Annotated in this window: 131 protein-coding genes, 5 pseudogenes and 1 riboswitch (2 of these 137 running past the window's edge); of the genes and pseudogenes, 91 read left to right on the top strand and 45 right to left on the bottom strand. The window is 37.1% G+C overall.

Features of this window, described 5'->3' with window-relative positions; all coding sequences use genetic code 11:
• The 9 genes from GHC26_RS06375 to GHC26_RS06340 form a co-directional block, all read left to right on the top strand.
• A protein-coding gene (locus GHC26_RS06375) for an alanyl-tRNA editing protein (protein ID WP_163970422.1) crosses the window boundary here: on the top strand, window positions 1-362 show its final stretch. The gene continues 847 nt to the left of window position 1, outside the view; the window shows 362 of its 1,209 coding nt (coding positions 848-1,209); its start codon lies off the left edge, out of view; its stop codon occupies window positions 360-362.
• Window positions 363-378: 16 nt separating this feature from the next.
• The gene (locus tag GHC26_RS06370; protein ID WP_163970421.1) at window positions 379-723 is read left to right on the top strand and encodes a hypothetical protein; all 345 of its coding nucleotides are present in this window, start codon (window positions 379-381) and stop codon (window positions 721-723) included.
• A gap of 644 nt (window positions 724-1,367) precedes the next feature.
• Window positions 1,368-1,667: a TIGR04104 family putative zinc finger protein gene (locus GHC26_RS06365; protein WP_163970420.1), complete on the top strand. Its 300-nt coding sequence runs from the start codon at window positions 1,368-1,370 to the stop codon at window positions 1,665-1,667.
• A gap of 68 nt (window positions 1,668-1,735) precedes the next feature.
• On the top strand, window positions 1,736-1,939 hold the full coding sequence (locus GHC26_RS06360; RefSeq protein ID WP_163970419.1) for a hypothetical protein: 204 nt from the start codon (window positions 1,736-1,738) through the stop codon (window positions 1,937-1,939).
• 627 nt (window positions 1,940-2,566) lie between these two features.
• Window positions 2,567-3,352 carry an ABC transporter ATP-binding protein gene (locus tag GHC26_RS06355; RefSeq protein ID WP_163970418.1) on the top strand — a complete coding sequence of 262 codons (786 nt, stop codon included), beginning with the start codon at window positions 2,567-2,569 and terminating at the stop codon, window positions 3,350-3,352.
• Window positions 3,352-5,109, top strand: a complete 1,758-nt coding sequence (locus GHC26_RS06350; RefSeq protein WP_163970417.1) for a putative ABC transporter permease subunit — start codon at window positions 3,352-3,354, stop codon at window positions 5,107-5,109. The genes GHC26_RS06355 and GHC26_RS06350 overlap by 1 nt, the downstream gene beginning before the upstream one ends.
• 78 nt (window positions 5,110-5,187) lie before the next feature.
• Window positions 5,188-5,418, top strand: a complete 231-nt coding sequence (locus GHC26_RS16125; protein ID WP_318936992.1) for a Uma2 family endonuclease — start codon at window positions 5,188-5,190, stop codon at window positions 5,416-5,418.
• Window positions 5,387-5,713 carry a Uma2 family endonuclease gene (locus GHC26_RS16120; protein WP_318936979.1) on the top strand — a complete coding sequence of 109 codons (327 nt, stop codon included), beginning with the start codon at window positions 5,387-5,389 and terminating at the stop codon, window positions 5,711-5,713. Before GHC26_RS16125 ends, GHC26_RS16120 begins: the two co-directional genes overlap by 32 nt.
• Before the next feature lie 357 nt (window positions 5,714-6,070).
• Window positions 6,071-6,814 (top strand): Fic family protein, encoded by a 744-nt coding sequence (locus GHC26_RS06340; RefSeq protein WP_163970416.1) that lies wholly within the window; start codon window positions 6,071-6,073, stop codon window positions 6,812-6,814.
• 561 nt (window positions 6,815-7,375) lie between these two features.
• Here GHC26_RS06340 and GHC26_RS06335 read toward each other — a convergent pair.
• The gene (locus tag GHC26_RS06335; protein WP_163970415.1) at window positions 7,376-8,857 is read right to left on the bottom strand and encodes a flotillin family protein; all 1,482 of its coding nucleotides are present in this window, start codon (window positions 8,855-8,857) and stop codon (window positions 7,376-7,378) included.
• A gap of 107 nt (window positions 8,858-8,964) precedes the next feature.
• On the opposite strand from GHC26_RS06335, the pseudogene GHC26_RS06330 reads away from it, so the two are divergent.
• Window positions 8,965-9,523, top strand: a pseudogene (locus tag GHC26_RS06330) (SpoVR family protein); the annotation flags it as partial.
• Window positions 9,524-10,052: 529 nt separating this feature from the next.
• On the opposite strand, the gene GHC26_RS06320 reads toward GHC26_RS06330, so the two are convergent.
• Window positions 10,053-10,814, bottom strand: a complete 762-nt coding sequence (locus GHC26_RS06320; RefSeq protein WP_163970414.1) for a FixH family protein — start codon at window positions 10,812-10,814, stop codon at window positions 10,053-10,055.
• Window positions 10,815-11,074: 260 nt separating this feature from the next.
• Here GHC26_RS06320 and GHC26_RS06315 point away from each other — a divergent pair, with 260 nt between their 5' ends.
• A complete protein-coding gene (locus GHC26_RS06315) occupies window positions 11,075-11,365 on the top strand; it encodes a HesB/YadR/YfhF family protein (protein ID WP_163970413.1) in 291 nt (96 codons plus the stop codon).
• A 250-nt stretch (window positions 11,366-11,615) separates the two neighbouring features.
• Here the strand turns inward: GHC26_RS06315 and GHC26_RS06310 are convergent, their stop codons facing one another.
• On the bottom strand, window positions 11,616-12,551 hold the full coding sequence (locus tag GHC26_RS06310) for a peptidoglycan recognition protein family protein (RefSeq protein ID WP_163970412.1): 936 nt from the start codon (window positions 12,549-12,551) through the stop codon (window positions 11,616-11,618).
• 1,327 nt (window positions 12,552-13,878) lie between these two features.
• Between GHC26_RS06310 and GHC26_RS06305 the strand changes: the two genes are divergently transcribed.
• A complete protein-coding gene (locus GHC26_RS06305; RefSeq protein WP_163970411.1) occupies window positions 13,879-14,664 on the top strand; it encodes a coiled-coil domain-containing protein in 786 nt (261 codons plus the stop codon).
• A 586-nt stretch (window positions 14,665-15,250) separates the two neighbouring features.
• The gene (locus GHC26_RS06300; protein WP_163970410.1) at window positions 15,251-16,120 is read left to right on the top strand and encodes a proline iminopeptidase-family hydrolase; all 870 of its coding nucleotides are present in this window, start codon (window positions 15,251-15,253) and stop codon (window positions 16,118-16,120) included.
• A 234-nt stretch (window positions 16,121-16,354) separates the two neighbouring features.
• Here the strand turns inward: GHC26_RS06300 and GHC26_RS06295 are convergent, their stop codons facing one another.
• The gene (locus tag GHC26_RS06295) at window positions 16,355-16,645 is read right to left on the bottom strand and encodes a hypothetical protein (RefSeq protein WP_163970409.1); all 291 of its coding nucleotides are present in this window, start codon (window positions 16,643-16,645) and stop codon (window positions 16,355-16,357) included.
• A gap of 147 nt (window positions 16,646-16,792) precedes the next feature.
• Here GHC26_RS06295 and GHC26_RS06290 point away from each other — a divergent pair, with 147 nt between their 5' ends.
• Complete coding sequence (locus tag GHC26_RS06290; protein ID WP_163970408.1) at window positions 16,793-17,161, top strand: SecDF P1 head subdomain-containing protein; 369 nt, start codon at window positions 16,793-16,795, stop codon at window positions 17,159-17,161.
• Window positions 17,162-17,563: 402 nt separating this feature from the next.
• The gene (locus tag GHC26_RS06285) at window positions 17,564-18,148 is read left to right on the top strand and encodes a hypothetical protein (RefSeq protein ID WP_226376874.1); all 585 of its coding nucleotides are present in this window, start codon (window positions 17,564-17,566) and stop codon (window positions 18,146-18,148) included.
• Between the two features lie 534 nt (window positions 18,149-18,682).
• Here GHC26_RS06285 and GHC26_RS06280 read toward each other — a convergent pair.
• Window positions 18,683-19,585, bottom strand: a complete 903-nt coding sequence (locus tag GHC26_RS06280; RefSeq protein ID WP_163970407.1) for a 3-hydroxyacyl-CoA dehydrogenase — start codon at window positions 19,583-19,585, stop codon at window positions 18,683-18,685.
• Window positions 19,586-19,839: 254 nt separating this feature from the next.
• On the opposite strand from GHC26_RS06280, the gene GHC26_RS06275 reads away from it, so the two are divergent.
• The 3 genes from GHC26_RS06275 to GHC26_RS06265 all read left to right on the top strand — a co-directional run bounded on the left by GHC26_RS06275 (window position 19,840) and on the right by GHC26_RS06265 (window position 21,720).
• Window positions 19,840-20,874 carry an LLM class flavin-dependent oxidoreductase gene (locus GHC26_RS06275; RefSeq protein ID WP_226376873.1) on the top strand — a complete coding sequence of 345 codons (1,035 nt, stop codon included), beginning with the start codon at window positions 19,840-19,842 and terminating at the stop codon, window positions 20,872-20,874.
• 196 nt (window positions 20,875-21,070) lie between these two features.
• Window positions 21,071-21,322 (top strand): AbrB/MazE/SpoVT family DNA-binding domain-containing protein, encoded by a 252-nt coding sequence (locus GHC26_RS06270; protein WP_163970406.1) that lies wholly within the window; start codon window positions 21,071-21,073, stop codon window positions 21,320-21,322.
• The gene (locus GHC26_RS06265) at window positions 21,322-21,720 is read left to right on the top strand and encodes a type II toxin-antitoxin system death-on-curing family toxin (protein WP_163970405.1); all 399 of its coding nucleotides are present in this window, start codon (window positions 21,322-21,324) and stop codon (window positions 21,718-21,720) included. Before GHC26_RS06270 ends, GHC26_RS06265 begins: the two co-directional genes overlap by 1 nt.
• 428 nt (window positions 21,721-22,148) lie before the next feature.
• On the opposite strand, the gene GHC26_RS06260 is transcribed toward GHC26_RS06265, so the two are convergent.
• The 8 genes and pseudogenes from GHC26_RS06260 to GHC26_RS06225 all read right to left on the bottom strand — a co-directional run bounded on the left by GHC26_RS06260 (window position 22,149) and on the right by GHC26_RS06225 (window position 26,233).
• Entirely contained in the window at window positions 22,149-22,448 is a 300-nt protein-coding gene (locus GHC26_RS06260; protein WP_163970404.1) for an ATPase, read from the bottom strand.
• Window positions 22,449-22,530: 82 nt separating this feature from the next.
• Window positions 22,531-22,884 (bottom strand): annotated as a pseudogene (locus GHC26_RS16190) (competence protein ComK); the annotation flags it as partial.
• 25 nt (window positions 22,885-22,909) lie between these two features.
• Window positions 22,910-23,047 carry a hypothetical protein gene (locus GHC26_RS06250; RefSeq protein WP_163970403.1) on the bottom strand — a complete coding sequence of 46 codons (138 nt, stop codon included), beginning with the start codon at window positions 23,045-23,047 and terminating at the stop codon, window positions 22,910-22,912.
• A 157-nt stretch (window positions 23,048-23,204) separates the two neighbouring features.
• A complete protein-coding gene (locus GHC26_RS06245; protein WP_163970402.1) occupies window positions 23,205-23,387 on the bottom strand; it encodes a hypothetical protein in 183 nt (60 codons plus the stop codon).
• Window positions 23,388-23,584: 197 nt separating this feature from the next.
• Window positions 23,585-24,007: a hypothetical protein gene (locus GHC26_RS06240; RefSeq protein WP_163970401.1), complete on the bottom strand. Its 423-nt coding sequence runs from the start codon at window positions 24,005-24,007 to the stop codon at window positions 23,585-23,587.
• 339 nt (window positions 24,008-24,346) lie between these two features.
• Window positions 24,347-24,619 carry a hypothetical protein gene (locus GHC26_RS06235; protein ID WP_163970400.1) on the bottom strand — a complete coding sequence of 91 codons (273 nt, stop codon included), beginning with the start codon at window positions 24,617-24,619 and terminating at the stop codon, window positions 24,347-24,349.
• A 95-nt stretch (window positions 24,620-24,714) separates the two neighbouring features.
• Complete coding sequence (gene chrA, locus GHC26_RS06230) at window positions 24,715-25,908, bottom strand: chromate efflux transporter (RefSeq protein WP_163970399.1); 1,194 nt, start codon at window positions 25,906-25,908, stop codon at window positions 24,715-24,717.
• A 19-nt stretch (window positions 25,909-25,927) separates the two neighbouring features.
• Entirely contained in the window at window positions 25,928-26,233 is a 306-nt protein-coding gene (locus GHC26_RS06225; protein WP_163970398.1) for a PadR family transcriptional regulator, read from the bottom strand.
• Window positions 26,234-26,498: 265 nt separating this feature from the next.
• Here GHC26_RS06225 and GHC26_RS06220 point away from each other — a divergent pair, with 265 nt between their 5' ends.
• The 8 genes from GHC26_RS06220 (at window position 26,499) to GHC26_RS06185 (ending at window position 30,899) form a co-directional block, all read left to right on the top strand.
• The gene (locus GHC26_RS06220; protein WP_163970469.1) at window positions 26,499-26,822 is read left to right on the top strand and encodes a PadR family transcriptional regulator; all 324 of its coding nucleotides are present in this window, start codon (window positions 26,499-26,501) and stop codon (window positions 26,820-26,822) included.
• Window positions 26,819-27,265, top strand: a complete 447-nt coding sequence (locus tag GHC26_RS06215) for a permease prefix domain 1-containing protein (RefSeq protein WP_163970397.1) — start codon at window positions 26,819-26,821, stop codon at window positions 27,263-27,265. Before GHC26_RS06220 ends, GHC26_RS06215 begins: the two co-directional genes overlap by 4 nt.
• Before the next feature lie 18 nt (window positions 27,266-27,283).
• On the top strand, window positions 27,284-27,493 hold the full coding sequence (locus GHC26_RS06210; protein WP_163970396.1) for a hypothetical protein: 210 nt from the start codon (window positions 27,284-27,286) through the stop codon (window positions 27,491-27,493).
• 36 nt (window positions 27,494-27,529) lie between these two features.
• Complete coding sequence (locus tag GHC26_RS06205) at window positions 27,530-27,697, top strand: hypothetical protein (protein WP_163970395.1); 168 nt, start codon at window positions 27,530-27,532, stop codon at window positions 27,695-27,697.
• A 222-nt stretch (window positions 27,698-27,919) separates the two neighbouring features.
• A complete protein-coding gene (locus tag GHC26_RS06200; protein ID WP_163970394.1) occupies window positions 27,920-28,189 on the top strand; it encodes a hypothetical protein in 270 nt (89 codons plus the stop codon).
• 126 nt (window positions 28,190-28,315) lie between these two features.
• Window positions 28,316-28,960, top strand: a complete 645-nt coding sequence (locus tag GHC26_RS06195) for a TolB family protein (RefSeq protein ID WP_163970393.1) — start codon at window positions 28,316-28,318, stop codon at window positions 28,958-28,960.
• 15 nt (window positions 28,961-28,975) lie between these two features.
• The gene (locus GHC26_RS06190; RefSeq protein WP_163970392.1) at window positions 28,976-29,377 is read left to right on the top strand and encodes a hypothetical protein; all 402 of its coding nucleotides are present in this window, start codon (window positions 28,976-28,978) and stop codon (window positions 29,375-29,377) included.
• A gap of 166 nt (window positions 29,378-29,543) precedes the next feature.
• Window positions 29,544-30,899 (top strand): MATE family efflux transporter, encoded by a 1,356-nt coding sequence (locus GHC26_RS06185; RefSeq protein WP_163970391.1) that lies wholly within the window; start codon window positions 29,544-29,546, stop codon window positions 30,897-30,899.
• A gap of 83 nt (window positions 30,900-30,982) precedes the next feature.
• Here GHC26_RS06185 and GHC26_RS06180 read toward each other — a convergent pair whose 3' ends face one another.
• From GHC26_RS06180 to GHC26_RS06165, 4 genes and pseudogenes are all read right to left on the bottom strand, one after another.
• Window positions 30,983-31,297 carry a DMT family transporter gene (locus GHC26_RS06180; RefSeq protein WP_163970390.1) on the bottom strand — a complete coding sequence of 105 codons (315 nt, stop codon included), beginning with the start codon at window positions 31,295-31,297 and terminating at the stop codon, window positions 30,983-30,985.
• Window positions 31,297-31,638, bottom strand: coding sequence for a DMT family transporter (locus GHC26_RS06175; protein ID WP_163970389.1), 342 nt, complete (start codon window positions 31,636-31,638; stop codon window positions 31,297-31,299). Before GHC26_RS06175 ends, GHC26_RS06180 begins: the two co-directional genes overlap by 1 nt.
• A gap of 65 nt (window positions 31,639-31,703) precedes the next feature.
• Window positions 31,704-31,803, bottom strand: a riboswitch (guanidine-I (ykkC/yxkD leader).
• A 206-nt stretch (window positions 31,804-32,009) separates the two neighbouring features.
• Window positions 32,010-32,225 carry a helix-turn-helix domain-containing protein gene (locus tag GHC26_RS06170; RefSeq protein WP_163970388.1) on the bottom strand — a complete coding sequence of 72 codons (216 nt, stop codon included), beginning with the start codon at window positions 32,223-32,225 and terminating at the stop codon, window positions 32,010-32,012.
• Window positions 32,226-32,235: 10 nt separating this feature from the next.
• Window positions 32,236-32,719: pseudogene (locus tag GHC26_RS06165) on the bottom strand (DUF2975 domain-containing protein).
• Between the two features lie 104 nt (window positions 32,720-32,823).
• Between GHC26_RS06165 and GHC26_RS06160 the strand changes: the two are divergent.
• Window positions 32,824-33,015, top strand: coding sequence for a monooxygenase family protein (locus GHC26_RS06160; protein WP_163970387.1), 192 nt, complete (start codon window positions 32,824-32,826; stop codon window positions 33,013-33,015).
• Between the two features lie 247 nt (window positions 33,016-33,262).
• Here GHC26_RS06160 and nhaC read toward each other — a convergent pair whose 3' ends face one another.
• Window positions 33,263-34,678, bottom strand: coding sequence for a Na+/H+ antiporter NhaC (gene nhaC, locus GHC26_RS06155; protein ID WP_163970386.1), 1,416 nt, complete (start codon window positions 34,676-34,678; stop codon window positions 33,263-33,265).
• Window positions 34,679-35,016: 338 nt separating this feature from the next.
• On the opposite strand from nhaC, the gene ortA reads away from it, so the two are divergent.
• From ortA to GHC26_RS06125, 6 genes are all read left to right on the top strand, one after another.
• Entirely contained in the window at window positions 35,017-35,316 is a 300-nt protein-coding gene (gene ortA / locus GHC26_RS06150; RefSeq protein ID WP_163970385.1) for a 2-amino-4-oxopentanoate thiolase subunit OrtA, read from the top strand.
• Window positions 35,317-35,365: 49 nt separating this feature from the next.
• Complete coding sequence (gene ortB / locus GHC26_RS06145) at window positions 35,366-36,790, top strand: 2-amino-4-oxopentanoate thiolase subunit OrtB (RefSeq protein WP_163970384.1); 1,425 nt, start codon at window positions 35,366-35,368, stop codon at window positions 36,788-36,790.
• Between the two features lie 17 nt (window positions 36,791-36,807).
• The gene (locus GHC26_RS06140) at window positions 36,808-38,151 is read left to right on the top strand and encodes an aminotransferase class III-fold pyridoxal phosphate-dependent enzyme (protein WP_205599202.1); all 1,344 of its coding nucleotides are present in this window, start codon (window positions 36,808-36,810) and stop codon (window positions 38,149-38,151) included.
• 240 nt (window positions 38,152-38,391) lie between these two features.
• Window positions 38,392-39,222: a halocarboxylic acid dehydrogenase DehI family protein gene (locus GHC26_RS06135; RefSeq protein WP_163970383.1), complete on the top strand. Its 831-nt coding sequence runs from the start codon at window positions 38,392-38,394 to the stop codon at window positions 39,220-39,222.
• Between the two features lie 1,453 nt (window positions 39,223-40,675).
• A complete protein-coding gene (locus GHC26_RS06130) occupies window positions 40,676-41,077 on the top strand; it encodes a hypothetical protein (protein ID WP_163970382.1) in 402 nt (133 codons plus the stop codon).
• A gap of 42 nt (window positions 41,078-41,119) precedes the next feature.
• Complete coding sequence (locus GHC26_RS06125; RefSeq protein ID WP_163970381.1) at window positions 41,120-41,413, top strand: DNA-binding protein; 294 nt, start codon at window positions 41,120-41,122, stop codon at window positions 41,411-41,413.
• Window positions 41,414-41,449: 36 nt separating this feature from the next.
• Here GHC26_RS06125 and GHC26_RS06120 read toward each other — a convergent pair whose 3' ends face one another.
• Complete coding sequence (locus GHC26_RS06120) at window positions 41,450-41,656, bottom strand: hypothetical protein (RefSeq protein WP_205599201.1); 207 nt, start codon at window positions 41,654-41,656, stop codon at window positions 41,450-41,452.
• Between the two features lie 155 nt (window positions 41,657-41,811).
• On the opposite strand from GHC26_RS06120, the gene GHC26_RS06115 reads away from it, so the two are divergent.
• Window positions 41,812-41,955: a hypothetical protein gene (locus tag GHC26_RS06115; RefSeq protein WP_163970379.1), complete on the top strand. Its 144-nt coding sequence runs from the start codon at window positions 41,812-41,814 to the stop codon at window positions 41,953-41,955.
• Between the two features lie 96 nt (window positions 41,956-42,051).
• On the opposite strand, the gene GHC26_RS06110 is transcribed toward GHC26_RS06115, so the two are convergent.
• Entirely contained in the window at window positions 42,052-43,053 is a 1,002-nt protein-coding gene (locus GHC26_RS06110) for a DUF3231 family protein (RefSeq protein WP_163970378.1), read from the bottom strand.
• A 647-nt stretch (window positions 43,054-43,700) separates the two neighbouring features.
• Here GHC26_RS06110 and GHC26_RS06105 point away from each other — a divergent pair.
• The 10 genes from GHC26_RS06105 to GHC26_RS06060 all read left to right on the top strand — a co-directional run bounded on the left by GHC26_RS06105 (window position 43,701) and on the right by GHC26_RS06060 (window position 51,013).
• Window positions 43,701-44,033 (top strand): PadR family transcriptional regulator, encoded by a 333-nt coding sequence (locus tag GHC26_RS06105; protein WP_163970377.1) that lies wholly within the window; start codon window positions 43,701-43,703, stop codon window positions 44,031-44,033.
• Window positions 44,020-44,631, top strand: coding sequence for a DUF2812 domain-containing protein (locus tag GHC26_RS06100; RefSeq protein ID WP_163970376.1), 612 nt, complete (start codon window positions 44,020-44,022; stop codon window positions 44,629-44,631). Before GHC26_RS06105 ends, GHC26_RS06100 begins: the two co-directional genes overlap by 14 nt.
• 74 nt (window positions 44,632-44,705) lie before the next feature.
• Window positions 44,706-44,945 (top strand): hypothetical protein, encoded by a 240-nt coding sequence (locus GHC26_RS06095; protein ID WP_163970375.1) that lies wholly within the window; start codon window positions 44,706-44,708, stop codon window positions 44,943-44,945.
• Window positions 44,946-45,243: 298 nt separating this feature from the next.
• Complete coding sequence (locus GHC26_RS06090) at window positions 45,244-45,564, top strand: YbjQ family protein (protein ID WP_163970374.1); 321 nt, start codon at window positions 45,244-45,246, stop codon at window positions 45,562-45,564.
• Between the two features lie 302 nt (window positions 45,565-45,866).
• Window positions 45,867-46,409 carry a DUF3267 domain-containing protein gene (locus tag GHC26_RS06085; RefSeq protein WP_163970373.1) on the top strand — a complete coding sequence of 181 codons (543 nt, stop codon included), beginning with the start codon at window positions 45,867-45,869 and terminating at the stop codon, window positions 46,407-46,409.
• Window positions 46,410-46,625: 216 nt separating this feature from the next.
• The gene (locus GHC26_RS06080; RefSeq protein WP_163970372.1) at window positions 46,626-47,591 is read left to right on the top strand and encodes a sulfonate ABC transporter substrate-binding protein; all 966 of its coding nucleotides are present in this window, start codon (window positions 46,626-46,628) and stop codon (window positions 47,589-47,591) included.
• A gap of 122 nt (window positions 47,592-47,713) precedes the next feature.
• Complete coding sequence (locus tag GHC26_RS06075) at window positions 47,714-48,478, top strand: ABC transporter permease subunit (RefSeq protein ID WP_163970371.1); 765 nt, start codon at window positions 47,714-47,716, stop codon at window positions 48,476-48,478.
• Between the two features lie 90 nt (window positions 48,479-48,568).
• On the top strand, window positions 48,569-49,333 hold the full coding sequence (locus GHC26_RS06070) for an ATP-binding cassette domain-containing protein (RefSeq protein ID WP_163970467.1): 765 nt from the start codon (window positions 48,569-48,571) through the stop codon (window positions 49,331-49,333).
• A 655-nt stretch (window positions 49,334-49,988) separates the two neighbouring features.
• Complete coding sequence (locus tag GHC26_RS06065; protein ID WP_163970370.1) at window positions 49,989-50,768, top strand: PhzF family phenazine biosynthesis protein; 780 nt, start codon at window positions 49,989-49,991, stop codon at window positions 50,766-50,768.
• 38 nt (window positions 50,769-50,806) lie between these two features.
• Window positions 50,807-51,013 (top strand): hypothetical protein, encoded by a 207-nt coding sequence (locus tag GHC26_RS06060; RefSeq protein WP_163970369.1) that lies wholly within the window; start codon window positions 50,807-50,809, stop codon window positions 51,011-51,013.
• 213 nt (window positions 51,014-51,226) lie between these two features.
• Here GHC26_RS06060 and GHC26_RS06055 read toward each other — a convergent pair whose 3' ends face one another.
• Window positions 51,227-51,517: a hypothetical protein gene (locus tag GHC26_RS06055; protein ID WP_163970368.1), complete on the bottom strand. Its 291-nt coding sequence runs from the start codon at window positions 51,515-51,517 to the stop codon at window positions 51,227-51,229.
• A 109-nt stretch (window positions 51,518-51,626) separates the two neighbouring features.
• Window positions 51,627-51,881: pseudogene (locus GHC26_RS06050) on the bottom strand (AAA family ATPase); the annotation flags it as partial.
• A 214-nt stretch (window positions 51,882-52,095) separates the two neighbouring features.
• On the opposite strand from GHC26_RS06050, the gene GHC26_RS06045 reads away from it, so the two are divergent.
• The 8 genes from GHC26_RS06045 to GHC26_RS06010 all read left to right on the top strand — a co-directional run bounded on the left by GHC26_RS06045 (window position 52,096) and on the right by GHC26_RS06010 (window position 55,277).
• Window positions 52,096-52,653 carry a hypothetical protein gene (locus GHC26_RS06045; RefSeq protein WP_163970366.1) on the top strand — a complete coding sequence of 186 codons (558 nt, stop codon included), beginning with the start codon at window positions 52,096-52,098 and terminating at the stop codon, window positions 52,651-52,653.
• Between the two features lie 34 nt (window positions 52,654-52,687).
• Complete coding sequence (locus tag GHC26_RS06040; protein WP_163970365.1) at window positions 52,688-52,987, top strand: TIGR04104 family putative zinc finger protein; 300 nt, start codon at window positions 52,688-52,690, stop codon at window positions 52,985-52,987.
• Window positions 52,988-53,140: 153 nt separating this feature from the next.
• Window positions 53,141-53,344, top strand: a complete 204-nt coding sequence (locus tag GHC26_RS06035; RefSeq protein WP_163970364.1) for a hypothetical protein — start codon at window positions 53,141-53,143, stop codon at window positions 53,342-53,344.
• 206 nt (window positions 53,345-53,550) lie between these two features.
• Window positions 53,551-53,799, top strand: coding sequence for a hypothetical protein (locus GHC26_RS06030; protein WP_163970363.1), 249 nt, complete (start codon window positions 53,551-53,553; stop codon window positions 53,797-53,799).
• Window positions 53,800-53,814: 15 nt separating this feature from the next.
• Window positions 53,815-53,991 (top strand): hypothetical protein, encoded by a 177-nt coding sequence (locus GHC26_RS06025; protein ID WP_163970362.1) that lies wholly within the window; start codon window positions 53,815-53,817, stop codon window positions 53,989-53,991.
• A gap of 104 nt (window positions 53,992-54,095) precedes the next feature.
• Window positions 54,096-54,380: a hypothetical protein gene (locus tag GHC26_RS06020; protein WP_163970361.1), complete on the top strand. Its 285-nt coding sequence runs from the start codon at window positions 54,096-54,098 to the stop codon at window positions 54,378-54,380.
• A gap of 257 nt (window positions 54,381-54,637) precedes the next feature.
• Window positions 54,638-54,862: a helix-turn-helix transcriptional regulator gene (locus tag GHC26_RS06015; protein WP_163970360.1), complete on the top strand. Its 225-nt coding sequence runs from the start codon at window positions 54,638-54,640 to the stop codon at window positions 54,860-54,862.
• Entirely contained in the window at window positions 54,843-55,277 is a 435-nt protein-coding gene (locus GHC26_RS06010; protein ID WP_163970359.1) for a DUF6773 family protein, read from the top strand. Before GHC26_RS06015 ends, GHC26_RS06010 begins: the two co-directional genes overlap by 20 nt.
• Window positions 55,278-55,750: 473 nt before the next feature.
• Here the strand turns inward: GHC26_RS06010 and GHC26_RS06005 are convergent, their stop codons facing one another.
• Both GHC26_RS06005 and GHC26_RS06000 read right to left on the bottom strand, forming a co-directional pair.
• Window positions 55,751-56,014 carry a hypothetical protein gene (locus GHC26_RS06005; RefSeq protein WP_226376872.1) on the bottom strand — a complete coding sequence of 88 codons (264 nt, stop codon included), beginning with the start codon at window positions 56,012-56,014 and terminating at the stop codon, window positions 55,751-55,753.
• An 87-nt stretch (window positions 56,015-56,101) separates the two neighbouring features.
• Window positions 56,102-56,389 carry a transposase gene (locus tag GHC26_RS06000; protein WP_163970357.1) on the bottom strand — a complete coding sequence of 96 codons (288 nt, stop codon included), beginning with the start codon at window positions 56,387-56,389 and terminating at the stop codon, window positions 56,102-56,104.
• Window positions 56,390-56,834: 445 nt separating this feature from the next.
• Here GHC26_RS06000 and GHC26_RS05995 point away from each other — a divergent pair, with 445 nt between their 5' ends.
• Complete coding sequence (locus tag GHC26_RS05995) at window positions 56,835-57,029, top strand: hypothetical protein (protein WP_163970356.1); 195 nt, start codon at window positions 56,835-56,837, stop codon at window positions 57,027-57,029.
• Between the two features lie 469 nt (window positions 57,030-57,498).
• Here GHC26_RS05995 and GHC26_RS05990 read toward each other — a convergent pair whose 3' ends face one another.
• A complete protein-coding gene (locus GHC26_RS05990) occupies window positions 57,499-58,278 on the bottom strand; it encodes a PIN domain-containing protein (RefSeq protein ID WP_163970355.1) in 780 nt (259 codons plus the stop codon).
• Window positions 58,279-58,720: 442 nt separating this feature from the next.
• Entirely contained in the window at window positions 58,721-59,233 is a 513-nt protein-coding gene (locus GHC26_RS05985; RefSeq protein WP_163970354.1) for a hypothetical protein, read from the bottom strand.
• Between the two features lie 251 nt (window positions 59,234-59,484).
• On the opposite strand from GHC26_RS05985, the gene GHC26_RS05980 reads away from it, so the two are divergent.
• The 3 genes from GHC26_RS05980 (at window position 59,485) to GHC26_RS05970 (ending at window position 61,464) form a co-directional block, all read left to right on the top strand.
• Window positions 59,485-60,099 (top strand): flavin reductase family protein, encoded by a 615-nt coding sequence (locus GHC26_RS05980; RefSeq protein WP_163970353.1) that lies wholly within the window; start codon window positions 59,485-59,487, stop codon window positions 60,097-60,099.
• A gap of 170 nt (window positions 60,100-60,269) precedes the next feature.
• Window positions 60,270-61,082 (top strand): hypothetical protein, encoded by an 813-nt coding sequence (locus tag GHC26_RS05975; protein ID WP_163970352.1) that lies wholly within the window; start codon window positions 60,270-60,272, stop codon window positions 61,080-61,082.
• Window positions 61,083-61,149: 67 nt separating this feature from the next.
• Complete coding sequence (locus GHC26_RS05970) at window positions 61,150-61,464, top strand: hypothetical protein (protein ID WP_163970351.1); 315 nt, start codon at window positions 61,150-61,152, stop codon at window positions 61,462-61,464.
• 286 nt (window positions 61,465-61,750) lie between these two features.
• Here GHC26_RS05970 and GHC26_RS05965 read toward each other — a convergent pair whose 3' ends face one another.
• Window positions 61,751-62,824: a M42 family metallopeptidase gene (locus GHC26_RS05965; RefSeq protein ID WP_163970350.1), complete on the bottom strand. Its 1,074-nt coding sequence runs from the start codon at window positions 62,822-62,824 to the stop codon at window positions 61,751-61,753.
• Window positions 62,825-62,965: 141 nt separating this feature from the next.
• On the opposite strand from GHC26_RS05965, the gene GHC26_RS05960 reads away from it, so the two are divergent.
• The 7 genes from GHC26_RS05960 (at window position 62,966) to GHC26_RS05930 (ending at window position 68,729) form a co-directional block, all read left to right on the top strand.
• Window positions 62,966-63,901, top strand: coding sequence for an acetamidase/formamidase family protein (locus tag GHC26_RS05960; RefSeq protein ID WP_163970349.1), 936 nt, complete (start codon window positions 62,966-62,968; stop codon window positions 63,899-63,901).
• 813 nt (window positions 63,902-64,714) lie between these two features.
• Window positions 64,715-64,918, top strand: coding sequence for a hypothetical protein (locus GHC26_RS05955; RefSeq protein WP_163970348.1), 204 nt, complete (start codon window positions 64,715-64,717; stop codon window positions 64,916-64,918).
• A 1,076-nt stretch (window positions 64,919-65,994) separates the two neighbouring features.
• On the top strand, window positions 65,995-66,672 hold the full coding sequence (locus GHC26_RS05950) for a serine/threonine protein kinase (protein WP_163970347.1): 678 nt from the start codon (window positions 65,995-65,997) through the stop codon (window positions 66,670-66,672).
• A gap of 116 nt (window positions 66,673-66,788) precedes the next feature.
• Window positions 66,789-67,088: a TIGR04104 family putative zinc finger protein gene (locus tag GHC26_RS05945; RefSeq protein ID WP_163970346.1), complete on the top strand. Its 300-nt coding sequence runs from the start codon at window positions 66,789-66,791 to the stop codon at window positions 67,086-67,088.
• A 36-nt stretch (window positions 67,089-67,124) separates the two neighbouring features.
• The gene (locus GHC26_RS05940; RefSeq protein ID WP_163970345.1) at window positions 67,125-67,373 is read left to right on the top strand and encodes a hypothetical protein; all 249 of its coding nucleotides are present in this window, start codon (window positions 67,125-67,127) and stop codon (window positions 67,371-67,373) included.
• 26 nt (window positions 67,374-67,399) lie between these two features.
• Window positions 67,400-67,693, top strand: coding sequence for a hypothetical protein (locus GHC26_RS05935; RefSeq protein WP_163970344.1), 294 nt, complete (start codon window positions 67,400-67,402; stop codon window positions 67,691-67,693).
• Window positions 67,694-68,258: 565 nt separating this feature from the next.
• A complete protein-coding gene (locus GHC26_RS05930) occupies window positions 68,259-68,729 on the top strand; it encodes a DUF4188 domain-containing protein (RefSeq protein ID WP_163970343.1) in 471 nt (156 codons plus the stop codon).
• Between the two features lie 4 nt (window positions 68,730-68,733).
• Here the strand turns inward: GHC26_RS05930 and GHC26_RS05925 are convergent, their stop codons facing one another.
• The 5 genes from GHC26_RS05925 to GHC26_RS05905 form a co-directional block, all read right to left on the bottom strand.
• Complete coding sequence (locus GHC26_RS05925) at window positions 68,734-69,477, bottom strand: endonuclease/exonuclease/phosphatase family protein (RefSeq protein ID WP_163970342.1); 744 nt, start codon at window positions 69,475-69,477, stop codon at window positions 68,734-68,736.
• Window positions 69,478-69,522: 45 nt separating this feature from the next.
• Entirely contained in the window at window positions 69,523-71,472 is a 1,950-nt protein-coding gene (locus GHC26_RS05920; RefSeq protein WP_163970341.1) for an ABC transporter permease, read from the bottom strand.
• Window positions 71,462-72,223 carry an ABC transporter ATP-binding protein gene (locus tag GHC26_RS05915; RefSeq protein ID WP_163970340.1) on the bottom strand — a complete coding sequence of 254 codons (762 nt, stop codon included), beginning with the start codon at window positions 72,221-72,223 and terminating at the stop codon, window positions 71,462-71,464. The genes GHC26_RS05920 and GHC26_RS05915 overlap by 11 nt, the downstream gene beginning before the upstream one ends.
• 110 nt (window positions 72,224-72,333) lie before the next feature.
• Window positions 72,334-73,338: a sensor histidine kinase gene (locus tag GHC26_RS05910; protein WP_163970339.1), complete on the bottom strand. Its 1,005-nt coding sequence runs from the start codon at window positions 73,336-73,338 to the stop codon at window positions 72,334-72,336.
• Complete coding sequence (locus GHC26_RS05905; protein ID WP_163970338.1) at window positions 73,335-74,024, bottom strand: response regulator transcription factor; 690 nt, start codon at window positions 74,022-74,024, stop codon at window positions 73,335-73,337. Before GHC26_RS05905 ends, GHC26_RS05910 begins: the two co-directional genes overlap by 4 nt.
• Window positions 74,025-74,352: 328 nt before the next feature.
• On the opposite strand from GHC26_RS05905, the gene GHC26_RS05900 reads away from it, so the two are divergent.
• The 6 genes from GHC26_RS05900 (at window position 74,353) to GHC26_RS05875 (ending at window position 81,425) form a co-directional block, all read left to right on the top strand.
• The gene (locus GHC26_RS05900; protein ID WP_163970337.1) at window positions 74,353-75,231 is read left to right on the top strand and encodes a glycine betaine ABC transporter substrate-binding protein; all 879 of its coding nucleotides are present in this window, start codon (window positions 74,353-74,355) and stop codon (window positions 75,229-75,231) included.
• A gap of 228 nt (window positions 75,232-75,459) precedes the next feature.
• On the top strand, window positions 75,460-76,425 hold the full coding sequence (locus GHC26_RS05895; protein WP_163970336.1) for an ATP-binding cassette domain-containing protein: 966 nt from the start codon (window positions 75,460-75,462) through the stop codon (window positions 76,423-76,425).
• Window positions 76,425-77,252 (top strand): ABC transporter permease, encoded by an 828-nt coding sequence (locus GHC26_RS05890; RefSeq protein WP_163970335.1) that lies wholly within the window; start codon window positions 76,425-76,427, stop codon window positions 77,250-77,252. The genes GHC26_RS05895 and GHC26_RS05890 overlap by 1 nt, the downstream gene beginning before the upstream one ends.
• Before the next feature lie 416 nt (window positions 77,253-77,668).
• Complete coding sequence (locus GHC26_RS05885) at window positions 77,669-78,898, top strand: metal-dependent hydrolase family protein (protein WP_163970334.1); 1,230 nt, start codon at window positions 77,669-77,671, stop codon at window positions 78,896-78,898.
• A 34-nt stretch (window positions 78,899-78,932) separates the two neighbouring features.
• Entirely contained in the window at window positions 78,933-80,123 is a 1,191-nt protein-coding gene (locus tag GHC26_RS05880) for a hypothetical protein (RefSeq protein ID WP_163970333.1), read from the top strand.
• Window positions 80,124-80,168: 45 nt separating this feature from the next.
• Window positions 80,169-81,425 (top strand): metal-dependent hydrolase family protein, encoded by a 1,257-nt coding sequence (locus GHC26_RS05875; RefSeq protein WP_163970332.1) that lies wholly within the window; start codon window positions 80,169-80,171, stop codon window positions 81,423-81,425.
• Between the two features lie 25 nt (window positions 81,426-81,450).
• On the opposite strand, the gene GHC26_RS05870 is transcribed toward GHC26_RS05875, so the two are convergent.
• Window positions 81,451-82,365, bottom strand: coding sequence for a GNAT family N-acetyltransferase (locus GHC26_RS05870; RefSeq protein ID WP_163970331.1), 915 nt, complete (start codon window positions 82,363-82,365; stop codon window positions 81,451-81,453).
• 576 nt (window positions 82,366-82,941) lie between these two features.
• On the opposite strand from GHC26_RS05870, the gene GHC26_RS05865 reads away from it, so the two are divergent.
• Window positions 82,942-83,775, top strand: coding sequence for a nucleotidyltransferase domain-containing protein (locus GHC26_RS05865; protein WP_163970330.1), 834 nt, complete (start codon window positions 82,942-82,944; stop codon window positions 83,773-83,775).
• A 148-nt stretch (window positions 83,776-83,923) separates the two neighbouring features.
• Here the strand turns inward: GHC26_RS05865 and GHC26_RS05860 are convergent, their stop codons facing one another.
• The 3 genes from GHC26_RS05860 to GHC26_RS05850 all read right to left on the bottom strand — a co-directional run bounded on the left by GHC26_RS05860 (window position 83,924) and on the right by GHC26_RS05850 (window position 84,795).
• Complete coding sequence (locus tag GHC26_RS05860; protein ID WP_163970329.1) at window positions 83,924-84,067, bottom strand: YvrJ family protein; 144 nt, start codon at window positions 84,065-84,067, stop codon at window positions 83,924-83,926.
• A gap of 244 nt (window positions 84,068-84,311) precedes the next feature.
• Entirely contained in the window at window positions 84,312-84,527 is a 216-nt protein-coding gene (locus tag GHC26_RS05855) for a DUF2922 domain-containing protein (protein ID WP_163970328.1), read from the bottom strand.
• Window positions 84,528-84,570: 43 nt separating this feature from the next.
• On the bottom strand, window positions 84,571-84,795 hold the full coding sequence (locus GHC26_RS05850) for a DUF1659 domain-containing protein (protein ID WP_163970327.1): 225 nt from the start codon (window positions 84,793-84,795) through the stop codon (window positions 84,571-84,573).
• A 665-nt stretch (window positions 84,796-85,460) separates the two neighbouring features.
• Between GHC26_RS05850 and GHC26_RS05845 the strand changes: the two genes are divergently transcribed.
• The 4 genes from GHC26_RS05845 (at window position 85,461) to GHC26_RS05830 (ending at window position 89,136) form a co-directional block, all read left to right on the top strand.
• Window positions 85,461-86,327, top strand: coding sequence for a glycine betaine ABC transporter substrate-binding protein (locus GHC26_RS05845; RefSeq protein WP_163970326.1), 867 nt, complete (start codon window positions 85,461-85,463; stop codon window positions 86,325-86,327).
• 291 nt (window positions 86,328-86,618) lie between these two features.
• On the top strand, window positions 86,619-87,791 hold the full coding sequence (locus GHC26_RS05840) for a hydroxymethylglutaryl-CoA synthase (RefSeq protein WP_163970325.1): 1,173 nt from the start codon (window positions 86,619-86,621) through the stop codon (window positions 87,789-87,791).
• Between the two features lie 105 nt (window positions 87,792-87,896).
• Complete coding sequence (gene sspO, locus GHC26_RS05835; RefSeq protein ID WP_163970324.1) at window positions 87,897-88,046, top strand: small acid-soluble spore protein O; 150 nt, start codon at window positions 87,897-87,899, stop codon at window positions 88,044-88,046.
• Between the two features lie 403 nt (window positions 88,047-88,449).
• Complete coding sequence (locus GHC26_RS05830) at window positions 88,450-89,136, top strand: nuclease-related domain-containing protein (protein WP_163970323.1); 687 nt, start codon at window positions 88,450-88,452, stop codon at window positions 89,134-89,136.
• A gap of 469 nt (window positions 89,137-89,605) precedes the next feature.
• Here the strand turns inward: GHC26_RS05830 and GHC26_RS05825 are convergent, their stop codons facing one another.
• Window positions 89,606-89,692 (bottom strand): YjcZ family sporulation protein, encoded by an 87-nt coding sequence (locus tag GHC26_RS05825; protein ID WP_163970466.1) that lies wholly within the window; start codon window positions 89,690-89,692, stop codon window positions 89,606-89,608.
• A gap of 436 nt (window positions 89,693-90,128) precedes the next feature.
• On the opposite strand from GHC26_RS05825, the gene nagA reads away from it, so the two are divergent.
• From nagA to GHC26_RS05805, 4 genes are all read left to right on the top strand, one after another.
• Complete coding sequence (gene nagA, locus GHC26_RS05820; RefSeq protein ID WP_163970322.1) at window positions 90,129-91,325, top strand: N-acetylglucosamine-6-phosphate deacetylase; 1,197 nt, start codon at window positions 90,129-90,131, stop codon at window positions 91,323-91,325.
• On the top strand, window positions 91,326-92,075 hold the full coding sequence (nagB, locus tag GHC26_RS05815; RefSeq protein WP_226376871.1) for a glucosamine-6-phosphate deaminase: 750 nt from the start codon (window positions 91,326-91,328) through the stop codon (window positions 92,073-92,075). It abuts the gene before it with no gap.
• Window positions 92,076-92,285: 210 nt separating this feature from the next.
• On the top strand, window positions 92,286-92,927 hold the full coding sequence (gene trhA / locus GHC26_RS05810) for a PAQR family membrane homeostasis protein TrhA (protein ID WP_163970321.1): 642 nt from the start codon (window positions 92,286-92,288) through the stop codon (window positions 92,925-92,927).
• A gap of 65 nt (window positions 92,928-92,992) precedes the next feature.
• On the top strand, window positions 92,993-93,469 hold the full coding sequence (locus tag GHC26_RS05805) for a DinB family protein (protein ID WP_163970320.1): 477 nt from the start codon (window positions 92,993-92,995) through the stop codon (window positions 93,467-93,469).
• Between the two features lie 392 nt (window positions 93,470-93,861).
• Here the strand turns inward: GHC26_RS05805 and GHC26_RS05800 are convergent, their stop codons facing one another.
• Window positions 93,862-94,218: a DUF805 domain-containing protein gene (locus GHC26_RS05800; RefSeq protein WP_163970319.1), complete on the bottom strand. Its 357-nt coding sequence runs from the start codon at window positions 94,216-94,218 to the stop codon at window positions 93,862-93,864.
• Window positions 94,219-94,504: 286 nt separating this feature from the next.
• Between GHC26_RS05800 and GHC26_RS05795 the strand changes: the two genes are divergently transcribed.
• The 3 genes from GHC26_RS05795 to GHC26_RS05785 all read left to right on the top strand — a co-directional run bounded on the left by GHC26_RS05795 (window position 94,505) and on the right by GHC26_RS05785 (window position 96,295).
• Window positions 94,505-94,699, top strand: a complete 195-nt coding sequence (locus tag GHC26_RS05795) for a hypothetical protein (protein ID WP_163970318.1) — start codon at window positions 94,505-94,507, stop codon at window positions 94,697-94,699.
• A gap of 121 nt (window positions 94,700-94,820) precedes the next feature.
• A complete protein-coding gene (locus tag GHC26_RS05790; RefSeq protein WP_163970317.1) occupies window positions 94,821-95,486 on the top strand; it encodes a ribonuclease H family protein in 666 nt (221 codons plus the stop codon).
• Window positions 95,487-96,049: 563 nt separating this feature from the next.
• Complete coding sequence (locus GHC26_RS05785) at window positions 96,050-96,295, top strand: hypothetical protein (RefSeq protein WP_226376870.1); 246 nt, start codon at window positions 96,050-96,052, stop codon at window positions 96,293-96,295.
• A 154-nt stretch (window positions 96,296-96,449) separates the two neighbouring features.
• On the opposite strand, the gene GHC26_RS05780 is transcribed toward GHC26_RS05785, so the two are convergent.
• Window positions 96,450-97,637, bottom strand: coding sequence for a CdaR family transcriptional regulator (locus GHC26_RS05780; protein WP_163970316.1), 1,188 nt, complete (start codon window positions 97,635-97,637; stop codon window positions 96,450-96,452).
• 182 nt (window positions 97,638-97,819) lie between these two features.
• Between GHC26_RS05780 and GHC26_RS05775 the strand changes: the two genes are divergently transcribed.
• From GHC26_RS05775 to GHC26_RS05755, 5 genes are all read left to right on the top strand, one after another.
• Window positions 97,820-98,986, top strand: a complete 1,167-nt coding sequence (locus tag GHC26_RS05775; RefSeq protein WP_163970315.1) for an NAD(P)/FAD-dependent oxidoreductase — start codon at window positions 97,820-97,822, stop codon at window positions 98,984-98,986.
• Window positions 98,987-99,007: 21 nt separating this feature from the next.
• A complete protein-coding gene (locus GHC26_RS05770) occupies window positions 99,008-99,973 on the top strand; it encodes an ornithine cyclodeaminase family protein (protein ID WP_163970314.1) in 966 nt (321 codons plus the stop codon).
• 38 nt (window positions 99,974-100,011) lie between these two features.
• Entirely contained in the window at window positions 100,012-100,230 is a 219-nt protein-coding gene (locus GHC26_RS05765) for a hypothetical protein (protein ID WP_163970313.1), read from the top strand.
• A gap of 22 nt (window positions 100,231-100,252) precedes the next feature.
• The gene (locus GHC26_RS05760; protein WP_163970312.1) at window positions 100,253-101,716 is read left to right on the top strand and encodes a sodium:solute symporter family protein; all 1,464 of its coding nucleotides are present in this window, start codon (window positions 100,253-100,255) and stop codon (window positions 101,714-101,716) included.
• A 1,145-nt stretch (window positions 101,717-102,861) separates the two neighbouring features.
• Entirely contained in the window at window positions 102,862-103,389 is a 528-nt protein-coding gene (locus GHC26_RS05755) for a GNAT family N-acetyltransferase (RefSeq protein WP_163970311.1), read from the top strand.
• Between the two features lie 5 nt (window positions 103,390-103,394).
• On the opposite strand, the gene GHC26_RS05750 is transcribed toward GHC26_RS05755, so the two are convergent.
• From GHC26_RS05750 to GHC26_RS05740, 3 genes are all read right to left on the bottom strand, one after another.
• Window positions 103,395-103,802: an SLAP domain-containing protein gene (locus tag GHC26_RS05750; protein ID WP_163970310.1), complete on the bottom strand. Its 408-nt coding sequence runs from the start codon at window positions 103,800-103,802 to the stop codon at window positions 103,395-103,397.
• Window positions 103,803-103,844: 42 nt separating this feature from the next.
• Entirely contained in the window at window positions 103,845-104,642 is a 798-nt protein-coding gene (locus GHC26_RS05745; protein ID WP_163970309.1) for a nucleotidyltransferase domain-containing protein, read from the bottom strand.
• A 162-nt stretch (window positions 104,643-104,804) separates the two neighbouring features.
• Window positions 104,805-105,173, bottom strand: coding sequence for a hypothetical protein (locus tag GHC26_RS05740; protein WP_163970308.1), 369 nt, complete (start codon window positions 105,171-105,173; stop codon window positions 104,805-104,807).
• Between the two features lie 441 nt (window positions 105,174-105,614).
• Between GHC26_RS05740 and GHC26_RS05735 the strand changes: the two genes are divergently transcribed.
• On the top strand, window positions 105,615-105,929 hold the full coding sequence (locus GHC26_RS05735; protein WP_163970307.1) for a hypothetical protein: 315 nt from the start codon (window positions 105,615-105,617) through the stop codon (window positions 105,927-105,929).
• Between the two features lie 176 nt (window positions 105,930-106,105).
• Here the strand turns inward: GHC26_RS05735 and GHC26_RS05730 are convergent, their stop codons facing one another.
• Window positions 106,106-107,563: an MDR family MFS transporter gene (locus GHC26_RS05730; protein WP_163970306.1), complete on the bottom strand. Its 1,458-nt coding sequence runs from the start codon at window positions 107,561-107,563 to the stop codon at window positions 106,106-106,108.
• Between the two features lie 443 nt (window positions 107,564-108,006).
• Between GHC26_RS05730 and GHC26_RS05725 the strand changes: the two are divergent.
• Window positions 108,007-108,456 (top strand): annotated as a pseudogene (locus tag GHC26_RS05725) (aldehyde dehydrogenase family protein).
• Entirely contained in the window at window positions 108,389-108,574 is a 186-nt protein-coding gene (locus tag GHC26_RS16060) for an aldehyde dehydrogenase family protein (RefSeq protein ID WP_264175953.1), read from the top strand. Before GHC26_RS05725 ends, GHC26_RS16060 begins: the two are co-directional and overlap by 68 nt.
• A 255-nt stretch (window positions 108,575-108,829) precedes the next feature.
• Here the strand turns inward: GHC26_RS16060 and GHC26_RS05720 are convergent, their stop codons facing one another.
• Together GHC26_RS05720 and GHC26_RS05715 are read right to left on the bottom strand one after the other, a co-directional pair.
• Window positions 108,830-109,045, bottom strand: coding sequence for a hypothetical protein (locus GHC26_RS05720; protein ID WP_163970305.1), 216 nt, complete (start codon window positions 109,043-109,045; stop codon window positions 108,830-108,832).
• A 74-nt stretch (window positions 109,046-109,119) separates the two neighbouring features.
• Window positions 109,120-109,386, bottom strand: a complete 267-nt coding sequence (locus GHC26_RS05715) for a hypothetical protein (protein WP_163970304.1) — start codon at window positions 109,384-109,386, stop codon at window positions 109,120-109,122.
• Between the two features lie 355 nt (window positions 109,387-109,741).
• On the opposite strand from GHC26_RS05715, the gene GHC26_RS05710 reads away from it, so the two are divergent.
• Entirely contained in the window at window positions 109,742-110,947 is a 1,206-nt protein-coding gene (locus GHC26_RS05710) for an exonuclease SbcCD subunit D (protein WP_163970303.1), read from the top strand.
• Window positions 110,948-110,962: 15 nt separating this feature from the next.
• Window positions 110,963-112,551, top strand: the 5' portion of a protein-coding gene (locus GHC26_RS05705; protein ID WP_163970302.1) for an AAA family ATPase. Its footprint extends 1,504 nt past the window's final position; only the first 1,589 of its 3,093 coding nucleotides appear in the window; it begins with the start codon at window positions 110,963-110,965; its stop codon lies off the right edge, out of view.

The raw sequence follows: 112,551 nt of genomic DNA, 5'->3' as shown, positions 1-112,551 counted from the left end.
TTAAGTCTGAAGCTAAAACACTAATCGATGAGGCAAAGTGGGTTCATAATCGGAAAATCGTAAAAGCTATTTTCCAGAACCGTTCCATGAAGGAAATGCAGCAATTGGCAAAGTTGATTCCAATGAAAACGAGCCAGGTGGTTGTATTACTAGTTTCGGAAAACGATACCAAACTGCAACTTGTTTGTTCCCGAAGTGATGATGTGGTTATTAGTATGAACAAATTAGTGAAGCAGGTGCTGCCAGTTATTGATGGAAAAGGCGGTGGAAATGATTCTGTTGCACAAGGTGGTGGTGACCGAAGTTTGTCAGCAGAACAGTTTATGGAAGAATTAGGTAATGCCGTAAATAAACTGAAATAATAGAGGGGGAGTGTAGTTGGTTTATCACACAAAAGTGCAGCGGCTATCTCATTTGAACCTTTTTCTTTTCGAAGTTTTAATGATAACCGTCATGGAGAATAACTTTCATATGATCTTTTATTTTGCGCCAGTATTTCTATTTTTGCTAGGAGCGATATTTGTACACTATAAGCTGAAAATTAAGGATCAATCACTCGTGTATCAGGTAATTTTATTTGATAAATTAATCTATGAGAAAGAAGTTCATTTAGATGAAGTCAAACATGTGAAGCTGAAACGAGTCGGTTGGAAGACGAAATGTGCAATCATTCATGTTACAAAAGAACTATTTTCGCGGGAACGATTTGTCAGGGATAGTTAAAGTGAAGAAAAAATTTTGGCTATCAATTAGGGGAATAGTAATTGGTTTAATTATATCGCTGTATGTTTACCGTGATGAAAAATTATTTTCAAATTGAAAATCGATATCCAGCAACAACTGTCTATGTCACGGAACAAAATTTTGATGTGACAATAGGCTTACTTTGAATTATGCTTTTTTGTTTTATCACTATTTTTATTACTTGGTGGTTTATCGAAAAAATTACGAATAGATTACGTAAGGATGATAATTAAATCAAGAATTAAAAATCATTAAAGAATGGAAGTAGAGTGGAAGAAGCCTGCTATAAACGAAACTTTTAATCTGTATCAACCTTATAAATAGTTAAAAAGAAAAAAATGTAGTCAGAGGACGTGAGAGTTGTGCCGATTCAAGTGGTTTTTGTGCTGTTAATTGGCTTAGTGTTCATTTACTTCGGTTATTTAATTTTCACAAGAAAAGTACCTAGTTTACTTGATTACTTCTTAAAACAGGGTGTCATATACAATGATGAACTTTCATCAAAATTTTTTGGTACCCTTATTATAATTATAGGAATTGCTATACTGCTACTACCTTGGATTCTCGGTATTGAGAATATGAACACTTAAAATAAAAACCATTAAATGAGAGGTGCTTAATAAATGCCAACTTGTCGAAATTGCGGAAAAGAGTGGAGTTGGAAACAAAGTTTTAAAAAGATGTTTACATTGGACACGGCTATGGAATGTCCGTACTGTGACCGAAAGCAATATCTTACAACTAAAGCAAGAAAAAGAAATTCTTTACTCCCATTTTTGGCTCCTTTGATTATGCTTCTGTCCATTTTATTTGATATTCCCCCTTCCATAACCCTGGGGATGTTATTAGTGACTTTTTTATTTATAATGGGATTTAGTCCACTGTTAATGGAATTATCGAATGAAGAAGAACCACTGTGGTAGTGAATTTCCTTACCCATCTTTAACAGAGTGTGGGATTGTTGAAAGAATTAGAAAGGGAGGGAGAAAATATGCCAAAAGGATTAAAAATAATGTTATTTTGGACACTAGTATTTCCCACAATCATTACGATTCTTCGGATTTTAACAGATTATATAATCGGAAAGGATATTGAACTGGTTTCCTATTCTGCCGTGTTCTTAGGAATAGCTGCTGGTGGGCTAATTTTTGCAGGGCCTATAAATTATCTTTTAGCGAAATCAAGAGAGGAATAAAAATACTTTTTCTTCTTCAATTAACAGAAAATGTTCACAGTATATGTTTTAAATTAAGTAATTGGTTTTATTGTTATATGAGAAATCGGTGGGATTTTAAGGGTTTAATTCACGTCACTTTAATGTCATCTAGCTACCATAAAGCGTATGGTGTTATGTCCCTCATTCTTTCAATGTTTCTTTTTTCTATATCAATGGAAGAATTTATTACAAACTATTGTAACGAGGCTTGATGGTCCGTCCGCGGAAAGCAAGCATATTTCCTCTACGTCCCTCGTACAAAAGCAACAATCCTTACTAAAAGAACCTCTAAAAAAGGAAATGTACCTGAAACTTTAATCATAATAAACCGTAATACAGTAAAGTTGAAAAAAGTTATACAACATTGGAGGTTAAACTTGTATGGATTTTACCCTAATTATTATTCTTATTGTTATGGGAGTTGTTGTACATTCTCTCGTCTTTGAAAGATGGGGATGGGTAGAAGAGACTTCTTTCTCAAAAAAAAATACTATTCTTCATAGGTTTTGCAGTTGTGTGTGCTTTAATATTATTTGGTATTAGTTAGAAATAAAATTAATGAATGCTGCTTTATAAAAAATGTTACATCAAATGAAAGGTGAGTCGATGGAAAACAAATCAATCAAACTGACAAATCTAACAAAATCATATAGAAGACATGTCGCTGTGAAAGATTTATCCCTTGAAGTAAAACAAGGTGAATTGTTCGGGTTTCTTGGACCGAATGGTGCGGGAAAGACAACGACGATTAAAATGTTGACAGGCCTGCTGGAGCCTACAGGTGGGACGGCAGAAATTAAGGGGATTGATATTTGGAAAAGCCCAATTGATGCCAAAAAGAACATTGCTTATGTACCTGATCAACCAAATCTTTATCCAAAATTGACGGGATGGGATTACCTTGAGTTTGTTGCGTCCGTTTTTCGAATTCCAAAAGACAGGTTCCAGTCTAAAGCAGACGAATTGTTGCAAATTTTTAGCTTGACTGATCAGGCTAATGACTTAATCGAAAGCTATTCGCACGGGATGAAACAAAAAATCGCGATATGTGGTGCGCTCATTCATGAACCAGATGTACTGTTTTTAGATGAACCGACAGTCGGACTGGACCCAAAAAGTGCACGCAGTCTGAAGAACCTACTTCGTGAGCTTTGTGACAATGGCATGACAGCGTTTCTATCCACACATATCTTGGAAATTGCCGAACAAATGTGTGATCGGGTCGGGATTATTTTTGAAGGTGATATCATTGCGCTCGGAACGATGGATGAATTAAGGAGCAGCGGTGAAAATGCGGATCAAAGTTTGGAGGATATATTCTTGGAGTTGACTGGTGGCGAGGATCAGCAGGCAATAATCAGTGAAATTTCCGATAACGGTGATGCTAAATGATGACTGCCCTGTTGAAAAATCAGTGGAAAATATTTTTAAATACAATGCGATCACAACCAGGGAAGAATTATTTAAGCTACCTAGTTATGTTCATCGTATTTGCAATTCTGTTGTATTGGTTATCAGAGGGAATCTGGGCAATTGGTGATTCTATTACCAAACCTATTTTAGCTGGCATCTTATCATACGGATTTTTGCTTGTAATTGGGTTTATCATTTTGCTTGGGTTGCCACAAGTGTTTAAACACCTGTATTCCGCAACGGATCTAAACTTGTTATTTACGATGCCGATTCCGACAAGATACATTTTTTGGGTGAAATATGTACAGAGTTTCGCTGGAATCCCATTATTAGTATTTATTCTTTATATTGTACCATTGTATGTTTATGGGATTTTTATCGGCGCAAATCTCCTGTATTACCCTGTTGGATTGCTCACTTTGCCGGCAGTTATTGTGATCGGTTTATCGATTGCGTATTTGTTTAACCTAGTCTTGGTGCAAATTATTCCAGCGAGTAAGGCAAATGAATTTATGACCGTGATGAGCGTGTTATCAGGTATATTTGTCTATTTATTATTCATGTTTCCGAATATGGCAAATGATCGTCCATTGTCTGAACTGATTCTTTCAGGTCTCCCACTGTTCCCAGAATGGTTGCCAGTAACGTGGGCGAGTGAGGCAATTATTGCTGCAAGTATAGGTTCAATCGACTTTTTGGTACCTTTTCTTATGATAGTTGTCTTAGCGGCAATTTTTATGCTATTAACATCGACACTCGTTGAGAAAGGTTTCCGCACTGGCTGGGTTAAGTTAAGTGAAGGCAGTGGGAAAAGGCGTAAGAAAGGCATTACAAAAAAATCTGGACCAAAACTGCATCATCCTGTCATTGCTATCGGGAAAAAGGAATGGTATGCGGTTAAGCGTGATATGCGGGAATGGCTCGTGTTCCTGCCAATTGTATTTTTTGGATTTGGTTTTGTATTCTCTGGGGCCGTGTCAGGTGGAATGGAACTAAGTGACTTACGTGGTCCAACTGAGGTAACATGGCCGATTACCCAGGCAATACTTTTGTTTATTTATGCTATGTTCAACGGGCAGATTGCTAGTTCCACTATTGCAAGGGAAGCAAAATCGGTCTGGATATTACGTATACTACCGTTATCAGGGAAAGATATTGCATTCGGCAAGCTGTGGATTAGTTGGCTCATTCCATTTGTTGTTTTGACCCTAATTGAAATTGTTATTGGCATTTTCTTTGGGTGGACAGCCCTTCAATTAATCAGCGGGATAGCCATGAAAGCTGTTATTACTGTTGGTATCAGCGGTATTGGTATGTGGCTTGGGACAATTGGAGCGAAGTACAACCCAGCCAATCCGCAGAACAGGTTGAAGTTCGGAACAGCATTTCTATTGTTTATTGCTTCTTATGTGTATTTGTTTTTTGCACTTATTCCGTATGTCTTATTGTTAATTCCAGTTGAGACAATGACATCTGCACAGGAATTCAGTAATGAGATCGATGGATTTTTTGGCACTATAGCTGGAATTGTTTATACGGTATTAACCTGGAAAGAAGCAAGCCCTATAATTGTCACTGTGGCCGGAATTCTTTTAATGCTTATCATTTCAATAGGTGTTGCCTATATTTTCACGATGTTGAGTGCACGTAAAATTGATCAAGGTATTGAGATTGAAATGGTACAGAATACAAATTCAAAGCCGCTCCTTGGCAAAAAATCAAGTAGATTGTATTGACTGTGGGAAAATGTGTACTAGATTTTCGAATATACTACTATGGTAATAAGACATACTTTCGGTGATGAAAGGGTGAGAATGTTGAGTTTGCCAGGGAAAAGAAACGTAACAGTGGATGAATTTTATAAGCTTAGGGAGGATTCTGACCAATTAATGGAGTATATAGATGGCGTAATTTTTATGTCTCCTTCCCCATCCACAAAGCATCAACGAATTTCTGGACGTTCACATGCCCAACTTTTCCAATTAGTAGATGGTTCTGAGTGTGAAGTGTTTCATGCGCCATTTAATATTGAAATTAACGCATGAGGTGATGGATGGCACAAAGATTGTGATTCCTGATTTGTCAGTGATCTGTGATGAAAGTGGGTTAAAAGAGGAAAGATATGTGGGTGTTCCTTCTATCACTATGGAGATTGTGAGCCCTTCAAATCAATCCTATGACTTGGTTTTTAAACTTAATCTATACATGCAATATGGGTATTGGATCTTAAATCCTATACTAAATACAGTCCAAGTGTATACCTTTGATGATAATAAACAATACCAATTACATGACATTGCGAAAGATAGGGGACGTATTCATTCAACAATACTACCTTAATTTATTTTAGATGTTGAAAAGGTTTTTGCTTGAAGCATCGTTTAAGAATACAATGCATTAGAAAAATGAATCAATCAGAGGACGATAATTAATTGGATCGTCCCTTTTTCAACGAAGGGTGCCGCTAGCCAAGTTTTTGATAAGTGCGTTAAGTGTGAAAAATGGAAGATTATGTATGGGTCCCTTATCTTTAGTCAAGACCGCTATGAAAGAGGATTTAGTCAGGAAAGGCTAGGGGAAACAGCTGATTATCCTAATTAATGGTTATTTTAGAGGATATTGTGATACGATGTAGAAAATATACTAATAAAATAAAAGCGTATGGATGGTTGTGAAAAGAAGGAGGAATTCTAATTTATGGTGGAGTTTAGTAAAATAACAAAACTAAAAAATGAATTAGATAAAGTAAGACCACTTCCTCCAGAAGTTGTTAAAAATCTTACTGAGGTTTTCCGAGTCGAATGGACGTATCATTCAAATGCAATTGAGGGAAATACATTATCACTTAATGAGACAAAAATTGTACTTGAAGAAGGGTTAACCATTGGCGGGAAAAGACTTCAAGAGCATTTAGAAGTAATTAATCACTCGGAAGCAATTGATTTTGTTCAAGAATGTGTCACCACCAATCAATCCATAAATGAATACATATTAAAGAGGATCCATTTCCTAATTATAAAAAACATTGATAATAAAAATGCTGGGAATTATCGTCAAGTTAATGTTCGTATATCAGGTAGTGAACATACACCTCCCCACTTTCTGCAAGTTCAAAATGAAATAGACAGGCTTTTTACTTGGTATAATGAAAAGAAAGAACAGTTACATCCTGTGGAGTTAGCTGCATTATTCCATTTTAAATTTGTGTATATCCATCCTTTTTCTGATGGGAATGGAAGAATTGCAAGACTTATAATGAATTTAATATTAATGGAAAATGGATACCCTCCTGCAATAGTTAAAGCTGAAAATGAACAACGGATTAAGTATTATGAGACATTAGAAATGGCTAGTCTTAAACAAGATGTAGAACCTTTTGTTCGTCTCATCTCTGATTGTGTAGAAGATAGCCTAAGAGCATACCTTCATGCAATCCGATAAAGATTAAGCATCTTTCTCGACAATAAAAGATGCTTTTTGCATTGTAGTCGTTCTAAGAGTGTTTTAGAGGAAATGGCTAAGCAACATCTTAGAACACTACTACTTAAGTGTACATAAGCTTCATTCGTGGTAAAATATTTATAGAATTTCATACAATAGTAAAAACCGTCCCATGCTGGTAACATGGAACGGCTACAATAGGCTAACCCCAACAAGAGGGGAAGGCATAGCTTAGGAATAATCCCTCACTAGCTGGCTAAAGCACATGGGGGATTATTTTTTATCATTTTTATCGGACATAATAAACGTAATTAACATGCCGAATGAAATCATCAGTGTTATTACATCAGCCATACCCATAGGCATACCTCCCTCCACAGGATAAATCCTAGAAGGCGAAAGTACGCTCTAACCCCTCATGCAAAGCCAGTCTATTGTAACTTTGATTATAACATGTACGAACATTCGTTTCTGTTATTTTATGGTACGAATAAGTCAATATAATAAAAAGGTCAGAATCGATGGTTAATCAATTCTGACCTTTTTTGTTCTAATGTACTCTTATTCTTCTGTGCCTCTCTCATCCTGATCTAGCTCACTTGCTTCAGTTGTCACGGATGCCTCTTGGTGAGAAGCTTTCGTAGGTTCAGCTCCAAAATGATGAACATTTTTTTCACTAGATACATAGCTTTCTAGCATTTGTTTTAAATCCATACCAGTCGTTTCTTTTAACGACTCTTGAATTCCTAGCATTGTGGATGTCACGTTACTTGCAACTTTTGATGAGCCACCTTTTGAGTCAGATCCACCCATATCGATCACCTTCATATCTTGAATTTGAGAAATTGGTGCAGCGACTTTTTCGGCATACTTAGGCAATACATTGATCAACATTTCGACGATAGCAGCCTCACCATATTGTTCCATGGCACGTGCCATTCGTTCTTTCGACTCTGCTTCGGCGATCCCGCGTTGACGAATAACCTCTGCCTCTGATTCCCCTTTAATCCGTTCCTTTTCAGCTTCTGCTTCAGCCTCTTTTGTGGTTCTATAGGCTTCTGTGTCAGCAATCGAACGGCGACGTTTGTTTTCTTGTTCTTCTAGTTCAACAGCACGATTTCGCTCAATGTATTTGACTTTCAATTCTTCTTCTTTCACTTGTTGCGCTAGTTTTTGTTTTTCTAGCTCGCCAGCCTGTTCTGCTTTGGCTCTAGCACGGTTTGCTTCTTTTTCAAATTCGGCCTCTTTAATTTCACGCTCATTTTTCGATTCAGCAATAGCAGTTAAACGGTGGTTTTCTTCTTCTTTTGCTTCTTGATCGTTTTTAGCTTGATAGATACGGGTTTCTTTTTCAGCATCCGATTCTGCTTTGTTTGCCTTTTTCTGAACCTCGGCAATATGTGGTCGACCTAAGGCATCAATATAGCCATTTTCCTTATCTACATCTTCTACATCATTTAAAGCAAAGGATGTAATTTCAAATCCCATCCCCTTTAAGTCTGCTTCGGCAATTTTTTTTACTTGTGAATTCACTTCTTTAAAATCGTTATACACTTTCTCAATCGGAAGAGAAGCAATAATCGAACGTAGATGCCCATTTAAGACATCTTTTAATTCCTCTTCCCGTTCCTTTTGCTTTTTGCCAAGAAATTTCTCAGCAAAGTTGGCCATAATTTCTAAATCACTACCAATACTAATTACAGCTGTACTTTCGACACTAATGGGAATTCCTTCTTTTGTATAGGCTTTTTCGGAATTGACTTGTAATTGAAAGGATGTTAAATCGATTGGTGTGGATGTTTGGAACATCCGGAGTCGGTAGCCACCACCACGAATAATTTTAACGGAACGACCATTATCATCTTGAAAGACATTTCGTTCTTTCTCAGGGTCCCCTAGGTTTGGTCCAGTGACAATCAATGCTTCATTGGAACTGGCTGTTTTGTAGCGCACACGGAAAATAAAAAAGGTAATAATCCCGCCAATCAGTGCAACTCCTAAAATTACCATCGCAATAATAAAAAATAAGGCATCAGTAAACATGTAGAAACAACACTCCTCCTAAAAAATAATCCCATATCATCGATGGGAGCTTACCTTTACATACGGTTAAAGGGCTAAAAAGGTTTCACTATAATATGACTATTCTAAAAATATCTATATCATTCATATATGAAGGGTGGGTTTCCTCCTTGCACTTCCACTCTCGTATTCTACGAGATGGACCTAACTTCGGAAGAAACGATTGAATTTGCCAAACTAAATGCAAGTGTTGTGCAGTCATCCCTAACAGCAAATAAACCCATACTATTTAGGATTAAAGATCTTTGAAGTACGAGAAATTGAGTCAGACATATCCTTTATCCGAAATTATTTAACAAAAGATTTAGTAAAACAGGAGGATATGTACCTGTTTGAAAAGCAAGGCGAGTATTATCGTGTTACCGATAAAGACTATCAAAATGTCAGAGACCAGTTTGTATCGATGCGTCCATATATCACGGTAGAAAATGGCGATTACATGTGCAATGGCGAATTATATTTAGTGCATAGTTATGAAGGAACGGAACTGGATCTCAAATACTTGGAGAATATGTTGCCTTATATCTACAGCTGTGGGATCGGAAGGTTTATATGGAGACGGTTGTGGATGATAAAGAGGTAGTTTATTCGTATAATGGGGAAAAGGTTTATCGGCGGTTGATGTGAAGGATTATTGGGTAATGAGAGCTTGATATATTTATCGAGCTCTTTTTTATCGTAACTATTCCCAATAAATTACTAAATGATTTATAATAGAAGAAAAGGAGGAATCAAAATGAAATGGCAAGAAGTAAGAGAATTGTACCCAAGTCAGTTTGTTTTAGTTTCCATACTTGATTATCATTAAGAGGTGATAAGAAAATTGCAGGTGAAGTTGCACCTATACGTACAATTCAAGAAGAAGAGGTAAATAAAGAGTTTTTTTAGGGTAGAAGAAGGTAATATTGTTTATCATACGTCCAATGATAAATTAGTCATTCATTTACGCAGAGATCCAATGATTAGGATGAGGCATCTATAATGAAAATCTCATATAATGGACAATTTATTACTGTTTCTTTAATTGTAAACTTTCGTGGTAAGTCGATTAAAAGTACGTGATGTAATTCATACAGTCATTAGTCCTGATATTGTTAGGGGAAATCACCAATATAAAAAACGACTCAAATTATTTCGAGTCGTTTTCGTTTACTTTTTATTCGCTTACATCAAGTTGATAAGAGTCGTGTTCATGTAGCCCATCTTCATTTTCAACATGGACTGTAACTGTATAAGTATCAGCTTGCTCAAAAGCATGAGTCGCTGTGTATTCGCCAGCATCTGTTTCGGATGCATCGGCCCATTCTGTTTGTTCAGTGTTATCTCCTTGGATTACTTCATACCGAACATCAGCATTTTCAAGTGCTTCCTCATCCCATTTTAAATGTACTACTAAGTCCACTTCTTCACCAACTTCAATTGTTTCGGGCTCCACAAAATGCATACTAAAACCTTCTGTTAATTCCTGTTCATCCGCATTGTCGTGAGCTGCTTCCTGTTCGGTTGTACCGTCCCCAATAGTGATTTCTTTTATAGGCATTGTGTGCATATCTTTAGCGGTAGTATGTGCATACATTTCATACACACCGTCTCGATCAAATGTCACTTCAGCAGTATAGGTACCATCTTCATTATTGGTTGATTCAACCATCGTGCTATCATCTTCATTTCCTTGTTCCCAATACTCAAATTCTACTTCATCGGCATCTTCCACTAATTCGCCGCCATAGGTGACAACGGCTTTTAATTCAACGGTTTCCCCAGCCTCAGCAGACTCTGGTACTTGAAAATCAACTTCCAATACCTTTAACTCATCATCATCAGAGTCTTGTTCGGTCTCTTCATTTGTATCTCCACATGCTACTAAGAAGGTAAAGCAAAGTAATACGAAGAATAGAATCCACGTTTTTTTATGCATAATTATCGCCACTTTCTCTTATAGGTTATTCATTCTATCTTTAAGATAGCAATTGTTTCGTCAATAAGCAATGAAAGTTATGTGAACGTTTTCGGCAAATATTTGTAGCAATAATATGATTTTTAATCATTATGATGTTTATCACTTTTAGAATAAGCAAATTGATTTATACTAAAATAGAGATATCAGAATAAGATAAAAGAGAGACCTATTTAACCATACATACTATTAGTGTAACAACATAAAAATGAGGTGTAGACATGAATTTAAACGTAACAAATGAAGCAGCGAACTGGTATAAAGAAGAAATGGGAGTTGAAGAAGGAGATCTCGTACGGATCTTTGTAAAATTATATGGAGGCATTCCAACGGTCTTCTCTAATTTCTTTCTAGGCGTATCAGTCGGAAAAGATGGAGACATGGCAATTCAGGAAGAAGTGGAAGGGATTACCTTTTATATCAACAGTGAAGATTCTTGGCTTCTTGATGACCATGATCTTATTGTCAAGGTAGAAGATGATGAACCATCGTTTGTGTTTGAAGAAGTATGAAAATAGACAACAAGAAAACCGTCTGTCTCCTGATGAAACAGACGTTTTTTTAACACGTTAGGAAAGTATAAAGTTTTAGCTAAGAAGTAGACTCGACTTGGCTAAAATTTTAATGTCCCAAGTATAAGAAAAACGAACACATTCGCTAAAGGACGAGCGAATGCGAGTTTTTCTTATATTGTACTACTAATTTTAGTTAGTGACAGCCATCATGTTGTTTAATACCACGCTTTTCGTTCATAGGATCCTTTTATCCAAACAATGCAGCGAACGTATTCTTACCAGCGATTCCGTCGATGCTTAATTCATGATCGCGCTGGAATTCATGAACTGTTGATTCTGTCTCGTTGCCGAAAATTCCATCTACTGCTAATTCATATCCTTGGCAAAATAGTGTCGCCTGTAAGATCCATGTTATATTTCCCTGAGCACCTTTTTGTACATTAACCGTAGCACTTCGTGTGTTCGGTCCCCAAATTCCATCTACTGCTAACTCGCTATTAAACTGTTTATTCAATTCAGTTTGGTATCCCTTAATCAATGCCCGTTTTGTTTCAGGCCCATAAATCCCATCTTCTGCTATTGATAGAATATAGCGTTTGTTTAACGTGCGCTGGATTGAACGGATAGATGTTGACCCTGTTGATGCCGCAGACTGATCGTCGTTTGTCGTGCTAGATGTGTTGCTAGGGGTTTCATTCAGTACCGCTCGATAATCAAATTCCGGACATTGCTTCCATTCATAACCACTAAATTCATTGTGGCCTTTAACATGTTTTAGATGCGTGAAATCCTGTTGTAAGGCAGACACTAATTGCCGTAAGCTTTCTTTTTGTGCTTCTGTTGGTTCTTCGGTGCGAAAATCCCCTGTTAAGCAAACGCCGACTGCTTCATTATTATAATCTCCCACATGGTAAGCACGTGTCTCGATATCATTACAAAATTTCACGGTACCATCTGGCTCAATAACATAATGATAGCCAATGGAAGGCCAATCGTGTGTGTCAACATGATAGCGAGCATATCCTCTTGCATTTGATCCACCTGCATCTTGTTTTGTTAAACTATGGTGAATAGCAATGGTCGTTTTGTCGGTCACTTGAAGTACTGGATATTTTTTGGTTGCATGGCGTTTGACTTGTTCCCGATAATCTACAAAGTTTGGAATATCTACGAATCCTGCCATTGTTTCACCTCCTTCATAATATAAGAATATGATCGTGCCTTTCTATTGGTGTACATCCCGTGCCTAAGCAAAAAAAGAAAGGCTTCTTCATTCTATTAATCGAACGTAGGCGAGTTTTGGTGGCATGGTTGGTGGAAAATGATTTTTGGTTGTGACTAAATAGGTGAGGGATAATTACTTCCTATCGGCTTTTTGTATGTATACACTTATATTGTGATTAATCAGAGTACACGTATATTAAATTTTCCAAGTTCTTATCTAGTTATAAAAGTGTTGTCCCACGACTAGGAGCGCTTCCTGCACGAGTTGAGGATATTCTTGCACGTGTAAGAGTAGCTGTCGCACGAGTTGGAGTGCTTCCTCATCTCCTAATCGAGATAATCTACAAAGTATGCGAGGGCTACATATCCTGCCATGTCTTTACCTCCTAATTTAATAAAAGAAAAAGGAGATACCGTTCTTTTCGTGAACAATTTAGCCTAAACAAGAAAAGAAAGGCTTCTTCACTTTACTACTTATTCAACAAACGAAGCAGATTAAGAAAAAGGTTATATTTATAGTCGGTACTATATGACTGGCTACAATTAAAATGTTTTTTTCATCTAAAGAGGCAGTTAAATATTAAAAACCGAGATTTTTACAGGAACTTGGAATTTAATCCCAGTTATACAAGCGAGTATTAGACATAAAAAGTGTGAAATTTGAAAGTTAAATACGAGGTTGCTGGCACAAATTGATTTGAAAAATTATGCACTTTTTGTACCGCATAAATACGTTGTGTTGTATAATTAAAATGAATTAACGCTTGGACAACGATATAAAACTAGTGATAAATCTACAAAGGAGGTGATTGAAATGAAATGGGAAGATGTTCGACAAGCGTTCTCAAAACAATAGAGTAAATTGAGGCTAAACAAGCATATACAAATAAGGAAAGTGAACTTATTTTAGAAGAAATTGCCCCTTTGAAGAAATTTCCAAATTCCCCAGAAGCAATGAAAGAGTATCAAGAACTTCATTGTGAAAACCCTACTATTGTACATGCTCCACACTAGTCGAAAGAATACGAGTATCATTGAAAAGGTTCACTTTTTTGGAGGATAACGTTAAAACGTGTTTAATTTGACACAGGATCAGGAAGTACTGTTATTTCAACGGATCTTGCTGAATCACTAAGAATTATCACTTTAGAAATAACTAATCTATCATACTAGTAGTGTTGGTAGATATGAATTTGTCTATTTAATAAAATTGGAGATATGAATACAAAAACAGTCTGATGATTAAATATCGATTATAAAAATATTGTAAGGTTAGGTGTAAAAACATGGACGAAAAACGATTAATGCAAATGTTTTCTTCTTTGTTAGACAAAAAGTTAAAACCGTTAGATGTACGCATGGAGAGCCTCGAAGGAGGACAGCAAGCATTAAGTGAGCGCATGGAAAGCATTGAAGCAGGTCAGCAAGTAATAAGTGAGCGCATAGTGAGCCTCGAAGGAGGACAGCAAGCATTAAGTGAGCGCATAGTGAGCCTCGAAGGAGGACAGCAAGCATTAAGTGAGCGCATGGAGAGCATTGAAGGAAGTCAGCAAGTAATAAGTGAGCACATGGAGAGCCTCGAAGGAGGACAGCAAGCATTAAGTGAACGCATGGAGAGCATTGAAGGAAGTCAGCAAGCATTAAGTGAGCGCATGGAGAGCCTTGAAGGAGGTCAGCAAGTAATAAGTGAGCGCATAGTGAGCCTCGAAGGAAGTCAGCAAGCATTAAGTGAGCGCATAGTGAGCCTCGAAGGAGGACAGCAAGCATTAAGTGAACGCATGGAGAGCCTTGAAGGAGGTCAGCAAGCATTAAGTGAGAGCATAGTGAGCATTGAAGGAAGTCAGCAAGTAATAAGTGGGCGCATGGAGAGCCTTGAAGGAGGTCAGCAAGTAATAAGTGGGCGCATGGAGAACCTTGAAGGAGGACAGAAAGTATTAATAGAGAAATTAGATAACGTATCGAAACAAGTGGCTGATAACACAGAAAAGCTAAGTAGTGTTGAGAAAATTGCGGTTAAAGTTGCTGAACATGATACAGAGATTCAGGAATTAAGAAAGTTTATGGCAAATTAGCCAATAGGTTGAATCGGATTATTGTTCTCAAAACAATAGATGTAAATTGAGGCTAAACAAGCATATACAAATAAGGAAAGTGAATGTATGTTAGAAGAAATTACCCCTTTGAAAAAATTTTCAAATTCCCCATAAGCAATGAAAGAGTATCAAGAACTTTATCGTGAAAAACCTACTCGTGAATTATACGTACTTAATGCTAGTCGAAAGAATACGAATATCATTGAAAAGAAATGGGTGGGTGTGAGAAGATAGTGCACACAAGTTAAAATTAAGGATGAGTTAGCGAAATAGAATAGATTTCTTGTTGAGAAGACCCTGAATAATTGACCTATAGTAAGAAAAGGGAGAATAAACTTTGTACAAACTTATGTTAATAGAAGATGATGTACAGTTAAATAAACTTATTCAGGTAAACTTGGAGCGCTACGAGTATGTTGTATATCACCTAAGGGGGTAGTTAAAGCCAGCAGATTTTTTGTTTTACGGTAAAATGATTTTATTTCGGGATGGAAATTTCGGAAAGTACATTAAAACGGCACTCTTAGGAATATCGTTCAATTTATGGAAAGGTGGAGGAGAAAAAATGACAGTCCAAGAAGGATTTATTGAGGTAACAGGAGGAAAAGTCTGGTATCAACTACATAATTCTGATAAACCAAACACACCAGTTGTGCTGCTGCATGGTGGTCCTGGATCATCCCATTGGTCCATGCAAGGCTTAAGTGATTTAGCTGAGGATCGTCCAGTTATATTTTATGACCAATTAGGATGTGGAAAATCCGATCGTCCTCAAGACAAATCACTATGGAAAATCGATCGCTTTGTGGAGGAATTACACCAGATTAAAGAAGCACTTGGATTGGATGAATTTCATATTTTAGGCCATTCATGGGGGACAACCTTAGCTGCAGCCTACTATTTAACCTATCCAGAAGGGGTCAAAAGCATTATCTTTTCTAGTCCATGTTTAAGTGCGCCAATGTGGGCAAAGGATCAAGCTGAAAATCGGAATCAATTACCAAGAGAAGTACAAAAGACGTTGAAAGAGTGTGAAGCAAATGGCACAACCGATTCAGAGGCTTATAAGCAAGCAACAGAGGTATTTAATAAGCACTTTGTTTGTAGGCTGGAAGATGAGGAGAAGCCAGCCTATTTAAAGGAAGGTTCCCAGAATAAAAATGAGGAAGTTTATAATATTATGTGGGGGCCATCGGAATTTCATGTGACTGGAAATTTGAGAAATATTGATTTCACCTCAAAACTTAATACAATCAACATTCCAACACTATACACTTGTGGACGATATGATGAGGCAACTCCCAAATCAACTAACTATTATAGTGAACTCACACCAAATAGCACATTCCATGTATTTGAAAAGAGTGCGCATATGCCATATATCGAGGATCCAGCAGAATATCGTCGTGTTATTCGGGAGTTTTTAGGGGAGTAGTTAGTCTTAGGGTAAGGTTTATGAGAGATTAATAGAGATAAGCTGGAGCACTTGGGAAAATCAAGTGCTCTTTTTGTTGTGTGATGTGAGATATTTTCGTACTTACGCATGAGGGGATGGTGATGTCACATGTTTGGAAGGTGCTCGCACGAGTGTGATAAGGTGTCGCACGAATTAGGGTGAACTCCGCACGAATTCACATCTTTCCCGCATGACTAGCAGTCTCGCACACTTTTAAAAAAAGCTCAGCATCATCATGATAAACGAAAAAACAAAAATAAATAAAATGACCCCAAAGATAAGGGGAACGATTCCTTTAGCAGGACCTTTTTCCTTCTTTATAAAACTGATAATGTTAAAGATTATGCTTAGTAAACCAGTAATAACAGCCGTGAAAAACAGTACTTGGATGAGGACGGCCATCACGCCTTCTGGTTGTCGAGGTGCTAATATATAGGATGAAAATAGTGTAATAGCACAGATAACACTTAAGATAACAGACCATTTTGTGTAGGGTTGCTTCATTTCGTTCAAACTCCTTCTTGGATCTACCCCTATCATACATTCCTTAAAGGTGTCTGTCATCCACGGATTTAAGAGATAGAGTGGGGTTTTATATGGATGTGGTTATTATAAACAAGAATGTTAAAAAAGACTGAAGGGGGGAGGAAGATGAGAAATTTTTCCTTATATGTATGTGTTGCTATTTTGTTTTCTTTATTCTTAGTAGGTTGCATGAATAATGATAAAACTGATGATCGAAAGGTTACGATCAAAAACGATAACGGAGAAGTTTTAGCATCTACTTCTGACTTTGCTGAGGCAAGCGTAGAAGAACGTGCGCAAGATGGGGAAGCTATTTCAGTTAACTTAAAAGAAAAGAGTAAATTGGAAGAAGTAACGGAGACACACGTCGGTGAATCCATTCATGTTTATTTTGGTGAAAAGCTAATTAGTTCATCAAGAATTGTTACTGCAATTCCTGGGAAATCAATCGTTATTGAAGGGGACTATAACGAAGAACTGCTAGGCAAATGGTAGAAAAGGTGAATCAGCAATAGGATGGAAAGTGTTGTGTTGTATATTAAGAAGTTCGCTTTTGATGGAGAAAAACTAAAATAACTAATTAAGTGGCATACCACATTGTGCCCTCTTTCGTTAGTATATCAATATTTGCTTATAAATAGAACCACTTTTAGCATTGTAATTAGCATAAAAATCAACACCCCACTAACAGATGTTAGTGGGGTGATAATTGCTATGTTGTTTTAATCGTTAAATGGAAGTTCAATTGCTAATAATTTTTGGGAATGTTAAGATAAATCCAAATACAAATCAAGATTAAAGATATTTTATAGTTAAAAAAGCACGTTTGAAAAAAAGTTATCTGGAAGTTTGATAAAAATATGGATAGGGGTTGCTATTATAATTAAAAGTAAAGGGATGATCAAGTTTGTTATTAGTATTTTTACAGTTTTAATACTCTTGTCAGGGTGCTCGACCAAATCTTCTTTAGACTTAGTTAGCTCGACTGTTGATTTACGGAATGATGAAGGAAGACTAGGAGGAATCGGGATTACTTCAGGAGAAAAGGAGGGTAAAATTATAGTACCAATTGCACTCAGTTATGATTTTGTTTTAGCGAATACTGGTAATAAAATTCTTGGAGGAGCCGAAAAGTTAAATGAACAGACATTTGAATATGAGGATGGTATAAATATTCATATTGAACCAAATGAAAAATTAAAAGAAGTCTCAGAGGAAGTAATGGGTCATAATATTTATGACGAGGATACAGAAGGGGGTTTAGGCACTGGATCAACAAGTTCACCTGTTCTTCAACCAGATCAAGAAGGAGAATACACGCTTGATTTTGTATTAGGTGCGTTAGAGGAAAATCCTGAAATAAAACTTGCTCCTTCATCCGATCAATTGGAAAAGTTAAAGGAACATGCTATGGAGGCAGATCTAATTGTTTCGGTTGAAGGTGAAGAAATCGCCCGTTTTGATCTAAGTAATTTTGAGTAAGTTACCTTAAACACCATATACACTGTTGTTCTAAAAAAACGGGAGGGCATTATTTTATTTATGTTGGCACAAAATCGGGTACCTTTACGTTATATCCAAGGGTTTTTACGAGTATGATATCTGTTCTTTTTATAGTAGTCGCGTTGTCGATTGTAGCACTTATCACTTTTATATATAAGGGAGTAGAAGGACCAAAGCCATTTAGATTTTCGTATAGTGTTGTTGGATTATTCATCATAAATTGGATCTTATTCTTGACGGGTTTTTATACATTATTTGATGCTAACATTGGAGATGTTTTATGGAATATCGTATGGATATGCCTTTGTTTGATTGGAGTCATTACCACAATTATTGAATTTTTTCGGAACAACAGATATTTCGCATTCATTATTATATGTGTGACAGCTATTTCTTTTATGTTCTACTTATTCTCTATATTTATTGGAAGTATGTGATTTACAAGGTGTTAAGAACAAAAAGGCGTAAAATTAATGAGGTATCACCAACTCGTGATACCTCATTAACCGAAATCTAGTCATTCTCTAAAAAGTCTGGCTCCATGAATTTCGGATTCGGATACTTGTAAAATCCTTCTCCTGTTGCTGTGCCTAGTTTTCCCTTATCGATATACTCTGTTTTTAATAAATCAGCTAATTTTTTAAATCCAGGGTCCCCAGTTTTTTCTGCTTTTTCTTTCGTGATATTATAAGCAGTCGTAACTCCGACAACGTCTAAAATGGCAAAAGGTCCTTGGGGTGCGCCTGTTGCAATCATCCATGTTTTATCGATTGTTTCGATATCAGCAACTTCTTTAACGAGGAGCATCTGAGCAGCTTCTAACAAAGGTACTAATAACGAATTCAAAATATAGCCTGGCTGCTCTTTATGTAGAGGCAAAGCAACCATTCCAATGGCTTTGGCAAATTCGACAACTTCCTCAAACACGTTCATATCTGTTCCTTCATGTTTCATGATTTCTGCCGTGTTGTTTAACCAGATTTCATTGGCGAAGTGTAATGCAAGGAATTTACTTGGTCGTCCAGTTGCATCTGCAAATTGGCTTGGTAACATGGTGGAAGAGTTTGTAGCAAAAATAGTTTTTTCCGGAGCAACACTCGCTAATTCCTTGTAAAAGTCAGTTTTAATGTTCACTACTTCAGGAACAGCTTCAATGATAAGATCAGCGTCTGCAGTAGCTTTTGCTAAATCAGAATAGAACGAAATTCGATTAAAAGCAGCATCCACATCGTCTTTTGTCGCCTCTAAATCCTCCTGATAACGACTCTTCAATTTTGTAATTCGTTCCTTTGCCTTTTCTATCGCCTCGTCATTAATGTCGTAAACCGATACATCAAATCCTTTGAAAGCAGTTTGGTAAGCAATTTGACTTCCTAAAACCCCACTACCAGCAACTGTAATATTCTTATAATCCATATCAATTCTCCTTATTCCATATTCGTATCTCTCTTATTGTTACAGAAAATGCACTTTTTTATTATGTTGTGGACGTTATTCATGGAGGATGCAGTTCCATTGTAGTTGTTTGTCTATACGTAATAAGATAGTATACAAATCAGAGTACTTGTACATAACTCAGCTTCAGAAGGTTTTTTCAATACATATATGACACAAGATGATTGTTTTTAGAATTTCTAAGCCTACAAAAAAATAAAAAGGAGTGATTTACGTTGGGAAATAACCAGGTAAAAGGAGATTTGAAATTATCTATTTTAGATTTAGCTACCATGTATAATGGGGAATCAGCAACTGAAACATTACAAAATTCTACGGAGTTAGTACAGCTAGCTGATCGTCTTGGCTATACACGCTACTGGTTTGCCGAACATCATAATACAAAACATCAGATGAGCACCTCCCCGGATTTATTAAGTGCTCATGCAGCGGCTGTTACAAAAAACATTCGAATAGGCTCAGGTGGAATTATGCTGCCGAATCACAGTCCGCTTAAGGTTGCAGAGAATTTTTCTTTACTAGAAGCCTTACATCCAAAAAGGATTGATCTTGGAATTGGGCGAGCACCAGGGACGGATGGACTGACTGCATTAGCATTAAGACGGTCAAGGGAGGCGGTTGAGACGTATGATTTTCCAGAGCAATTGGATGAACTTCTTTCCTTCTTTTCGCATGATTTTCCAAGTGACCATCCTTTCCAGAATATTACGCCGTCACCTGATAAAAATTTGACACCTGATATGTATATGCTTGGGTCAAGTAATGGGGGAATGCAATTTGCTTCTCACCATGGACTTGGATTTGTCTTTGCAGCACACATTTCCCCTCAGTTGGCAGTCCCGATGTTGAAGGCTTATCGTGAAAACTTTACCCCATCATCTTTTTTGCGGGAGCCGAAAAGCATACTAAGCATCATTGTTATTACAGCTGAGACAGAGGAAGAAGCTACGTATTTGGCAGGACCAGCAGAACTACAATGGGTACGATGGGGAACAGGTGCATTTCATCTTGCACCGCCAACACTTGAAGAGGCAAGTTCTCATAAATACACTTCCCGGGAGGAAGCAGTACGACAAGAAAATAAAAGTCGCTTCGTGATCGGTAGTGTGGAAAATGCAGCGGAGAAACTAAGGAAACTTGCAAAAGATGCCATGGTTGATGAAATCATGATTCTGAATATGCTAACTGAAAAAAATTCACGGCATAAGTCATATGAACTATTAGCGGATGCATTTCAGCTTACTCCTTAGGCGAAATCTGTATCATTATCTGTGAATCACCAGTTCGTGTTGTTAATATTTTTATAGGAAATGTCCATTGTCAGTGTTGTCCACTTTTAAAGCTGATGATGGATATTTTGCTTTGTTTATTGGATAGAGGTGTTGTGTGTAAGTAAATTAGTATATGTTATAATTGGTATAACAATTATAACAAGGGTGTGAGTTTTTGGAGCAATTTGAAAGAAAAGTTACGAAGATTGGAAATAGCTTAGGAATTACGCTTCCCACTGAATTACTGAAACAAGTTGGCTTAGCACAGGGAGATGACGTTCAAGTTGAAGTGAAAGAGGGGAAAATAGTCTTAAGAAAAAAAGAACAGATAACACTTCCTGAAGGTGTTGATGCTGAATTCATGGACACGTTAAACGATGTAATTAAAGAGCATGACGAGGCATTTAAAGGGTTAGTGGATAGATAATGGATAAGATTGTCTATTTAACAACAAATCAAGTTATTGCTATTAATACCGTTCAAATTCGTCTATATTCTCCAGGAGAGCCAATGGGAGTAAAAGATCCAAACTTACTTGATTCGGCTATAAATCGACCAAAACAATCAGTGTTTGGTAGTGATGCATATCCTACTATTTACGAAAAAGCAGCTGCACTTTTAGAATCAATAGCAAAGAACCATGCTTTTCATAATGCGAATAAACGAACTGCTCTAGCTTCATTAATTGTTTTCCTAAAAGTAAACCATTTTCATTGGTCGATGGGAATTCAAGAAGAACAGGACTTTACAGTTGATGTTGTTAATCATAAATACACATTCGAAGAGATCGTAGCAACAATAAAAAATCATACAGAGAGACGATAAATCCATTCCCTTTTTAACTTGAGAATGGATTCTTTTTAGCAGCTAGGAAAGTATAAAAACTTTCCTACTGTATAAGTGCAACTAAGGCATTCACCATTAATGGTGAATACCAAGTTTTCTAATAATTTTTACAGAAATCTGTTATCGAGGAATAGCACCTTACATGAATAGATTTAAATAAAACTTATAATAATTGTTATGACCACACTTTGACTTAATAAAATTACCAAGGTTTTGCCATTAAGGGTTTTTTTCTCATTAACTATTAATCTTTGCCCTATAAAGTTAATAATTAAAACAACCAAAAATGTAAAAATAAAAGTAATTATTATATTGGCCATTATTGCATTGCCCTTTCTTATTTTGAGTTAAGTATATCTTCTTCAGGTATTACTGTCTGGTTACTAAATTAGAAATAGTTATTACTATTACTCCATTTTCTTCCACATCTTGAAATTATAGATTAGCTGAACTGAAAATGCTAGAAGGAACAATAGTCCAAACAGTATATTTAATGCCATACTCCAGTCTGTATAGTAGTAAATAACAATGAGTCCCACAATTACAAATGGAAGACTTGTTAGGGTTCTAATCATCTTTCTTCTATAGGATAATTTAAAGTAATTTAATTTAAACCCTTTATCCACTTTAGCCTTTCCTTTAAAAATAATAGATAAAATAACAGAAACGAATAATGCAATAATAACGGGAATGATGATATCTGTCATACTTAATCACTCCCTAGACTATTAATCTTATTTTAATGTTAACATAAAACACTTATCGTCTGCTTTGGTATAAATAAATCCGTTATCTGGTATCATTTTTCATTTGGCTAGCTACATGAAAACCCGCTTTCCCATGAATCATCCAGTAAAAATAGCCAGTTCGTTGTATTTGTTTGTTAATTGTGCGATAGGAAATGTCCATTGTCAGTTGTTTTCCACTTTTGAAGTTGATGATGGATGTTTTGCTTTGTTTTTTGGATAGATGTGGGTCGTGGGAAAGTGATTCGATGTGGTGGAAGAAGATCCAGACGCAGTTAGCATTCGATGGAGAATGGGTAGGAAAGCTATAAATATTTTGTCTGGCGTTGATCAGGATTGGAACTTTATGTTTATATCCTGTTAAATGTATAATCGAAGTTTTTCTTCCATCATAAGTGGATCCATATTGGAGTCATGCTGTTTTAATCAACTCGAGTGGTGTTTTTCGGATGAAGTATGTTTGGTTTGGTTCGTAAATGATGAATTGGTAATCGATATGGTTGGGTAATATAGTCATTTTTTTCGGTAATAGCATAGTCAGTAAAGATAGTGGTTGGCATCATGACACTCCTTAGAATGGAATTAGTTGAAATAGGTGATCTGTTTTTAGCGGGGGACAGATTGAGGCTATATGTGAAATAGTGCCTGATAAAAAAACGCCTCAAGGAATGTTGTTGAAATTTTAAGATTTTTCCAACTGTTTAATAATATGATTGCCTATTCTCTCAATTCCTTAAAAAAGCTATACTTATTCACGATATCCTGAAACGTGCCAGTATCCTTCAGTGCAAAACGAAGATCATAACATTTTTTATGGGTAATAGAATTTAGTACATCTAAACAAACAGCGTCACTATACGCTATTATTTGTCCACAGTTAGCACATCGTAAGCTTTCCATGCTTATTCTCCTCCTATCCATTAATTTGTTAGATAATAGGTAACATTCACAATGTACTTACGTCTTATATTACCATAAATACACACTGTAGGTATATTCAAACAGATATGAAAGTGAGATTAACTTACCCTAAGGGTGGGTAAGTTCGAATGTGGTGAAAAAGCACCACGTAAAGACGAGCCTTTTGCTGAATAGGCCTAAAATATAATTGTTACAAATACGATAAAGAAAAAGATGTTAATTGCTGCAAGGAGCCATTTTTTCCATCCTTTCCCAAGCCCTGCAAAAAAGAAGCCGAGAATAGGAAACAGAAAAATTCCTAAAAGGAATATCAATCCCGTAATGTTGCTTATATACTGACTCAAGAATATACCACTTGCCCACCAAAGAAGAAATAAGATAATAAATAGTAAAGATACTGTATGAGGCTTTTTGTCATAACCCTTCACCCATTCTTTGGCTACCTGAATATAAAAATCCTTTTCGTCCTTTTTGTTTTGATTAGTAATGAAAGCAGATACCAATCTTTGTCCATTTTTTGTTTTTGCAGTTATCGGTCCTCTTGTTAAATCTTCATTTAGATTTTTATCTCTAATAAGACCTTTTTGATAATTTTCCATTATGGTGTTGACATCTTCATAGGACCCTTTTTTCTTTAACTTCGATTCTTTATGTTTAAACAGGGAGTAAAAAGTAAATCGAACCAATATAAGGTGTAATCGTGAGTATAATTTTCGAAACATCTTTCACTACCTTTCTTCTCTGTTGTAGTTTTCTGCTGCGTTAATTAAAAGTAATTGCTTTTTTTTCAATTGCACCCGATAGTTAATTTAATGTCTTAAAGTTATTTATCTACGACTTATTAGGAACGAGGCAATTCCACTAAAGGCAAAGTAAAGCCATAATAATATCCAAATATAAAAACTGGAACACTCTCCATTCCTATAAATGTAAGAACACTAAACAAAATAAATAAAGGGCCTACAAAGATATTTGATGAAAAGGCGTAAAAACTTCACCATATTACGAGTAGTCCGTTCATCAAATTCTGGTGTTTTATCCTTTTTCGATCGAATTCTAATTATATTGATGACAAAAAGTAGAATTGTAATAATTAGCGAACCAAGTAACCCTGGTCCAGAGAGTTTCCCTTGGATACTCTGCTCTAATGTTGTACCTACTAATACGGTAATACCACCGGATGTTAATGTCCACTTAGATGTTTTTTTCATTACTATTTCTCAAAGGAACCTGTATAAAGGTCCCTACTGAATCTTATATCCCATCCTTAGCTGTTTAAAGGTTGGATATACCCAAGAAAATAACATTAAAACGTAATAAACTGTAAAACATAGCCACCTACTACACCTAGGATAACAATTAACCATGCTGGTGTTTTCCATATATTTAACAAGCCAAATAGGATGACACCTAAGGCAAAGTCAGTGGTACTAAAAATAGAGCTACTGATCACTGGGTCATAAAATGCAGCTAACAAAATACCTACTACACTAGCATTTACGCCCATTAAGATTCCCTGAAACGTTGCTTGTTTACGTAATTCATTTAGAAACGGTAACGCTGCAATAATGAGTAAAAATGAAGGGAGAAAGATTGCGACCGTTGCTACAATAGCTCCAGTTACCCCTTCCATCAACGTTCCCAGGTAGCTAGAAAAAGTAAACAATGGTCCAGGTACAGCTTGTGCCATACCATATCCAGCTAAAAATTCATTGGCTGTTAGTAAGCCTGTTGGCACTACTTCGCGCTCAATCATTGGTAATACGACATGTCCCCCACCAAATACTAACGAACCAACTCTAAAAAAGGTATCAAAAATAGTAAGTAAAGGATTATCCGAGACTCTATTTAATAACGGTAATATAATAAGTAAACTTATTAAAATACCTAACGAAGTCAATCCAAGCTTTTTTGAAATATTAACCGAGAAAGGTTGAACGTTTGACTCGGCTTTATCTGTAAATAATTTCAAACCTAGTAAACCAGCACCTAAAATAATTAAAATCTGCATCCATGCAGATGGATATAATAACATGATACTAGCTGCTATTATTGCTATTGCTAATCGAGGTTTATCAGGTGTTAATTTTTTTCCTAAACCTATTATTGCGTGTAGGACAACTGCTGCAGCAACAATCTTCAAGCTGTTTATGAAACCAGCTTCATCTAAAGAAAATGTTTGATACATTAGTGCAAATATAATCAACACAATAATCGACGGTACAGTAAATCCAAACCATGAGATAAGACCTCCAAGCAAACCACCTCGCAACATGCCGATTGATATACCAACCTGACTACTAGCTGGACCAGGAAGGAATTGACAAATAGCAATGATATCCGCATATGTTCTATCATCTAACCATTTACGACGATCAATATATTCATCTTTAAAATAAGCTAGATGAGCAACTGGACCACCGAATGATGTTAACCCTAATTTTGTAGAAGTTAATAAAATTTCAATGAGTGTTTGAAATCTACTTTTTGGTTTAGACATAAATGTAACCCTCCTCTTTTTATTTAATTTCTTGAAATAACTCATAGGCTTTTTTCCATGCCTCTACTAGAATTGCATCTCCTTTATCCGTAGTTGTGTAGTATTTTCTTATTTTCCCCGTGATGTTTCTCTCTTCCTTCTGTAATAGCCCATCATACTCCATCGAGTGTAGAATCGGATAAAGTGTACCAGAACTAATGTTATAACCGTGTTCTTTCAGTTCATTTACCATCCAAACACCATAAATAGAGTGTTCCTTTGCGTGGTGTAAAATATGGATATGTATGAATCCAAGAAATAGCTTACGTAATACTTTATCTTCCATTCAATTACCTTCAATTGGTCATTATCTATTTTTGATATTGGAATTCGATATCGAAATTATACATTTTATTTTGTTAATATTTCAAGAACATTAATAAAAGCTTTACAGTATCTTTACATTTATCTATGAAAAGGTTTTGCAGAGAAAAACCTACGCGGTGCCTGTCACCACCCGAATTATGTCGAATGAAATATTACGATGCACCCTTGTAATACGAGGTGCATCGTAATACACTGGTTGTAGAAAAAGTGAGGTGAAGGTGATGGTGGATAAAGAAATGATGAAGGGAAGTATTGACCTCGTATTATTGTCTTTAATTTCGCAGCGTGATTTATACGGATATGAGATCACAAGAATTTTGAAGCATTTAAGTGATGACACCTATGAAATGAGTGAAGGGACGCTCTATTCTGCACTGAAACGGCTTGAACGGAAAGGGTGGATTGAATCTTACTGGTATGACACGGAAATTGGAAGACGAAAATATTACCGGCTGACAGAAAAAGGTGGGGAAGAACTGAAACGAAAGCAAGAAAATTGGAAGATGGTTGAATCACTTGTACAAAAGAGCTCGGAGGAATTAACATGACTGATCAGTTTAAACGGGTTGTGGAGCGGACTGTTCAGCAAATTGAAGGCAACGGGCAGGAGAAGGATGATCTATACGAAGAATTAATGATTCATTTGGAAATGTCTAAGGAGCAGCACATGAAGGAAGGATTATCCGAGAAAGAGGCTGAGATAAAGGCGATGGAAGCCTTTGGGGATGAGGTATCCGTTGGGGAGCAAATTCAGCAGGCGATGTTTCCGTATCGAAAAGAAATGATGATGCTGCTTGCAGTAGGGTCGATTTTGTTTACATCTGGTGTTTATCTGGCGCAATTATTTGTTGAAGGAGATGCCTACATGTTATGGCTGGTCCTTTCTATGTCGGTAAGCACATCTCTGTTTATTTTTTCCATTCAATCTGTTGCGTTTTTAAACCGGCGACTCTGGATGAACAGTTTGCTTTTGATTCATATTGCCGTTTAATTATTTGGCACATTATTGGTGACCGGGATTACCGAAACGACCATCTCTGTACCGTTCGTTGTATTTGCACTACTGATTATTTTACTCGCTATTATTTTAATTTATCGGACGACGATTCACGATTATAAAGCGACTGATCACCCGTTACCAAAACAAGCGAAATGGCTTCATATCATAAATATTACAGCTGGTATTGGTGTCACCGGATTTATCTTATTTTTCCTGTAGAGAGCCTTGGTTTTTGCTGGAGGCTTGTCGCCAGTTATGATGATTCCATTAGTGCCACTCCTTATATGGATCAGTCTTTATATTTTACAAATGACTTTCCTGCGTAAACGTAAAAAGGGAATAGCTTATATGATTGCCGTTATTCCAGTTGCTTTTATCTTATTTACTGTTTGGAATCTATTATTTCCGTTTATCACGTCTTAACTGACAGTAAGACCCGCACTTCAAGACTTCGCGTTTCAAGGAAGTGTAAGTGAGGATTACTACCAGTAAAGTCCTGATTCGTTCAACTAAAATTCAGTAGGGGATGAAGGCCGACTAAAAACGCCACGTCAATCGCCAACGTCGGCACTAGCACGTCCTGTGCGTCGCAAAACCCCTACTGAATGAGTTTCACTTTATTGACAGGTAAGGGGGCTTTTTAGAATGAAGAAAAAGGGAATTATTTCGATTATCATTATTGTGGGATTGATCACAAGCGCCTTAATTGTGCTAGGTGTCGTTTATGATAAAGATGAGTTTGAAAAACAGCAAGGGCGCACGGCTGTTTTTGATGTGTCAGCAGATGGAACTATTGCTTATGTGTATTATGATGAGGGTCAGCCTGGCATTTATTTGGAGAATGGGACAGCTGATCTAGAACAGCCAATGTTACAACTGGAAAATGACAGGGAAATTTCAGATATTAGCTTTTAGCCAGATGGAAAAAGTCTAGCTTATAGTATCGCATACAAAGATAAGCAGGAGGATTTAAAAAGCGCTATCCATCTGTTTGATATCGGAGCAGGTGCTGATTTGGAGCTGGTTGCGGAGGAAAGCTTAGTGACTGAAATCGCGTTTGATACAAAGAATGATGATTTTATTTACTATTTAAAGGCCGGTACATTTGAAAATTATTCTCCCATTTCCAGTGCTCGACCACATGATTTTGATATCCATCATTACCAGATTTCCACCGATGAATCGAAACAGCACACGGACCGAAAAAGCTATTTGATGCAGTCTCTACAGGTGTCAACGGAAGGTAATGGAATCTATTTTGTCATGTTTGATGACGCTAATGCAGAAACGGCAGATGATATTTTTGAAGCACATCAGCGAATTTTTTACCTATCATTAGATGAATCTGATGACTTGCGTGTTGCCAGTAAAGAGGGAAAAAACGCGGATATATACGATTTTACAGTAACTCCTAATGATGAGGCATTTATTTTCCAAGCAGTCAATGGTACGGGAGAAGATGGTATATATGAATATGAGTTGTTTACCTATGATCGGGAAACAGGGACAGAGGAACTGCTGACAAATATGCGGGAACATACGAGTAATCCAGTCATTGGTCCAGATGGTGAGACTGTTTATTTTATAGTCGATAAACAATTCGGCCGGCCTAGCTCAGACTATTATTTATATAAAATGAACATGGATGGCAGTGGCATAGAAGAAGTGTCGCTTTCGATGGAATAGAAGGGGATGTTTGTAATGGATTTTATCATTTTTGTTGTGTTTTCTGGAATCGGTGCCTTCTTAACGATCGGCATGACAACCAATGAAAAGAAGTGGATCGGTGGAATTGGAGGACTGCTGGCACTTATCTTCATCGTCGTCAGTCAAATCATCAAACTGCAATCCGGATTTTTTGAGGGCCGCACAGTAGAAACGGCAGAACCTGTCGGCGAGTGGGTCGTCCCGGGCTTCCTCGTCTTAGGGATTTATTTACTGGGGATGATTAATTACCATTGGATCAAAGCTGCATGGAAAAAAGATACGTGGGGACGCTGGGGGTTGATCATCTTGGATATTCTATTTAGTCTGCTATACCTGTTGTTCGGAAGCTTTGTTTTATTTATCGTTGCGTTTACGTATTTTCCCTTTGCGCCGTAGAGGTTTGTATGGTCTGGCAGATAAGTAACTTTCTTATTGCATAAGTGCAACTAATTCTTTCACCATCAAGGCTTGGCGATAGTCAAGTTTGCTAATATTAGATTAGAATATATGTACGTGAATTAACGTAGTATACGCTCACAGTGATGGAATGGTGGTGAAGTAGATGGATAGTGTGAATCAGAAGTTGGCAACACAGCCTGTTGCAAAGGCTTTCTTTCAGTATTTTATTCCGACGCTCCTTGGCATGATGCTTATGTCGGTGAATATAGTGGTTGATGGGATTTTTGTCGGAAATGGGGTTGGCTCTGTTGCGCTGGCCAGTGTGAATATTGCGGTTCCAGTGTTTTCGGTTATTATCTCCCTTGCGCTCCTTGTTGGAATGGGTGGTGGAACACTTTATTCGATCGCCATGGGGGAAAATAATAAAACGAAAGCACGGAAAATATTTACGTTATCCATGGCACTGGTTACAGTGATCACCATTGGAATCGCAGTACTTAGCTATGTGAATTTGGAGGATCTAGCACTCTTTTTTGGGGCGAATCAGGAGACGCTGCCATATGTTTTAGATTATATGCAGATTTTGTTCATTTCATCGCTTATCTTATCCTTGGAAGCTTGTTTGAGTATTTTTGTACGGAATGATGGGGATCCACAGCTGGCTATGGTAGGCCTAGTTGTGGCAGCAATTTTGAATATTGTGCTGAATTATTGGATGATTTTTGTTTTGGAACTGGAAGTGAAGGGAGCGGCATTAGCTACTGTTATTGCAACAGCTGCTGGTCTCCTTATTTATATGGTTCACTTTTTTAAGAAGGGTTCGAATTTAAAACTTGTTAAAATTAAATGGAACTGGCAGGATGTTAAATCGATTAGTATCATCGGATTTCCTAGTTTTTTATCGGAAGCAGGGATGGGGATATTTGTCGTAGGATATAATATCGCGATGGAATATCATGTTGGTACGGATGGTCTTGCTGCTTTTTCGGTTATTAATTATTTGCATACTTTTATGTTTTTGGCGTTTATTGGGATTGCTTCTACCATTCAGCCTATGATCAGCTATTACTACGGGGCAAAGCAGGAGGAGAGCATTAAGAAGACAGTGAAAATTGCTGAACGTACCGGATTATTGCTTGGTCTCTTATTTTTGGCTGTTGGTTATTTTGGAGCAAATCAGCTTGTAGCCATATTTGGGATTGATTCTGAATCGATTGCTAATTTGTCCACTACTGGTTTGAAGTTATTTTTCCTAGGATATTTATTCATGGGGATAAATTTTATTTATATGACCTATTACCAGTCTATTGGTAATATCAAACCGTCGATTGGCATTACATTGTTTAGAGGGGTCATCTTACTCATCCTTATGTTGATTATCCTGCCGTTCTTGATTGGAACTGCGGGTATCTGGCTTGCGTTACCTGTATCTGAAGCATTGGTTGCTATCTTCTTGCTCATTTTTGCTAGAAAACATGTGATGGAAAAAACGTTCCTTTGGCATCGAATACAGGAGTAAGGGATGATGAGAAGAACTGGGAGTTTGAGCCAGTTCTTCTACTAATAAACTACTCCCGTTTGTTATCAAAAATGTAAAATCGTTTAGGAGACGAGCTTTAATCCTACCGCTGCACATAAAACTAGTGCTATAAAAATCAGTCTTCGCCAATCTCTAGATTCACCATAAAATATCATTCCGATCAGAGTACCGCCAACGACACCAATTCCTGTCCAAATGGCATAAGCTGTTCCCATAGGTAGAAATTGTAGGGAATAACCAAGTAATATGAGGCTAGATCCGAATCCAATAATTAATAAAACAACAGTTCGCCAATTCCGATTTACATGCAATTGATTAATCATTGCAACACCAAATGCTTCTAACAAGCCTGCTAAGATTAAAGAAAACCATGCCATTAGGACTCAGCTCCTTCCTCGGAATTGTTATCTGTGACTAATTTTAAACCAATAACGCCTATTAATAATATTAAAATTAAAAGTGTTTTTTTCCATTTGAATGGTTCCCCAAAGAAGAGAATTTCCGAAACAACCGTGCCAGCTGTTCCTAACCCTACAAAAACAGCATAAACCGTCCCAGCAGGAAGAACTTGCGCTGCCGTAATCATTAGATAATTACTGACGATAATAGCAATAATCGTTCCAGTCCATGTCCAAAAATCATATGCGTGTGCTAATCCAATCACCCAAAAGATTTCCAAAAAAGCTGCAACAAACACTTTCATCCAGTTTCGATTCATGTTAAAGCACCTCCAAATTAAATTCCCACCAATTAAAAAAGCCCGAGAGAAAACTAATAATTAGTTTCTCCCGGGCTTTTTTCCCTCCGTGACATAGCAGTGTGCTATGAGTTTTCTCTCGGACCAGACCAACGTAATTGTTGCGGAACCCTAGAAAACATGAATTTATGCAATTACCGTAAATTATACACATATTTAAAATTAATTCAAGGTTAGAGACGGATAAAAATTGGTAGATGATTTTGTTCATTGATTTGAAGTTACCCCAAGTCATAATCAATCCGTATTATCCAAGTTTAGGATTAAATAATAGTACGGCTCCTATTAACCAAATAAGAATATAATAAGCATCATCGAAGAATCGATCTATCTTAACCATCCTCATCGGGTTTATACTCCAAAATATCTCCAGGCTGACATTCTAAAGCCTTACAAATCGCGTCTAACGTTGATACTCGAATTGCTTTTGCCTTTCCATTTTTCAATATAGAAAGATTTGCCATTGTGATTCCCACTCTCTCTGAAAGTTCTGTTACACTCATTTTTCGTTTTGCTAACATCACATCAATATTAATGATAATTGCCATTGTCATCACCTCAGACCGTTAAGTCGTTTTCTGATTTTATATCAATCGCTTCTTGTAACAGTTTTTGGAGAACAGCAGCAAAAACTGCGATAACTGTTGGAGCAAAAATAAAGGCCATTCCGATCAATATGACACCTGGTGCATCATCTACTTCGCCAACGATATAGAAGAGTGGTAAACCACATACAAAATAATGATGGTGGTTGCACAGTTTTTAATATTCTTTAAAGCTTTTACCGAAATTTGCGAGAATGCTTTGTTCTTATCAATATAACTTAAAAGAGAAAAAGCTTGATATAAAGAACGTAAAAAGGGATCACGTAAATATACATAATGGTTAAAATGCTATACCTATAAAGCACATAAGCCATCTCTGTGCTACCTTCAGCAGCATCCTTTGCGATCAAAGGTAAAACAAATATACATAAAGCAAGTATCGGAATTCCAATAAGAATAACAGCTATTTTTAAAAAAAGTGTGGATCCCCGTTTCATTAAAACACCTCACCTAGTTATTTTTCTATCTTATTTAAACATAGTATTTATTGTTTTACGATAAAATATTATTATTTTTTATTACTTTTTTATTGTTAATATTAATGTTAGTTAAAATAAAAAGCATTTCCTGCTCCAATAATGCAGTCGGAATTTTTCATGAGACATACATCATGGAATCGAAAAGCTATGAAGCAATTTATGTGAATATGCCAGTATGTGGTCTAGCGCAAGCAACAGGACATAACCCAATAACCTCTAAGAAGAATAGTGCCACAAACCGATTGGACTTATAGATTCTGTACGTTGCCTTCAACTCAAGTGATATGAAGAGGAAGTCATGCGACGCCAGCATCAACTCGTGCGACATCAAGTAGAAGTCATGCGGGCCAGCATCAACTCGTGCGACATCAAGCAGAAGTCATGCGATGCCAGCATCAACTCGTGCGACATCAAGCAGAAGTCATGCGACGCCAGCATCAAGTCGTGACAACAAAAAAATGCCCTAAGGAAAACTCCTTAGGACATGCTTCAACTTTATTTTCATACAGCATTAGTTTGACTTTCTTCTTGATCGTCCGTATACCAGATAAATTTATTGGTATAGCCGTAAATGATAACGAGGATGATAGCTGTAAAGCTTAACCACATATATGGTAAGTATTGTAATGTTGGAACACCAAACATCGCGACCATAAATATACCGTTATCGGACCATGGCACCATACCAGAAGTCAGTGTTCCACCTACCTCGGTATTTCGAGACAGAACTCTTCGGTCAACTTTTAAGCGATCGTAATTCTTTTCCATAATTTTTGGTGTCAAAATTAACGAGACATACATCGCACAGCCGAAAACGTTTGATAAGAAAGCTGTTGCGAGGGTGGACACGGATAGACGTCCTGTATTCGTAATGAATTTGGTTAGCGAATCAACAATGACTTGTAATGCGCCAATATGATTCAATAGCCCACCAAATCCGAGGCCGAGTAAGATCACTACGATTGAGCCTAACATTCCAGTAATCCCACCACGGTTTAACAGTTCATTCAAAAATTCATTTCCTGATTCCATGGAAAACCCATTATAAGCAGTACCTAATGCTGAGATGAATTCCATATTTTGGAACAAGGCGGCCCAAATTACTCCTAATAAAGCACCAAACGTAATCGTTGGTACGGCAGGCTTTTTGATTGCTAACAAAATAATGACGACAACAGCAGGTACTAACATATACCAACTAACATTAAAGGTATCACTCATAGCCGTCATGACAGAATCTACTCTTGCTAAGTCTACCTGATCGGATGCATAGGTAAATCCCACGATCGTAAAGGCTAGCCCACTAATGACAAATGCTGGAATACTGACATACAGTAATGATTTAATATGTTCAATGATATCTACTTTCGACATGGAAGAAGACAGTACCGTACTATCCGATAATGGGGATAGTTTATCTCCAAAATAGGCACCTGATAGTACTGCACCAACCACCATTGGTAGTGGAATCCCAAGGCCTTCTCCAATTGCGACCATGGCAATACCAGCTGTTCCGGCCGTTCCCCAAGAAGTTCCTGTTGCTAAAGAGGTAATCGCACAAAGGAATAATGTAGCTAACAAAAACACACTAGGATGGATGAATTCTAAACCATAATAAATTATACTTGGTACAATTCCACCTGCAATCCACGTCCCAATCAGTGCACCAACAGCTATTAGAATTAAAACAGCATCTAAGCCATTGGAAATGCCACCTTTAAGTGCTTCTTGTAAATCATTGTATGTATACCCTAATCGTAACCCTAGTAAAATGACTATAAATAATGCTATGAATAAAGCTAATTGGATCGGTAGTTCAAAAACACTGGTGAACGAAAATGCAATCGCCAAAAACAAAACAAGTACGACGATCACTTCGAATATGTGGGGTTTTCTAACATGTTTTTCTTTACTCAATTTATTTCCCTCCCAAATTAGTATTTTAGATTTTTTAGTTGTATTATGCTACTGTTTTTTCACCTCCTTAGTTGAGCATATATGATGTCGTTTTCAAAAAATAACTAGTTTTGCACAACTTTACAAACGAAATTTCCATACAATGCCTAAAAATTACATGTATTCATAATTGTACATAAAAGGATGTTTAAAGTAAATATAAATTATCCTTTCAAATGTGAGTGAAAATGTATAAAAAGTTACAATTATGCTTAATGATAAAATATTCACAGGAGTCTCTCTATTTTATTGACACGCTATAATTTATAGTGGTAATTTTAACAAAGGGAGGCGATATGATGGGGGAAATAAAAGAAGGAACTTGGGTAGAAATAAAGAATATATTACTAAGACCAGAAGATAGATCCAATCGTTTACCGGATGATACAAAAAAGGTTTCATATGAAATGAGAGCAAGAGGATACCTTTTAGAAGATACTAATGTAAACGATCAAGCTGATATTAAAACATTGAGTGGACGAATAATTACAGGTGAGCTAGTGGAAGAGAACCCTGGTTATAATCATGGGTATGGACCTCCTGTTATGGAATTACTTGATATTGGTGAAGAAGAAAAGAAAATTCTTGAAAACAAATAACAGTTCAAGGACTTTAATTCTATCAATAGTAGGAAAGAAGGGATAGGATATGAATTCCGATCAAATGTATGAACAAGTCATGCAGCGAAAAAACAAAATTATGGAAGATTCGTTACAAATAGATTATGAGACGTTCAAGCAAGGTGCTATTGCATTTGATTATGAAAAAATGATGAGTGACTTAAGTTATTCAATAGATGAAGTAATGAACATTCAAAACGAAACACAAGTAGGTCAGACACCTTTGTGGGAATTAAAACACCTAACCAAGCTAATTCGCAAAATATCTCCTAAAGGAAAAGGTGCAACCATCGTAATGAAGGATGAAGCAGCCAACCCTTCTGGTAGTTTTAAAGACCGCCGTGCAGCCTTAGCTGTTTATGAAGCGAAACGAAAAGGGTTTAAAGGTGTTATTGCAGCTACGAGTGGGAATTATGGTGCTGCTGTAGCTAGTCAGGCAGCCAAGCAAGGGTTGAAATGCATTATTTTACAAGAAACCTTTGACAGTAAAGGGTTAGGACAGCCAGAAATTGTGGAAAAGGCGAGAAAATGTGAGGCTCTTGGTGCTGAGGTAATACAGCTATCGGTTGGGCCAGAACTTTTCTATACTGCGTTAACCATGTTGGAGGAAACTGGCTATTTTAATGCTTCTCTATACTCTCCATATGCCATTGCTGGTGTGGAATCATTAGGATATGAGCTAGCACGTCAAGTACAAGAACAATATGGGAAAGAACCTGCTGCTGTATGTGTCACACATGCAGGGGGAGGAAATGTAACAGGTACGGCTAGAGGCCTTAAAAAGTTTGGAAATAAACATTCAAAAATCGTTGGTGTTTCGGTGGATTTAAAGGGATTACATATGGCTTCAGATGAGGATTTTAATCGAAAATCATTCACAACTGGACATACTGGGTTTAGCATGCCATTTACGACAAATCCAGATCGTTCGGATGTTCCCCGAAATGCAGCACGACCATTACGTTATTTAGATCGATTTGTAACGGTTACCCAGGGTGAAGTGTTTTATGCAACGGAATTGTTAGCAAAACTGGAAGGGTTAGAAAGAGGTCCTGCTGGTAATACATCCTTAGCGGCTGCGTTAGTATTGGCACAACAATTGGATGAAGATGAAATTGTGGTTGTCCAGGAGTCCGAATATACTGGTGCAGGAAAACATCCAACCGCTCAGCTTAATTTTGCAAAGAACCAAGGAGTGACCGTGACAAAAGGCGATCCCCACGATAATAAACCAGGATCAGCAATTGTGATTCCAGAACACATTCAGCAAATGGATGTACAAGAAGTAGATATCGAACGAATCCGGAAATCGTATTTGCGTAACATATTGAATAAAGTAGATGCTAGAAACCTAGAAACAGTGGATAAAGAATTCCTATCATTAGAGGTTAATCGGGATTTGGATTATATAGAGTCCTATTTAGAAACTGAGATCACTTTTCACCATTCATAAGAAGAGGGGGAGCTTTCGTGAATATTACCGAGAATAATGTTCATTTGCTAGAAAGAGAAGAGGAAGTATTAGGTACAGGAATGAGGCTACCCTTTTTTCCACTAGTCGTCAAGGAAGCAAAAGGAGACCTTATACGTGATTTTGATGGAAATGAGTGGATTGACTTTTTATCCAGTGCATGTGTCACAAACACAGGACATGCTCATCCTGTTATTACAGAAAAGATGAAAGAACAGATCGATACATTAGTTCACTATAATCCTGCTTATGCCAGCCATGAAAACCTGATTGTATTAGCTGAAAAACTGACGCAACTCACCCCTGGGGATTTTCCGAAACGAGTAACATTTGGTTTATCTGGAAGTGATGCGAACGATACTGCAATTAAACTAGCTAGAAGTTATACGAAGAAAACAAAGATACTTGCATATTCTCGTTCTTACCATGGGAATACATATGGTGCATTAAGTGTGTCTGCTATTAGTCCACCAATGCGACGTCATATGGGACCTCTTTTACCAGATGTATACCATATCCCTTTTCCAGATGTTTATCGATCTGAATTAGATAGTGACCAAGAAAGTGATCGGTGTATTGCGGAAATTGAACATTTATTGGAAACGGTTTGTTTACCAGAAGAGACGGCAGCGATTGTGATTGAACCGATTCAAGGGGATTCAGGAGTAATTGTTCCGCCGCAACGTTATATTAATAAGTTGAAAGAGTTGTGCCGGAAACATGAAATTCTGATTATAGCGGATGAGGTCCAAACAGGTTTTGGTCGGACAGGAAGATGGTTTGCAAGTGAACATCTTGATTTAGAACCTGATTTAATTTCCTTAGGGAAAGGGATTGCATCTGGCATGCCATTAAGTGCAGTGGTTGGAAGAAGTGAGATTTTAATCTCATGGCAACCGCCTGCTGGTGCGTTTTCTTTATCTGCAAATCCAATTAGTTGTGCAGCAGCATTAGGGACAATAGAGGTGATTGAGAATGAAGGACTCGTTAGCCGATCTGAGGAAATAGGCGAACGTGTACGTGATCATTTTCGTCAGTTGCAGGAACCCTACGATATGATTGGTGATATAAGAGGAAAAGGCTTGATGCTCGGAGTTGATATTGTAGCGGATCACATGACAAAAGAGCCAAGCAATTCATTGGCAGCTAAGATTTGTTGGCGATGCTGGGAAAAAGGTGTATTTCTAACATTCTTCTCAGGCTCCGTCTTACGAATAGCACCACCTCTCACTATTTCCGAGGAAAACCTCGAAAAGGCATTACAAATTATGGCAGAAGCCTTTGAAGATGTAGCAGAAGGCCGCGTTCCTGATAGTGTACTGGATAACGTAAAAGGGTGGTAGTGCCTGTCACTACCCGAATTTTGTCGAATTTTTGAGAACTGGGGATTTGACTAATAGGTTCATTTCTAGGGAGAAAACACTAAATGGAAGAGTAATTAAGGATGCAAATCTCATTGTGATTAGCATCCTTTTTTTATCTCGCCTTAACGGGCAGTAAGACCCCATGTTTTTTTCGACGAACACAAATAGACTTAGAACATATGATGGCATTATAGTTTTGTGACATGGTAGGTGATAAAGATGGATAACTATGGTGTTCCAGAAATATTTGAATCTGAAGCACAGGGCAAGACTGCCTACATTTATCAAGATATAAAATATGTGTTGAAGGTACCAGTTGTTAATTTTATATTTAGGACAATGGCATTGTACGATAAGTTCTTTTCTGTCGCCTGGAAAGAAGTTCGGCAAAATATGTTAACCGTAAACATGGAAGAGGCGGTACAACTATTACGCTTTCCACCCATATCGATTCAACCACCAAACATAAATTGGTCCAACTATGATGAACAAACAGCAGCACAAATTAGAAACATAATTTTTACTTTTAATTACGTTAATCCAAAGCTCCTTCTTATTGTTACTGCGTGGTCAGAGAGCCTTGCCAATCGACCAATTAAAGGTGACATGAAGACGATTAAGGGATTTATAGAACCAGGGGTATTTCCATTTCTCCCCAAGATTGATCTATTGCATATCCCAGAAGCACCACCCCCTATAAAAAAATTACTACTTGACATTGCCGACGTACATCAGTCAGTTGATGTCGCTAGCGACTTTCGCGCTTTGGCCTTATATCCAGAATTTTTGGATGAAAGCTGGCAATATTTAAAACCATATGTTCGTTCGGATGAATATAAAGTCATTTCAGCCAGGCTAAGGTCTAAGGCTGCTAAGCTTGCACACCAAATGCCTTATCCAGTTAATGTTAATCGATCTTTATTAGAAAACTACTATAATGATGCGGAAATTGCAGGAATTTATGGATTAGTTTCCATGTTTAAAAGTCTTATAGCCGACCTAATTATTGATGGAGAATATTTAAGAAGAATGATTGACCCTTCAATGTGAGGATGTTGGATGGATACGGGAATTAATTCATTTTATAGACTGCCTCTTTGACAAAAATTAATGTATTAACTACCCTTTTCAGATACCTTTACAAAGGAAAGAAAACACTTCCCCCACTTTGTGAATTTTTCTAATAGTCTACTAAGAAAAGGGTCATATATTCTCTATTTTTTCTTTAAAATAAGGGCAGGAGGTTATGACCTCTAGCTCTTAATTTAGTACGACAAAATAAAACTGTAATTGAAGAAAAAGTCCCTGTTTGTTCTTTTACATTTGGCATTCTTTCTAGGAGAGTTATTAGTAAGTAAAAACAACATAACATTATTCTAATGAGAACAGTTACTGTCAAAGGAGCAATTTGAAGATGAAAAGCAGCAATGTATATTGTTATTGATCAAGGTAGTGAGGCTGGTGGGCATCAAGGCAACTTTATGAGGATCAAGAGAGTTTAATCGGTTTAATGTCACTAATCCCGCAAGTTGTTGACAAAGCAAGTTACTTCAGTTGTTTTCACTGGAGGAATAATGCATGGGTGAAGGTTAATGGCTTTTATTTGTTCAGGCGCGAAAGTGTAGTACGGAAAAATTGCATCCTCTTGTTCAAATAAAATGGTGAGTGTTCAATAAGAACTCAATTGCTTCCTATTTATATTCTAACTTACTACAAAACTTATATATCTATAAGTGCGTGTTCAAAAAGGAGGATAGAAAGGACCGAGTCGGCAAAAGTCTCAGGGGTCCTGTTGCAACGCCTCACGCTAACGTCCTGTCGAGTCTCACTGGCTAAAACCATCACGTCCTGTGACGACGCCAATACTAGCACGTCCTGTCGAGTCGAAAGTTCGAGGCGGCGAAGCTCTCGGCAGCGGAGCGTATGCAATTAATACGTGAGCACAAGGAATGCTCCCGAATCTACTTCGCACGCAGGAAAAGTGTAGTTCTTTTCCAAGGAGCGGATATGCAAGCCAACGAAGAAATTAGATGTGTCATTTTTACTGGACTTTTTGAACATCCTCTATAAAGGAAAAGATTACACAAACAGATTAAAATAAAACATTTATTGAATCGCACGTCGGGATTACATGATTTTGTTAAGGTTTAACCAAAACAGGGCAGACCAATGGTTGGTAATATGCTCCTTAATGAACCATCTTTTACTAACAGCTCTATCATATCTTTTTGAGAGTCGTCTAATTACTATTTGACTCTAGTTTTCATTGAATCTATTACTTAATGATTTATAATAACAGAGAGAGGAGGAATCAGAAGGAAATGGTAGAAGTAAGAGAAATATACCCAGGTTAGTTTATTTTACATATTTGAGTACCAATTAGGTGCATTCGACCGAGACAAGCAGTATATCGATAGATTCTAATTCAAATTTCGATGCCATCTAATTGATAAAATCTTTTTTTGTTGATAACACATAATAAAATTAGTTAGGGATGATGTAGTTGAAAAAAGTAGTCATAGGATTATTTGTTGTATTCATTGTATTAGTATCTGCAGAAATTTTTGAAGGGGGCGAAAAAGAACAAGACCCATCCCCAGAGTTAACGCTAGAAACGTATTGGGAACAATTTCAGAACAAGCAATTTGAGGAGCAATATGACTTGTTTAGTGAAGATCTACAAGCAAAAATTTCACAAGAGGAATACGTAAATCTCGCCGAAAGTAAATGGTATGAATATGATGAAGACTATAATGAAAACGATGGTGTTTGGTTAGATGATATTGGAGCGTTGACTGGTACAATTCGATTTCACGATACAACAGGAGAATATAGATGGATCAGATTTGAAGTAATTGAAACAGAAGAAGAATACTTGATAGATAATTTTGAGTTTGATTATTAAACATTTCTACATAATAGAGTTAGTTTGGTGAGGAGAATACATATGGATTTACTGTTTTTGGCAATAGGGATTGCAGTTGCTGGTTATTTTATTGGAGATGGATTGAGAAACTTTCAAAATCCTGGTGCAACTTCCTACTCATTGGAAAAATTATTCGAAGAGGAGGAACACGAGTTGATCAAAGAAAGTGATGTTCATTCCTTCATGGGTGTTTCTAAAAAAGATGCCAAAGCATTGTTACAAGAATATCCAGATGTCCCGCACATTACGTTAAATCAAGAAGTATATTATCCGAAAAAGAAATTGCGGGAGTGGTTAGAAAAAATCGGGGAGTAGGTTTTGGTGCCTGTCACTCCCCGAATTTTGTCGAATTTAGTTAGGTTGGTTTAGGTTGTGCTTATTGCTTTTGGATTGTTGATTCTTTCTTTTCACTTCTTCCACATCCGTATCGCTGTAGATATTCGTTCCCTTTCCTCCTGTAGTTTTCGCAATAAATTCTTTTGCTTCATTATAAGACAACCCAGAACGACGAGCCTGTTCTTTCAGTGCTTCTATACGTGTTCCGTTATTTTCCGTCATGAAAAAAACCTCCATTTTCGTTTGGGATTAGTTTGTGTAATAGGATTTATTTAATGAATGAATCATGATTTACTACTGGATTGGTGCCTGTCCGTGAATCAAATCAGGTCTCTAAAACGTAATAATACATAGAACAAAAGTAAGGAGTTTTAATCATGAAGCTTGTTCGAAAGTATTCCCCTATTGTCTTAGCTGCTGCATTAATGATTAGTTATATCACCCCCTGGGATTATATACAAAGGGAAACCATTGACTGGACTGGACGAGGGTTACAAGCAGTTTTTACGGTGTTTTTTTAATGTTTGTTAGATGGGCTTGGGATAGTATTGATTATAATAAAAAGAAAGAAGATGGCTAGATCGTACACACGTTAGGACAGCTTTCTTGAAGCTGTCCTATTTGATAATATCATTTTTATCCACCGATTTTGGTGGTTGCTCTAACCATCCATGTTTAATCATTAAATTTGCACCATCTTCTACATATTGGCCGATTTCACCCATTAGCCGAGTCAAATGGGTTATTAAATCACGCCTCGTACTTTGTGAAATGGAGGTTCCGTAGTTCCCGATACTAATTTGACTTAAAAAAGAAACATGAAATATCATTAATTTATCTGAAAATGGCGCTTCTGTTGAACTGATTACTTCATCATCCCAATTACGGGGAACAGGAATATCCTCCTCTGTTAAGATAGTAGTAATTACTTTGATATGTTTGTTGGAGATTTCTTTCCCACGTTTAAAATAATCACGTACATCTTTTGTTTCTGCTGTTTGGGCAAATCCGGTGATCAACGCTTTCCCAATCGCGTTGGCTTGAAGGTCATGGAAACATTGCGTAATCTCAATACCAAGTAGTGGTTTCCGATTTCCAAACCAGCCTGTAAGGAAGCTCTGTTTATTGACATACTCCGGTTCCTTCGGTTTATTCATATGAGGTGGCCGTAAATGAACGCCCTTTTCCAGTGCCATTTTTTTTACCCGTTTATTTGTCTCGATCGTATCCTGAATAAACTCGTTAAATAATGCTTGAATGTCAAGCCGAGAAACGATTGCAGCGGCAAAACCGTAGGCGGTAAATCCTGGCTTTGTCATTTGATCAATGTAATGTAAAAAAAATTCATCTGAGAATAAACGAGGTGCCTCTAGATTTACATCCTTGTCAGTAAAGCCTATCGGGATTGGATAGTTTTCTTCTCTAAATATGTCTTTAATCTTAGAGAGGGACTTTTGTGATATTTCTAATGTACGTTCAATAAGTGACTTAATTTCTTTATCTTCTACCTTATTGTTAAAATAACGAAGCATACAGATTGACATTGAATTATTGATATAGGCATTCCATAGCGTTGAAATTTCCGCTGATGTTAGTCTAACTTTGTGTTCAGTTTCCATATTTATCTCTCCTATAATGGCGTATATGCATAGTATTTGTACATACTCATTTTTTATGAAAAATTTGTGGATAAATAATAAATAATATTAGAGGAGTGTGAGAGCATGATTAGATCCGTTAAAGGACAATTTGTGTTATCCATCATCACTGCCACTCTCTTTGTGGTTGGGTCTTTTTCATATATTGAGTTTACTGGCCGAGAGGAGTTCTTATATACAAGGGTATTGTTTTACATAGCGCTGATCTCATCTGTTTTTAATGCTGGATTGTTAACTCAAAAATATTTACAAAATAGGAGGGAGTAGTGTTTTATTAAAAAATTGCTGTTGACTCATGCAACAGATGCACAAACTCGTGCGGCGGCACTTGAATTTTATGCAATGACAGCACAATCTCGTGTGATAGCGAGAGGTCGTGCGGCGCTATCCAAATGTCATGCAACCACAGCACAAACTCGTGCAACAGCACCCAAATGTCATGCAACCACAGCACAAACTTGTGCAACACCACCTCAAACTCATGCAACATCTCTCCCTACACAACCAAATATCAAACAAAAAAGCGCAATCTTATGTAGGGAATTGTGCTTTTTTACTATTGAGCTATACAGTTTAACTGTATAGTATGTCTATAATTGGAGGGGCTTATGAATCGGGATAAGAATTTACCATTAACCGAAACGACCTATTACATTCTTTTAGTTTTAATCGAAACAGCACATGGGTATCGGATTATGCAAAAAGTGGAGGAGTTAAGTGATCAACAAGTCAAAATAGCAGCAGGAACACTTTATGGCGCAATTGAAAATTTACTCAAACAAGAGCTGATTCAATCGGTGAAATCAGAAGATAAACGGCGAAAAACCTATGTCATTACAGACAAAGGGAAAGAAGTTTTGCGATTAGACTTTGAACGAATGCGACATATGATTCGGATAACCGAAAATCAATTTGGGGGTATTTCGGATGAGAAAATTTAAGTATTTTTTGGATTTGGAGAAAGAGGAGAAATGGTTACGTGACATGGCCAAACAAGGCTACCAGCTGGAAGATCGATCATTTGGATACAAATTTCGCGCCGCCGAACCAGAAGATGCCGTCATCAAAATTGACTATCGAAGGTTTAAAAAACAAGAGGACTTCCTGGAATATCGCATATTATTTGAAGATAGCGGATGGAAACATATTGCTGGGAAAAAGAATTCTGGTGCACAATATTTTCAAAAAATGTCGGAAGCAAGTGATGATGATATTTTTTCTGATAAGTTATCGAAAGCAGGTAAATATAAACGGTTATCCGATATGTCTATGGAACTTTCCATGTGTTACTTACCATTATTAGTAGTATTAATCACGATGGACATGATCAATCTTGAAGTGCTCGTTAATCCAAAAGCGTTGTATTTCACCCCGGGATTGTGGGAAATGACGGGAGTAGCCTTTTGGAGAGCGTTTTTGTTTGAAACACCATTTGCATTTTTTAGGGGATTTGCATGGTTATTTATTCCAGTAATGATGGTGTTATATTTGATTAGTGCCTATAAAGCCAATAAGTTATATGAAAAAAGTAAACCATAAGATGTTAGGAATATTAGAGGAAAAAGTGGTGCTTGTTTAATAAATATAAAATATAATAGCAATAGGGTGATTAAATGGAAAAACAGATTCTCGATTTATTGCGGGAAATGAGTACGGAAATGAAAAGTATGAAATCAAATATAAATGAATTAAAATTAGAAATGCATATTCGATTTGATACCATTGAAGCGAAATTAGAAGGTGTGGGGAGACAGTTTGAATTGATCAATGAATCAATTATTGAAGTGGATTTCATTGCTGATAAGGTGAACAAACTGGAGAAGGAACTGTGCGTATTAAAAAAACAAAAGTAATAATGAAGAGTGCTGAATAATATGTACTCTTTTTTTATAGTATTATTTAATTAAGGGATGATTGCTACTACACAACATCCTTAAAAGGAGAAACTCATGATTCGAATTGGTGTTAGCATGTTTCCAATAAGCACAATATTATACATCGTATCCTTTGCGGTTCCTTTTATAGCAGATAATTGGTGGTATTCGTTAGTGACTCTAATCCTCGCTAGTGTGATCGGTGGTTTGGGAACAGTTCTTGTGTTTATGGGTGTTCTGAAAGATAGGATTCAAAACAAAAAGGAGGAAGATGGAGATGATCTTAGTCAATACTGAAACTATTCCGGGGTATGATATTGTAGAAGTAAAAGGGATGGCAAAAGGGAATGTCGTGCGAGCGAAGCATGTCGGGAAAGACATTGTGGCCAGTCTACGAAATGTGGTTGGTGGTGAGGTGAAAGAGTATACTGAAATGATGACTGAATCAAGACAACGAGCAATGCAACGAATGGTGGAGGATGCTGAAAAAGCTGGAGCAAATGCTGTGGTTAATGTGCGATTTGTGACCTCACAAGTTACCAATGGTGCTGCAGAACTTCTAGCATATGGAACAGCTGTTGTTGCTGAAAAGAAATAAATATCATCAAAAAAATAATATTATATTTACTAGTTTTATACTCTATTACTTTTATCCATAAATAGGAGGACTTGCGTGACAATGGCAAGAGTAGGCATCTCTAAAATTATGGTGTTTTCCGCATTCATCCATATGAATTCAATCTGTCCAGCACTGATCCCTACGACTACTGCTTACAAAATAAGTAAGGTATATAACTTTTTAACTATGTTCATGTATAATCACACCTAAGGATAATTATCTACACTTTTAACGATAACATATTTTGTTTAAAACCAATGTTAGAAGATGGAGGTGAACAAATGCAACTAAATGATAAAAAGGAAACGGTTGTTTCGATTTCGATGTTGAAGTTAAATGTTATTTGCTTTCTATTAGGAATTGTATTGTATTTTGGTATACAAGTTTTACATATATTGCTTTACGGTAAGGCATCGTTAACCATTACATTTTCTGGTTTTCTCTTGTTTATGATTGCTTTGATCCTAATTGTTTGTATACATGAAGCGATACATTTAATTGGTTTTCGCTATATTGGGTCTGTACCCTGGAATCAGTTAGCATGGGGAGTTAATATCAAGTTAGGTATGGCCTATGCGCATGCAAAGCTACCCATTAAAGTAGTCGACATGAAAAAGGTATTACTATTACCGTTAATCCCAACTGGCATCTTGCCTCTAGTTTTGGGTCTCGTCCTGAATAATCCTGCCATATCGATTCTAGGGGTTATCCTCACAATAGGTAGCTTTGGTGATCTAGCCTTATATCGCAAGTTACTTCCTTTTCCTAATGAAGCATTAGTGATAGACCACCCGACTGATCCGAAATTTACGGTTTATGTATGACGATGAAAAAAATGGCTTGGACGTGCTCCAAGCCATTTTTTTCGTCCTTGGAAAGGTCTTTCGTTAATCTTTTACATCAATTTTTCCTTTTTTAATAGATAGGTATGATGTCTTATGAAGCCCTGGAATTTCAGGAATTTCTTTGTGGACAGGAACCTACATTCACTTTATACATAGGCTAAGATCAGAATAAAAATATAAAGGATGGTCTTGCAAATGTATAAGACAATCGTACTATTTATGACATTTTTCTTTTTACTAACTCTTTTTACAGGTTGTAGCGAAGGGAGTAATGCATCTTCCAATTCAGAGGACGGAAAGGTTGTCCGTATTGGATATCAAAAAAACGGACCATTAATTATCTTGAAATCATTGGGGACGTTGGATGAACGATTGGAATCTCTCGGTTACACCGTGGAATGGAATCAATTTCGGGATGGCCCATTATTGGTGGAAGCACTAAATGCCGAAAGTATTGATTTTGGAAGGACGGGAAATACACCACCGATTTTTGCGCAAGCTGCTGATGCTCCCTTTGAATATATCGCAGTTGGTTATCCAAAGTTTAAAGGGAGTGGAATCCTTGTCCCGGAAAACTCCGATATTGACGAATTAGCGGATTTAAAAAATAAAACGATCGGCTTTTCAAAAGGATCTAGTTCCCATTATTTACTTGTAAAAGCATTGGAGAAGGCAGGACTGAATTATTCCGATATTACTCCTGCATTTCTTAAACCAGGAGATGCTAGGATTGCATTTGAACAAGGTACCATAGATGCGATGGTTGTATGGGACCCCTATGCGGCTTCTACCGAGCTTCATTCAAATGGAAAACTTCTTGTGAATGGTGAAGGTCTAACTACGGATAGGGACTTTTTTGTTGCAACTAAAAAATTCAAAGAAAACCATCCGGATATAATCAATATTATCTTAGAAGAAATCGAATCCTCGTCGGAATGGGCAAATTCACATCCTGAAGAACTAGTTGAAATGCTTGCCCCGATCCTCAATATTGATAAAGATTCAATTCAGAAGTCAGTAGAACGTCGTGTGTATGGTGTGGAAAAGATAACGGAAGAAATTATAAAAGAACAGCAAGAAATTGCGGATGTATTTTATGAACTAGAGATTATACCAAAAGAATTAAATATAGAAGAAGTGATGACGGTGGAAGAAAAGTAAACCCTTTATTTATGCGCTCAGAACTTTTAAGTTGAATCAGTTGATAGTATACGAAAATTTAAGGCGTTCGTTATAAGGATTCGGCGACAAGCCAAGTTTTGCGAAGAAAGGGGAGCTAAGACATGACATGGAGATTAAAAGGGTCAGTGGAAAAGGTCTTACCCTGGTTCATTCCCCTCTTATTACTAATCGGATGGCAAACCCTATCATGGATGGGTACAATACCTGAAAGGATATTACCTGCTCCAACTCAAATTATAGTAGCCGCTTATGAGCTTATGGGTACAGGAGAATTATATGATCATATGTCCATCAGCTTAGGTAGAGCCTTAGCAGGATTTTTGATTGGGGGAATAATCGGATTTCTATTTGGTCTCTTTAATGGCATTTTCCGTTTTGCTGACCTTCTTTTTGATACATCGATACAGATGCTGCGGAACATTCCACATCTTGCGTTAATTCCGCTTGTCATTTTATGGTTTGGAATTGGGGAAACCTCAAAGGTATTTCTCGTTGCACTTGGGGTTCTATTTCCAGTGTACATTAACACGTATCACGGAATTAAATCAGTGGATAAAAAATTAATTGAAATGGGGAAAGCATATGGACTAAAAGGGAAAGAACTTTTTTTCCATGTTATTTTACCCGGTGCAATGTCGTCCATTTTAGTAGGTATTCGATTTTCATTAGGCGTCATGTGGCTAACACTTATTGTTGCCGAAACGATTTCTGCGCAAACGGGAATAGGGTATATGGCAATGAATGCTCGGGAATTCATGCAAATGGATGTGATCGTATTAAGTATTGTGATCTATGCATTGTTTGGAAAGCTATCTGATGTTATTGCCAGGTATTTTGAAGGCAAATTGCTGAAATGGGACAGATAATGTTTCTGTGACTGGATGTTGACGTTTACAATTCGATAAAGGAACGGCACAAGGGGGAATTTAAAATTGAAAAAGGTCGAAACACAAGGAATGAACGTATCGCTCAACAGCATCGAAAAACGTTATGATCAGCGAAACGTTTTGGAAGGATTAGATTTAAAGATAGAAGAAGGGGAGTTTGTTGCCATTGTAGGGAAAAGTGGATGTGGCAAAAGTACACTATTACGATTAATTGCTGGTTTAGAAAACAGTAATGGAGGAACCATTGAACTAGATGGAAACACATTATCTGGTTTAAATGAACAAGCGCGAATGATGTTTCAGGATGGCCGTCTTCTTCCATGGAAACGTGTGAAAGATAATGTATGTTTGGGTTTATCATCTGCTGGTTCTAAGGAAAAGGCAATACAAGCACTTGAACAGGTTGGGTTAAAAGATCGTCTTGACGATTATCCATCCCAGCTTTCTGGTGGCCAAAAACAGCGTGTTGCATTGGCTAGAGCATTGGTGCATGATCCATCCTTATTATTGTTAGATGAACCTTTAGGTGCACTAGACGCACTTACCCGTATAGAGATGCAAGGACTGATTGAATCATTATGGGAACAAAGGAAATTTACAGCCATTCTTGTTACACACGATGTCGAAGAAGCTGTCGCAATAGCAGATCGTGTGATACTCATTGATAATGGAAAAATTAGCATAAATCAGCCCATTCATTTACCAAGACCACGTCAGCGTACAAATCCAGACTTTTCTATGTATGTGGAAGAGATTTTAGCGAGAATTATGAACCGGAAAAGTAAGAACCATTATAGCATCGTAGTCAATCAGGAATCTCCAATTATCTCTTAACTTGATAAGTCATAATTACTTGGAAAAGCTCTCTCATCTTATGGAAGTAGTTCACTTTTTGATGGAGAAAAACCCAATTAACAAGTGAAATAGGATACCTAATCGAATAGTGATTGGTATCCTATTTTTCGCTGATATATAAATATCACTTAGGAGAACTATAATAGCCGTATGAATAATGTTTTTAGTATCTAATCTTATAGAATGTCATAAGTGTGATAATCGTTTTGCGTTGCGCTTTTCTAAGATAAATTTTGCAGTATTTTTAATTCAGAGAGGGGGACCAATTACAATTACAATGTAACATTTCATAACGAAAAAGTGTTACAATCAGATTATTTGAGAGATGATAATGAGGATAAGAGATAGAAAGAAGCATTGAGTATTTAGGGTATTTGCTAGAAAATTGTTCCAAGAAAAGTGATCGTCCAACACTTTCTGATGAAACGCTAGCCCAGTTGTTATATGATTGTGAAACCATGGAGATTGCAGCCAATTTATAACGATCACCTTCACCAAAACCTATTCCGGAGATAAAAGCATTCCCAGGGATATAGCAGGAAATCTTCCATTTGCAAAACGCGCTTCAACATGATGTAATTTAATTAGAAACAAATGTTGGTTTGGATTAATAGGAAAAGGGGAGATAGTATAAATGAAACTACCAATCTATCAAATTGACGCCTTTACCAATGAACAGTTTAAAGGAAATCCAGCTGCAGTATGTCCATTAGACGAATGGATTTCAGAAGACGTTATGCAACACATTGCGGTAGAAAATAATTTATCGGAAACGGCCTTTTTTGTAAAAAATGGAGAAGAGTATGAGTTACGGTGGTTCACACCTGAAGGGGAAATAGATTTATGTGGACATGCGACATTAGCATCTGCTTTTGTTATTTTCACATATATCGATCAAGGCATTAATGATATTACATTCCATACGAAAAGCGGCATATTGGAAGTATCCAAGAATAACAATCTCTTAACGATGATGTTTCCGTCACGAGAAGGAGAAAAGTGTGATGCACCTGAAGCATTGGTTATGGGATTAAATAAGGTGCCAACAGAAGTCTACAAGGCGAGAGACTATATGGCAGTGTTTGAGAAAGAAGAAGACATTTTAGATTTGGAATTAGATATGGATGAATTAAAAAAATTAGATCGATTAGGTGTGATTGTTACCGCAAAGGGAAATAAGGTGGATTTTGTATCCCGATTCTTTGCACCAAATGCAGGAATAGCAGAAGATCCTGTTACAGGTTCGGCGCATTGTACATTAGTTCCCTATTGGAAATTGGTCTTACAGAAAAATGACTTTGTGGCACGACAAGTATCGGAACGAGGCGGTACACTTTATTGTACAGATTTAGGTGACAAAGTTAGAATTTCCGGTGAAGCTGTCGCTTATTTAGAAGGAATGATAACGGTTTAGTCTTGTGACCCTACAACTAGATTAATGGAGATGATAGAATGAACAGTATGGGACGCTATGTACAATTTAAACTCGGATTTCATGCCTTTATTCTCATTGTTTCAATAGGAATTATGGCATCATCTATACTAGGCAGAAGTGAGCTAGAAAGACCTATCCTATATTTAATACTAGGATGTCTAATTGGAATTGGTAGCATATATGAACTAGTTAAAACGGTGAAAGGTAAAAAAAAGAACGAATAATGTAATTCGATATGCTTGGCGCTGGTGCCTGTCACTCCCTGGAATTTGTCGGCGGGGAAGGGAGTCGTGTGTGGTGCGTCTGAATTCGTGCGAGAGTCGCCGCAACTCATGCGAGGCGTACCTCAACTCGTGCGAGGAGCATGCAAATTCGTGCAAGGCGCACCCAAACTCGTGCGACCCACACCCAAACTCGCACAACGCACAACGAATAATTTAATTCGATATGTTAGCATCTAATCGTATTCTATCCTGAATCCTGCCATCTTCATTTGTCCAAATGCGATATCTTTTTCCATCTATTTCAACGACCAACGTAAATTGCAAAAACCATTCGCCCCATTGACCAGGACTGTTTATTGATTCTACACTGGTTATTTCAGGGTTGTGCTCGTTTACATTTTCCTTCACTATATGAAATTTAGCGTTAATAGATACATAGCCTATCAACATAATGATGACAACGGTGATGATTATTGTTATTAACGCTTTTTTAACGATTATCACCTCTTTCTATCTATCTCTGTATTTAGAATAAATAACCGAATAAGCGATTGATAGATAAACTGATGTTATCACTGAAAAGATACTTACTACTAGCAAGCCTTAATTCGTTTTCACCAAGTGAGGATGCTGTATTATGTAATTCATAATAGTTATTCTTTCCTCCACCAGCTGTATTAAAATCACATTTATCTGCAATGGCTTCTAATAGTGTGGATTTTCCAGAACCATTTTCCCCAACAAAAAATGTAACGTTGTTGTTGTTTAGATCTAGTTGATGAAAGCTTTTAATAGAAGGAATAGAAAACGGGAATCTATTATAAGATGGAATCTGTTTATGGAGAAGTTTAATTCGCTTTAAGAACATGTGATCACCTACTATTTTGATATTTTTAAGGAAATACGTTACGCATATTCTACCATTCATTTAACATTTCCATAACCTGTACCATTTAGCCCTTTACGAAATAATACTAGCAAGAGGACGTATACACGGGATCTTTTGAATGATGTGAAACGTATGGATAATGGAAAACGTTATTAACAATAAAACCTATTAAAAAGGTAAGGGAGTGACCGCCTTGCGAAAGGGGGTAATTGGTATTGGTGCATTAATCGTGGTTATGATTCTAGCAAATAGTCTTAACTCAAATGATGATGCTATAGAACCAACGATAAAGGTGGAAGATGGGGAGGACGAGGAAATGGATCTTCCAACTGCTCCAGATCCGAAAACCTACTTAACAGTTGGTGGCAATAGCAATCCGGCAGAGTACGAATCTAATTCTTCCTTATATACTGCACATCTGAATAGTGCAACGATCACATATAATGCGAGATTTAATGCTGGTGGTGATGAACTGACCGATGAAAACGTACTCGCCTCGTTACAAAGGATAAAGGAATCATTAAGTGGAATTGAATATGATGGAGAAAAGAGGCCCGACATTGATAAGGTACTTGAATTGACAGAAGATGCAATTGCAAAAAAAGTTGGAACAGATCATGCATTATTATATGAAATTCACGATATCATTCATAAGTTGGATGTACATTTTAACGTAAATGCGTTGGAGGATACGAAAGTGGATAAAAAGGGATATCCAATTCATGTGGAAGATCGGATGCAAAATGGCTAAAGGAGAAGAAGAAAAAAGTGGAGGGGGTAATCACATGCCAATTTGTCAACATTGTGGAGAAAAATGGAGCTGGAGCCAAACACTTCGTCGTATGTTTACAACAGATACAGTGTTAACATGTGCGTATTGTGGGAGTAAGCAATATTTGACAAGAAAATCTAGAAGAAGAAGCATTTTATGTGTATTTATCGTGATGTTTCCCATGCTACTTCCAATTTTTACAGACATATCGCCAATCATTACGCTGATTTTATTAGTGGTAATGTATATGGTAGTGGTGGCTGTTTTTCCTTTTTTTATTACATTATCCAATGAAGAGGAGCCAATTTTTTAAGAAAGATTCAACTATATACTCAAAGGCGGACCTACAAAGTAATGTAAAAAATATTTTAAAAGATACAGAAAAGACAAATGATCATCATTATAAGTTAAGTAAGTTAATTGCTAAAGAAAAACTGTAAAGGTGAAATGTAGGGAGAGTGATTTAGTGAGTAGTAATAAAGACGAAAATAAGAATAAAAGTGCAGCCTATTTTTTGTTTTTAGGAATAGTATCTATATTATCAGGTTTAGCAAACACAAAGTTTCTGTTAAATCCCGATAATGTTTTCGATATTATACTTGGAGTTATTGGAGTGGGTGCCATTCTTGCTTCCATTATTCTATTTAGGGAGTATAAACGCTTGAGTTAAGATTATTCAGTACCATTTGAAACGCTTACCAATAATTCGTGGAATGTATCTTAATTTTAAAAAGTGAGGCAATGCCTATACTGGTTTTTATTGTAATCTTATCGGAATAGTGTTTACTTGTTTTGTTGCTTAAAAAGCTTTTCCTGTAGATGCAGGTTAATCTAGGGGAAATGGACGTTAATTGAAAAGTAAATGGGGTTTATGGGATGGATATTTTCATACCTATTGGGTTAGGCTTTCTTATAAATTTGTTGGTTTTTATTATTTCTAAGAGATTAAGACAAACGGACAAAAGGTCATTACAAATTTGTTTGTTTGCCTTTTTAGCAGTTTTTGTAACATCCATTATGGTCGGTGCCTGGTTGGGAATGGGCTTAGGTGTAATTAGTTTTGGTATGTTGATTTTCGTTATATTTATTGGTTTTTTACAGTTATTAATGAAGAGGACACAGTGATTGAAGGGGATTAAAATGGAGAAGATTATTCAGGAACAAGACTATAGTGGTCTATACCTAATTATTTTACTATTGGGTATTTTAACCCTCAGAAAAATAAACACGTTAGAAACAAAGAAAAAGGACTTGCAAGCAAAAAGGCTAGGTGTCAGTACCAAATATAATCTAATTGGCAAAGTATACTTGGGCTAATGGTATGTTTTAATAAGGCTCATTCCCTATTTGTTAAAGTGAAGCAACTGTATAATATAAAAAAGATCGACTCTTTCTAATCTAAAAAAGGGGTATAAGATAAAATGAAAAGGTATACGTGGATAAGCTATTTATCATTGGGTATTCCGATAGTACTTATTATTTCGTTGTTTATATTGCCAAATGTTCCTACAACACAATGGTCCTTAGCCAGGGCAATAATGTATTCACAAGTTATCGGCGTTCCAATATCCATCATTTTAAGTGTGATTGCTCTGTGTAAGAAGAATGAAAAAAATACGATTGCCATATTTGGATTACTTTTAGCGCTAGTAATGATTGGAATAATAGCATTTTTCTTGTATCTGGGTACACATTTTGCACCTTAACGAAATTTTTTAACCCATTCACAAAAGTGAACCATTAGGTATAGGCTTCCTCATTTTGATATGAATAGCCTTTACCGTCTACCTTTGTAAAAAGTGTGCCTTGACATGGGAAATAAAAAGCGAAAACTATAAGCTATTCTTGACCGCCATTGTCTGCCGCTTAGCTATTCTAATGAATATGTTATCTACTTTATGCAATGTATACATTGCATTACGGAATATATATGTTACAATGATAATGAAAAGAGGGAATAGACTTGAAGAACAATGTGAAGGTTGCACGTGTTCATGTAGACCTAACACAGCAGCAATTAGCTGAAAAAGTAGGTGTTACACGGCAGACCATCAGCTTAATCGAAAAAGGCAAGTATAATCCAACATTAAAATTATGCTTAGCAATTTGTTATGCCGTCAATCAATCGCTGGATGAGATATTTTGGGTGGATCAGGAGGGGTTATTGGATGAAAAAAGTAAAGGATGAACGATTACAACTCCAAAATTTAAAGAATATTCGCATCGCCTTTGCTGTACAAACGATTGGGATCCTCGGTATTTTACTTTATGAAGCGATAGTCGATGGCGTTCAAGCGGCAACAGATAATCCGTTATGGTTTGTATTTATGATAACAATGGTTGTTTTGATGTGGTTAAATTTGAGGATTTCTGTTGATGTCTATGATGATGCCAAAGAACAGAAAAAGCCTGGGTCTTTTTATCGGTATGTTATCATTTCGGCGCTGGTTGGATTAGTGATTGCACTTTTAGCTAAATTAGGCCAGGATAGCAGTAGTAATAGCGAAGCGTTTATTGTAGGTGCCGTTGTGTTCATGGCATTTCTTATTCCATTTTCATTTGTACATTATTTACGGAAAAAGCGATACGAGGATGTCGAGTAATTTAAGTGTTATGTGTAATTAAACAGGTAGGTGGCTTAGCATTTCATAAATATGTATGTCGATATACAAAGAAAATGTATGTATGAAATGGCGGAAATAGAAAAGTATATACGACGTAACCTATTTTAAAATAGGACTATTATATAGAGGGAGATTGGAAATGTTAAGTTTATTAGCGCTTTTATTATGGGAGCTCCTGTTTTAAATGTTTTGTTAATAACATGCCAATCTTTACCAAGGGGAAAGTATATATATCATGGTAAAGATGTATACTGCCTCAACACAACAATAGCATTCACCAAAACTCGGTGAATGCTATTGTTCGCAGTAAAAAAGTATAAAACTTTCTTACTGCATACTGGCTAAAAGCGTCACGTCCTGTGACAACGCCAGCACTGGCACGTCCTGTGCGTCGTGAGTGCGGCTAAGGCTTTCGCCATAAAGGCTTGGGGATAAGCCAAGTTTTCTAATAATTATAGAACATCATTGTTATTTTGCTGTGCTTCTTGTATTTGCTGGCGTGTATCATGTAGTTGTTCATACGCTTGTTGAAATTGTGGGTTTTCCGTTGCCTCGGTACCGTGTTTTTGTGCTTGTTCTAATTGGTTTTCAGCTTGACGTAACTGTTCATCTGCTTGTTGTAGTAATTCTAAGTCTCTGCCTTGTGCTTTCCGAGCAGCTTCTTGTGCCGCATGAATCTGCTGGCTCGCCTGTTGTAATTGTTGATGTAGGTCCATGTCTGTACCTCCATTTCGTTTAATCATACCGATCGTTACTAGTGTTCCTTGTATGAAAGGTGTTATGTACGTTACAATCGATTCTCTTTATGATCGATGGATGATTTGCAATGTAAGGATATAAAGTAAATAAACACCTAAATAAGCCCCTGTTATTAAGAAGTAGGGATTGAGAAATAACGCATGAATATTTGTCATAAATACAGTGTTATCTTTAAGTATGGTATAAATAGCGATCGAAGCAATATTTCCAAATACGAGAGCAGCTAGGAGTGCAAAAATGTGAAATATTGTATGAAATTGTTTCCGTTTTCGTTGCATGATAATCATTAGTATTGGCATAACAATGCTTGCTGAAATAATAAGTAGCTTCATCACGATCACCTCTATCTTATTTTTCCCCACCTCAAAATAAATATTTACTATTTCACACTAGTGGGGGAGAGGTAACCACAAGGGAGATCATAAAGAAGCAATCCAAAAATCAGCCACAGCCTATATCTTTTTTATTTTGTTTCTTTGCAGGAATGGCCGTTACGTGTATCTATTATGCATTTGGATTTTTAATACATAGAAATCAAATAACAATCAAATCGGCGTGGAATTGGTATAAGGCATAACAATCCTCGTACCAATTTTCCTTCAAATATTTCTGAATAGTATATAAATATGGTGAGATATAAGAAAAGTTTGTGAAGAAACGTACTTAAACGGGCAAGATAGCTTAGGGTGCGGTCTGATTATCTTTTCAACAATCGACCGATTGAGGAATACTGTATGTTAAAATTTATACAAAGCATATATTAAGGAGGTAACAAATATGTCTACAGATATTATTAGCATAGTAGCTTTACTATCTATCGTTATATGGAGTGCGGTGTCCCGAGAGATTGTAAAATCCTCAAAAAAGAATGATAAAAAGAAAAAAGGACAAAAAATAATAACGTTAATGTCTGCAGGTACCTTATTAACACTAATTCTGACCATCTCACTTTATCAAAATGTCCAGTCTTAAAAAATGAGGTTAGTTCTGCACTTTTCAGTTCAAAAAGTTGAAGATTGATAAATACCAGTTCACATCTTCAGCAAACGGCCATTTAGTGGAAATAGACAATTGAAAACAAATTAAAATACCAGAAGAAAATTAGTCTATTGTGTAGCTAATTGTCCTTTTTTCCTATACGAAATCCGCAAGTTTTCAGCAAGCTAATTAACAAGGGGAATAACGTGAATTTGATTAGTGTCTAATAATTATTAGACGATAGCTAATTTACATACCAATTTCTATGTTAATTCGCATTAAAAACCTACCTAATTCCTTTTATTACAATAAAAATAGAGAAGCCAATTTATTTGCTAATTGCTTCTCTAAAAATAATGTTATTTATGTTTTTCTCTCGGTCAACGGAACCCGTTATTTAACACCAAGCTGTTTTTTCGTGCTTTTTTAAATAGTAGTCCATCACGTTCCTTATAAAAAATGTTTAAAAAATGATTGCAAGGATAACCAGTATAATAATGATGGTGCCAATAGAACCTACTGCTTGCCAAAATGCATCTTTCTTTTCTTTTTCCGCAATGAGTTGTCTGCGTTCTTCCCTTTCTCTTTCCCGGTCTTGTTTTACCTTTTCTAGTCTTTTTTGTTCAGACAACACGTCATGACGCTCTTCTGATTCCTTAAGGAAGCGATTCATTTTTTTCTCAAAAGCTTCCCGTTTTTGTGCTTGATTTACATGATCATTGTTATGATGGTCGTTTGATGCTGTATCTGATAATTTGTCTTTAAATTGTGGAATATCAAAATCCACAACTTCAAGCCCAACGCTTAACGCAATGGCTCTTGCTCCACGGTCTGCTGTAATAAACAATGCTTTCTGTTTTGTATCTTGTTGCTTTTTTATGTAGGAGGCAATAATGTAGTCATCATGATTATGTCTAGAGGATTCTAATCCAACTGATTGAACAAATGATTCGTTGACTGATTGCGCAAATGATGCTTTTCGTTTAATGGCGTATTCAATACTTCGAAGTGCTTCTCGTCTTTTAGCAGCATCCTTCTTCTTTTCTTCACGATCCCACGCCTTGGAGGCTTTTTTGGAGTCCAATTCTTCGTATACTTTTCGGCTAATCCATATTGTTTCTTTTTTTAATTTTTCTAAGATATTCGGTGTATCCATTAAAATATTCGTATCGAAAGAAAAGGCATATCCTTTGTTACGATATTTATCTAATTTTTTTACTAAATATTGACTGGCATCACTCATATTGTATCCCCCAATTTCCGATATCCCGAGTCGTGGACTGCTATTTGTTGATTGAAATCATAGTTGCTAGTATAACACACTTAGCGTATGATGCAGTGAATGTGGTAAGATTAAGAATATATCGTTAAAGGAAAAAGGTGGGTGGTACAATGCCATTTAAAAGGATTTGTTCTTGTGATTTTCAAACAAAAGTCGCCTCGTCCAACATTTGGATCTAGTAATGGTTTTATTTATGATCAGGTAGTATGTAATTATACATGATTTAGTTGAGTAAAGTGAACAAGCGTATGTTCATGTCACTATCTGATGGATTTTGGCGCAAATAGCCACCTGTGAGCGATGATGAGACTATAGAAGAATGATAATGGAGTAAAGTTCGTAGCATGATTAGAGTAGATATGTTGAAATACTTTTTCACTTAGGTGGCTTGTACTCATATAGGTTAATTCATCCCCATAGTATTTTTCATACGACGGATATCCACTTTATTATCCCACGTATCATTACGTAATAGTTCAAGATTTACATTGATGTCTTTATTCGCTTCCTTTAAAGAATTAAATTCTTTGGTATGGGAGACATTCATTCCATCAAATTCGGCTTTTAAGTATTCTTGACCAGATTGTATGGCGTTTAATAATTGACAATGATCATCTAATCTCATTTCAACATTGTCTAATCGTTGGTTGATGCTTACAAATTGTTGATCGTGCTCATCTAATTTCGCTTCAATACTATCAAACCGCTGATCAATAGCTTCGAACCGCTCGTCAATTGCCTCAAAGTGACGATCAATAGCTTCGAGTCGTTTGTCAATTGCCTCAAAACGACGATCATGCTCATCTAGCTTTGCTTCAATGCGTTCAAACCGTTCGTCAATTGCTATAAATCGTTGATCGTGTTCTTCCAGTTTGTCCATGATTTTTTCCAACATACCCATAATTTTTTGTTCCATGATTTTCACCTCCTTTATGCTATTTATAATTATAGCGTATCCCGACTAAAAAAAGTAATGACTATGACACATCTCTACAAAAATCCTTGTTTTGTGATTGAGTTTAACATTGTAGAGTTATCGTCCATGTAAACCGGCCTATTTGCTTCCAAAAAAATAGATTGCTATGATTAAAAAGACATAAAAGATGGAATTGTTACGTATTTAAATAAATTAGGTCTCGGTTAGTAGGGTGAAGGAGGAACTTTCCAATGGAAATAAGTACAACGGATTGTACATCAAAAGAAGTGTATAAATTATTGTCAGGAACGGTGGTGCCACGTCCAATCGCCTTTGTTGCAACTAAAAGCAAAACAGGAATCGATAATCTAGCACCATTTAGCTTTTTTACACCAGTTTCCAGTGAACCCCCAACCATCATGTTTTCGATTGGAAAGCGGAATGGGAAAAAGAAGGACACACTAATAAACATCGAACAGCACCGGGAGTTTACGATTAATATTGTGACCGAGGATATTGCGCGTGCCATGCATCATACTGCTGCAGATTTTCGTGCCGATGTGAGTGAATTTGCGGAGGCTGGGTTAACGCCAGTCCAAGCAACAATGTTAGATTGCATGGCAGTGAAAGAAGCTCCAATTCATATGGAATGCACCTTAGAGCAAGTGATTCCAGTTGGGAAAAACGATATGGTACTAGGTCGTGTTGTTCATTTTCGGATAGAGGATGGGTTGTATATGGATCCATATAAAATAAATCATGATATATTAAAGCCACTGGGCCGTTTGGCAGGTAATGCGTATTCCTATACAAGGGATTTTGTGGAATTAAAACGGGAAGTAGATCCAGATAAGTTGCTCGATTGAAGGCAAATTACCGCTAATAAGATAGGAGGATTCACATGAAGCTATTGGTATATTTAGCGGTCATCCTTCGAAACTTTTCTCTATTATCTATCATTTTTATTTGTACCTGTGATCTTTTTATTTTGCCATGATTCAAAAGAGAAAAGCTTAATGGAAAGGGGGGGTATGTTTTGATTGCAGAAATGTACAAGCGGCGGGAAAAGCTAGGATATGTCTTTTTAGGATTCGTTATACTGATCATCGTTGGGTGGTCGCTATTTCAGACACCCGAAACAACAGGGGAATGGCTGGAAATGCTGTTTTTCCTATTCCCGCTTGGATTGGTTTTCACCATTATTATCATGAGCCGTTCCCATTACAAAAAGGTAAAGGATATTGACATTCCCCATTCAGAGCAGCGGGTACTCGACCTGAATCATGTAGTGATTAAAAAGGATGTGGGGTTTACACCAAGGTTACTGCTTTTTGAGAAGGATGGGAAATTTATTGGTATGGTGAAGCCGTTGAATATTCCGTGGTGGGTGTATCCATTTCGTATTTTTAACGAGTCGATGCTTGAACTCTTTCCGTTAACTTACGGATTTATATACCATGATGGCGAAACCCAATTCACATTCCAGAAAAAAGGCTGGTTGAAGCAGGTGAAGCTAACGATTTTTGACCAGGAGAATAAGGGGATTGGCACATACATACAGGAGGAACTGAAGGCGTTATTTCATATTAAAGGCAAGTTGTTTAACGAAAAGGAAGACCCGATTCTCTCTATCAAAGCATCCGGTTTGTCTGGAGACTTTAGCTGGAATGATGAAGCAGGTAATCAATGGGCTTACTTTTACAACGGAAAGTTTCCTCACGAATACACAGATATATTCAGGGATACGCATAATGATATTGTAGAGTTGTCAGATAAGCTTTCCAAACAGGATAAGATCCGGCTGCTTGGGGTGATTGGGTATTTATTTATGGCACGAGTGAAACAGTAAAGTAAAAAAGAGCAGAATTGCTGAACCAAGAATGAAGAAACAAAAGAGGAAAGGGGGGGTTTTGAACATGATGGGTTTACTTAACCTTGGTAGTCTCGTACTTGGTCTAATTGCTTGGGTATTTCCTATTGTTAATCTTATGCAATATAAAAATCATGATCATTGGAATTGGGTTCCTCTCTCCATTATAAGCATTAGTGCTTGTGCCGTTTCGCTATATTTCCAGATAATCTATGGCCATTATCTAGTTAACCTTGAGGATTGGTCCGATCTAATGGATACTAGGGGTGCTGTGATGCTCGTTTCATCCGTTCTTCTCATAGTCACGATCATCTTAAATGCCATTACTTTGATGGTATACCGTGACAAAATGAGAAAGTAGGTTGTCAAATTTGAGTTTGTTAGATTAGAATTAATTCATCATATAAACGGATTCATGCACACTTTTCGTATTATGTATTGAAAATTGCGAAAGTGTTACTTTCAATTTAAACAGGTACTTTAACGAAAGAAGGAGTTTTTTACTGCAACACCTATCACTTTTATTGTACTATTTCAGGACAATGGTTCCGTTCTTACAAAAAAGTACCTCGTCGATGAGGTACTTTTTGTTATGCAATTTATTTTCAATCTTACATGTAAATACAAATTTGGCAATAGGTTGTTGCTTAAACAAAATCCAAGTCACCCCAGTTGTCATTATCATTGATTAAGGATTTGAGTAAGACAAGTCCTTTTTCAAAGTCATTCAAATCAGCTACTTCTACTGGGGAGTGGGAATAACGACGTGGGAATGTTATTGCACCAGCTACAACCCCTTCTCGTTCTAGATGAACAGCTGATACGTCTGATGTTGCACCAGGTAATGCTGCTAATTGGTATGGGATGTTCGCTTTTTCTGCATGATCAATAATTAGTTCTTTTATTTGTGGTGCCATAATATTTCCACGAACCGAGCTCCCAGCTAATGCAGGGATTACTGGTCCTTTGCCAATACCAACTGGTAATGTTCCGATACTATCTGGTGTATCTGCACATGGAATGGTATCGATAACAAAAGCAACATCTGGATTAATTTTATAGGTTGCCACTTTCGCGCCACGTAATCCGACTTCTTCCTGCACGGTTACTACACCAACTAATGTACCACTGAATTCCCGTTTTTCGAGTGCTTTAAAAAGCTCAATAAGGAGAACACAACAGCTTCTATTATCGATTGCTTTCCCGCATATTAAATCCTCATTGCTAAATTGTTCGATGTCACTTATATATGTAATGGGATCTCCTATTTTAATTCCCATTTCTGCCACTTCTTCACTGGAGCGGACACCAACATCTACATACAATTCGTTTAGTTCTGGCTGTTTTTTTCGTTCTTCCGGTGTTTGCAAATGACCTGCTTTTACACCAACAACACCAAAGTGACCATTTACATTCACTTTTCGTCCCACTAATAATGCTTCAAGCACTCCGCCAGTTTTTTCAATACGGATAAATCCATTGTCATCAATGTCTTGGACGACACAGCCAATTTCATCGGAATGAGCGGATACCATCGTTGTAGGTCCTGGCTTGTTTCCTTCTAAATAAGAATACACATTTCCCATCTTGTCCACTTCAACTTTATCAGCATGTGGTTTAAACCCTTCGACAAGTGCTTTGACGACATTCATTTCCTGACCTGGTGTTCCTTGGATACTTGCAAGTTCTTTTAGTTGGTGTAAGAACTCTGTTTTAAACATTTAGTTTTCCTCCATTATTTTGATATTTCTTATAGTTTGCCATAAAACATACTTTTTGTACAATTCAAATGATTTTAATTGATTAATTAACAAAAGCGTAATATGATGATACAAATTACATCTATCAAGGAGTGGAGCATGATGATCCATAAAGTAGACTTAACATCTTACAATCTACATAGTTCATTCAGTAAAGATTATCAACCTATTTTGAATGTGAATTCTGGTGATACTGTTCAATTAACGACACCAGACATCCAATCCTGCTATTCAAAAGCAAAAGGGGAAGAACGTGTTCACATCGAGACAAGGATAAAGAATGAACAAAAAGGTCATCCTATTATCGGTCCTATCGCTATAAATGGAGCGAAGAAAGGGATGGTGTTAGAAGTTCGTTTAAATGAGCTTACACCTGGTTGGTATGGAACAAACTGGGCTGGTGGTATTCCAAACTGGCAAAATGAGAAACTAGGATTGGTAGATCAAGAGAAAATACAAGTAGATTGGGAGTTAGACGCACAAACGATGTCTGGCACCACACGGATTGGAGGCCGCGATCTTCATGTTGGATTAGAACCATTTATGGGATTAATGGGAGTAACACCGGCTGAACCAGGTGTTCACTCGACACGACCACCACGGTATTGTGGAGGAAATATTGATTGTAAGGAATTGGTCAGAGGTAGTAGCTTGTTCTTACCAATTGCTGTAGACGGTGCACTGTTCTATACCGGGGATGGTCATGCTGTACAAGGAGATGGCGAAGTTTCAGGAACAGCAATTGAAGCACCAATGGATTTAGTAGATATTACGTTTAAACTTCATGACGACATGGAACTCACAATGCCACGCGCATGGACCCCAGCTGGATGGGTGACATTTGGCTTTAACGAAGATCTTAATGAAGCTGCAGCGGTTGCCTTAGACGAAATGGTAGTATGGATGCAACATCTATATGATATTAAGAAAACAGAGGCCTTGGCATTAGCAAGTACTGTTGTGGACCTCCATGTGACCCAAGTGGTAAATGGAGCAAAAGGGGTACATGCTATCCTGCCACATGGTGCAATTCGATAGAAAGGTATGGAAATTTTATTACATGTTAACTGGCAGGCCGACTAAAACGTGACATCCTCACAAAAGAAAAACGCTTTTGCTGCGTGCGGTGTGTCGCTGTTGTAGCTTTCCTTGTCCTGTGGCAACGTCAGCGTTAGCACGTCCTGTCAAGTCGAACTCCCATCGAATGAGTAAACTTTATAATAGTAGCTTAAGACACACGTTATTTTTTGTGTGTCTTTTTTAAAAGATATAAAAAGTTGGCCTCATTACTGTCTTATATAGGAAAGGCCACGTCCAGCTTCGATGGACAGGACGTCCTAGTGCCGATGAAGCCACAGGACGTGGCGTTTTCATCGGCCAGCGCCTCCCCCCCCCTCGAGGTCATAAGTCGATCCTCTTTGTGGCAAAAAACGCTACGTCGGGGCTTGGCTTATGCTTGGCAGATAAGAAAAACTTTCTTACTGCATAAGTGCAACTAAGGCTTTCGCCACTTGGCGACAAGCCAAGTTTTCTAATCAGGGGTGATCAAGGCGCTTGCGCTTTTGCTCTGGTACGCATTTCTAAATGCTGTTAAACTAAATGAAGAGTACATGAAAAATGGGAAACTTTATTATTTTGCTTGTTTTTCAGGCTGGCTGATCGATTTATCCCAAGATTTCTAGTTAATGGGTTACTTTTGTAGGTGGTGATTTGTTGAGTCTTATCTCGAAGACAAGGTGGGGCTATATTCTGATAGTTTGTTCTTATGTCAGTTACCTTAGTATTCATCCCAAGGATACGTTTATGTTCATATGGCATTCTTTCATTTTTACAATAGGAGTAGCATTATTAGTGTATAAAAACATCAAGACTAAGTCTACCAAAAAGAGTAGAATCATACTGTTAGATTTACTTTTTATACTGATAACGCTACTTATTGCTTTAATCCCATCTCCTTATGGAATTTCTTTGTTTGTTGCGGCAATTGTTGGAGCTATTTCAGCTATCTATTTACCTATTTTTTCATTTGGAAAATGGTGGAAAGTTGATTCGTAACTAAAAGAATCATCCAAAGAGGTGAGATATCATCATGATTTGGCTTGTTGTGCTAACTTGTCTTATCTTGAGTTACTATTTTATAATAAGGCTGTTTTCTAAGAGATTGTTGCTTTCTAGTATGGAACGTCATGCATATAAGATGGATAATGCGCAATAAATTAGCGCCGTTGATTTCCACTTCGGACAGTCGCTTTCACCACGGGCATAAGTGCGACATCTGTTCAAACTTTACGTTTTCACAGTGTCTTCTTTACCCGCGGACAACGCTTTTAGCTTCCTCTATAGAAAAGCGGAAGTGCCTTGGTTACCCCCGACAAGCTTAAGCCGAGCCTCGGCGTGGCATTTTGTGCCCGTGATGAGGATTGACTTAAGACCTCGAGGGGGTAGGCACTGTAGCTAGACATCGGAAGCAAAAACCGCTTCCTGTGGGATCTTCAGCTGTTGTTTTTTCCGCAGTAGTCGACTGTCCTACGCTCCAATCAACTATCGTATAAACACAATATTTATAGGAAATGTTGATCATATCAGTGGAGGAAATACACGGAGACTCCTGCGGGAATAATGGCCTAGGTGAGACCCCGCAGAGCGGAAAGCTCGAGGAGGCTCATCAGCCACCCGCGGAAAGCGAAGTGTATTTCCGGAACGGGTAAACGCTCTAAAAATCGCTTATTGCACATAATATAGATTATGTGACGTAGAAGACAACAACGTATGCGAAAAGATCCTATAATAAAAACGAATTCAAAACCTATCGAAAAGTGTTTTAGCTTATTATCTCAAGTCTTTTTCATAGTCACAATTACCTTACTATGGAGCGATGAATTGTTTGTCTTCGTTATAAATATAAGTTTGTTTTTCCCCTTTGTATTTGGAGTATTGGGAATTATAGCTGGATGGTTCGGCATTAAGGGTAGTGTAAGAATAAGCTTACTAGTAATAAATTCCTTAGCATTAGCTTTTTATCTAATTGTGTTTCTTATAGGAACAGGTGGTTTCAGGCAGCCGTAATTTTAGAGGAATCTAACAAGTATTCGTATAGATGCAGCATAACATAAAGTGAAGGGAGAAAAGGTATGGACAATCAATGGGAGATAGCAATTCATTCTCTTTCCCAGATTACCGTTTATTCAAATCCAAATAATGAACCTGTCACCATTTATGGTGACGCCGATAACCTGAAGTGTGTTGGTGTTGGAACAGATGCAGCCGTTTTCCAATCCCTTGACGCTCCAGCTTATGCATTTAAAATATATGCAGAGGACAAAGTATCCAAGATAAAAGTAGAAGAAAACATTTATAGTATATTAGGAAATTCCCCATACTTTCCAACTTGTTTTACTGCTTACGATAAATACCTCGTGCTAAGTTATGAAGAAGGACCAACTCTCTATGATTGTCTCCTCAAAGGAATTCATATTCCAAGTCAGGTTATAAAAGATGTGGAGGATGCAAGAGAATATGTACGTAAAAAAGGATTAAATCCACGAGACATTCATTTAAAAAATATTTTACTACAAAACAATAGAGCAAAAATAATTGATGTATCAGAATATATACAGCCAGGGAATGATTTTCGATGGGAGCATTTGAAAAAGGCCTATGATGAATACTATCATTTAGTTGATGGAAAATCTATTCCTTTTTGGTTAGTAGAAACGGTCCGCAAGTGGTATAACCAACAGAATAAGTATTTTTCATCATTCGAGGAATTTATGCAATTCATTTTGAAAATCATGTCATTTAGGAAATAAAAAGACTAATCTTTGAATGGTCGATTTAGTGATGAAATATTTCTAAAGAAAGGAAGAAATGGATTGCCACATAAGAGATGAGGAAAATATAGAGTTAAGCAGGGGGGAATAACAAAATGCCAACATGCCAAAGTTGTGGAAAAACCTGGACTTGGAAAAAAACGTTTCGAAAGCTTTTTACATTAGGTACGGTAATGGTTTGTCCGGATTGTGGGAAAAAGCAATATATGACTGCTAAAACACGGAAATTAGGTGCTTTCTTTTCTTTCCTTGCGCCTATCATTATGCTAGTTACTCTCCTGTTTGATCTTTCGCCATTATGGACATTGGGAGGTATACTCGTATCTTTTGTGATAGTGATTGGCCTTTACCCATTTTGGATTAAATTAGCAAATGAAGAAGAACCACTATGGTAGGTATGTTTAGGTACTAATGAGGGAGGAGGGTGCTAGATGGATTTTTATAAAGTTACTGGAATCATCTTTATTATTATGTCAGGATTTTTGTATACATTAGAAAATGGTTTTTCGATCCTTGCTACTAGTATCGTTCGTGCAGGCTTTTATGCTGGAACTATGACAGGTGGAGTCCCAGAAGTAGAAGGTAGTGGCTTATTTGATAATACTTTTGTTCCACTTTTTTTGATTATTGGGTTAGTCTGTTTCAGTTATGGATATAAAAAGAGTCCTAATACCAATTGACGATGTCTAGCAAGGGGAGAGTTGGAATGAGAATAGTATTAGAATTGCTACGGATTATTTTTATTTTTGGCTTTCTTGGGGCATTAGGTTGGACCTTAATTGAAGGTGTTTACACAATCAATGAAAGAACAGAAAAGTATTCATGGCTAGGTGGCATTGGGATATTTATGTTCCTTTTTGTTTTGTATCGAAATAGATTCCAATTTTCTGGTTGGTACAAAGGAAAAGGTCGGAAAAAACTCCCTAAAAGGATTACATCAACATTTATTGTAATGGCAATGGTCCTTATTATTTCCCCATTGCTACTTGGACTTTTTTAAAAAGGTAAGAAAAAGTTGGCCTCATTACTGTCTTATATAGGAAAGGCCACGTCCAGCTCCAGCGCCTACCCCCTCGAGGTCATAAGTCAATCCTCTTTGTGGCAAAAAACGCCACGTCGAGGCTTGGCTTATGCTTGGCAGGTAAGTAAATACTTACTGCATAAGTGCAACTAAGGCTTTCACCACTTGGCGACAAGCCTAGTTTTCTAATCGGGGGTGATCAAGGCGCTTCCAGCTTTTGTTCTTTTTAATGTGTTGCGTCGTAACTTGAAAAAGTGTGTTCACCTTCTTAGGAAATGTACTTTAGTGAGCTGGAGATCGAGCACTCTCGCTTAAGTTTCGGGATTCATTACTTTTCAGTGAACAATCGAGTATGAAGGCCAACCAAAAGTGAATCGAGACAGCAATCTGTCAGTTTTCAATCTTTTACACAAGAGATCGACTGAAATCAAAATTATATTGTTATTAAAAAATTTTCCTTATTTAATTTAGAATTATCCGTCAACTATGTTTCACTTCCCCTTTTTTCTTGGTATAATATAGCAAAGGAAGGGGAGAAAAGGCAATGGGAAAAAATGTTTTTCCTGGGAGGTATACGGCAGAACAGGATGGCCAACTTGTTGTTTTTTTGATAGGGATGCGTGTCAATAAGTTATGGGCTATACATAAATGGTTTCCAGTTTTTATGGCAATGCCTGCTATGATTCGTGAGCTTTATGGAAATAGGGAGTTAGGCTTTCGTTCCGTTGAAACATTTTTCAAGCCACGTACTATCCTAATGGTTCAGTATTGGTGTTCTGAAGAAGAGTTATTATCCTATTCTAAACAAACGAAACATGTGGCTGCATGGAGAAAGTTTAACCAAAAGGTAGGGAATAATGATGCAGTCGGAATCTATCATGAGACATACATATTAACATCAAAAAACTATGAAGCGATATATGCGAATATGCCAGTATTTGGCCTAGCAAAAGCAACAGAACATAAACGAATAACCCCTAGTAGGAATAGTGCTAGAAAACGACTGGACTTATAAGTTATCAGTGATTTTCGTTTTCCACCGATAATTCACAGATAACCAATGAGTGATCTGAATACTTATCGATTCTTTCTTTGTGGGAATGGTAGCTCACCAGTATATTTTCCTTTAAAGCAGGGGAGACATAGGCATAATCTAACCTGAAACCATTGTCGGCATGACTATACCAAGTAAAATCATTTACACGGTTATGGTATACACGCCAGGAATCAATCCATCCCATGTCGTTCAATTCATGCATATATTGGACTAGTTTAAATGGTGTCCCCTCACCATCCTCTGTTAAGCCGGTATTAAAATCACCTATAATAACACTTTTCGAATCTAGCTTATGCTTTGCATATTGAATGATGGACTCCCAATGGTTCTCTTTCCCCCATTTATCACCAATACTAGGGATATGGACACCAAGTATGAAAAGGTTAAAATCATTTAAATGGACTTCATTCCAACGATGTTTCGCTTGGGGTAGATAATCATGATGAATTACTGGTACTTCAAAAGGGATTTTTGATGCAATGAGGATACCATTTTTACCTTTGGGTGGGTTTGATCCTTGTTGAAACACCCAACCATTCTCGTGGAGTGACCTGTGAAGCTTGTTGCCTGATTCATTCTCTCTGAACTCAGTGATGACGTTAATATCTGCATTATGTAAAATAAATGATTGAATGATGTGTTTGATTTTCTTTTTTGCACCACCATGCCTGATATTCCATGTTAAAAGCTTCAATTTCTTTACCATAACGATCCTCCTTTTAAAGCATGGGGAGTTTCCCCCACGCTTATCTCATAATGCATCTTTAATCACTTTTTTATAGTAGCTGACAGATAATAATCCGAAAACTGAATATAGGATTGTGTATAATACCATCACGATGATCATTGGTGTCCATAGTTCTGTTCCAAAAAAGAACCAGCCTGATTGGACCGCAAAATAACTGTGCAACAACCCGATTAGTAATGGGATCCCAAAATTAAATAGTTGTTTTCGCTTAATGCCTTGAAGTAAATCATATCGAGTAAACCCTAATTTTCGTAAGATCGTATAATTTGGTTTTTCTTCTTCGCTTTGATCCATCTGTTTAAAATAAAGAATGCATCCAGATGTGATTAAAAAAGTTAATCCGAGAAAGCCAACAATAAACATCATTAACCCCATGCTTCTTTTTTGTTCATCACTCAAATCAAGTTGGGATGTGTGTGGACTAGTAGCTGTGAATTCCTCATATAGTTCATTAAACAGCTCATTTGCTTCTTCAAGATCAGCTGGATTAGAAATATCAATTCCAACATTGGTAGAAGACTCCTTTTGAATTGCCTCATCTAAATTATTACGTAATGCTTCGAATACAGATTCATCAACAATGATAGCTGGTAGCCCACCATTGGTAAAATATAATGGAATAACGGATTCATCTTTCATTCCTACATAATGGAGAGGAATCACATTCTCTTTTGCTAGTAATTCAATATCTCCACGATCCTTAAATGTTAAAAACCCTTCCAGTGTAGAGGTGTATCCTGTAAAAATGGCTTCTTCTGATACTATATTTACTGATTTCACCTGTTCGTCACTTACAATAGGAAGTGGAAATTGTTTAGGATCAAAGTTTACTTCTTCGATTGTATCTAAGATTTGTACTAGATTCACATCTGCCTGGATAACATCTGTGATTGTATCACTGTATGGAATATCATTTGCGTCTAAGGCTTCTTTAAACTTATTAGCATCCTTCTCATTCGTGATTGAAAAATCTGCAATAACATAGTTTTCCGCACTTTTTTCAGCGGAGTAATAGGAAATATAGCTTAACGACAATAATCCAATCGCCAGCGCTGACACTGTTGTAATAACGGTTAACAATAATGCATTTGATTTCATTTTGAACATAAGAGACGACAGTGATAACACATCACTGATCGTGAGGTAGCCTGCTTTTTTCCGACGAATGAGATTCATGATAAAACTGACTGACCCTTTGTAGAAAAGATAAGTACCAATGATGACCGCAGCGAGAATTGCTATCATAGCAAAAAAGAGTTCATCCATTGATGTAAAAGTACCACCAAATAACTTTGATGATAGATAGTAGCCAGACATGATTAATATAATTCCAATTACCCCGATCATCATTTCCAAAATAGATATTTTTTTCACATGATATTCACTTGATCCTTGCACTTTAAATAGTGATAGAATGCTATGTTTTTTAATGAACAGGTAATTCATTATCATGATGAACAAGTAAATAATCGTAAAAACAATCACCGTTTGGATAAATGCTTGCCAAGAAAAGTTAAGGGTAGCACTTGTTTCGACTTTGGTGACTTTGAATAAAATCATTGTAATGACTTTCGATCCACTAAACCCTAAAAAGGTCCCAATAATAGTAGCACTGAAATATAGAACCATATTTTCCGCACTTAAAATACGAAAAATCCGTTTTTTTCGCATGCCGATTAATTGCAATAAACCAATTTCTTTACTGCGTCGTTTGATAAAAATCGTATTGGCATATAACAAAAAGACAGCTACAATTGCTATGAGTACGACAGAAGCAGTTCGTATAGCAGCGGCACCTTTAATGGATCCCTTCGCTTCATCCATTGCTGGGTCAAATTGCAGTGTAACAAAGGCAAAATATAGCGCAACACTAAAGATCAATGCAAATATATAGAGGTAGTAGTTTTTTAGGTTGTGTCTAAGGTTTCGAAAAATAAGCTGCCTAACGCTCATCTTGCACACCACCTAAAATACTTTGGGTTTTCAGTATATCTTTGTAAAATTCCTGTCTAGTTTGTTCTCCTTTTGTTAGTTGGGTGTATAGTTGTCCGTCTTGGATGAACATTACGCGGTTACTAAAACTAGCTGCTGTCATATCGTGTGTAACCATCACAACCGTTGCAAAACGATTTTTATTTAGTTCACTAAGTTTGTTCAACAGATCTGATGCGGATTTTGAATCCAATGCACCTGTTGGCTCATCGGCAAAAATAATGCTAGGCTTATGAATGAATGCACGTGCAGCGGAGGTTCTTTGTTTTTGACCACCTGACAATTCACTTGGATATTTATCTTTTACATCGTAAATGCCGAGTTCCTTTGCTAAACCGTCAAACTGCTGTAATGCATCTTTCTTGGAAGTGTTCGCAATCGATAAAGGTAACAGGATATTTTCCTTCGCTGTTAACGTATCTAGTAAATTATATTCTTGAAAGATAAATCCTAAGTGATGCTTTCGAAATTCTGCTAGCTTTTTTTCCTTCATGGCTGTAATATCATAGTTTTTGATTGTAATCATTCCACTGCTGACGCGATCAATAGAAGATAGGACATTTAACAAGGTAGTCTTCCCAGATCCAGATGGCCCCATAATGGAGACAAACTCGCCTTTATCAATGGTGACATCAATCCCTTTTAACACTTCCTGCTTGTTAAACTTATTCCCATAGATTTTATGTATTTTGGCTGCTTCTAAAATTGCCACTTTCTCATCACTCCTTATATAATTACCTTTCCTATTTTGAATTATAAGAGCATTGAAAGTAAATTTCCTTCGATTGAACAAACAAATGAAGAAAGCATGTGACAATTTTGTCACATGCTTGTCATTGCTAAAAAAGTATTCTTTTGGGGGAATTTTAGTGTAAAGGTGGTTCCCTTTCCAAGAGTGGAGTCTACTTCAATATTGATCAATAGTGCGTTGGCCACTTTCTTTGCTAAGTATAAACCCATCCCTGTTGCATTGCGATCTTGATGTCTGCCAGTAGATGTAAATCCTTTTTCAAAAATACGGGGTAAGTCTTTCGGGTCAATTCCTATTCCACTATTTTTTATCGTTAAGAAAGTTTTGTTGTCCTGTTCAAAACTTGTCACTTCAATCTCAGAGGCTTCACTATATTTCACTGCGTTCGTTAGAATTTGACGTAATATAAAAGAAAGCCACTTTGTATCACTAAGCACTTCAGCCTTCTGTAGTTTCACATCAAAACCAATCCCTTTTTGAATGCACCAGGATTGTAAGGTTCGAATTTCCTCAAAGAGGGTTGGCTCTAATGACACTTTTTCAATATGTAAATCATTCTCAATCGAGGAAATACGCTTTTGATGAAGTTGTTGGTCTAGCAATAAGTGGACACGTAACCATTCAAACATTAATTGCGTTTTTACTTCTTTATCTTCTACTCGATCAATCAGTAAGTTTATTGTGGATAAGGGTGTTTTTATTTCATGTATCCATGAGAGGATTTCATCTTTTTCTTGTTCTAATGCTACCTGTTTTTTAGTGATCAACTGCTGTAGTTGCTCTGTTTGTTCTTCCATACTTTGTGCAATCATTATTTCAAAAGGACTTTCTGGCTCTTGGACACTAGTTAAGTCAAGATTATTAATACGAGAACCAAGGCTTTTATAAAACGATGTTTCTTTCGGATAGCGAATTACCAAAAATAATAGAAAGATAATCAATGATAAAAATACAATATATATAATTGGTTTAAGCGGTACTGTTGCATCAAGATATGCAATGATGACACTAAGTATTTGTAAGGAAAGAACTAATATAATCCAACTGCGTCTTTCCCTTAAATAGTCTTTTATCATGATTTTGCCTCTTCCTTTGCGATATATCCTTGGCCAACTTTTGTTTCAATATAATTGCCTAATCCGATTTCTTCTAGTCGTTTTCGTAATCGATTGACATTGACGGTTAACGTGTTGTCACTAATAAATTGTTTATCATTCCATAATCGTTCCATTAATTGTTCCCTTGAAACAATTTTATTTTTAGACTCGATTAATTGCTTTAAAATCAGCATTTCATTTCTGCTAAGTTCAATTGACCCAGCATGATTAGAAATAGTGTTCGCCTCGTAATCGACTGTTGAACCACACCATGATTTGAGTTCGATTTTTTCGGTATTGTAATCATAGGCGCGTCTTAGTGTTGCTTGAATTTTTGCGATCAACACATCAAAATGAAATGGCTTCTGGATATAATCATCTGCACCAAGCTGCATGGACATGACCATATCTGTTGGGTGATCACGTGAAGACAAAAAGATTATTGGAACACTAGAATGAGAACGAATCATGCGGCACCAATAAAAGCCGTCATATTTAGGTAACTGAATATCGATAATGACTAAATCTGGCTTAATTTTAGCAAACGATTCTAGCACATTACTAAAATCATCAATTCCTGTAACACTATATGACCACTGACTTAAACGCTCTTGAATCTCTTTAAATAGGGATTTGTCATCTTCTACTAGTAAAATCTTAAACACTTTCATCACCACCAATATTATATTATCAGAGTACGGATATATCTGTCATGAAAGCAAATATACAAGTTATATAAATAATAACTACACAGGAGATTGTATAAGATATGAAAGACAATTTATAAAAGGTGTATTTAATGATGCATTATATAAGATATATCCTCTTTTACTATGTTAAGATAATTCATGGTGAAAGTAGTGATTTTTGTTTTTAGCTTTTTAGTTCGTACCTTTCATTCAAGATAGTTATTTTTTATTAGTGTGAATGGTATCGATAAAACATGAGATAACTAATTATACATAATAAGTATGATTTTTAGGAGGTTTCAAAATGGAAAAATTCGTTAGGGTTTTACTTATAGGTTTTATCCTATTCCTTGCTGCTTGTGGTACTGATAATAATGAAGGAGAAGAAGGCGGAGAGGAACAGGAAGATAAAGGATCTATTTCGATTGGAATGAATAACTGGGCAGAAAATGTAGCAGTTTCGAATATGTGGAAAATTATATTAGAGGAAGAAGGATATGACGTTTCGCTAGAACCTGTAGAAAAAGCAATTCTATATGAAGGACTTGTGGCGGGGGACCTGGATATTGGGATGGAAATATGGCTTCCTAATACTGATAAAGCATTCTATGAAGAACACGAAGAAAATATTGATTGGCGCGAAACTTGGTATGAGGGAACTGATTTAGCTCTTGTTGTTCCTTCTTATATGGAAGACATAAATAGTGTGGAGGATTTAAAGGGGAATGAAGAACAATTTGATTCTGAGATTATTGGAATTGATCCAGGGTCAAGTATTATGGGGTTAACAGAAGAGGTTATTACCGAATATGATTTAGATTATGAGTTAGTTGCATCCTCCGAACCAAGTATGTTAGCTGAATTGCAAAATCGCATGGAAAATGAAGAACCAATTGTCGTTACACTGTGGAAGCCGCATTGGACATTTGCCGAAATGGATTTAAAAATATTAGAAGAGCCTAACAATATTTATGGTGATGCTGAAAACATTTCGTATGCAGCACGTGAAGGTTTAGAAGAAGATCATCCCGAAGTCGTAGAATGGTTTGATAATTTTATGCTAGATGATCAACAGCTAGGAAGCTTAATGGCAGAATTAAATGAAGCAGATTCAGAAGAAGAAGGAGCACAAAACTGGATTGATGATAATCGGGACCTCATAAACGAATGGATAGGCGAGTAGGTGCCTGTCACGACTCGAATTTTGTCGAATGGATTACGTGGAAGAGAATTCTTTCACGTAATTTTTTTATCCCGTATGTAACAGGCAGTAAGACCCACACTGATTGAAGTTTCACTTTATATGTTAGGTTTTTTCTTGGCTATACTCATTTGTGTTACACTATATAACATATTAATTCGGTATCTGACATACAGTTAATCTGTCGGATACAGTGGAGAGGTTGATTGAATGCCAACTATCGTGGAAGTGAAGAATTTGAAAAAGCGTTATAAGGATTTTGAAGCGGTAAAAGGTGTAAGTTTTGATGTAGAACAGGGTGAGATCTTTGGGTTTTTAGGTCCTAATGGTGCTGGGAAAAGCACGACGATTAATATGCTATCAACGATTATTAAACCATCATCAGGCACTGCAACGATTAATGGTTATGATATTGTCCAAAAACGAAATAAGGTACGCTCCAGTATTGGTCTTATTTTTCAAGCGTCCACTTTAGACGAAAAGCTAACTGCCAATGAAAACTTAATGCTCCATTGTAAATTTTATGGTGTAGCGAAAAAACTACGAGAAGAGAGAATCCAAGAAGTATTACAGATCGTTGATTTAACAGATAAACGCTACAACATTGTCGAAACATTCTCTGGTGGGATGAAGAGGAGACTGGAAATTGCTAGAGGGTTGCTTCATTATCCACGAGTGTTATTTTTAGATGAACCAACTGTTGGGCTAGACCCACAAACCCGTGCACATATATGGGATTACATACTGAAATTAAAGGAGAAGGCAGGAATTACGATCTTTTTAACAACTCATTATATGGATGAAGCAGAAATTTGTGATCGTGTTGCCGTGATGGACCATGGAGCCTTAATTGCACTAGATAAACCAGTACAGTTGAAGAAAAATGTTGGTGGAGATATTTTAGAAATTGCGACAGAAGATAATGTAACAGCGAAATCACGAATAGAAGAAACGTATCAAACAGAAGTGCTGGAAAAAGAAGGAATTCTTACCTTTCAAGTGGAGCGTGGAGATGAATTCTTAGTTCAGTTTGTCAAAGAATTTGAGATTCCGATAACAAGTGTCAATTTAAGGAGGCCAACCTTAAATGATGTATTTCTGAATTTGACTGGCAGAGAAATAAGGGAAGAAACAGTGTCCCAAAAAGATCGTATGAAGCAAGGGAGGGGACATTAATGGAAGGGATTTTTGCAATATGGCAACGGGATATATTGAAGTTTTTTCGTGATCGTTCACGTCTAATTGGGTCATTTGCCATGCCATTTATGTTTTTAATCCTATTTGGTAGTGGAATGAGTGGTGCGATGTCATCTATGCTAGGTGGCAGTGAAGCTGGAGCACTCCGTGATTTCGATTTTGTTGAATTTATGTTTCCTGGAATTATTGGAATGACCGTATTTAACACCGCCATTTTTTCTGCTTTATCCGTTGTTCAAGATAAAGAATTTGGCTACATGCGGGAAATTTTAGTTTCACCGATGTCACGTGTTTCCATTGCAATTGGTAAAGTGCTTGGTGGAAGTACAGTTGCTGTTTTCCAAGGCTTATTGATGCTTGTGTTTGTTCCTTTTATCGGGGTTTCTATTTCCTTTGTTACCATTATCCAGCTTATTCCTACGATGTTTCTAGTAGCATTTGCAATATCTTCGTTCGGTTTACTGATTGCTAGTACACTGAAAACAACTCAAGGTTTCCAAATGGTAATTCAGGTACTTATTTTTCCGATGTTATTTTTGTCTGGAGCTTTATTTCCGCTAAATGGACTTCCTTTTTGGATGGATATTCTTGTGAAAATAAATCCTTTAACATATTCTGTGGATATGTTTAAAAAAATAGTATTTGATATAGATGCGATGACACCTGAACTTATCGAGGCAATGGGACTTAATTTATCTATATTTAATCATGTTATTTCATTTACAGAAGAGGTATTGGTTGTTGGAGCTATTAGCTTAGTTTTTGTTATACTGGCAACCTACAAGTTTTCTACTACAGAAGCTTAAAATCTTTAGGAGAATAATATAGATGTCAAACTTACGTGCGAGATAATTCTTTCATGTAAGTTTTTTTGTTTTTTGGAAATTCCGGCTGTCTCCATGTAAATGCCAAGCGAAACCTGAACCTCGACCTGTGAAGACTGAATCCTGCCAAGCGAAAATTGAAATATGGAACATAACACTGAACCATACAAAAACTCCATCATCGTAACACAAAGGAAGAAATAGGATAGGTTATTTATTTATTTTTGTAAATATTTTAATTTTTATAAAAATAGTGTTGACGAGCGATGAGAAGACTCTTATAATAGTCATTAATTTAAAAAAAATCAGACTATTAATTCCACACAACTATAATCTAGTAAATCTTTTACTAGGATCTTAGGTTACTCAACTATAAAGTAAGTAGGAAGGATGAGAAGATGGGGAATTCAGTTTTTTTAAAAGGTGCTACATTAATTGATGGAAATGGAGGCGAAGTAGTTCAAAATGCTGGGATTTTAGTAGAAGGAGAGAAGATTGTAGCAATTGGAGAGGCAAACAGTGTAAAGGTACCTGAAACTGCCGAGGTAGTTGATTTGCAAGGGAAAACTGTAATGCCTGGGTTAATCGATGCTCACGTTCATATTATGGGTGGAAAAAGTTTAAACCTTGCAGCTTCGGCCCTAGAACCCACAGAAGTACAGATGGGAAGAGCGTTAAATGATATGCCAAAGCTCATTAATGCAGGTTTTACGACAGTACGGGATGTTGGCAGTATTCTTGCCGTACATATTAAGACATTGATGGAGGAAGGGCAGTATAAAGGTCCAAACATCCAAACGTCTAACCAAGTCCTTAGCCAAACAGCTGGACATGGTGATATGCATATGCTTCCACCTGAATTTAATACATCCCGCATTTGTGACGGTGTGCCAGATTGTATGAAGGCAGCTCGTGAGCAGTTTCGTGCTGGAGCAGACTTAATTAAAATTTGCTCGACTGGTGGTGTTCTTTCTGAAAAAGATGATCCACGCTGGCCTCAATTCACAGTTGATGAAATTAAAGCTATTGTGCATGAGGCAGAGGCAGTAGGATCCTATGTTGCATCACATGCACAAGGAGCAGAAGGGATCAAAAATGCCCTCGTTGCAGGAGTAAAAACAATTGAACATGGTATTTACATTGATGATGAAGGTATTGACTTAATGGTTAAGCAATCCGCATATCTTGTACCGACATTATCGATAGTCAAACGGATTGTTGAAAGAGGTCACCTCCACGGAGTGCCAGAATTTGGAATTAGAAAAGCGAAACGAGTCTATGAAACACACAAGGAACATATGGTTAAGGCTTATAAAGCAGGTGTACAAATCGCCTTAGGTACAGACTTTGCTGGGTGTGATCCAGTTGACCATGGGGAGAATGGACTGGAGTTAGAATTGTTAGTAAAAGATGTTGGGATGAGTGCCTCAGAGGCGATCCAGGCAGGTACCAAGACTGCAGCCGAAACACTTGGAATCGAGGATACACTAGGAACGATCGAAGCTGGAAAACAAGCAGATCTACTAGTGGTTGAAGGAAACCCACTTGAAGATGTTACCACCTTAGTGAATACCGACAATATTAAACAAGTATATGTGAAAGGTGAATTACTAAAAGACATCTCATAATAAATATGTTTAAAAAAATAGGAGGAGTGATGCCATGTTTGACCTGCCAATGGTCGCCTTTGCGATGATATTCTTACTTTTTGCCTTTGGAGAATATATTTCGATTGTTTCAAGAGCTAGAGTTCCCATGTTATTTGTGGTCTTAGCTGGTTATTTGCTACTAGTATGGTTTGGGGTTTTCCCAAGCAACTTAGTCGAAAAGGCTAATCTAGCAGCATTTGCTGCTTTAATGCCTGCACCTTTAATCGTTCATATGGGGACATTGATTCCATTTGAACAATTAAAACAACAATGGAAAACAGTATTGATTGCATTATCAGGAATTGTAGTGGCGGCAATTTTAATTATTTTGATCTGTATGCCAATTATTGGTTATGAGTCATCTGTTGCTGGGGTAGGTCCATTAACTGGTGGTATCTTAGCCTTCGTCATTACATCTGAGAAACTGCAGGAAATTGGCCAAGCAAGTTTAATTACGATACCAGCCTTAATACTCGGGATACAAGGATTCATTGGAATGCCACTAGCGTCTAATTTTTTACGGAAGTATGGGGTGAAATTACAAAAACGAATTAAAGATGGCAGCTATACCGAAACAGCTGCAGCATTGGCAGAGGAAAGTGTGGAACAAGAGGAGGAAAAGAAACCGAAGCGAACCTCTCTATTACCCGAAAAATATCAAACTCAAATTGTCTTGTTAGCACAAGTTTTCGTTGGTGGTGCTATTGCCATCGTCTTAGGAGAAGTAACACCAATTAATTATAGCTTGTGGGCGTTAGCTATTGGGATTATTGGTTCCTATTTCAAATTCTATCAAGGAAATATGATGGAACGAGCAAATTCCTTTGGTCTTTCGATGGCAATGATTATCGTTGTTACTCTAACATCGATGGACGGCATTACCCCAGGAATGTTTGCAGAAGTTTTACCAGAGGTCCTATTAATTCTAACAGTTGGAATTGTAGGGATCATCATTGGTGGTACGATTATGTCCAAAGTATTTAAATGGGATATCCATAAAGGATTACCAGTAGCGTTAACTGCTTTAATTGGCTTCCCTGGTGATTATATCCTTTGTGAAGAAGTTTCCCGTAGTGTTGGGTCCAACAAAAAAGAACGAGAGTTAATTTTTAATGATATTTTAACACCGATGATTGTTGGTGGATTTACGACAGTTACTGTTGCGTCCATTATGATAGCAAGTATTTTAGTTGGTACATTATAAGAGAATAATTCTAATAATTCTAAATAAAGGGAGTGGAGTGTTAATATGAGTTATACGCTAATTAAAAACGGAACGGTAATTGATGGAAATGGTGGCGAACCACTTAAAAATGGTGCGGTTTTGTTAAAAGAAAATAAAATTGTAGAGGTAGGAAGGGAACAGGACCTTCCACATGTGGATGATGTTGAAGTAGTGGATGCCAATAATGGTTTTATACTTCCAGGCTTATTTGATACACATGTTCATTTAATGTTTGAGCAGGAAGGATTAGCAAAACAACTAGAAAATCCGTTCTCCATGAAATTTTATAAAGCGATGCATTATATGAAAAATACACTAAATGCTGGGATCACCTCTGTCAGGGATGCGGGTCATATGGATATTGGTGTAAAACAATCTGTGGAACAAGGATTATTAGAAGGTCCGCGGATGCAAATTAGTATTAACCCACTTACGATTACTGGTGGACATGGCGATAACTGGATGTTGTCTGGCATTGATAAAACTAGTCCAGGTTATCCGTCTATGCCAGATGGTCTATGTGATGGACCTGATCAAGTGCATCAAAAAGTGAGAGAGATGCTACGTGCAGGTGCTGATATTATTAAGGTTCATGCAACTGGTGGTGTTATGAGTCCAACTGATCATCCTGAATTCACGCAATTTTCCCAGGAAGAATTAGAAATTATGGTTAGAGAAGCTAGATTTCGTAAAGGGGTAAAGGTAATGGCACATGCTCAGGGTGCAGAAGGGGTTAAAAATGCGGTACGTGCCGGCATACACTCTATTGAACATGGTCTATATTTAGATGATGAAGCTTTTGAATTGATGGTACAGCATGGAACCTATCTTGTACCAACTCTACTCGCTCCTGTTTCCGTGTTGGAACAAGCAAAACAAAGTGATGTGATTCCAGGGTATGCATTGGAAAAAGCGAAGGAAGCAGTGGAAGCACATCATGAAAGTGTTGTAAAAGCATACAAAGCAGGTGTGAAAATTGCAATGGGTACAGATGCTGGTGTAATGCCACATGGAACGAATTTGCGCGAACTTGATTTAATGTGTAAGGCTGGCATGAGTCCAATGGAGGCAATTGTTGCAACAACAAAAGTTGCAGCAGAATGCATGGGCTGGGATGACCATCTTGGAACCCTTGAAGAAGGGAAAGAAGCAGATCTCATCATTACGAAAACAGATCCACTTGCCCATATTGCATCACTAGAAGACACAAATAACATTGAATATGTGATGAAAAATGGAAAAGTAGTGAAAAACATTCAGAAGACAAATGTTCCAGTTTAATAGAATAGTGGAAAGTGGGGAGGAGCTATCTCCCCACTATTGTTTTTGGTTTTTGTATTTGAGCTTTACTTTGCTCCCATTCCGCACGCTCCATGCCATGTAACATCCATGGTGAAGGTAATTTAAATTGATGGTTAGAAGGAAGGGATGCAGCTTTTTCTTTCGTCATATCCATCCAAATATAAGTTTCTTCCTCTGTTTGAGTTTGTAGCTTGCGATATTCATTTGCAATCGTTTCCCATAACCCATTTTGCTCAGTCATATCATGCCATGGATACACGGTATGTAAATAATGGTGCTTTTTTTGATCATATTTCGTAATAACGATGCGCGTTTTTGCTTCATTTTCAAAGAAAGACCATTTTTGTAAATCATCATCAGAGAATAATTCATCTGAAGCAGGGAAGGCATAATAGCACTCATATGGAAATACGGTTGCTGATTGAACATAAACAGCTTGAAGCCAATCTCTCTTTTGCTTTATCGAATGAATGGGTTGCCAGGTTTTCGCACCAGTTTCTAACATGGATGTATCATCTGTGGTAGCACCATGTAGCGTAGAATAAACCTTAAGGCCAATTTTTTCTAAAACTCGACGAGCAGGTGTGTTTTCTTCTTGCGTATTGGCACCAACCCACTGAATCCCGTTTAGTTGGAACGCTTCGTTTAGTACATGGGAAACATTTGTCGTGGCATAGTTATTTCCACGGTAACGACGGTCACTTCTTAATCGACCTAGCATGGCATAGCGGCCAGCATAGATAGTATAACCAGCCATACTAACTAATTGATCATTTGTAAACAAACCGTATAATCGATTATTACCAGTTACGAGGTGATCAAAAACTCGTGGTACATAATCATCCTCTATACCAGTATCCATTGCTTCTATGTAAGGATAATCCTCATGTTGTAATAACCGTATCGTTGTTTGACTCATTTTTGTAGCCCTCCCTAATTTTTTTTACTATTATCGTAAATTTTCGCATTTTCTATTATAAACGTTTCACGAATTGATTTGCATGTATCTTGATTATTATTTTTTGGAAAAAAGGATAAATAAGCCGCTAGCGGATCTCCCCTCGAGGTCATAAGTTAACCCGCATTACGCGCAAAAAGCGCCACGGCGAGGCTTGGCTTATGCTTGGCAGATAAGAAACAAAACATTCTTATTGCATAAGTGCGACTAAGGCTTTCGCCAATTGGCGACAAGCCAAGTTTTCTAATCGGGGGTGACCAAGGTGCTTCTAGCTTTTGTTCCACGTTAGGAAAGTATAAAATTTTAGCTAAGAAGTAGACTCGACATTGCTAAAATTTTAATGTCCCAAGTATAATAAAAACTAACACATTCGCTAAAGGACGAGCGAATGCGAGTTTTTCTAACTAAAGGATAACTAAAAAAGCTGGATTTTTTGTTATAATAATTTTAAAATTAGTTATATTGAGAAAAATAAATTGTTCTATTACACATAAACTAGGAGAATTAGCAGCAGAAAAAAGTAGAGGATGAGTTTACATGACTGTACAAAATACAATTAAAAGAGTTTCGAAAGCGTTAGAAGGAATCCCTGGTATTGTTGGTATTGTATTGGGTGGATCACGGGCTAGAGACACCCATCATCATGACGCTGATATTGATATTGGCATCTACTATGACGAAGAAGCAGGTTTTCAAGTAGAGCCAGTTGGTGTGATTGCGACACAACTAGATGATGAACACCATGAGAACCTTTTAACTTCCCTTGGGGAGTGGGGTGACTGGATCAATGGCGGAGGCTGGCTCGTTGTAGACGGTTATCATGTAGATCTCATTTTTCGGGATATCCATAAAGTATCACGGGTAATCGATGATAGCTTAGTAGGAAATGTTACCTCACATTATCATGCTGGTCATCCACATGCGTATTTAAGTGTGATGTATATGGGAGAAATAGCAATTTGTAATATTTTAGCAGATCCAACAAACCAAATTGCGGAATTAAAAGAAAAGACGACACCGTATCCAAAACCATTACAAGATGCAATCGTTAGCTATTTTATGTTTGAAGCCAATTTCTCCCTTCTATTCACGATGGATAATGTGGACAAAGACGACATTTCTTATGTTGCGGGACACGCTTTTCGGATTATTAGTTGTCTTAATCAAGTCCTTTTTGCGCTCAATGAAAATTACTGTATTAATGAAAAAAAAGCAGTACAAATGATTGAAATGTTTCCTATTAAACCGGTGAATTATAAAAAACGGGTTGATCGACTATTCACAATGCTTTCAGCTGATAGTCAACGAACAAGACAAAGTATTGATCTATTAAATGAATTGGTGTCAGAAACCGAAAAACTAGTAAAGTGAGGTCGTGTGATACTATGTAAGGAGAGAGACTAATTAAGATTCAAACTTGAATAAGCACCAATCTTTTAGGAAATAGCCTAGTTTCCCACTTGTTTGACGAGTCTTGGATACAAAGAAGGGGCGCGTCCTTTGCACACGCCCTAATTATTTATGGATCTGTTCGCATTTTTTCTGGTAATGCATGAATCGATCCGATCAAGTCATTCAGTTTTCCTTCAATACGATGAAGTAAATAAAATGTCACCATAATAGGAAAGCCAACTTCTGTCACGAAAGATATCCATGTCTCCATTGATGAACCCTCCAATCTATGAAATAATAGGAGTCATTGCGCACTTTTTCGTGTTATCGCATGACTTTGAGGAATAGTCGCATGACTTTAACGTGTATTTGCATGATATACACGTCTGATTGCACGATTATCACCTCATCCTGCACGACTTTCAGCAATATTTACATTCCTTTATTCCAATTGACTAAAACAGACCAGAGGATAAGCCACTGGTCTGTTCCATTGTATTTATAATCCCCCTTGATTAGGAAATATCAATATCTTCTACAGTGCGATCAACTACACGTGCGCTTTTCTTTTCGACGATATCACCACCACTTGATGTGAATGCATTTTGAGTGATTACTTCATCCATTGCTGCTTTAACCGCTTCTGGATCAACAGGCTCTATTGGTTTTTCAAGTGAATATGTGACCGTTTTACCATCCTTATTTAGAAATTTAAGCTCTAATTTTTTCATTAGAAATCCTCCTTTCTATTAATTTGAATTACTTTACTACTCGTTAACTTTCGTAAATGTCGGAGCTATCCTTGCGTTCGATTTTGGTAAGAGAACGTTCTTGTAGGCCAACGAAAGCATTAGCAATAGCTAACAACTGATCTGGTGTTGCTTCTGTTTTCACGTTATTGAACGTTTTGTACTTATAAATTGGATCCCCTGTCATAATATCCTCCCCATCATATAAGACGATACGAAGTGCGGAATCGAATAAATTGGCTTGTGCCATGTCGATCACCTCCTTTCACCCATATAATCGAACAAAACAGGAAAAAGGTGGCATCTTTTTGTGAATTATTTTAAAGTGCGTGTTTAAAAAGGAGGATTAAAAGGACCGAGTCGGCTAAGGTCTCAGGCGTCCTGTTACAACGCCGACACTAGTACGTCCTGTAAGTCGGAAGTTCGAGGCAGCGTAGCTTTGAGTAGCGGACTTCCACAGGATGTGGTGACTTCTACGTTGGTCACAGGACGTGGACGGTTTTAGTAGAAGTTCCTTAGTTCATTTAATACATGAGCAACGGAAAAGCAAGCTAACGAAGAAATTCGATGTGTCATATTCACCGGACTTTTTGAACAACCTCTTAAAGAATATTACAATTTAGATGAGACTCAACGTAATAGCGAAAAAGCGCGAATATTGTAGTAAGAAAGAGGTTTTTTATCAAAGTCATAAAGAGTATTTCCTATTACTGACAGTGTTTGCTAGGGGTAAATTGACATTTTTTCCATTCGACAAAATCTGGTTAGTGACAGGCACCCTAGTAATTGTGTTATTATAATATTTGGAGTGTGAAGAAGTAGCAGGGGGTGAAAAGGAAACACGTAAGCACACTTAATGAATAGTTAAAGGATGGGAGAATTATTAAATTTACAAACATTACGGTAAAAAGTATCTTGTTAATTCTAACAATTGTCACGGTACTTACTGCATGTAACGGTGATCAAGAAGAAAGCAATGACAACAACGGAAGCGAAAATAATGAAGAACAAAAAACGATATCAATCGGATTAGATCCTTATGATTACGCAACAGTTCCTGCATATTTAACGAAGGAAATCCTAGAACAAGAAGGATATGAAGTGAATATTGAAGAGGGACAGGTTGGGATTTTGTATGAGGCTTTAGCCAATAAGGAAATTGAAGCATTTATAGATATTTGGTCTCCGAATCTACAAAGTTCCTATTTAGAGGAATATAAGGGTGAATTTGAAGTGGCAGGAACACTTTATTCTGATATGCCAATAGGAGTAGCTGTTCCGACATATATGGACCATGTGAATTCGATTGAGGATCTAATAGAATATAAAGATGAATTTAATGAAGAAGTTTATGCAATCGATCCTGGGAGCGGAATGGCACAAACAACCGAAGAAATGGTTGAAGCCTATGACATGCAGGATTTTGAAATAAAGAACAGTAGCACTGCTGCAATGCTTGCTCAAGCTGAAAGTGTAATGGAAAATGAAGGTGGAATTGTCTTTAATGCCTGGCGCCCTCACCCTATGTTCGTTAGGTTAGATATCAAATTTTTAGATGATCCTGAAAACGTTTGGAAGCTAGACGATGTTCAAATTGGGGTTACTCCTGATTTAAAAGAACAATCACCTACAGCTTATACGTTATTTTCGAATATGAAACTGACGTTGGATGGGGTCGAGGAATGGATAATGGCCCTTGATGAAGGAAAAGCACCTGAGGAATTAGCTAAAGAATGGGTGGAAGATAACCCAGATAAGGTTGATGAGTGGTTAGAAAAATAGAATATACATGTTGATAAAACTGGAAATTGCCCTAATTTGGTGGCATTTTCCAGTTTTTATCGTTTTATGGCCATGTTAACGGTGCGAATAAAATAATGAAATTAAATTCCATTTGCGCTTCTTCATTGTGTTTACAGTTTGTTTATATTATCATTTATATTGTTGGATAAAAATTTTCTTTACTGTGTACATTATTTCGCTTTATCCATTCATTGCAATAGAAATGGAAGGTTTGGGAAAAATATCCCTATAACATCATGTTAAATATATGGTCAGAAGAGGGGAAGAACGGTGAAAATAGGAATTGACAAAATGAACTTTTATGCACCACATTTATTTGTAGATATGAACAAATTAGCGGTTGCAAGAAACGTTGACCCAGATAAATTTACGATTGGGATTGGTCAAGATAAGATGGCAATTGCGCCCATTACACAAGATTCGGTAACATTAGCAGCAAATGCTGCACTGGACATGTTAAATGAAGAGGATAAAAAACAAATTGATTTTGTGATTTTTGGAACCGAGACGGGTGTTGATAGCTCGAAATCAGCAGGCGTCTATGTCCATGAATTGTTAGGACTGAAACCGCAAACACGAACAGTGGAAGTGAAACAGGCTTGCTTTGGTGCCACTGCTGGTATACAAATGGCAAAAGGTCATATTACATTAAATCCTGACAGCAAAGTATTAGTGCTAGGATCTGACATTGCCCGTTACGGATTAAACACACCAGGTGAAGCAACACAAGGTGCTGGTGCTGTTGCCTTATTAATCAGTGCTGATCCCGGAATTTTAGCACTGGAAGATAACAGTGCCTATTTTACGTCTGATATTATGGACTTTTGGCGCCCAGTATATTCAGATAAAGCATTTGTAGATGGTAAGTTATCGAATGAACAGTATATTGCTTTTTTTAAAAATGTGTGGAAAGCCTATAAAGGGAAATCTGGATTAGAGCTGAACGACTTTGAAGCAATTTGCTTCCACCTACCATATACAAAAATGGGCTATAAAGCGTTGAAAACAGTATTAGAGGAAGCTTCTGAGGAAGTACAAGAGCGCCTATTGGCTAATTATAAAGAGAGTACACAATATAATCGAAATATCGGAAACATTTATACAGGTTCATTATACTTAAGCTTAATTTCTTTATTAGAGCGTCAAACAGACTTAGAACCAGGAGCTAGAATCGGGTTGTATAGCTATGGATCTGGAGCAGTAGGGGAATTCTTTACTGGCATTTTGCAAGATGGTTTTCGTAAACAACTTGCTACAGAACACCACCAAAAGCTTTTCGACGCACGAAAAGAAGTTTCTGTTGCAGAATATGAAGCCATTTTTGAAAAAACATTACCATCAGATGGTTCTAAAATGGAATTGGATATTGAAGAAGATCCATCAACCATTTGCCTGAGTGGTATTACCGAAGATAAGCGACAATACGTAAACAAAGCAAAATAAAATGAACAGGAAACGCTGGAGAGCACGATTTCCAGCGTTTTTTGCTAAAATCCTTCATACATATTAGTTTCTTTAGCCAAGCTAAGGGTATGGAGGTGTTTACTGATGGCAAATAGACGACAAAAGGCACAAGGCCAAAGTGATGAGCAAGCTGTGAGAAAAGAATTATCAAGGGATTTTGATCATGAATTTGCAAATGAGCCTTTAACGGAAAACGAGCGATTTAATAATAAGAAAACGAAGAAAAGACAATAACCTTATAGACCAGTACGGATCAGGGTCACCTTCACCTTGATCCGTTTAATTTTTCACGTCTAGGAAAATTTTAATCTCCTAAGTATAAGAAACACATTCGCTAAAGGACGAGTTAATTCGAGTTTTTCTAATCCTCCTTTTTGATTTAAAAGATGGTATTATTGCCTTTTCCTACATAGGATGAGTACTGGAATATGCCTCATTCGTTGAAAAATATACGTAACAATATGTTCAAAAAGTTTCCCAAAAAAGTCCTTTACATTTTGCTAAACTAGTTTACTATAGTAAATGTAGTAGGGCTAGTTCAATAATGGTAGTCGTACTCTTATAGTTGTGAACAATAATTTCATTTCGGAACGGACTTTCCGATAAAAGAAGTGAATACCACCATAGGGGGAGACATATGCTCAGTTTGTTAAGTCTTTTCAAGCAGAAGGATATGCAGAAGCAAGAAGGGAAGCATGAATCAGCGCAATCTTTTAATCAACAAAATCAGTCAAAAACCGTAAAACAAAGAGGAGGAAGTAGCAACAACAAACTATCCGTGCAACTAGAACAAATCTCGAAAGACTATCACTATTTAAGTGATATTTTGATTGAGAATCCAAAGTCTGTTACTGGTTTCTCACATATGGATCACCTTGTCCTAACACCATATGGTATTTTTGTTATTGATGTAAAAGATTATAAAGGAAATCTCTTTGGTACTAAAAAGGAACGGACATGGACGATTAATGGGAAGATTAATGTAATGAATCCATTTGTGCAAGTTGATAATCATATTCAAGCACTGAAAAATGTTCTCTCCGTTAATGAGGAGAATCCGTTTATTTCACTGGTTTGTTTTTCTAATCGGTGTAAATTGAAAATTGATGAGGCTTTACGAGAGGTTTCATGTAATGAGGTAGCCATTTATGAAGGCAATTTAGAAGAAACGATTAATCGCAAAATACATATAGCAAGGGTAAAGCAGGAACAGCAAACCCTAACACAGAATGATTTAACAACGATCTATAAGACGGTTGTTCGTGCAAACATAACAGATCCTGCAATACGACAAAAACATAATGATAGTATAGATACAGCCTAGGTAATAAAAGGGGTAACGGAATACCGTTACCCCTTTTTTACACGTTAGGAAAATATAAAATTTTAGCCAAGAAGTGGACTCGACGTAGCTAAAATTTTTACGTCCCAAATATAAGAAAAACTAACACTTCGCTAAAAGACGATCGAATGCGAGTTTTTCTAAAAAGGTAAGAAAGTATAAAAAGTTGGCCTCATTACTTCTTATATAGGAAAGGCCACGTCCAGCTCCAGCGCCTACCCCTCGAGGTCATAAGTCAATCCTCTTTGTGGCAAAAAACGCCACGTCGAGGCTTGGCTTATGCTTGGCAGATAAGAAAAACTTTCTTACTGCATAAGTGCAACTAAGGCTTTCGCCACTTGGCGACAAGCCAAGTTTTCTAATCGGGGGTGATCAAGGCGCTTCTAGCTTTTGTTCTGCTAGTTGTTAATGCTGGAAAATTGGATCGGCTTAAAAATTTTAGTTATCTTTTTTAACCAACATAAGCTGCTCCTACGATGATTAATAAGATAAATAACACCACGATTAATGCAAAGTTATTGTTGTATCCATATAACATGTGAGCATCCCTCCGTTGGCTAAGGTTAGAGATAGTCACTAACTATCTCTACTTACACGATATGCCGAGACTCTTCAGCTGTTTAGGACACCTACCTATTTTCCTAAAATAAAAATTGAATTCTTTTAAAAAAGGGATATAAGCGGAGTAGATTGACTTGTACATAAGGAGAAGGAGAATCCTGTATTGTTGTTTGGTTAGAGGATGATATGTGGGTTGGATGCTATCATCCTTAATAATGAATCACTCACTGTTCAAGAAATCAACCAATACTTATATACTGGCATAGAATACAATTGAGCGGGGAACGGGATTATCAAGTCTGTCCTTAGTGTATGCTGTACAGTTATGTGTAGAATATAATGAAGATTGATTAGAAATATGAAAAAACATGCAGAATAAATAGGTGGAAACTAAAAAAGTGGTAGGTGCCAAGATGGACAACAAGTTGCTTATTAAAGGATTAACTATTTTTGCAGAAAATAATGTAATAAAAGATGGTTATATTAAAATCAGTGGTAACTTAATTAAGGAAGTCGGCTCAGTTATGAAATTGGATCCAGGGTCTGTTACAGGTTATACAGAAATGGAATTTCCTAAATCATATTCGCTGATACCTGGTTTTATTGATTTACACATCCATGGAGCAGGTGGAGCAGATGTCATGGATGGAACAAACGAGGCACTTTCCATTATGACAAGCACGTTGCCAAAGGAAGGTACAACTAGCTTTTTACCAACAACGATCACACAGCATGATGATGTGATTGAAGCGGCAATAAAAAATGTTTCTCAGTATGTAAAAGGTGAGAACAACACACCTGGGCAGGCAGAAATTTTAGGTGTCCATTTAGAGGGACCCTTTATTTCGCCGAAACGATCTGGCGCACAGCCAACTGATTTTATTGATGATCCAGATATAACGGTTTTTAAAAGATGGCAGGAGCAGGTAAATGATCTTATTAAATTAGTAACCTTAGCACCAGAAGAGGACTCCGATCATCAACTAACAAAGTACTTAAAGCGTACCGGAGTCATTGCCTCAATTGGTCATTCTGATGCTTCCTATAACCAAGTAGAGGATGCTATTGATGCAGGGATCACCCATGTTACCCATTTATTTAACCAAATGCGTGGGCTTCATCATCGGGAACCTGGTGTTGTTGGCGCAGCTTTTCTGAAAGAAGAGCTCATGACAGAATTAATAGTGGATGGGATTCATGTAGCACCAGAGATGGTGAACTTGTCTTATCAGCAAATTGGCAAAGACAGACTTGTGTTAATCACGGATGCTATGCGTGCAAAATGTTTAAAAAATGGCATGTATGATCTTGGTGGTCAATCTGTTACCGTTCAAGATGGAAAAGCTACATTAGAGGATGGAACATTAGCAGGTAGTGTACTTCAGATGAATCATGCAGTAAAGAATATGCTGTCATATTCAGAAACAACGTTAGGGGAGTTAATTCAAATGACTTCCATAAATCCAGCAAAAGAGTTACAGCTTTTCGATCGGAAAGGAAGCATCAAAAGAAACAAAGATGCCGATCTGGTTGTGTTGGATGAAAATTTTGATGTTGTATTAACGATTTGTAGAGGTCAGCTTGCATATCAGAAGAAGGAGGTTTTGTAAGTGAAGTTTATTGCTGTTCGTAACTATGAAGAAATGAGTCATTTGGCAGCTAAATTTCTAATTAAACAAGTCTTGCATAAACCTTCCTCTGTGTTAGGTTTAGCAACAGGCAGTACACCAACAGGGACATATGAGAATGTCATAGAAGACCATCGAAAGAACCAGACCTCTTATGAGCAAGTTCAAACAGTGAACCTGGATGAATATGTTGGCTTAACCCCGACAGATCCAACTAGTTATCGCTATTTTATGGAAAATAACTTATTTCAACATATTGATATTAAAGCAAAGAATACGCATATCCCAAATGGAAAAGCGAATGATTTACAAGCAGAATGTTCTCGTTATGAACAGCTCCTTCGTGAGTTGGGTGTCGATATTCAGCTTCTTGGTATTGGTAGAAACGGACATATCGGTTTTAATGAACCTGGAACATCATTTCAAACCAAAACACATGTTATTGAATTGGCAGAATCAACACGAAAGGCAAATGCTCGCTTTTTTGACAGTTTAGAGCAAGTTCCTAACTCAGCGATTACAATGGGAATTGATAGTATACTACAAAGTAAAGAAATCATTTTGTTGGCATCAGGTAAAAACAAAGCAAACGCAATAAAACAGCTTGCTTCCGAACAAATAGACAAATTCTTTCCAGCATCTGCACTACACCAGCATCCAAATGTGACAGTTATTGCAGATCGAGAAGCCTTAACATTTTGTGACAACACTGAAAAACTCCAAACTGTATAGGTGTGGAGAGTCATAAATGTTTATTTCCACCTGGATACTTTTGGTAGTAATGGGATAAGCCATCTTGTAGGTGTATCCTATTTTTATGCAGAAATAGATATCGCCCTGTGAAATGTTATGTCAATAACGCGATATTTATTTCATACTAAACATCCTAAATTCTGGTATAATAAGGAATAGTTATTTAGAAATTGATAAAGGATGATTTGGTTGGCAGAAACACATAGGTTTTCAAAAGGTGAAGAACTAGCAAATGCAATTACACATGGAATTGGAGCAGTATTAAGTTTAGCTGGTTTAGTCATCTTAATTGTATTTGCATCCATACATGGAACTACTTTACATGTGGTAACATTCACAATATTTGGAGCGACAATGCTTCTTCTTTATATTTCCTCCACACTGGTACATGCTTTCCCACCAGGTAAAGCAAAAGATTTATTTGAGATATTTGATCATTCGTCCATCTATCTCTTTATTGCTGGTTCGTACACACCATTTACATTAATTGTCATACAGGGGACAACAGGCTGGACCATGTTTGGCATTGTGTGGGGGCTTGCAATTGGAGGTACAATATTTAAATCATTCTTTGTGAAAAAATATCTGTTTACATCAACCATCCTATACATTGCAATGGGTTGGATGATTGTGTTGGGATGGAAACAAATTGTTGATAACCTGACAATTAGTGGTGTTTCTTTGTTAGTTATAGGTGGTCTGTGTTATACAATTGGTGCTATTTTTTATGTGTGGCGTGGGTTTAAATACCATCATATGGTTTGGCATTTATTCGTGATTGCTGGTACAACAGCCCACTTCTTCTGTGTGTTGTTCTATTTGTTACCATAGATTAAAATGGTTACAATGGAAGGTGGAAGGAAAATATTGACATACAGAAATAGGAGTGATTTGGGTTGTATCGAACAAAAGCAGATTTTCTTACAGATTGGTCTACTGCAGCGGAAGGGACCATTCAAGTTATGGATTCATTAACAGATAATACGTTAGACCAAGCCATTGTGGAAGGACATAGTACACTTGGCTGGCTCGGTTGGCATCTAGCAATGAGTCTGGCATTTTTCGGTGGACAAGCAGGATTGAACATTAAACCAGCAGGAGATCCTGAAAACGTACCAAATCAAGCCAATACGATTAAAGATGCATACAAAACAATGGCTGAGGAACTTAAACAGGAAGCGGAACAATCATTAACTGATGAAAAAATGACCGAAACGGTGGACTTTTTAGGGAATGAAGTACCAAGAGGTGCAGTGCTTCGAAGTCTAGTTGATCATCAGACCCATCACCGTGGACAAATGACAGTACTACTTCGCCAAGCAGGCTTACCTGTCCCTGGTGTTATGGGACCAACAAAAGAACAACAGGCTTAAACCATGCACTGTTACGCTAAAAACGCTGCACTATGAAAAAATTCTTCTTAGTATAGCGTTTTTTACTTGTTACCTGTTATAGTGAGTGGGGGCTTTGTGCTATTAGTAGAAAGAGAGACCGACTATTTTTATGGATGAATCGTCATTCCGTTATACCCCGAAAAATGCCTGTTTAGAAGATGGTTTGTAATCCTCGTTCCGTTATTTGCGATTTTCCTCCTCATTATCCAATGATTTAGTGTGATTAGCGGAATGAGGATTACATTATGCTATCAAAAGTGGCATATTTTAACCAATAGCGGAAAGAGGAACCACTTAGTTTAATGGGTGAATCATAACACCATTATCCTGACAATTCTTTAGTAGGTTGTGTAAACAAACATCGAAAGTGTTTAGTCTAACAGCTCTATTTTAGGATTTGGTCCATATTGATTATCATTCGGCTCACTATCTAAGCACATAAAAACAAGTAAAATGATTCCACCAGCAATAGGGACAAAACTAATTAAAATCCACCAACCACTTCTTCCGATATCGTGTAGTCTTCGTATTTGTACTGCTAAGGCAGGTAAAAGAATAGCGATATTATATAGGAAAGTGAGTACCCCGAATAGACCTATCATTGCTTCTATTATAGTAAGAAGGATTATTGCCAGTAAGTTAAATAAGGTAAACATCCAATATTCTGTTCGTCTTGCTCTCCCTTGGAAATTAACATAATTTTTTAAGACTTTTACATACCATTCCATTTTAATTTTCCCCGTTGTATTTTTTATTTTTTAGAATAGTATAAGTGTAGCATATATCTAATTAAGCCAAAAGAAACTCCCTTTCCAAGCTAGCGTAACCGTCATTGATGAAAATGCAAGGATGCCGAATTTAGACAACGTTTGATAATAACAATTTTCCTAGGCGTGAATACTGATAGAAAGACCTGTAATCCCTAAAATTTTCCCAGTATGTTGTCATCCTGTGAAGAAGTTGTTCGCATGAGAATATATTTTTGAACCATGTTAAAAACAGGGGGTGATTGGAATGCCTGACCGTGATGTGAATATTGAAGAAGAGCCACATTATGATGGAACACGGGAAGGAATTATATCAGATTCTATTGGAAAACAGGTGGGAATTCGCACAGATACAGGAGATAATACGTCGAATCCTTACCATGTCAAGTCGTTAAAAAAGAATTCAGACATGGAAAAATTTCATAAAACAAGAGATAACTGATAATGTTCTACACAAATTAGTGTCTAGTTAAACCTAGGCACTAATTTCACATTCACTTAAATAATGACTATAAAAAGGGAAATAATACATAGGTACCTATTAATTAAAGGATGATGATCGAATGAATGTACGAATCGAAATCACCTATAAAACACCTAAAGGGACAGAAGCAATTTTTCATACAGAAGAAATGCGTGCAAAACATGCTTTGCTTATTGCAGAAGATATCGAAAAAACAGGGCGCAGTAAACTAATAACATTTATTGATCGTCATGATCATTCGTGGACATTCAAGGAATTGAAGAAACAACTCGAGGAGATTCAGACAGAACCACATGATATTTCTGTTTATTTCGATGGTGGCTTTGATATAAAATCTAGAAAGTCTGGCTTAGGTTGCGTTATTTATTATGAGCAGAATGGACGCCAATTTCGAATTCGAAAAAATGCATTAGTGGAGGAAATGGATTCAAACAATGAAGCAGAATACGCAGCATTTCATCTTGGAGTTCAAGAATTAGAATTACTCGGTGTCCATCATCTTCCAGTAACCTTTGTTGGTGATTCGCAAGTTGTGATTAATCAGTTAAAAGGTGAATGGCCAACCTATGAGAAAGTGTTAAATAACTGGGCAGATCGAATTGAAGAGGATCTAAATCGTTTAGGAATTGATCCAGAATTTGATCTTATATCTCGTACGAATAATCGTGAGGCAGATCGGTTGGCATCTCAAGCATTAGAAGGAACACAAATTAATAGTACATTGGAGCTGCAAGTGGACCAGTAATGGTGGTAGATTATATGCTACCACCACAACTTCTATTCTATATACCAGTCAGTTCATCCGAGTGTACAAACATCATACATATCAAGACGGAAGTTAAGCCAGGTTATTCCCTGGGAAATTTGTCGAAATAAATACTAGTAATCTAATTGTGAACATAAGTGTATTGTTATATAGTGACGGTGGAAATAAAGGGAACCTTACATATTGGTTACGAAAAAATAGATGTTGGACCATGTACCTTGTCATAGTCTATTAATATATGCATTTTTCTTATGAATTTTCTATTCCAATTACTTGATTGGTGTTATAATTTATATAAAAATAATAGTGCGTGTTCAAAAAGGAGGATTAAAAGGACCGAGTCGGCTAAGGTCTCAGGCGTCCTGTTACAACGCCGACACTAGTACTTCCTGTACGTCGGAAGTTCGAGGCAGCGTAGCTTTGAGTAACGGAATGTATGCGTTTAATACATGAGTAACGGAAAAGCAAGCTAACGAAGAAATTCGATGTGTCATTTTCACCAGACTTTTTGAAGAACCTCTTATGGGATGGAGAGGTTCAATGTGGAAGAAACCTCAAAGTTTATTCTAAATGAATTAAAAACAATGAAATCAGACATAAGTGAAATGCAAACAGACATAAATGGAATGCAGACAGATATAAAAGAATTAAAACAGGGACAACAAAGGCTTGAAAAGGGACAGGAAAGATTACAAAATAATCTTGTTGAAAGCTTAGGATTATATACTCAGAAAATTGTTGACCATGTTGATGTTAGAGATGAAGCTTTAAATAAAAAGAGTGTTTAATGTCGAGTCACAAATAGGACGATTAAGCAGACAGTAGGGGAGTTGCTTCCTTTACTGTTTTTTCTTTAGGACTGTTTTCTATAAGATCACTGCTTTCCAAACCCATTTTGAGTGAGGAGCTTTAACTAACAATTCCCCTTTTTAAAATATAGAATTAACTTCCTCGCTCAATTCCCATTCCTTTCAGTACCAAATACAATATCATACATTGCTCAAAAGAACCTGTATCAATTCCTACTGTAGATTCGATTTTTCGAAGCCGGTAAATTAGTGTGTTGCGATGGATAAATAATGCTTTTGCAGCTTGGGTGGTATTCATGTTATTTTCACAATAAATCAGAAAACTTCCGATTAATTCGGAACGGTGATCATCGTTAAGAAGTGGTTTAATCCGTGTTTGGACTTTGTCTAGGAAGTTGGGATTTATCTGATCCGGGAGGAATTGCTTTAACATGTTCCAATCATGATAGGAATAAATTGGCGGTTTTATGTTTAATCGCTTACCTAGATCGCGCACTTTCTTTGCGTCTAGGTAAGAGTGGTGAATGAATTCTAATTGTTTTGAAAGATGTCCAACTCCTATACTAATATCGTTAATATGGTAGACCACGAACATACTTCTGAGGTGACTACTTTGGTCATCAAATTTTTGTAGGATAGTAAAATAGTCGGTTTCGGTATGAATTGCCTTTAACATGACGATCTTTTCAGTATTTAAAAAAGTGCAAATATCCGCTTGACTGCTTTGAAAGGCCTTCCTTGTACAGTTTAATAGTCGCTCTTTTAATTGATCAATAGGGAGATTTCGTTGCATTTTATCGATTAAAGAGTTGCCAATATCAATCATTATACAAAAGCGTTTCCTAGCATAGGGGATATTTAGAATCCTGCAATATTCTTGAATTTTAGATTTCATAGGCTCATCGTTGAGTAAAAGATATTGTGCAAAAGTCTCCAATGTTTTGGTTTCGAGTTCTTTTTTTTGCTGTTGGATCGTTTCCTGCCAGATCGTTTCGACATATTTGATAACAAGCTGTGCGTAGGGTTCAACCTCCTTAGGGGGACCGATGATTCCAATGACCCCAACTGTCTGGTCATCCAATATCAACGGTGCGGCAACACCTGGCATCACATTAGGCAGATCTTTTACTTTTTCTTCATCAAATAACAGAAATGTATTTTTAGCTAGAACCTCTCTGGATGGTGTATGAAGGGTACCAATCCGTTTTTTATTAGTAGCTCCAATGATGTAACCATGCTCGTCACTTAGGCTGATTGGAAATGGAACAATATTTGTAACCGCTTCTACTACTTTTTGTGCAACTTGAACAAAGTCTTTCATCCTTGATTCCTCCAAAATACAAGCATATCTTTTCTGGAATAATATTAACATAATTTAAATTATTTTAAAAATTAATGACATTTTTTTGTGCAAGTTAAACATAGAATTTTGCACGTCAGTATTATAGAGTAATATATACAATATTTAGAATAATCTCAAATTATCGAGGTGAGGTGATTTTTTTGCCGAAGCAATCAGATATCATCATTGTTGGTGGTGGCGTTATTGGATCCAGTATTGCCTATCATTTATTGCACGATGGGTATGAGGGTGAGATTACTATTTTTGAAAAAGATCAGGTCTATGAATACGCGTCAACACCAAGAAGCGCAGGGGGTATTCGTCAATTATTTACAACATCCATCAATATTCAAATTAGTCGATATGGATTAAAAAAATACAAAGCTTTCCCAGAAGAGATGGCGGTAGGATCAGAGAAAGCGATAATTGATTTTAAACAGCATGGCTACCTTTTTCTCGCTAAAGATGAAAATGTGGAACAGCTTCAAAAGCAGTTAGCGTTACAGCAAGAAAATGGCGTTCCTTCTGAATTACTGTCAAAAGAAGAACTATTATCGATCATCCCTGAATTGGAAATCAATGACTTACAGGGTGGGCTTTACTGTCATGAGGACGGGTATTTAGACCCTTATTCTGTCATGCAAGGATATGTCCGCAAAACAAAAGAACTAGGTGGTACATACATTTATGAAGAAGTGGAAACGATTTTGCAGGAAAAAGGTCGTGTAACAGGGGTCAAGCTAAAAAGTGGGGACGTCTATCATGCGCCAATTGTCATTAATTGTGCTGGACCTTGGGCAGCTGAGTTGAGTGAAAGACTCGGGTTACCAATACCTGTTGTACCATTAAAACGGCAAATTATTCAGTTTGATGTAAGTGAGCCCCTGCAACGTGATCTTCCACTAACGGTTGATCCGACGGGTATTTATTTTCGCCACGAAGGAAAATCGATTATAACTGGTTATTCGGAAAAGGTAAAGCCAGGAATTGATTTTAAATGGAAGCGGTCCTTTTTTGAAGAGGAGTTATGGCCTGTCCTTGCAGCTCGGATTCCAAATTTTGAACGTGCCAAGGTTAAACGTGGCTGGGCTGGAATTTATAGTCATAACACGAAGGACCAAAACGCTATTATTGGAGAGCATCCTGATCTACCAGGCTATTACATGGCTTGTGGTTTCAGTGGCCACGGGATGCAACAGGCTCCAGCAATAGGAAAAGGATTGTCCGAATTAATACGAACTAACTCGTATGAAACATTGGATTTACGTCCACTTCATTTTGAACGTTTTGCGAATAATGAATTAGTAATTGAAGGTGCAGTTGTATAGAACTTATAGGAGGTTGGTAAAGTGCTATTTTTAAGTGAAAAGGATATTAAACAAGCAGTGACGATGAAAGATGTTATAGATGCGATAGATGAAACCTATAAGGTGTATGATACTGGGCGATTTCAGATGCCAACACGTATGCAAGTGAATGATCAGGGAAATACATTGTTGTTAATGCCATGTTTTACCCAAGATGCAATTGGAACGAAACTAGTCACTATATTTCCAAACAATAAATCTATTCCAACTCTCCATGGATTAGTTGTTCTAAATAGTAGTGACACAGGAGAAGTAAAAGGTATTTTAAATGGTACCTTTTTAACAGGGTTACGTACAGGTGCTGTTGGAGGTTCAGGTGTACGGCATCTGGCTCAAGAGAATGCTTCCACTTTAGCGATTGTCGGGACTGGTGTACAGGGACTATACCAGGCGATTGCAGCATGTGCCGAACGGTCAATCAAGACAATTTATCTCTATAACCGTTCCCCTGAAAAAATCCCTGCCTTTCAAAAACAACTACAGGGATGGATTGGAGAAGATGTACAGATTGTTGCCTGTGATTCAGTTGAAGCAGCAATTGAACATGCGGAAATTGTGATTACGGCTACTACTTCAAAAACACCAGTTCTTCCTGAGAATGAAGAACTTCTTCGTAATAAACTGATCATTGGTGTTGGATCCTTCCAACCGACCATGCGTGAATTTCCAGAAACACTGTATAGAATGACAGATCAAGTAATTGTGGATACAGATCACGCTATTGAGGAATCTGGTGATGTGGCAACACCATTAGAAAAGGGATGGATTAAGGAGGAGTCAATTCTAACGATGGCTGATTATATTTCTGGGAGAAGGAAATTAAGTAATCAAAGTGGAGGGAGTGTGGTATTCAAATCAACTGGTATGGCTTTATTTGACGTTGTTGTGGCCAATTTGATGTATCAAAAGGCTCAAGAAAAAGGGATTGGAACTACGTTAGATATGTAGTGATCGATCCAAAAAAGAAAACGGAAGGAGTTTTCGGCATGAACTCAAAGTCAAGACTTTCTGATCCAGGGATTATTTTGGTAGCAGTATTGTTATTTGTTTCAGCAGTTGTACTGATTTGGTGGCCAACGGATATTTATTTGATGGGTATTTCGCTAGCTGGATGGTTGATGTTTGGTACCTACTTTATTTGGTTTTTACTTTCCATTATTTATGTTATGTGGGTGGAGAAAAAGGAAGAGGGAAAAGAAAATTAATTGAATTGGAGGGAATACAGACATGCAAATCATGGAAACAGTCATATTGGGTGTTTATTTAGTCCTTATGACGATTATTGGGATTTATTTTACAAGGCGTGCACATTCGTCCGAAAGCGACTACTGGACGGCTGGGAAGTCAATTAATACGTATGTCGGAGCATTTGCATTGTTTGCAGCACTTGCTAGTTCAAGTTCCTTAATGGGTGCCGTTGGTTCTGGTGTTGCACTTGGTATCCCATTTCTGTTTGCATATGGTTTTGGTGCTGTAGCGATATTGCCATTTACACTTTTCTTAGTATCAGGCCAAATAAGACGTTCTGGTGTCAACACATTGCCAGAATTCTTTAAACAACGTTATGGGAATGCTGTACAAATTGTTGCCGTTTTCATCGTGGTAATCGGGATGACCTTCTATATGGTGCCACAATTAACAGCTTCAGGACTTATTGGATCATATGTATTAGGCATTGATTATACAACAGCTGTTATTGTGTTAGGTATTGGATTTACGGTATATGCTGCATTAGGTGGTATGTGGGCCATTACGTACACTGACCTTATTCAAGGTGCAGTCATGTTAATTGGAATGCTCGTATTATCGTTAATTATTTTAGTCCAGCATGACGGATTTTCTTCACTCATTCAGGATGCGCTTGCAACCACACCTACGTTTGGGGATATTACACAGCCATGGATGTCCTATTTTGGTTTATTTTTAGCCTTTTTATGGTTTGGAATTGTGTCTCCATCGGCAGTTATGCGTAACTTTGCTTCAAAAGATGCGAAGACGGCACGCCGGTCAGCAATGTGGGCTTGTCTTTTATATTTACTAATCTTTGTCTTTGGGTTAATTGTTGCAGCAGGTGGTGCAAGCTTAGGAATTGCGGATACGTTGGATAATCAAGATATGATCTTTGTATTGGTCATCGAAAGTTATATGTCACCATTATTAGCTGGGATCATGTTAGCAGGCTTACTCGCAGCGATCATGTCTTCTGCAGATGCAATGCTATTAGCCATTTCAGCAGGGGTAGCACGTGATATTTATAAGGAATACATGAACAAAGAAGCTTCGGAAAAAACCGTTACCAAAATTGGTTTTGCCGTGATGATCATTGCTAGTATTATTGGAATTATTATTGCCATTAACCCACCACAATTAATTGCGATAATGGTTGGATGGGTAGGCGGATTCTTACTCTCTGCGTTTGGGTTCCCACTTGTTCTTGGTATTTGGTGGAATCGAGCAAATAAGGCTGGTGCACTGGCAGGGATGATTGGTGGTGCGATCATGTTCTTAATCATCGTTATTACAGAACCGTTTGCACTTGTTTCAGAGCCAGTTATAGCAGCCCCAGTTTCCTTAGTGTTAACAGTTGTCGTTAGTCTGTTAACAGATCCACCTTCAGCCGAAACACAAAAACAGGTTGGTCGTTACCATGGAGAGATTGATGCTGAAGAGTTGGATACAACAGCTAGTTAGTGTAGGTTAAGGGAGTAGTTCGTTTACCGTGGGGAAACGATAAATCATGCAACAACAATAGCATAAAATTCTGCGGTTAATTCATATAAAACGCTTGGATAATCAATCTTATCCAGGCGTTTTTTGAATATAGGAATGATTTCATTATATATTAGAAGGCCTGGAATTCGTCATGCCTTTAATAACAGCCTCTATCAGTAGATTCCCAGTCAATATATGGAGCAAACAGCCGTTACAGTCTTTCTATCGGCGTTGTCATCTCAACTAAAAATAGCACACCAATCATTGCGACTTGATATCTATTTCGATTGTTCATTTAGCCCAGCACATCATAGTTTATTGCTATTAATATATAAAATGTGACCTATTGTAGCAGCATTGATTTACGCTTCAGACAGTCGCTTTCCCCGGACAACGCTTCAGCTTCCTCTATAGAAAAGCGGAAGTGCCTTGGTTACCCCCGACAAGCTTAAGCCGAGCCTCGGCGTGGCATTTTGTGCCACAGAGAGGATTGACTTAAGACCTCGAGGGGGTAGGCACTGTAGCTAGATATCGGAAGCAAAAACCGCTTCCTGTGGGATCTTCAGCTGTTGTTTTTTCCGCAGGAGTCGACTGTCCTACGCTCCAATCAAGCCTCGTATTAGCAACAACATTAATAAGAAGGGAAATAACGCAATACTAGCGAAGGAAAAACACGAAGACTCCTGGTTCGTCTGCTAAAAACGGTCACACCTGTGGCGAGCACTGACACTAGGACGTCCTGTCCGTCGAAACGAGCCTAAGAGACCCCGCAGTGTGGGTTTCGCAATGGAGGCTCGTGGGGAGTCCACGGTAAAGAAGACACTGGAAAACGAAAAGTTTGAACAGATGGGGCACTTATGTCCCTGGTGAAAGCGAAGTGTTTTTCCGAAGCGTGATTTTCTAGTCAATTAAACCATACCAAACATTGAAGTGTTTTTCTTTTAGAAAGGTCAACTGTCAAGAAATATACTACAATAGCAAAAACACCATAACTCTTATGTCCTAAGCCTTATTATTACACTGCGAAAGTTGAGTTATTATATATGGGAGTGCTTTTTTTGCCTTGTCAGTATTGCCTGTCTTTGGTTACAATAGTTTCATCGTATAGGAGGGGAGAGTTTTTAATGGTAGAATTGCGTTATTTCGATCATGCAGACTTTAAACAATTGATTAATTGGGTAGATTCCCCACAATTTTTGATCCAATGGGCCGGACCTGGATTCACCTATCCATTAGATGAAAAACAGTTAGAAAGGTATTTAGATAATGCAAATGAAAAAGGTGCGACTCTTTACATATATAAAGTGGTGTTGGCCGAAACAGGGAAGGTAGTTGGTCACATTTCATTGGATAAAATTGATCGTGTCAATCGTTCTGCACGGGTGTGTCGGGTTTTAGTAGGCGATAAGACTGTTAGAGGGCGAGGGGTTGGTCAACAGATGATGGATGCTATTTTGAAAATTGCCTTTCGTGACTTGGATATGCACCGAGTTAGTTTAGGGGTGTTTGATTTCAATTATGCTGCAATTGCCTGTTACGAAAAAGCTGGTTTTCAAAAAGAAGGATTGAAACGAGATGTCGCTAAAGTTGGTGACGCTTATTGGAGTTTATGGGAAATGAGTATCCTTGAGCAGGAATGGAAGGCAAATTAAAACGCCTACCCCATTTCTGCTTTCACTACTTGCATTTCTTTCATCCTAAATTGATCATCCATATAATTTACATTTGAATCAAAGCTTCCAATCGGAAAAATGAAGGTCCAAGGCATACTCGTTTGGCCTTGGATTTTCATAGATGTAATCGTAAATGTATGGGTGGCCACTGTATTTTTGTCTAGGTAGTAACGTAGCTGCTGTTGATGAAATTGGAATGTTGTCTGCCCCGTATTGTGAACAAGTGCTGTTACTAATAGCTCGCCCTTATGGTTTATAGCATGCCATAAGGCGGAAAACTGAATGGATGGCGTCGCTGATAAAGTAGTTTCCTGAAAGGCTCGTTCAATATAAGCTCGGTCTTTGTTAGATATGGTTCGATCCCAAACAGCTTCAAATTGTAGTTGTTGCATGGTGGTTACTTCACTCCTTTTGTTTTTATGTGGTGTCAGTCTTCATTGATTACCCCATACTTCTTGTAATGTTTGTCGGAAAAGGTGATCAAGTGTTTCCGTTACCGCTACTTTTTGTGTTGGTAGGGATGTGGCATAAGTAGTTAATTCCATTAACGCATTCTCGATATAAGGAGAAAATATCTCCAGTTTTTCTCTAGGAAATGAAAGCGGATCTCCATTAGTTTTGGCATCGACAATATGTTTCAGTTCTTTCCTTAATGAATCCTCTAAGATAAGTGCATCCATTAAATGATGAAAATTAACTGGTGGAAACACATTTTCTAGTTGGATCCACTTTGCAGCAAGGATAGGTCGAAATACATTAATAAGCTGTTTAATGGTAACAGCTTTTTCGGCATGTCCGATTTTCCGCCAATTTGTTTTAGCCATATTTAAATAATGCATGATACATGCTTTTGGATTGAATAGATCTGTTAGCATTTCTCTCATTGCATGGATAATGGAGTTGGCTTGTACATATTGGATAGGGGAATGAAGCCATTCTAATAAAGATGGGTTTGATTTTCGAAATAAACGTAATGCCTTCGTGAGTTCCCAACCACTGAATTCAATAGATGGATGAGGAGTTGTTTCGATCACATCTCGTTTATTTCCTGTACCAACTGGGTCAATAGTTAGGTAATCTGATGTAGGATGAACATAGATAAAGCGCACATCAAAATCACTTTGTGCCGAAGCGAGGCCAGTCGAGCGACTACCAGCTTCACAGGCATATAGGAGCGCTATTTGATGGTCTTTTTCTATTTGCTTTAGTGTTTGTTGAATTATTTCCTGCACTTTAATGATATCCTCCTGATGAATATCTAGTTGATGCTTACTTTACCGTTTTCTCCAAGAAGATGCAATCGTTTATAGTGAAATAACAAAACCATCTGTAATCAAACAGATGGTGAAGGGTGAATCGATTAAGAATTAGATGTTGTAAAAGTGTAATAATCATTAAGATGTCATTTGTTCGATAGTTGGCTCTTCTTTTGGCTCTGCTGCTTTATTTCGTTTCTGAACTCGACGAACCAAGCTAATTAAGGAATAGACTAGCATAACAATAAAGTATGGAACGAAATAATCTCCTATAATTATCTTCCCGACAAAGAACATACTAGCTGTTAATAAAAAGAGTACAATCCGTTGAATGGTTGGGTTTTGATAAAAGGGTTGTGGTGCTTCTTTTTTAGTAGAACGCTTGTAAAGAAGTGCATCCCATAAGAAATAGGCAAATAAATATGTCGGAACAAGTAACAGTGCGATCGCTAAGTCTATAAAAACACCTATATATACAAGAATGGCTAATATGATGAGGGTAATCATTTATGCTGCCTCCTAGTTTTTTATATATATTTATCTATTAGTGCGTGTTCAAAAAGGAGGATAAAAAGAACCGAGTCGGCTAAGGTCTCAGGCGTCCTGTTACAACGCCGACACTAGTACGTCCTGTGCGTCGGAAGTTCGAGGTGGCGAAGCCTTGAGCAGCGGAGCGTATACAATTAATACGTGAGCACAAGGAATGCTCACTAGAATCTACATCGCACGCAGGTAAAGTGTCATTCTTTTCCAAGGAGCTAAAAAAGCAAGCCAACGAAGAAATTAGATGTGTCATTTTTACCAGACCTTTTGAACATCCTCTATTATTATAGCATAGAATACAACCGATTTTTCATGAAATTATTCATAAATATAGATTTCAGCCTAGTCACAAAGAGGCATTTCCCCATAGGCTATAGGGAAAGTCAATTAAAAAGGGGAATTTATATGTATCACAATAGTGTTCCAATGTATAGATCAGATGATACACGTTTTCTTGGACCTGGTTTTGCAGGAATTAGCCCGATTACTTCTGGCCTGATAGGTGCAGGATTAGGTTATTTAGGTGGTCAATTCTTAACGCCAAATCCAGGATTTTCACCATATGGTCCAGGAGCTGGAGGCGTTGGTCCTGTACCAGGAGGATATGGTCCAGGCGTAGGAGGCTATGCACCTGGATATCCTGGGTATCCTTTTGGTGGCTATAATTATCCTGGAAACCCGGGAATAGGATATCCAGGGTATGGACCAGGACCCTTCTAAGAACAGAAAGTAGATCCTTTGTTTTTGAAAAGGGTAGACTTAATGGCAAAAAAAGAACTTTCCTGAGATAGGGAAGTTCTTTTTTAACAGGACTGGCTACCTTATAACAGGAACTGTAACGTCCAGTTTTGAGCACCTAACGTGGCAATTTACACCTGTACGAGAATATTTAACTTTTATGCTTGGTGATTGATTTTGGTCATTGCCTTTTCTTGTTTGGGTGATCGTAAAAATAGACTTAGCAAAAAGGCAATCATCGCTAACGCTGTACTACCAATAAATGCCCATTCAAAACCACGTAACTCGGCATACGTAGCAACCATATCTGGTGCAATCGATGAAACTGGATTAAAGGTTTTTGTACCAATTGCAACAAGTGTGATTAAAATAGCAGTACCAATTGATGCGGATACTTGTTGTAGTGTGTTCGCAACAGCAGACCCATGTGAATACCATTTTGGTGGCAATTGATTAAGTGCTGCTGTCATGACAGGCATCATCGCAAATGATAGACCGAACATTCTAATGGCATAAATGGTTGTTAAATAGGCAAAAGACATATCAAGTGATAGTCGTGTAAACAGAAATGTCGTAATCGTCACAACTGCTAATCCTGGAATAGCAAGCCATTTTGCACCATATAAATCAAAAAGTCGACCTGTAATTGGTGACATGATCCCAATCACAATGGCACCAGGTAATAACATCAGTCCAGATTGTAATGGTGTAAACTCGAGTACGTTTTGTACAAATAATGGTAACATTGTTTCAGCACCAATTAGGGAAATAATCGCAACTAATGTAATAGCGATGGATAACGTAAACACTGGGAACTTAAAAACGCGAAATTCCAAGATCGGTGTTTTTAGTCGGAATTGTCTCCAAATAAATAACGCTATTACAATTGTACCAACTCCTATAGTTCCAATCACAAGTGGACTCGTAAATCCTTCATTTGATGCAATACCGAATCCATATAAAAAGGAACCAAACCCGACAGACGACATAGAAATAGATAAAATATCAATCTTTGGTTTACTTTGATAGGTTACATTGCGCATGTATCGCAAAGCTACAATAATCGTTAATAAGACAAGTGGTATAACTGTTATAAATAAGGAACGCCACGGGAAGAATTGGAGCAAGAAACCTGATAATGTTGGACCGATTGCTGGACCAAACGCAATAACGATTCCAAGTAATCCCATTGCAGTTCCACGCCGTTCCACTGGGATGATCAGTAATAGTACTGTCATTAATAATGGCAACATAATTCCTGAACCTATAGCTTGAACTGCCCGTGCGATGACAAGAACATAAAAGGTTGGTGCAACTGCTGCAATGGTCGTACCAACTCCAAATAATAGGATTGCACTTAAAAATAAATGTCTTGTCGTAAATCGTTCAATTAAAAACGCTGAAATGGGAATCATAATGCCATTTACCATTAAGAATACAGTCGTTAACCATTGTACCTCTCCTTGTGTAATGGAAAAAGCATGCTGAATTGTTGGCAAAGCTGTTGCTAATAATGTTTCATTGGTAATACCCATAAATGCACCAACTAAGAGGGATGCAATCATTGCCATTTTTTCTTTTTTCGTTATGTTTACAGGATTTTCTACGTCACTCATGTTTGTTTCTCCTTCCTAAAAAACGATCTATTAATATATGATAAGAGATTGTAACCAAAGTGTTACGTAAGGTAAATAATTAGTCAAAGAAGAATAATATCACATGAAAGACTAACATTCAATTGTACAATCTCATTATTGTGTTTTTTGTGAACACAACAGGAGATGGTATAATGTGCTACCTCAATTTTGGTAAGGAAGAAATTAAAATTGTTACCTTTGATCTATTCCGTTTTAGAATAGTAGAATTGAGCGGACTTTTTCTTGATGATTGTCGAAGGGGATAAAAAGATAATTGTAGAACGGCAAATTAGAGAGAGGGAGTTTACAATGAAAAAACCTGTACAAGCTGAACAATGTATTGATTTAGCATATAAGCTTTATATAAATGGTCAATGAGTAGAAAGCTCAGATGATCGTAAAATGCAAGCTATAATCCTAGCATAGGAGAAAAGCTTGCAGATATAATAGAAGCTAGTCATGCTGATGTTGATGCAGCAGTAGAAGCAGCAACCTATGTATTGGCATCATGGAAAACGATCGGAGTAGAAGAAAGAAGTAAGCTATTATTAAAAATTACTGACTAAATTGACAAAAACGGTGATTATCTAGCAATGGTCGAAACACTGGATAACGGAAAACCATATCGAGAAACAAGAGGTGCTGATGTTCCATTAAGTGCAGATCATTTCCGATATTTTGCTGGTGTCATTGGTTCTGAAGAAGGCACTGCAAAAGGATTAGATGAAGATAATCTGACATTAACATTGCAAGAGCCGATTGGGGGTTGTTGGAAAAATTATTCCATGGAATTTTCCAATTCTAATGGCTGCTTGGAAAATTGCACCTGCAATCGTTGTAGGAAATACTGTCGTCATTCATCCTTCGTCTAGCACACCACTTAGCTTACTAGAATTGGCAAAATTGCTAGAACAAGTGCTATCAGCTGGTGTTGTGAGCATCATTACTGGTGGAGGTTCTGATTCTAAGAAATTATATGCTGGAGCATGAGGTTTTAGTAAACTAGCATTCACAGGATCGACTGAGGCTGGTTACACAGTTGCAAAAGCAGGAGCCAACCGCTTATTTCCAGAGCACTAGAATCAGGTGGGAAATCAGCTAATATCTTCTTTAATGGTGCAACATGGGAAAGAGCAATAGAAGGAGCACAGCTTGGTATTATGTATTAGGTAACGGATATTGTCATGTTATAAGCCTATGTTACAAGTCAATTAGAATCGTAACATAGCTTTTTTTGGTCTAACACTACGCACTAATTCTTTTTTGGATTGGTCCAGCTGAAAGGATATTGGTAATGGTAAAGGTGCGGATCTTTTTCCGGTAGAAACAGTACGCAACTATAACATCGTCTTTTATATTTATTACTCGTATAATACGTTGGGTCACATGATTTTTTCGGTCAATATAATAGATCATCACTTTTTCTTGGTTACGTTTGGAACGATTTAATATTCCTATCATTGTAAACTCCTCCAGAATTGAAATACCGAACATTTGTTCTATAATAACATATTATCAAAAGAAAGCAATAAAAATTATTCATCATTCTTTTCTTCCTCTGTTTCACCATCATTTAAGTCTATATCGTCTAAATCAAGCCATGATAACATTTCTCGTACAACCGTATTTATTTTCTCATTCACAGTATCATCCCCATATTTTTTCTTTGCCAGCTGAATTTGCTCCATTACTTCTTCACTGAATTCTATAATTGGTACATCATCTTCTAAGTTATTAAAGAGATCAAGTATATCATCAAGTGCCTTATCAAACTTTTTACGTTCTAATTCAGTTGCTTTCATCATTTATCACCCAGTATAAGCATATCCAAAATAGACCGAATTAAAGCAAAAATAATGAAATCTATTCTGAGGAAATTAAATGACAAAAATAGAACGTTTGTTTGCTTTTTATATCATAACATGCTATAGTTATAACAATTAAACTTAGAAAAACTCGCATTCGCTTGTCCCTTAGTAAAATTTTCCTAATGTGTAAAAACAACCTCTTTTACACACTTCTCCATTAATCTAGTCTAATATGTATTGCCTCAAAGGTTTCCTTCACACGGTTACTCTAGTTTTTTAAGACAATCTCAATATAGTATAATAGAACGATAGAAAAAGATAACGGTAATCATGGAAAGGGGATAAATAGATGAAGTTTTTTCATACAGCTGATTGGCATTTAGGAAAATTAGTTCAAGGGGTGTACATGACAGAGGATCAGCGTTATGTTTTAGATAAGTTTGTTCAAGCAGTAGAAAATGAGCAACCTGATGCGGTTATCGTGGCAGGGGATTTATATGATCGTGCTGTTCCCCCGATAGAGGCTGTCCATTTACTAGATGATGTATTAGATAGAATTGTCTTACAGTTAAAAACACCTGTGATCGCAGTAGCAGGGAACCATGATAGTCCAAGTAGACTAAACTTTGGAAGTAAATTAATGAAAGAAAACGGATTTCATATTATCGGAAATTTTACAACAGATACAGAGCCAGTAGTTTTACATGATGAACATGGGGCAGTACATTTTCATTTAGTACCATATTGTGATCCTAGTGTCGTACGGACAGTGTTTGATGATGATGACGTTAAGACACATAATGAAGCTGCACGAAAAATCATTGCTAACATCAAGCAACATATGGATCCCAATGCGCGGCATGTGTTTGTTGGACATGCATTTGTGACCCCATTTGGTGAAGAAGAGGAAAATACAAGTGACTCAGAACGGCCTTTATCGATTGGTGGAGCTGAATATGTCGATGCACATCATTATTTGCCATTTCACTATACTGCACTAGGGCATCTGCACAAAAAGCATTATGTTTTGCAGGAAAACATTTGTTATTCTGGGTCTATTTTAAAATATTCCATCTCGGAAGAAAATCATAAAAAAGGATTTAACATTATAGAAATGGATGCTAATGGCAATGTTACGATCGATCGGCGCTTATTAACACCAAAGCGAGATATTCGCACTGTAGAAGCGACGTTGGATGAAATATTAACTTACCCTGTTAATGAAGACTACGTGTTCGTCCGTTTAATGGATGAAGCACCTGTTCTTTCACCAATGGAAAAAATTCGTTCTGTTTTTCCGAATGCGATGCATGTAGAACGACCATTTGATGTATTTACGTCTATCCCAGATAACGAAAACAATGATCAAAAAATAAACCGCAGTAGCATGAGTGATGTCGATTTATTTAAATCCTTTTATAAAGAAGTAAAAGGAACAGAGGTATCGGATGAAACAGAGGTAATTTTCAAAGAGGTATTAGATGAATTACTGCGAACTGAAAATGAAACAGCGAATGACTCGAAGAAAAATAAAACGATGACCAGTAACAAGTAAGGGAGAGGGAGCGCGTTGAAACCAATAAAATTAACGATGACTGCATTTGGTCCATACAAGGATACCGAAACGATCTATTTTAATGAGTTAGATCAGCACCATTTATTTGTTATTTCTGGTAAAACAGGTGCAGGGAAGACGACCATTTTTGATGGCATTTGTTTTGCATTATATGGAAGTGCAAGTGGAACAGATCGTGATAGTTATACGATGTTACGCAGTGATTTTGCCAGTGATGACATTCATACAGCCGTTGAATTAGAGTTTGAATTGCGTGGTCGGCATTATCGGATTTTACGGCAGCTAGGTCATATGAAAAAAGGGAACAAAACAAAGACTGGAGATCGGTATGAGTTCTATGAGTTTGTAAATGGAAAAGAGGTACCTTGTGTTGATCGTCAGATTGTTTCTGAGATTGATAAACAGGTAGAATCCACTATTGGTTTAACGCAAGATCAATTTAAACAGATTGTTATGCTTCCACAAGGGGAATTTCGTAAATTACTTACCTCTCAAACGGAAAACAAGGAAGCGATCCTAAGACGTATTTTTAAAACAGAATCATATAAGCAGCTTAATGAGCTATTAAAACAGAAAAAAGATCATGTTTTTCAACAAGTCGAAAAGAGTAAAGCTAAAAGAGACAACTATATTCAATCACTCGAAAGTGTATTACCTAAACGGGAAGATTCTATCCTTTTTCAAGTGTTAGAAGCAGAATATTACAATATTAATCAGGTTATTGAGGGCTTAGATCAAGAAGTAGCATACTATCAGGATCAAATTGAAAAGGATGAGAAAACCTACAATGACGCATATAAAGCACATGATAAAAAACAAACGGAATTTCATGAGGCAAAAGCAATTAATGATCGGTTTCAAGAGTTAGATGCAAAAGAAAGGCAATTAAATCATTTACAGGAGCAAATACCTGCCATTACACAAGATGAAAAAAGGCTGGAGGCAGCAGAACGTGCCAGCAATTTGGAAATATACGAAAAACAGGTACAAGAATGGAAAAAGGAAGAAAATGAAAAGATTGCTGTTTTAAAACAGGCAAAGCGGGCAAATGAAAAAGCTGAGCAGCAGTTAAAAAATGCGATGCACGTATATCAAGAAGAGGAACGTAAACAAGGCGAACGTGATGGAATTCGTAAACAGGTAGAACGATTAAATGACTATTTACCTGTTGTAGAAGAAATTAATAATCGAAAACTAGAATTAGATGCGTTAAAAGAGAAAAAAACGACCGTATATGATGACCTGGAAAAGGTAAAATCATTAATTCAAGGAAGGAAAGATGAAATAGAAGTAAGACAAGCAAACATAAGTGAAATGGATAAAGCAGTGAGTGAATTACCACAAAAACAAAAATCACTAGCTGAAATGAGAGAAAAGGCTAGAATTTTAAAGTCATATTTTGATGTGGAGGAGCCTCATTCAACACTAAAAAAAGATCTACAAGAAAAAGAGAATGCATATAAAAAATTAAAAAATAAGTATGATGAAATCGAACAAAAGTGGTTAAATAATCAGGCAAGTCATTTGGCGGTTCATCTCCATGATGGTAATCCATGTCCTGTTTGTGGAAGTATGGATCATCC

Origin of the sequence: Oceanobacillus halotolerans (assembly GCF_010993955.1) — a bacterium.
GTDB lineage: Bacteria > Bacillota > Bacilli > Bacillales > Amphibacillaceae > Oceanibacillus_A > Oceanibacillus_A halotolerans.
Note: the sequence above shows the minus strand (reverse complement) of the source record. Positions and strands in the feature narration are given on the sequence as shown.

Excerpts from the sequence above, each read along its gene's own strand:
- GHC26_RS06365 (WP_163970420.1), top strand. The coding sequence starts at position 1,368 with ATGCCAACTTGTCGAAATTGCGGAAAAGAGTGGAGTTGGAAACAAAGT.
- GHC26_RS06360 (WP_163970419.1), top strand. The coding sequence starts at position 1,736 with ATGCCAAAAGGATTAAAAATAATGTTATTTTGGACACTAGTATTTCCC.
- GHC26_RS06355 (WP_163970418.1), top strand. The coding sequence starts at position 2,567 with ATGGAAAACAAATCAATCAAACTGACAAATCTAACAAAATCATATAGA.
- GHC26_RS06350 (WP_163970417.1), top strand. The coding sequence starts at position 3,352 with ATGACTGCCCTGTTGAAAAATCAGTGGAAAATATTTTTAAATACAATG.
- GHC26_RS16125 (WP_318936992.1), top strand. The coding sequence starts at position 5,188 with ATGTTGAGTTTGCCAGGGAAAAGAAACGTAACAGTGGATGAATTTTAT.
- GHC26_RS16120 (WP_318936979.1), top strand. The coding sequence starts at position 5,387 with ATGCGCCATTTAATATTGAAATTAACGCATGAGGTGATGGATGGCACA.
- GHC26_RS06340 (WP_163970416.1), top strand. The coding sequence starts at position 6,071 with ATGGTGGAGTTTAGTAAAATAACAAAACTAAAAAATGAATTAGATAAA.
- GHC26_RS06335 (WP_163970415.1), bottom strand. The coding sequence starts at position 8,857 with ATGTTTACTGATGCCTTATTTTTTATTATTGCGATGGTAATTTTAGGA.
- GHC26_RS06320 (WP_163970414.1), bottom strand. The coding sequence starts at position 10,814 with ATGCATAAAAAAACGTGGATTCTATTCTTCGTATTACTTTGCTTTACC.
- GHC26_RS06315 (WP_163970413.1), top strand. The coding sequence starts at position 11,075 with ATGAATTTAAACGTAACAAATGAAGCAGCGAACTGGTATAAAGAAGAA.
- GHC26_RS06310 (WP_163970412.1), bottom strand. The coding sequence starts at position 12,551 with ATGGCAGGATTCGTAGATATTCCAAACTTTGTAGATTATCGGGAACAA.
- GHC26_RS06305 (WP_163970411.1), top strand. The coding sequence starts at position 13,879 with ATGGACGAAAAACGATTAATGCAAATGTTTTCTTCTTTGTTAGACAAA.
- GHC26_RS06300 (WP_163970410.1), top strand. The coding sequence starts at position 15,251 with ATGACAGTCCAAGAAGGATTTATTGAGGTAACAGGAGGAAAAGTCTGG.
- GHC26_RS06295 (WP_163970409.1), bottom strand. The coding sequence starts at position 16,645 with ATGAAGCAACCCTACACAAAATGGTCTGTTATCTTAAGTGTTATCTGT.
- GHC26_RS06290 (WP_163970408.1), top strand. The coding sequence starts at position 16,793 with ATGAGAAATTTTTCCTTATATGTATGTGTTGCTATTTTGTTTTCTTTA.
- GHC26_RS06285 (WP_226376874.1), top strand. The coding sequence starts at position 17,564 with ATGATCAAGTTTGTTATTAGTATTTTTACAGTTTTAATACTCTTGTCA.
- GHC26_RS06280 (WP_163970407.1), bottom strand. The coding sequence starts at position 19,585 with ATGGATTATAAGAATATTACAGTTGCTGGTAGTGGGGTTTTAGGAAGT.
- GHC26_RS06265 (WP_163970405.1), top strand. The coding sequence starts at position 21,322 with ATGGATAAGATTGTCTATTTAACAACAAATCAAGTTATTGCTATTAAT.
- GHC26_RS06260 (WP_163970404.1), bottom strand. The coding sequence starts at position 22,448 with ATGACAGATATCATCATTCCCGTTATTATTGCATTATTCGTTTCTGTT.
- GHC26_RS06250 (WP_163970403.1), bottom strand. The coding sequence starts at position 23,047 with ATGCCAACCACTATCTTTACTGACTATGCTATTACCGAAAAAAATGAC.
- GHC26_RS06245 (WP_163970402.1), bottom strand. The coding sequence starts at position 23,387 with ATGGAAAGCTTACGATGTGCTAACTGTGGACAAATAATAGCGTATAGT.
- GHC26_RS06240 (WP_163970401.1), bottom strand. The coding sequence starts at position 24,007 with ATGGAAAATTATCAAAAAGGTCTTATTAGAGATAAAAATCTAAATGAA.
- GHC26_RS06235 (WP_163970400.1), bottom strand. The coding sequence starts at position 24,619 with ATGAAAAAAACATCTAAGTGGACATTAACATCCGGTGGTATTACCGTA.
- chrA (WP_163970399.1), bottom strand. The coding sequence starts at position 25,908 with ATGTCTAAACCAAAAAGTAGATTTCAAACACTCATTGAAATTTTATTA.
- GHC26_RS06225 (WP_163970398.1), bottom strand. The coding sequence starts at position 26,233 with ATGGAAGATAAAGTATTACGTAAGCTATTTCTTGGATTCATACATATC.
- GHC26_RS06215 (WP_163970397.1), top strand. The coding sequence starts at position 26,819 with ATGACTGATCAGTTTAAACGGGTTGTGGAGCGGACTGTTCAGCAAATT.
- GHC26_RS06205 (WP_163970395.1), top strand. The coding sequence starts at position 27,530 with ATGATGATTCCATTAGTGCCACTCCTTATATGGATCAGTCTTTATATT.
- GHC26_RS06200 (WP_163970394.1), top strand. The coding sequence starts at position 27,920 with ATGAAGAAAAAGGGAATTATTTCGATTATCATTATTGTGGGATTGATC.
- GHC26_RS06190 (WP_163970392.1), top strand. The coding sequence starts at position 28,976 with ATGGATTTTATCATTTTTGTTGTGTTTTCTGGAATCGGTGCCTTCTTA.
- GHC26_RS06185 (WP_163970391.1), top strand. The coding sequence starts at position 29,544 with ATGGATAGTGTGAATCAGAAGTTGGCAACACAGCCTGTTGCAAAGGCT.
- GHC26_RS06180 (WP_163970390.1), bottom strand. The coding sequence starts at position 31,297 with ATGGCATGGTTTTCTTTAATCTTAGCAGGCTTGTTAGAAGCATTTGGT.
- GHC26_RS06175 (WP_163970389.1), bottom strand. The coding sequence starts at position 31,638 with ATGAATCGAAACTGGATGAAAGTGTTTGTTGCAGCTTTTTTGGAAATC.
- GHC26_RS06170 (WP_163970388.1), bottom strand. The coding sequence starts at position 32,225 with ATGGCAATTATCATTAATATTGATGTGATGTTAGCAAAACGAAAAATG.
- GHC26_RS06160 (WP_163970387.1), top strand. The coding sequence starts at position 32,824 with ATGTTAGTTAAAATAAAAAGCATTTCCTGCTCCAATAATGCAGTCGGA.
- ortA (WP_163970385.1), top strand. The coding sequence starts at position 35,017 with ATGGGGGAAATAAAAGAAGGAACTTGGGTAGAAATAAAGAATATATTA.
- ortB (WP_163970384.1), top strand. The coding sequence starts at position 35,366 with ATGAATTCCGATCAAATGTATGAACAAGTCATGCAGCGAAAAAACAAA.
- GHC26_RS06135 (WP_163970383.1), top strand. The coding sequence starts at position 38,392 with ATGGATAACTATGGTGTTCCAGAAATATTTGAATCTGAAGCACAGGGC.
- GHC26_RS06125 (WP_163970381.1), top strand. The coding sequence starts at position 41,120 with ATGGATTTACTGTTTTTGGCAATAGGGATTGCAGTTGCTGGTTATTTT.
- GHC26_RS06120 (WP_205599201.1), bottom strand. The coding sequence starts at position 41,656 with ATGACGGAAAATAACGGAACACGTATAGAAGCACTGAAAGAACAGGCT.
- GHC26_RS06115 (WP_163970379.1), top strand. The coding sequence starts at position 41,812 with ATGAAGCTTGTTCGAAAGTATTCCCCTATTGTCTTAGCTGCTGCATTA.
- GHC26_RS06110 (WP_163970378.1), bottom strand. The coding sequence starts at position 43,053 with ATGGAAACTGAACACAAAGTTAGACTAACATCAGCGGAAATTTCAACG.
- GHC26_RS06105 (WP_163970377.1), top strand. The coding sequence starts at position 43,701 with ATGAATCGGGATAAGAATTTACCATTAACCGAAACGACCTATTACATT.
- GHC26_RS06100 (WP_163970376.1), top strand. The coding sequence starts at position 44,020 with ATGAGAAAATTTAAGTATTTTTTGGATTTGGAGAAAGAGGAGAAATGG.
- GHC26_RS06095 (WP_163970375.1), top strand. The coding sequence starts at position 44,706 with ATGGAAAAACAGATTCTCGATTTATTGCGGGAAATGAGTACGGAAATG.
- GHC26_RS06090 (WP_163970374.1), top strand. The coding sequence starts at position 45,244 with ATGATCTTAGTCAATACTGAAACTATTCCGGGGTATGATATTGTAGAA.
- GHC26_RS06085 (WP_163970373.1), top strand. The coding sequence starts at position 45,867 with ATGCAACTAAATGATAAAAAGGAAACGGTTGTTTCGATTTCGATGTTG.
- GHC26_RS06080 (WP_163970372.1), top strand. The coding sequence starts at position 46,626 with ATGTATAAGACAATCGTACTATTTATGACATTTTTCTTTTTACTAACT.
- GHC26_RS06075 (WP_163970371.1), top strand. The coding sequence starts at position 47,714 with ATGACATGGAGATTAAAAGGGTCAGTGGAAAAGGTCTTACCCTGGTTC.
- GHC26_RS06070 (WP_163970467.1), top strand. The coding sequence starts at position 48,569 with ATGAACGTATCGCTCAACAGCATCGAAAAACGTTATGATCAGCGAAAC.
- GHC26_RS06065 (WP_163970370.1), top strand. The coding sequence starts at position 49,989 with ATGAAACTACCAATCTATCAAATTGACGCCTTTACCAATGAACAGTTT.
- GHC26_RS06060 (WP_163970369.1), top strand. The coding sequence starts at position 50,807 with ATGAACAGTATGGGACGCTATGTACAATTTAAACTCGGATTTCATGCC.
- GHC26_RS06040 (WP_163970365.1), top strand. The coding sequence starts at position 52,688 with ATGCCAATTTGTCAACATTGTGGAGAAAAATGGAGCTGGAGCCAAACA.
- GHC26_RS06030 (WP_163970363.1), top strand. The coding sequence starts at position 53,551 with ATGGATATTTTCATACCTATTGGGTTAGGCTTTCTTATAAATTTGTTG.
- GHC26_RS06025 (WP_163970362.1), top strand. The coding sequence starts at position 53,815 with ATGGAGAAGATTATTCAGGAACAAGACTATAGTGGTCTATACCTAATT.
- GHC26_RS06020 (WP_163970361.1), top strand. The coding sequence starts at position 54,096 with ATGAAAAGGTATACGTGGATAAGCTATTTATCATTGGGTATTCCGATA.
- GHC26_RS06010 (WP_163970359.1), top strand. The coding sequence starts at position 54,843 with ATGAAAAAAGTAAAGGATGAACGATTACAACTCCAAAATTTAAAGAAT.
- GHC26_RS06005 (WP_226376872.1), bottom strand. The coding sequence starts at position 56,014 with ATGGACCTACATCAACAATTACAACAGGCGAGCCAGCAGATTCATGCG.
- GHC26_RS06000 (WP_163970357.1), bottom strand. The coding sequence starts at position 56,389 with ATGAAGCTACTTATTATTTCAGCAAGCATTGTTATGCCAATACTAATG.
- GHC26_RS05995 (WP_163970356.1), top strand. The coding sequence starts at position 56,835 with ATGTCTACAGATATTATTAGCATAGTAGCTTTACTATCTATCGTTATA.
- GHC26_RS05990 (WP_163970355.1), bottom strand. The coding sequence starts at position 58,278 with ATGAGTGATGCCAGTCAATATTTAGTAAAAAAATTAGATAAATATCGT.
- GHC26_RS05985 (WP_163970354.1), bottom strand. The coding sequence starts at position 59,233 with ATGGAACAAAAAATTATGGGTATGTTGGAAAAAATCATGGACAAACTG.
- GHC26_RS05980 (WP_163970353.1), top strand. The coding sequence starts at position 59,485 with ATGGAAATAAGTACAACGGATTGTACATCAAAAGAAGTGTATAAATTA.
- GHC26_RS05970 (WP_163970351.1), top strand. The coding sequence starts at position 61,150 with ATGATGGGTTTACTTAACCTTGGTAGTCTCGTACTTGGTCTAATTGCT.
- GHC26_RS05965 (WP_163970350.1), bottom strand. The coding sequence starts at position 62,824 with ATGTTTAAAACAGAGTTCTTACACCAACTAAAAGAACTTGCAAGTATC.
- GHC26_RS05960 (WP_163970349.1), top strand. The coding sequence starts at position 62,966 with ATGATCCATAAAGTAGACTTAACATCTTACAATCTACATAGTTCATTC.
- GHC26_RS05950 (WP_163970347.1), top strand. The coding sequence starts at position 65,995 with ATGGACAATCAATGGGAGATAGCAATTCATTCTCTTTCCCAGATTACC.
- GHC26_RS05945 (WP_163970346.1), top strand. The coding sequence starts at position 66,789 with ATGCCAACATGCCAAAGTTGTGGAAAAACCTGGACTTGGAAAAAAACG.
- GHC26_RS05940 (WP_163970345.1), top strand. The coding sequence starts at position 67,125 with ATGGATTTTTATAAAGTTACTGGAATCATCTTTATTATTATGTCAGGA.
- GHC26_RS05935 (WP_163970344.1), top strand. The coding sequence starts at position 67,400 with ATGAGAATAGTATTAGAATTGCTACGGATTATTTTTATTTTTGGCTTT.
- GHC26_RS05930 (WP_163970343.1), top strand. The coding sequence starts at position 68,259 with ATGGGAAAAAATGTTTTTCCTGGGAGGTATACGGCAGAACAGGATGGC.
- GHC26_RS05925 (WP_163970342.1), bottom strand. The coding sequence starts at position 69,477 with ATGGTAAAGAAATTGAAGCTTTTAACATGGAATATCAGGCATGGTGGT.
- GHC26_RS05920 (WP_163970341.1), bottom strand. The coding sequence starts at position 71,472 with ATGAGCGTTAGGCAGCTTATTTTTCGAAACCTTAGACACAACCTAAAA.
- GHC26_RS05910 (WP_163970339.1), bottom strand. The coding sequence starts at position 73,338 with ATGATAAAAGACTATTTAAGGGAAAGACGCAGTTGGATTATATTAGTT.
- GHC26_RS05900 (WP_163970337.1), top strand. The coding sequence starts at position 74,353 with ATGGAAAAATTCGTTAGGGTTTTACTTATAGGTTTTATCCTATTCCTT.
- GHC26_RS05895 (WP_163970336.1), top strand. The coding sequence starts at position 75,460 with ATGCCAACTATCGTGGAAGTGAAGAATTTGAAAAAGCGTTATAAGGAT.
- GHC26_RS05890 (WP_163970335.1), top strand. The coding sequence starts at position 76,425 with ATGGAAGGGATTTTTGCAATATGGCAACGGGATATATTGAAGTTTTTT.
- GHC26_RS05885 (WP_163970334.1), top strand. The coding sequence starts at position 77,669 with ATGGGGAATTCAGTTTTTTTAAAAGGTGCTACATTAATTGATGGAAAT.
- GHC26_RS05880 (WP_163970333.1), top strand. The coding sequence starts at position 78,933 with ATGTTTGACCTGCCAATGGTCGCCTTTGCGATGATATTCTTACTTTTT.
- GHC26_RS05875 (WP_163970332.1), top strand. The coding sequence starts at position 80,169 with ATGAGTTATACGCTAATTAAAAACGGAACGGTAATTGATGGAAATGGT.
- GHC26_RS05870 (WP_163970331.1), bottom strand. The coding sequence starts at position 82,365 with ATGAGTCAAACAACGATACGGTTATTACAACATGAGGATTATCCTTAC.
- GHC26_RS05865 (WP_163970330.1), top strand. The coding sequence starts at position 82,942 with ATGACTGTACAAAATACAATTAAAAGAGTTTCGAAAGCGTTAGAAGGA.
- GHC26_RS05860 (WP_163970329.1), bottom strand. The coding sequence starts at position 84,067 with ATGGAGACATGGATATCTTTCGTGACAGAAGTTGGCTTTCCTATTATG.
- GHC26_RS05855 (WP_163970328.1), bottom strand. The coding sequence starts at position 84,527 with ATGAAAAAATTAGAGCTTAAATTTCTAAATAAGGATGGTAAAACGGTC.
- GHC26_RS05850 (WP_163970327.1), bottom strand. The coding sequence starts at position 84,795 with ATGGCACAAGCCAATTTATTCGATTCCGCACTTCGTATCGTCTTATAT.
- sspO (WP_163970324.1), top strand. The coding sequence starts at position 87,897 with ATGGCAAATAGACGACAAAAGGCACAAGGCCAAAGTGATGAGCAAGCT.
- GHC26_RS05830 (WP_163970323.1), top strand. The coding sequence starts at position 88,450 with ATGCTCAGTTTGTTAAGTCTTTTCAAGCAGAAGGATATGCAGAAGCAA.
- GHC26_RS05825 (WP_163970466.1), bottom strand. The coding sequence starts at position 89,692 with ATGTTATATGGATACAACAATAACTTTGCATTAATCGTGGTGTTATTT.
- nagA (WP_163970322.1), top strand. The coding sequence starts at position 90,129 with ATGGACAACAAGTTGCTTATTAAAGGATTAACTATTTTTGCAGAAAAT.
- GHC26_RS05800 (WP_163970319.1), bottom strand. The coding sequence starts at position 94,218 with ATGGAATGGTATGTAAAAGTCTTAAAAAATTATGTTAATTTCCAAGGG.
- GHC26_RS05795 (WP_163970318.1), top strand. The coding sequence starts at position 94,505 with ATGCCTGACCGTGATGTGAATATTGAAGAAGAGCCACATTATGATGGA.
- GHC26_RS05790 (WP_163970317.1), top strand. The coding sequence starts at position 94,821 with ATGAATGTACGAATCGAAATCACCTATAAAACACCTAAAGGGACAGAA.
- GHC26_RS05780 (WP_163970316.1), bottom strand. The coding sequence starts at position 97,637 with ATGAAAGACTTTGTTCAAGTTGCACAAAAAGTAGTAGAAGCGGTTACA.
- GHC26_RS05765 (WP_163970313.1), top strand. The coding sequence starts at position 100,012 with ATGAACTCAAAGTCAAGACTTTCTGATCCAGGGATTATTTTGGTAGCA.
- GHC26_RS05760 (WP_163970312.1), top strand. The coding sequence starts at position 100,253 with ATGCAAATCATGGAAACAGTCATATTGGGTGTTTATTTAGTCCTTATG.
- GHC26_RS05755 (WP_163970311.1), top strand. The coding sequence starts at position 102,862 with ATGGTAGAATTGCGTTATTTCGATCATGCAGACTTTAAACAATTGATT.
- GHC26_RS05750 (WP_163970310.1), bottom strand. The coding sequence starts at position 103,802 with ATGCAACAACTACAATTTGAAGCTGTTTGGGATCGAACCATATCTAAC.
- GHC26_RS05740 (WP_163970308.1), bottom strand. The coding sequence starts at position 105,173 with ATGATTACCCTCATCATATTAGCCATTCTTGTATATATAGGTGTTTTT.
- GHC26_RS05735 (WP_163970307.1), top strand. The coding sequence starts at position 105,615 with ATGTATCACAATAGTGTTCCAATGTATAGATCAGATGATACACGTTTT.
- GHC26_RS05730 (WP_163970306.1), bottom strand. The coding sequence starts at position 107,563 with ATGAGTGACGTAGAAAATCCTGTAAACATAACGAAAAAAGAAAAAATG.
- GHC26_RS16060 (WP_264175953.1), top strand. The coding sequence starts at position 108,389 with ATGGCTGCTTGGAAAATTGCACCTGCAATCGTTGTAGGAAATACTGTC.
- GHC26_RS05720 (WP_163970305.1), bottom strand. The coding sequence starts at position 109,045 with ATGATAGGAATATTAAATCGTTCCAAACGTAACCAAGAAAAAGTGATG.
- GHC26_RS05715 (WP_163970304.1), bottom strand. The coding sequence starts at position 109,386 with ATGAAAGCAACTGAATTAGAACGTAAAAAGTTTGATAAGGCACTTGAT.
- GHC26_RS05710 (WP_163970303.1), top strand. The coding sequence starts at position 109,742 with ATGAAGTTTTTTCATACAGCTGATTGGCATTTAGGAAAATTAGTTCAA.